Source organism: Vibrio sp. 10N.222.52.B7 (assembly GCF_041474275.1).
GTDB lineage: Bacteria > Pseudomonadota > Gammaproteobacteria > Enterobacterales > Vibrionaceae > Vibrio > Vibrio crassostreae_C.
In genome coordinates, this window is sequence record NZ_JBFRTU010000003.1 from 1 (window position 1) to 83,323 (window position 83,323).

General features: G+C 45.6%; 81 protein-coding genes. 36 read left to right on the forward strand and 45 right to left on the reverse strand.

Annotation, left to right across the window (positions count from 1 at the left end; all coding sequences use genetic code 11):
• Positions 1 to 386 precede the first annotated feature (386 nt).
• Together gltS and AB4512_RS01525 are read right to left on the reverse strand one after the other, a co-directional pair.
• Complete coding sequence (gltS, locus tag AB4512_RS01520; RefSeq protein ID WP_017060972.1) at positions 387 to 1,613, reverse strand: sodium/glutamate symporter; 1,227 nt, start codon at positions 1,611 to 1,613, stop codon at positions 387 to 389.
• A gap of 316 nt (positions 1,614 to 1,929) precedes the next feature.
• A complete protein-coding gene (locus AB4512_RS01525) occupies positions 1,930 to 2,286 on the reverse strand; it encodes a YibL family ribosome-associated protein (RefSeq protein ID WP_017060971.1) in 357 nt (118 codons plus the stop codon).
• 326 nt (positions 2,287 to 2,612) lie between these two features.
• Here AB4512_RS01525 and AB4512_RS01530 point away from each other — a divergent pair, with 326 nt between their 5' ends.
• Positions 2,613 to 3,410: a DUF4344 domain-containing metallopeptidase gene (locus AB4512_RS01530; RefSeq protein ID WP_372174205.1), complete on the forward strand. Its 798-nt coding sequence runs from the start codon at positions 2,613 to 2,615 to the stop codon at positions 3,408 to 3,410.
• A gap of 150 nt (positions 3,411 to 3,560) precedes the next feature.
• Here AB4512_RS01530 and AB4512_RS01535 read toward each other — a convergent pair whose 3' ends face one another.
• Entirely contained in the window at positions 3,561 to 3,947 is a 387-nt protein-coding gene (locus tag AB4512_RS01535) for a tautomerase family protein (RefSeq protein WP_017070218.1), read from the reverse strand.
• Positions 3,948 to 4,199: 252 nt separating this feature from the next.
• Between AB4512_RS01535 and AB4512_RS01540 the strand changes: the two genes are divergently transcribed.
• From AB4512_RS01540 to AB4512_RS01615, 16 genes are all read left to right on the forward strand, one after another.
• Positions 4,200 to 4,820, forward strand: coding sequence for an LON peptidase substrate-binding domain-containing protein (locus AB4512_RS01540; RefSeq protein ID WP_017065084.1), 621 nt, complete (start codon positions 4,200 to 4,202; stop codon positions 4,818 to 4,820).
• A 110-nt stretch (positions 4,821 to 4,930) separates the two neighbouring features.
• Entirely contained in the window at positions 4,931 to 5,578 is a 648-nt protein-coding gene (locus tag AB4512_RS01545; protein WP_372174207.1) for a sigma-70 family RNA polymerase sigma factor, read from the forward strand.
• Positions 5,571 to 6,251: a ChrR family anti-sigma-E factor gene (locus AB4512_RS01550; protein WP_017060966.1), complete on the forward strand. Its 681-nt coding sequence runs from the start codon at positions 5,571 to 5,573 to the stop codon at positions 6,249 to 6,251. Before AB4512_RS01545 ends, AB4512_RS01550 begins: the two co-directional genes overlap by 8 nt.
• A 174-nt stretch (positions 6,252 to 6,425) precedes the next feature.
• Positions 6,426 to 7,373, forward strand: a complete 948-nt coding sequence (locus AB4512_RS01555; RefSeq protein WP_372174209.1) for a YbgA family protein — start codon at positions 6,426 to 6,428, stop codon at positions 7,371 to 7,373.
• Complete coding sequence (phrB, locus tag AB4512_RS01560; RefSeq protein WP_065583940.1) at positions 7,370 to 8,785, forward strand: deoxyribodipyrimidine photo-lyase; 1,416 nt, start codon at positions 7,370 to 7,372, stop codon at positions 8,783 to 8,785. Before AB4512_RS01555 ends, phrB begins: the two co-directional genes overlap by 4 nt.
• A gap of 14 nt (positions 8,786 to 8,799) precedes the next feature.
• Positions 8,800 to 9,231, forward strand: a complete 432-nt coding sequence (locus AB4512_RS01565; RefSeq protein WP_050647550.1) for a nuclear transport factor 2 family protein — start codon at positions 8,800 to 8,802, stop codon at positions 9,229 to 9,231.
• The gene (locus AB4512_RS01570; RefSeq protein WP_017061282.1) at positions 9,231 to 9,962 is read left to right on the forward strand and encodes an SDR family NAD(P)-dependent oxidoreductase; all 732 of its coding nucleotides are present in this window, start codon (positions 9,231 to 9,233) and stop codon (positions 9,960 to 9,962) included. Before AB4512_RS01565 ends, AB4512_RS01570 begins: the two co-directional genes overlap by 1 nt.
• A gap of 2 nt (positions 9,963 to 9,964) precedes the next feature.
• On the forward strand, positions 9,965 to 11,236 hold the full coding sequence (locus tag AB4512_RS01575; RefSeq protein WP_372051432.1) for an NAD(P)/FAD-dependent oxidoreductase: 1,272 nt from the start codon (positions 9,965 to 9,967) through the stop codon (positions 11,234 to 11,236).
• Complete coding sequence (locus AB4512_RS01580) at positions 11,233 to 12,039, forward strand: DUF1365 domain-containing protein (protein ID WP_372129567.1); 807 nt, start codon at positions 11,233 to 11,235, stop codon at positions 12,037 to 12,039. Before AB4512_RS01575 ends, AB4512_RS01580 begins: the two co-directional genes overlap by 4 nt.
• A 105-nt stretch (positions 12,040 to 12,144) precedes the next feature.
• Positions 12,145 to 13,425 carry a class I SAM-dependent methyltransferase gene (locus AB4512_RS01585; protein ID WP_372174211.1) on the forward strand — a complete coding sequence of 427 codons (1,281 nt, stop codon included), beginning with the start codon at positions 12,145 to 12,147 and terminating at the stop codon, positions 13,423 to 13,425.
• Positions 13,403 to 13,924 carry a DUF2878 domain-containing protein gene (locus AB4512_RS01590; RefSeq protein ID WP_102320402.1) on the forward strand — a complete coding sequence of 174 codons (522 nt, stop codon included), beginning with the start codon at positions 13,403 to 13,405 and terminating at the stop codon, positions 13,922 to 13,924. The genes AB4512_RS01585 and AB4512_RS01590 overlap by 23 nt, the downstream gene beginning before the upstream one ends.
• Before the next feature lie 3 nt (positions 13,925 to 13,927).
• Complete coding sequence (locus tag AB4512_RS01595) at positions 13,928 to 14,503, forward strand: chalcone isomerase family protein (protein WP_017061277.1); 576 nt, start codon at positions 13,928 to 13,930, stop codon at positions 14,501 to 14,503.
• Entirely contained in the window at positions 14,500 to 15,042 is a 543-nt protein-coding gene (locus tag AB4512_RS01600; protein WP_372051428.1) for a DUF3833 domain-containing protein, read from the forward strand. Before AB4512_RS01595 ends, AB4512_RS01600 begins: the two co-directional genes overlap by 4 nt.
• Before the next feature lie 246 nt (positions 15,043 to 15,288).
• The gene (locus AB4512_RS01605; protein WP_017061275.1) at positions 15,289 to 15,552 is read left to right on the forward strand and encodes a hypothetical protein; all 264 of its coding nucleotides are present in this window, start codon (positions 15,289 to 15,291) and stop codon (positions 15,550 to 15,552) included.
• A gap of 252 nt (positions 15,553 to 15,804) precedes the next feature.
• Positions 15,805 to 16,479, forward strand: a complete 675-nt coding sequence (locus AB4512_RS01610) for an SDR family NAD(P)-dependent oxidoreductase (protein WP_171732644.1) — start codon at positions 15,805 to 15,807, stop codon at positions 16,477 to 16,479.
• A 131-nt stretch (positions 16,480 to 16,610) separates the two neighbouring features.
• Entirely contained in the window at positions 16,611 to 16,850 is a 240-nt protein-coding gene (locus AB4512_RS01615) for an RNA-binding protein (RefSeq protein WP_017061273.1), read from the forward strand.
• 144 nt (positions 16,851 to 16,994) lie between these two features.
• Here AB4512_RS01615 and AB4512_RS01620 read toward each other — a convergent pair whose 3' ends face one another.
• The 4 genes from AB4512_RS01620 to AB4512_RS01635 all read right to left on the reverse strand — a co-directional run bounded on the left by AB4512_RS01620 (position 16,995) and on the right by AB4512_RS01635 (position 19,440).
• The gene (locus tag AB4512_RS01620; RefSeq protein WP_017061272.1) at positions 16,995 to 17,339 is read right to left on the reverse strand and encodes a ribosome recycling factor family protein; all 345 of its coding nucleotides are present in this window, start codon (positions 17,337 to 17,339) and stop codon (positions 16,995 to 16,997) included.
• Between the two features lie 169 nt (positions 17,340 to 17,508).
• A complete protein-coding gene (locus AB4512_RS01625; RefSeq protein ID WP_017065091.1) occupies positions 17,509 to 17,976 on the reverse strand; it encodes an OsmC family protein in 468 nt (155 codons plus the stop codon).
• A 28-nt stretch (positions 17,977 to 18,004) separates the two neighbouring features.
• On the reverse strand, positions 18,005 to 18,397 hold the full coding sequence (locus AB4512_RS01630; protein WP_017061270.1) for a GFA family protein: 393 nt from the start codon (positions 18,395 to 18,397) through the stop codon (positions 18,005 to 18,007).
• 113 nt (positions 18,398 to 18,510) lie between these two features.
• The gene (locus AB4512_RS01635) at positions 18,511 to 19,440 is read right to left on the reverse strand and encodes a LysR family transcriptional regulator (RefSeq protein WP_102320399.1); all 930 of its coding nucleotides are present in this window, start codon (positions 19,438 to 19,440) and stop codon (positions 18,511 to 18,513) included.
• Positions 19,441 to 19,613: 173 nt separating this feature from the next.
• Here AB4512_RS01635 and AB4512_RS01640 point away from each other — a divergent pair, with 173 nt between their 5' ends.
• The 4 genes from AB4512_RS01640 (at position 19,614) to AB4512_RS01655 (ending at position 23,756) form a co-directional block, all read left to right on the forward strand.
• The gene (locus AB4512_RS01640; protein ID WP_372054503.1) at positions 19,614 to 20,297 is read left to right on the forward strand and encodes an SDR family oxidoreductase; all 684 of its coding nucleotides are present in this window, start codon (positions 19,614 to 19,616) and stop codon (positions 20,295 to 20,297) included.
• An 83-nt stretch (positions 20,298 to 20,380) separates the two neighbouring features.
• The gene (locus AB4512_RS01645; RefSeq protein WP_372157442.1) at positions 20,381 to 21,589 is read left to right on the forward strand and encodes an MFS transporter; all 1,209 of its coding nucleotides are present in this window, start codon (positions 20,381 to 20,383) and stop codon (positions 21,587 to 21,589) included.
• Positions 21,590 to 21,637: 48 nt separating this feature from the next.
• The gene (locus AB4512_RS01650; protein ID WP_372174213.1) at positions 21,638 to 22,726 is read left to right on the forward strand and encodes an alkene reductase; all 1,089 of its coding nucleotides are present in this window, start codon (positions 21,638 to 21,640) and stop codon (positions 22,724 to 22,726) included.
• A 208-nt stretch (positions 22,727 to 22,934) separates the two neighbouring features.
• Positions 22,935 to 23,756: an HNH endonuclease gene (locus AB4512_RS01655; RefSeq protein WP_372174215.1), complete on the forward strand. Its 822-nt coding sequence runs from the start codon at positions 22,935 to 22,937 to the stop codon at positions 23,754 to 23,756.
• A 270-nt stretch (positions 23,757 to 24,026) separates the two neighbouring features.
• On the opposite strand, the gene rlmJ is transcribed toward AB4512_RS01655, so the two are convergent.
• The 12 genes from rlmJ to AB4512_RS01715 all read right to left on the reverse strand — a co-directional run bounded on the left by rlmJ (position 24,027) and on the right by AB4512_RS01715 (position 38,529).
• Positions 24,027 to 24,893, reverse strand: a complete 867-nt coding sequence (rlmJ, locus tag AB4512_RS01660; RefSeq protein ID WP_122053278.1) for a 23S rRNA (adenine(2030)-N(6))-methyltransferase RlmJ — start codon at positions 24,891 to 24,893, stop codon at positions 24,027 to 24,029.
• 201 nt (positions 24,894 to 25,094) lie between these two features.
• Complete coding sequence (gene secF, locus AB4512_RS01665; RefSeq protein ID WP_004732672.1) at positions 25,095 to 26,033, reverse strand: protein translocase subunit SecF; 939 nt, start codon at positions 26,031 to 26,033, stop codon at positions 25,095 to 25,097.
• 2 nt (positions 26,034 to 26,035) lie between these two features.
• Complete coding sequence (gene secD / locus AB4512_RS01670) at positions 26,036 to 27,835, reverse strand: protein translocase subunit SecD (protein ID WP_372174217.1); 1,800 nt, start codon at positions 27,833 to 27,835, stop codon at positions 26,036 to 26,038.
• 173 nt (positions 27,836 to 28,008) lie between these two features.
• The gene (locus AB4512_RS01675) at positions 28,009 to 28,473 is read right to left on the reverse strand and encodes a hypothetical protein (RefSeq protein WP_017072340.1); all 465 of its coding nucleotides are present in this window, start codon (positions 28,471 to 28,473) and stop codon (positions 28,009 to 28,011) included.
• Between the two features lie 299 nt (positions 28,474 to 28,772).
• Positions 28,773 to 31,547, reverse strand: coding sequence for a M16 family metallopeptidase (locus AB4512_RS01680; RefSeq protein WP_372174219.1), 2,775 nt, complete (start codon positions 31,545 to 31,547; stop codon positions 28,773 to 28,775).
• 239 nt (positions 31,548 to 31,786) lie between these two features.
• Positions 31,787 to 32,635, reverse strand: coding sequence for a LytR/AlgR family response regulator transcription factor (locus AB4512_RS01685; RefSeq protein WP_372174221.1), 849 nt, complete (start codon positions 32,633 to 32,635; stop codon positions 31,787 to 31,789).
• 71 nt (positions 32,636 to 32,706) lie between these two features.
• The gene (locus AB4512_RS01690; RefSeq protein ID WP_372174223.1) at positions 32,707 to 33,741 is read right to left on the reverse strand and encodes a sensor histidine kinase; all 1,035 of its coding nucleotides are present in this window, start codon (positions 33,739 to 33,741) and stop codon (positions 32,707 to 32,709) included.
• The gene (locus AB4512_RS01695; RefSeq protein ID WP_372174225.1) at positions 33,741 to 35,033 is read right to left on the reverse strand and encodes a hypothetical protein; all 1,293 of its coding nucleotides are present in this window, start codon (positions 35,031 to 35,033) and stop codon (positions 33,741 to 33,743) included. The genes AB4512_RS01690 and AB4512_RS01695 overlap by 1 nt, the downstream gene beginning before the upstream one ends.
• Before the next feature lie 9 nt (positions 35,034 to 35,042).
• Positions 35,043 to 35,825 (reverse strand): outer membrane lipoprotein-sorting protein, encoded by a 783-nt coding sequence (locus AB4512_RS01700; RefSeq protein WP_372174226.1) that lies wholly within the window; start codon positions 35,823 to 35,825, stop codon positions 35,043 to 35,045.
• Positions 35,818 to 37,116, reverse strand: a complete 1,299-nt coding sequence (locus AB4512_RS01705) for an ABC transporter permease (RefSeq protein ID WP_372149320.1) — start codon at positions 37,114 to 37,116, stop codon at positions 35,818 to 35,820. Before AB4512_RS01705 ends, AB4512_RS01700 begins: the two co-directional genes overlap by 8 nt.
• Complete coding sequence (locus AB4512_RS01710) at positions 37,104 to 37,802, reverse strand: ABC transporter ATP-binding protein (protein WP_017067011.1); 699 nt, start codon at positions 37,800 to 37,802, stop codon at positions 37,104 to 37,106. Before AB4512_RS01710 ends, AB4512_RS01705 begins: the two co-directional genes overlap by 13 nt.
• Before the next feature lie 46 nt (positions 37,803 to 37,848).
• On the reverse strand, positions 37,849 to 38,529 hold the full coding sequence (locus AB4512_RS01715; RefSeq protein WP_372174228.1) for a hypothetical protein: 681 nt from the start codon (positions 38,527 to 38,529) through the stop codon (positions 37,849 to 37,851).
• Between the two features lie 356 nt (positions 38,530 to 38,885).
• Between AB4512_RS01715 and AB4512_RS01720 the strand changes: the two genes are divergently transcribed.
• Positions 38,886 to 39,566 (forward strand): hypothetical protein, encoded by a 681-nt coding sequence (locus tag AB4512_RS01720; RefSeq protein WP_372098149.1) that lies wholly within the window; start codon positions 38,886 to 38,888, stop codon positions 39,564 to 39,566.
• 190 nt (positions 39,567 to 39,756) lie between these two features.
• On the opposite strand, the gene AB4512_RS01725 is transcribed toward AB4512_RS01720, so the two are convergent.
• Positions 39,757 to 40,632 carry an NAD(P)-dependent oxidoreductase gene (locus tag AB4512_RS01725; protein WP_372131333.1) on the reverse strand — a complete coding sequence of 292 codons (876 nt, stop codon included), beginning with the start codon at positions 40,630 to 40,632 and terminating at the stop codon, positions 39,757 to 39,759.
• A gap of 12 nt (positions 40,633 to 40,644) precedes the next feature.
• A complete protein-coding gene (locus AB4512_RS01730) occupies positions 40,645 to 41,547 on the reverse strand; it encodes a LysR family transcriptional regulator (protein ID WP_048610205.1) in 903 nt (300 codons plus the stop codon).
• Positions 41,548 to 41,631: 84 nt separating this feature from the next.
• Here AB4512_RS01730 and AB4512_RS01735 point away from each other — a divergent pair, with 84 nt between their 5' ends.
• The gene (locus tag AB4512_RS01735) at positions 41,632 to 41,883 is read left to right on the forward strand and encodes a DUF2798 domain-containing protein (RefSeq protein ID WP_108166870.1); all 252 of its coding nucleotides are present in this window, start codon (positions 41,632 to 41,634) and stop codon (positions 41,881 to 41,883) included.
• Between the two features lie 177 nt (positions 41,884 to 42,060).
• Here the strand turns inward: AB4512_RS01735 and AB4512_RS01740 are convergent, their stop codons facing one another.
• The 6 genes from AB4512_RS01740 to phhA form a co-directional block, all read right to left on the reverse strand.
• Positions 42,061 to 42,777, reverse strand: a complete 717-nt coding sequence (locus tag AB4512_RS01740) for a YebC/PmpR family DNA-binding transcriptional regulator (protein WP_010432326.1) — start codon at positions 42,775 to 42,777, stop codon at positions 42,061 to 42,063.
• Positions 42,778 to 42,873: 96 nt separating this feature from the next.
• Entirely contained in the window at positions 42,874 to 43,083 is a 210-nt protein-coding gene (locus AB4512_RS01745) for a DUF3283 family protein (protein WP_004732615.1), read from the reverse strand.
• Between the two features lie 165 nt (positions 43,084 to 43,248).
• Positions 43,249 to 44,004, reverse strand: a complete 756-nt coding sequence (locus AB4512_RS01750; protein ID WP_102285515.1) for a hypothetical protein — start codon at positions 44,002 to 44,004, stop codon at positions 43,249 to 43,251.
• A 166-nt stretch (positions 44,005 to 44,170) separates the two neighbouring features.
• The gene (locus tag AB4512_RS01755) at positions 44,171 to 45,271 is read right to left on the reverse strand and encodes a Fic family protein (RefSeq protein WP_372174230.1); all 1,101 of its coding nucleotides are present in this window, start codon (positions 45,269 to 45,271) and stop codon (positions 44,171 to 44,173) included.
• 141 nt (positions 45,272 to 45,412) lie between these two features.
• Entirely contained in the window at positions 45,413 to 45,751 is a 339-nt protein-coding gene (locus AB4512_RS01760) for a 4a-hydroxytetrahydrobiopterin dehydratase (RefSeq protein WP_017065112.1), read from the reverse strand.
• Complete coding sequence (phhA, locus tag AB4512_RS01765; RefSeq protein WP_017065113.1) at positions 45,741 to 46,535, reverse strand: phenylalanine 4-monooxygenase; 795 nt, start codon at positions 46,533 to 46,535, stop codon at positions 45,741 to 45,743. Before phhA ends, AB4512_RS01760 begins: the two co-directional genes overlap by 11 nt.
• A gap of 199 nt (positions 46,536 to 46,734) precedes the next feature.
• Between phhA and AB4512_RS01770 the strand changes: the two genes are divergently transcribed.
• A complete protein-coding gene (locus AB4512_RS01770) occupies positions 46,735 to 48,774 on the forward strand; it encodes an acetoacetate--CoA ligase (protein WP_372126679.1) in 2,040 nt (679 codons plus the stop codon).
• Between the two features lie 47 nt (positions 48,775 to 48,821).
• Here AB4512_RS01770 and AB4512_RS01775 read toward each other — a convergent pair whose 3' ends face one another.
• The gene (locus AB4512_RS01775; RefSeq protein WP_017065115.1) at positions 48,822 to 49,676 is read right to left on the reverse strand and encodes an SIS domain-containing protein; all 855 of its coding nucleotides are present in this window, start codon (positions 49,674 to 49,676) and stop codon (positions 48,822 to 48,824) included.
• A 227-nt stretch (positions 49,677 to 49,903) separates the two neighbouring features.
• Between AB4512_RS01775 and murQ the strand changes: the two genes are divergently transcribed.
• Genes murQ through AB4512_RS01795 form a run of 4 tightly spaced genes read left to right on the forward strand, consistent with a single transcriptional unit; the run spans position 49,904 to position 55,208 of the window.
• Positions 49,904 to 50,806: an N-acetylmuramic acid 6-phosphate etherase gene (gene murQ, locus AB4512_RS01780; protein ID WP_136982536.1), complete on the forward strand. Its 903-nt coding sequence runs from the start codon at positions 49,904 to 49,906 to the stop codon at positions 50,804 to 50,806.
• 28 nt (positions 50,807 to 50,834) lie between these two features.
• A complete protein-coding gene (gene murP, locus AB4512_RS01785; protein WP_372159056.1) occupies positions 50,835 to 52,286 on the forward strand; it encodes a PTS N-acetylmuramic acid transporter subunit IIBC in 1,452 nt (483 codons plus the stop codon).
• Positions 52,287 to 52,298: 12 nt separating this feature from the next.
• Positions 52,299 to 54,194, forward strand: coding sequence for a glycoside hydrolase family 3 protein (locus tag AB4512_RS01790; protein WP_372174233.1), 1,896 nt, complete (start codon positions 52,299 to 52,301; stop codon positions 54,192 to 54,194).
• 21 nt (positions 54,195 to 54,215) lie between these two features.
• Positions 54,216 to 55,208 (forward strand): OmpG family monomeric porin, encoded by a 993-nt coding sequence (locus tag AB4512_RS01795; protein WP_136982537.1) that lies wholly within the window; start codon positions 54,216 to 54,218, stop codon positions 55,206 to 55,208.
• 253 nt (positions 55,209 to 55,461) lie between these two features.
• Here AB4512_RS01795 and maiA read toward each other — a convergent pair whose 3' ends face one another.
• The 5 genes from maiA to AB4512_RS01820 all read right to left on the reverse strand — a co-directional run bounded on the left by maiA (position 55,462) and on the right by AB4512_RS01820 (position 61,980).
• A complete protein-coding gene (gene maiA / locus AB4512_RS01800) occupies positions 55,462 to 56,166 on the reverse strand; it encodes a maleylacetoacetate isomerase (protein WP_372159057.1) in 705 nt (234 codons plus the stop codon).
• A 21-nt stretch (positions 56,167 to 56,187) separates the two neighbouring features.
• Entirely contained in the window at positions 56,188 to 57,225 is a 1,038-nt protein-coding gene (locus tag AB4512_RS01805; RefSeq protein WP_102332322.1) for a fumarylacetoacetate hydrolase family protein, read from the reverse strand.
• A 9-nt stretch (positions 57,226 to 57,234) separates the two neighbouring features.
• Positions 57,235 to 58,410 carry a homogentisate 1,2-dioxygenase gene (locus AB4512_RS01810; protein ID WP_372174235.1) on the reverse strand — a complete coding sequence of 392 codons (1,176 nt, stop codon included), beginning with the start codon at positions 58,408 to 58,410 and terminating at the stop codon, positions 57,235 to 57,237.
• Positions 58,403 to 59,476, reverse strand: coding sequence for a 4-hydroxyphenylpyruvate dioxygenase (gene hppD / locus AB4512_RS01815; protein WP_017067769.1), 1,074 nt, complete (start codon positions 59,474 to 59,476; stop codon positions 58,403 to 58,405). The genes AB4512_RS01810 and hppD overlap by 8 nt, the downstream gene beginning before the upstream one ends.
• Positions 59,477 to 59,928: 452 nt before the next feature.
• On the reverse strand, positions 59,929 to 61,980 hold the full coding sequence (locus AB4512_RS01820) for a DUF3466 family protein (RefSeq protein WP_372174237.1): 2,052 nt from the start codon (positions 61,978 to 61,980) through the stop codon (positions 59,929 to 59,931).
• Positions 61,981 to 62,281: 301 nt separating this feature from the next.
• Here AB4512_RS01820 and AB4512_RS01825 point away from each other — a divergent pair, with 301 nt between their 5' ends.
• The 3 genes from AB4512_RS01825 to AB4512_RS01835 all read left to right on the forward strand — a co-directional run bounded on the left by AB4512_RS01825 (position 62,282) and on the right by AB4512_RS01835 (position 64,848).
• Positions 62,282 to 62,527: a hypothetical protein gene (locus AB4512_RS01825; RefSeq protein ID WP_017072318.1), complete on the forward strand. Its 246-nt coding sequence runs from the start codon at positions 62,282 to 62,284 to the stop codon at positions 62,525 to 62,527.
• Between the two features lie 288 nt (positions 62,528 to 62,815).
• On the forward strand, positions 62,816 to 64,186 hold the full coding sequence (locus AB4512_RS01830; protein WP_372174238.1) for an ATP-binding protein: 1,371 nt from the start codon (positions 62,816 to 62,818) through the stop codon (positions 64,184 to 64,186).
• A complete protein-coding gene (locus tag AB4512_RS01835; RefSeq protein WP_136974564.1) occupies positions 64,183 to 64,848 on the forward strand; it encodes a response regulator in 666 nt (221 codons plus the stop codon). The genes AB4512_RS01830 and AB4512_RS01835 overlap by 4 nt, the downstream gene beginning before the upstream one ends.
• A gap of 75 nt (positions 64,849 to 64,923) precedes the next feature.
• Here the strand turns inward: AB4512_RS01835 and AB4512_RS01840 are convergent, their stop codons facing one another.
• The 6 genes from AB4512_RS01840 to AB4512_RS01865 all read right to left on the reverse strand — a co-directional run bounded on the left by AB4512_RS01840 (position 64,924) and on the right by AB4512_RS01865 (position 70,364).
• Positions 64,924 to 65,583, reverse strand: a complete 660-nt coding sequence (locus AB4512_RS01840) for an HAD family hydrolase (protein WP_372174240.1) — start codon at positions 65,581 to 65,583, stop codon at positions 64,924 to 64,926.
• A 1-nt stretch (position 65,584) separates the two neighbouring features.
• Entirely contained in the window at positions 65,585 to 66,604 is a 1,020-nt protein-coding gene (locus AB4512_RS01845; protein ID WP_136977780.1) for an ABC transporter ATP-binding protein, read from the reverse strand.
• On the reverse strand, positions 66,604 to 67,389 hold the full coding sequence (locus AB4512_RS01850; protein WP_004732591.1) for an ABC transporter permease: 786 nt from the start codon (positions 67,387 to 67,389) through the stop codon (positions 66,604 to 66,606). The genes AB4512_RS01845 and AB4512_RS01850 overlap by 1 nt, the downstream gene beginning before the upstream one ends.
• Positions 67,389 to 68,282 carry an ABC transporter permease subunit gene (locus AB4512_RS01855; protein ID WP_108109892.1) on the reverse strand — a complete coding sequence of 298 codons (894 nt, stop codon included), beginning with the start codon at positions 68,280 to 68,282 and terminating at the stop codon, positions 67,389 to 67,391. Before AB4512_RS01855 ends, AB4512_RS01850 begins: the two co-directional genes overlap by 1 nt.
• Positions 68,279 to 69,178, reverse strand: coding sequence for an alkaline phosphatase family protein (locus AB4512_RS01860; RefSeq protein WP_372163565.1), 900 nt, complete (start codon positions 69,176 to 69,178; stop codon positions 68,279 to 68,281). The genes AB4512_RS01855 and AB4512_RS01860 overlap by 4 nt, the downstream gene beginning before the upstream one ends.
• A gap of 61 nt (positions 69,179 to 69,239) precedes the next feature.
• Complete coding sequence (locus AB4512_RS01865) at positions 69,240 to 70,364, reverse strand: ABC transporter substrate-binding protein (protein WP_372138147.1); 1,125 nt, start codon at positions 70,362 to 70,364, stop codon at positions 69,240 to 69,242.
• Between the two features lie 211 nt (positions 70,365 to 70,575).
• Between AB4512_RS01865 and AB4512_RS01870 the strand changes: the two genes are divergently transcribed.
• Complete coding sequence (locus tag AB4512_RS01870; RefSeq protein WP_372174242.1) at positions 70,576 to 71,304, forward strand: UTRA domain-containing protein; 729 nt, start codon at positions 70,576 to 70,578, stop codon at positions 71,302 to 71,304.
• Between the two features lie 103 nt (positions 71,305 to 71,407).
• Here AB4512_RS01870 and AB4512_RS01875 read toward each other — a convergent pair whose 3' ends face one another.
• The 4 genes from AB4512_RS01875 to AB4512_RS01890 form a co-directional block, all read right to left on the reverse strand.
• On the reverse strand, positions 71,408 to 72,262 hold the full coding sequence (locus tag AB4512_RS01875) for an amino acid ABC transporter ATP-binding protein (RefSeq protein ID WP_017065130.1): 855 nt from the start codon (positions 72,260 to 72,262) through the stop codon (positions 71,408 to 71,410).
• Positions 72,255 to 72,920, reverse strand: a complete 666-nt coding sequence (locus AB4512_RS01880) for an amino acid ABC transporter permease (protein ID WP_372169814.1) — start codon at positions 72,918 to 72,920, stop codon at positions 72,255 to 72,257. The genes AB4512_RS01875 and AB4512_RS01880 overlap by 8 nt, the downstream gene beginning before the upstream one ends.
• A 115-nt stretch (positions 72,921 to 73,035) precedes the next feature.
• A complete protein-coding gene (locus AB4512_RS01885) occupies positions 73,036 to 73,677 on the reverse strand; it encodes an amino acid ABC transporter permease (protein WP_017066356.1) in 642 nt (213 codons plus the stop codon).
• Positions 73,678 to 73,808: 131 nt separating this feature from the next.
• Positions 73,809 to 74,675: a transporter substrate-binding domain-containing protein gene (locus AB4512_RS01890; protein WP_065584482.1), complete on the reverse strand. Its 867-nt coding sequence runs from the start codon at positions 74,673 to 74,675 to the stop codon at positions 73,809 to 73,811.
• A gap of 237 nt (positions 74,676 to 74,912) precedes the next feature.
• Between AB4512_RS01890 and AB4512_RS01895 the strand changes: the two genes are divergently transcribed.
• Positions 74,913 to 76,427 carry a PLP-dependent aminotransferase family protein gene (locus AB4512_RS01895; protein WP_372131305.1) on the forward strand — a complete coding sequence of 505 codons (1,515 nt, stop codon included), beginning with the start codon at positions 74,913 to 74,915 and terminating at the stop codon, positions 76,425 to 76,427.
• Between the two features lie 212 nt (positions 76,428 to 76,639).
• Here the strand turns inward: AB4512_RS01895 and AB4512_RS01900 are convergent, their stop codons facing one another.
• On the reverse strand, positions 76,640 to 77,956 hold the full coding sequence (locus AB4512_RS01900; RefSeq protein ID WP_017065135.1) for an aspartate aminotransferase family protein: 1,317 nt from the start codon (positions 77,954 to 77,956) through the stop codon (positions 76,640 to 76,642).
• Positions 77,957 to 78,318: 362 nt separating this feature from the next.
• On the opposite strand from AB4512_RS01900, the gene AB4512_RS01905 reads away from it, so the two are divergent.
• Entirely contained in the window at positions 78,319 to 79,014 is a 696-nt protein-coding gene (locus tag AB4512_RS01905; RefSeq protein ID WP_017066352.1) for a sulfite exporter TauE/SafE family protein, read from the forward strand.
• 12 nt (positions 79,015 to 79,026) lie between these two features.
• The gene (locus AB4512_RS01910) at positions 79,027 to 79,779 is read left to right on the forward strand and encodes an SDR family NAD(P)-dependent oxidoreductase (RefSeq protein ID WP_017061222.1); all 753 of its coding nucleotides are present in this window, start codon (positions 79,027 to 79,029) and stop codon (positions 79,777 to 79,779) included.
• A gap of 151 nt (positions 79,780 to 79,930) precedes the next feature.
• Here AB4512_RS01910 and AB4512_RS01915 read toward each other — a convergent pair whose 3' ends face one another.
• A complete protein-coding gene (locus AB4512_RS01915) occupies positions 79,931 to 82,363 on the reverse strand; it encodes a response regulator (protein WP_372055648.1) in 2,433 nt (810 codons plus the stop codon).
• An 88-nt stretch (positions 82,364 to 82,451) separates the two neighbouring features.
• Here AB4512_RS01915 and AB4512_RS01920 point away from each other — a divergent pair, with 88 nt between their 5' ends.
• The gene (locus tag AB4512_RS01920) at positions 82,452 to 83,210 is read left to right on the forward strand and encodes an ABC transporter substrate-binding protein (protein WP_017061220.1); all 759 of its coding nucleotides are present in this window, start codon (positions 82,452 to 82,454) and stop codon (positions 83,208 to 83,210) included.
• Positions 83,211 to 83,323: the final 113 nt, after the last annotated feature.

Below are 83,323 nucleotides of genomic sequence, written 5' to 3' on the forward strand. Positions count from 1 at the left end.
AAAAGCGTTTTAATCGCGGCGAGGGAGAAGTAGCCTAGTCATTCTAAGCAAACCTCCCTCAACAAAGAGTAAAACGCTTTTTGCGGTGGCGCCCAGCTCGAACCCTTCGGGCAGCGTTTGCTGGTCATTTCTACTGCGTTATCGGCTTCTCATGTAGGCTAGCTACACATCGATGCCTCTGCCTTGTATAAATACCCAGCAACTCACTGCAAAGATCAGCTCGAAAGATCAACACGCCCTAGTTATTGATGTGACAGAGCCCTAACCGAAGGGGTATCAGGCAAGAAAACCTCGATAAACAAGAACAAAAAAAGCCAGTCAACAGACTGGCTTTCTTGTATTCATCTTAGTGCGATAAGCACATTGCGTTTAAGTAAAGGCGAACATTAACCGATAAACGAGATGTAACCCTGAAGGATAATCAGGTTAACGATATCGATAAAGAAGGCACCAACAATTGGCACCACCATGAACGCCTGTGGTGAAGGACCAAAACGGTTCACCAAAGAGCCCATGTTCATTACCGCTGTTGGTGTTGCACCTAGGCCGAAACCACAGTGACCACCTGCCATAACCGCTGCGTCGTAGTTAGAACCCATTACTTTGAACGTCACAAAGTAAGAGAAGATACCTAACACAACCGCCTGAACCGCCAGGATAACCAAGAACGGAATCGCAAGGTCAAATATGTTCCAAAGCTTAAGGCTCATTAGCGCCATTGCTAGGAACAGTGACAATGACACCGTACCAAGAATATCGACCGTTTCGCTGTCAGTCTTATGCAGCTTAGTCACTTCAAACACGTTAGTGATGAACACACCGATAAACAACGCGTAAACGAAGTCAGGAATCATCAACCAAGAAATTTCAAAAGTCGCCACCCACTGCTCTAGGTACTTCGCACCCGTGATACAGATAAGAAGGATGAACAACACTTCAATCACCTTCTTCGCCGTCACTTTGTCTTCTTCATACTCGTTGTAAGTAACAAGTTCAGGGAAGCGTTCATGTGTTTGCGTGCCAGTGCCGTACTCAGATTCAAGCTGGTTTTTATCAATCAGCTTTTGCGCCACTGGGCTACCGATAATACCACCGATGATCAAACCAAAGGTCGCTGAAGCCATCGCGATTTCTAGCGTATTTGCAATGCCAAACGTGTCTGCAAAAGTTTGAGACCAAGCCGCGCCTGTGCCGTGACCGCCCGAAAGGGTGATAGAGCCAGCAATCAAACCCATCAAGGGTTCAAGGCCTAGTGCCGTAGCTAAGGTTACGCCTACACCGTTTTGGATAATGATGTAAACCGACGCTACCCCTAAGAATAGGAATACCTTAGCACCACCTTTTATCAGCTGCGTGTAGTTCGCCGCAAGACCGACCGTTGCAAAGAACATCAACATAAACGTGTTCTGCAGGGGCAAGGAAAACTCAAGATCAAGGCCGTTAAAGTGCAGGGCTGTAATAGCAAAAGCGACAATCAAGCCGCCGACAATGGGCTCTGGAATGTTGTACTTTTTGAGAATCGGAAGCTTTGCATTGACGAAATGACCTAGAAACAAAACACTAATCGCGATTAGGAAGGATTCTAGTGGTCCAATTGAAATTAATTGATTCATATAACCTCTATTTTTTTACGTTCTCATCTTCCCTAATGAGTCTAGTTTTATCTGTAATTATTTGTGCTGCTCTACCTATATTTATACAAACTGGAGAGAAAGTGTGGATTCGAAAAGCGAACACATTACTGCGATCGCTTAGTACCATGTTAGTAGCACGTTAACTTTTATAGGAGATAAAAGGATTTGTGACAACAATCACCTCCTAAAAGTTGAAAACGGCGTGAGTATCTATGCCGCTGACTCTGCTTTCTTAATACCTAAAAAAGCAAAAAGGAGCTATTTCTAGCTCCTCTTTCATCACCATCGCTGGTAATTAGAATTTTTTCGGTGCGTAACCAGTCATAACCTCAATGCGAAGTTCTTTACCGATCTTCGTCATTGGGTGAACAATTACGAGTCCTTTAACAGACTTTTTAAGTTTACCCATATCCGCTTGCTCAGCCTTAGTGATCTCACGGCTAAATGGCATATCAACCAGAGACTTACGCTCTTGGTTCACATCATAGCTTTCTTTGTGTTTAAGCTGGGCAATTTTCTTAGTTAGCTTCTTAATCTCTTCCTCGAACTGACGAACAACAGGACGATCATTACGAGTTTTAGCAGCATCTAACTTGTGGCGACACTTGTCTAGACGGTTGTTAATTTGTTGAAGTTCGTTTTTAACACTCATAATAATTTCCTAAGATTAAACAAGCCAATTCGGATTGGGGCGCGGAGTATAGCACAAGGGTTGTGTTGAACCGAAATTTATCTGTTAATTACCAATAGAAACGAATCACATCGACACCGCTCATTCAGCTTACTTATTCTTTGTGGCGAATCTCTAAGCGGATTATTCATTGATAGGATAGCGCCTACTTCAAAAATTGCAGTCCTCGATGCATCAAAATTCCGTCTAAACTTATACTCTAACGAAATAACTAAATCAGGGTACACAGCTTGGAGTTGTTACCCCCAGCACGACTCTGAATCGCAACGTAATCACAAGGATAGCCGATGACATTATTGAAACGAACATTGACCTGCAGCCTAGCCCTGAGTGCAATGTTTGTCACAACTTATGCATCTAGTGAACAAGCCACCCAAAGTAACCTAATCGTCGAGTACTCTACACCGCAAAATACCGAAGAAGAGCAGCTCAAACGAGAGATTCAAAGCAGTGGCGTTAATGACACCGTGGTCGACCTATCAAACCAACTCTTCATGTTTGAGAAGCCATTAACCATTCAATATGGCAGGGAAGAAGGACCACTCTACGATCCACAAACCCATCAAGTACTGATCCCTTACAGTTTTTACGCTGAGTCACTCAATTACTTTGAGAAGAACCAATACGAAAAAGAGTATGGGAAATCTGCGCAAACCGGCGCTATTGATACCTTGCTGCACACCCTGCTACACGAGACTGGGCATGCGTATATCGAAGATCAGAACATTGCCATATTGGGTAAAGAAGAAGATGCGGTTGATAACCTAGCAACCGTGCTACTGCTTAACTACGTAGAGCATGGGGCCGACGCTGCTATCAGCGCTGCAGACATGTTCGCTTTCGAGTCAGAAGACCGCCCAGAGTATTACGACTTGGGGGAATACATCGACGAGCACAGTTTCGACCTGCAGCGTTACTTCTCCACGTTATGCTTGGTGTATGGCAGCGATCCCGATGCCTATAAGAACTTGCTCGATGAAGTGGAAAACGACTATTTGAAAGACAGAAAAGAGTTCTGCGTTGAGCACTTTGACGTGATCAATGAAAATTGGCATCAGTATTTAAAAAAGAGTGACGATGCTTAGATGCTTAGATGCTTAGATGCTTAAAGGTTAGTGTCGAGAACTAGGAAAACGGCTTTGGCATCAAATTCCAAAGCCGTCACTCGATAGATTGGCTTAAGTCTTACGTGTTAAGAGTTAAGAGTTAAGAGTTAAGAGTTAAGAGCTTAAACCCTAGACCTTCACTTTATACTTCAGATCTTGAGCTTCATCGCCGGTCATGCCTCGAAATCCCCAGCAATGTGAAGGCTGCTCTTTAATGGTGATTTCAATATCAATCGGAGAGATAGCTAACTGCTTCTCTATCTCAGAAAATATCTTCTTAATTAAGCGCTTTTTGGTGTTTACCGCTCGACCTTCCATCATATTTATCTCAATGACGGTATAGGCTTCTGTTCTTCCTTCCGGGTAAAAGAAGTCATCTCGTTCCAATGGCACAAACCGATGTGCTCGCTTGTCATCGGGTAAACCCATTTCACTGTTCAAGCACTGCTGCAACACATTAGAGAGCTGCAACTTAATTGGATTTAAGCACTCTTTGATACCATAAATAACAATCATGACCATTCCTTTGATGCGATGTTAGGTATAGAAGAACGTCAGATAGAAGCATCGTCTGGCAACTACCCATTCGCTTACTATTTGTTCATATATTACCTAATGACGCGTATGAGAAAAGGTAAAAACAATGAATTTATGAACAGGTGCAACAAAATATCTATCCCTTTGCGAACATAAGCCGAAGCGAATTGATCGAACACCACCCTCCCCGCGTATATCTTCTCAAATCACATTTGAACTAAGGAGTACTATGTGCCGAATTCACCTAGGAAGACCACGCGGACAGACGCCGAACCAGAAACACCCGTAGAGTCTTCTCTGGAGCTCGCTGTGTTTCCCCTCCCCATCTTCCTTTTACCGGGAGGCAGACAAAGACTGCGCATTTTTGAGCCAAAGTATCTCGCGATGGTCGCTCACGCAGCGCAGGGCGATGGTTTCATTATCGCCACTCAAGACAAATCTAACTCTGATCATCTCAGCTCTTGGGGAACAAAGGTGACCATCGTCGACTTCAATATGTCGGACGACCAGATATTAGAAATTGATGTCGAAGGCGAAAAGTTGGTGCAATTGCATGGGTCGTTTCGAGACGATGATGACCTGATTAAAAGTAAGTTCAGCTTGTTGCCTCACTGGCCTACCGATGAATATAAAGTGCCTAACGTGTTTACCGCTTTTTTGGTTCAGTTGTTTCGCGACCACGATTCGATAAGAACACTCTATCCCACTCCTGATTTTGAGAGCCCACAATGGATCTGTGCGCGATTGCTCGAAATGATGCCTATCCCACTGGAAAAGAAAACAGAATTTACTGAGCCAGCCAGTTTTCCGTCTCTAGTTCCTTTTTTGAATCAAATCATTACGGGGCAATAAGCACTTTTCTTCACTATAATTTTGTATAGTAGAAATTAATTTAAATTAAAGTGATCCCGACTTTCTCCTTTCACGTAGTGCCCATCAAATTCGCATGATGGTTAGTTACTATGCAAGTGGAAAGCAGAAGTTTAGGGAACGGCAAGGAGCATGTCATTATTCCCGATAACAAAGTACCTACAGACAACAAAGTACCGACAGAGCTCTCGAGCTGGCTGGTGTTGGTTGGTACAGACCGAGACAAGCAGGCGTTCACCTGTTTGTTCAAGTTCTTCGCTCCTAAGATCAAGCGTTTTGGTATCAGTAAGTTGGGTGGCGAAGCTGCTGCAAACGAGCTAGTTCAAGACACGATGACTAATGTTTGGAAGAAAGCACATCTCTACAATGTAGATAAAGGCGCTGCGACCACTTGGGTCTACACGGTAATGCGTAATGCAGCATTCGACATGTTGCGCAAAGTGAAAGCGAAAGCCGAACAAACGATAGCCGACGATATCTGGCCAATCGATGCGATGGTAGCCGACTCTCAAAGCGAAGATTTGCCATTCGGTGACCATTTGATGAGCCGACACGTAATGACTCAAATAGAAAAGTTGCCTCTCGCTCAGAAAACCATCGTCAAAGGCGTTTACTTTCAAGAGCTCTCTCAAGAGCAACTCGCTCAGCAACTTGGCGTCCCACTTGGAACAGTGAAATCACGTCTGAGACTCGCTTTAGCCAAATTAAAAGTTCACATGGGGGAACAAGACCATGATTAAACATCACCCAAACGCGGCAATCTTGAAAGACTTCGTCGATGGCACGTTGGCTGATTCAGTTTCTTTGATTGTTTCTAGCCATGTAGAGCTGTGTGAACACTGCCAACAACAAGTCAAGCAGCTTACAGCTGTAGCAGCGAATAATGCTTTTGACGCAGAGCCAGTATTCTCAAATGAAGATCTAGACAGCTTCTCAATGGACGACATGGACTTTGATTTTGACGCGATAGAGCAAATCACAGCTGATACTTCTCAGTCTGTTGAAGTGACTCCAGAGGTTCAGAAAGTAACTGTTGCTGACACGACATTCACAATCCCTCGCGCTCTAAACTCAGTAGCGAGAAAGGACTGGATGAACCTAGGCAAAATTTCACGAGCAAGACTCGATTTTGCTGACGAAGCACACCACACCAGCTTGTTGCACATCGACAAAGATGGACAAGTGCCTTGCCACACCCACAAAGGCTTCGAGATCACGCTTCTTCTAGAGGGCAGTTTCGAAGACGAAATGGGCGTTTACAACAAAGGTGACTTCATCTGGTTGGATGGCAATCACACTCATCAACCGGCAACAAAAGAAGGTTGTGTCTGTTTAACCGTTTCAAGTGATGCGCTTTACTTCACAAAAGGTGTGAGCCAACTATTCAATCCACTTGGAAAATATATCTATTAACCCAGTTGCAGGCTATAAATATACAGGATGGCATAAAGCTATCCTGTATATCGTCAATACATCTGAATAAAAACAACTACGGTGTCAAAGTAAAAACACACCCAGCTCTGTAAATACGATTAGCAATGTTGAACTATAAGAAAAAGCTCAGAGCAAGAGCAAAGGAGTTGGCCAATGGAAAAGAAAATCAAAATCGGTATCAGTGCATGTGTTGCTGGACATAAAGTACGTTTCGACACAGGTCATAAACGCTCTCGTTTTTGTACAGACGACCTAGCAGACTACGTGGAATTGGAACCTGTTTGCCCAGAGATGGCTGTTGGTCTTCCAACCCCTCGTCCAACCATTCGTCAAACAAGAATGCTAGATGACATCATCCATGTTTCTCGCCCTGATGGCTCAGGTGATGTGACCAACGAACTGATCGAGTTCGGTCAAAACTACTCAAAGAAAAGCCAACACATTGCTGGCTTTATTGTGTGTCAAAAAAGCCCAACCTGCGGCATGGAGCGCGTGAAGGTGTACCACCACCATGGTCGCGGCTCTGAATCGACAGGCATAGGCATGTTCACCCAACAAATTATGGACGGCAACCCGTTACTTCCCGTTGAAGAAAACGGCCGCCTTAACGATCCCATTTTGCGTGAAAACTTCATGACTCGAGTGTTCACTTACCAAAAATGGCTCGATCTTGTGGATGAAGGTGTGACCAAGCACAAACTGATTCAGTTCCACAGCGCCCACAAATATCTAGTCATGTGTCACCACGTTGAGGGTTACAAAAGCTTAGGCAAACTGCTAGCGGGTAATGATTTAGATATCGACGAACTAGCGGCTCAATACATCGAAGGCTTGATGACGGCGTTGTCTCATCACGCGAATCGAGGCAGTCACGCCAATACGCTGCATCATTTGCAGGGTTACTTTAAAAAACAACTGAGTAGAGCTCACAAGCAAGAGCTGACCAACCAGATCGCATCATTCAGAGAGGGCGTTGTTCCACTGCTAGTGCCACTGACACTGATCAATCACTACCTGATGGAATACCCGAACGAATACCTAGAATCACAGGTTTACCTAAACCCGCACCCTCAAGAACTTAAACTGAGATACGGATATTGAGCGACATACTATGGATACGACGAGACCTGCGGATTCACGATAACCCAGCGCTCGTCGCGGCAGTTGAAAACGGCGTAACGACCGCCGTTTTCATTTCAACGCCTCAAACGTGGCGGCAACACCACCTTGCGCCGATCAAAGCTGATTTCATCTATCGTCATCTAAAACAACTAGATTCCCAGCTCGCTGAATTCGGGATAACGTTGCTTCACCTGAAAGCTAGCGACTTTGACGACCAATCCAAACAGCTCATCGATTTGTGCCAGCAGCTTGATGCCAAGTGCGTCTACGCTAACTCTGAACCAGAGGTCGATGAACAAGCTCGCGATAAAAAGCTGATTTCAAGCGGCCTAAACCTGAAGATCAGCGATTGTGACGTTATGCTGCCACTCGGTAGCGTTCTCAACAAACAAGGCGAGATGTTCAAAGTCTTTACGCCCTTTAAGAACGCTTGGTTAAAAGAAGTTCAGGTGAAAGGCATCATCTGCAGTCCAGCTCCTGTCGAGTCAGCTGAACGTTCACAAACACAGCTTCCTGACGACTTACAAGCCTTAACCATCTCTGCTGACTATGATTTCGATTTTCCGCGTGTTGATTCAAGCCGTTGGCCATTAAGCCAAGATGTATTGGGCAATGTGATCCCCAATTTCTTAGGCAATAAAGTCAACGACTACGCACGTCTGAGAGATATTCCCTCAGTTAAAGGAACATCGGGGCTATCACCTTATTTAGCGATTGGCGCCGTGAGCCCACGTTGGTTAGCGATTCAATTGATTCAGCAGCAACCCGATCTGTTATTTGATACGCAATTACCGGCCTTTTGTTGGCTCAATGAATTGATTTGGCGAGATTTTTATAAGCATTTGATGTTCCACCACCCTAAACTGGTCAAAGGTGCTAACTTTCAGCAAAAATACAATGGTTTAGATTGGTATCACGATCATCCTAGCTTCAAAGCTTGGTGCGAAGGAAAAACAGGATATCCATTGGTTGATGCCGCAATGCGTCAACTGGTTGAAACGGGCTGGATGCACAACAGACTAAGAATGGTGGTGGCAAGCTTCCTAACCAAGCACCTGCTTATTGACTGGCGTTGGGGCGAGCGTTTCTTTATGTCGCACCTTATCGACGGAGACTTTAGTGCCAACAATGGTGGCTGGCAGTGGGCTTCAAGTACTGGCTGTGATGCTCAACCTTACTTCCGAATTTTCAATCCAATCACTCAGAGTGAAAAGTTTGATCCAAAAGGAATTTTTATTCGTAAGTACATACCAGAGCTGCAAAATATCCCAGATAAGCATGTACATTTCCCACATGACTTTATCGCTAAAAACGGAATAGACAGCGAATACTGGCAACCCATCGTTGAGCATAAAGAAGCACGATTGAGAGCCTTAGCCTTCTTCAAATAATTAGAGTGAATATTATGGATAACTCTCTATGGCTTGATAACTTTCTCAACATGTATCGAGAACTCGGAACCGACAATTTCGACGTGCTTAAGACGGTTTATCACCCTGATATTGAATTCCAAGATCCGCTGCATCATGTCAGCGGTATTTCGGCGCTTACGCACTACTTCGAGAACCTCTACACCCAAGTAACCAGCTGTTACTTTCATATCGAACACACTTTCGAAGCGAACGACGAAGCTTCCGTTTACTGGACGATGCAATTTGCTCACAAGCAATTAAATGGGCAAAAGCCAATCGAAGTACAAGGACACAGCCATCTCAAGATGCTCGACGGTCAAGTGATTTACCACAGAGACTACCTCGACGTCGGTTCTATGTTGTATGAACACATTCCAGTACTGGGCTGCGCGATAAAATCCATCAAAAAGAGAGCGAGTCGATAATGCGTATTATGATTACAGGCGCGACCTCAGGTATCGGCCAATCCCTAGCTAAAGATTACGCTCAGCAAGGGCATCAGGTGATTGCTTGTGGCCGCAACTCAGACAAGCTGCAAGCCTTAGTTGACTCGCACGAGACAGACGTCGCGCATTCATCAATTTCACCGCTCTGTTTCGACTTGACTGATTACCACAACTTCCCAGAACTCGACCAAGACAAGCCGCTCGATCTGCTGATTTTAAATGCGGGTGATTGTGAGTACATCGACGACCCAGTGAATTTTGATGCCGAGCTTTTTGAGCGCGTCATCAACATAAACCTAATTTCAATTGGCTACGCCCTTAAAGCTTGGTTAAAAAACATCAAGCCCGGCGGCCGTTTGGTTTTAGTCAGCTCCAGCGCCAGCTTTTTACCTTTGCCAAGAGCCGAGGCTTATGGCGCTTCAAAGGCAGCCCTCACCTACTTAGGCAGAACACTTTCGGTTGATCTGGCAACGCACAACATTCATGTCTCAATTGTGCACCCTGGTTTTGTTGAAACGCCATTAACCGAGCGAAATACGTTCTCTATGCCTATGATTATTAGTAGTGAGGCCGCAACTCAGCGAATCGTAAATGGTATCGCTCAAGGAAAGAGTGAAATTGATTTCCCAAGACGATTCATCATGTTGATGAAGCTACTAAGAATGCTTCCAACTCCAGTTTGGCAAAAACTCGCTTCAAGGATGGTATAACAATGAAGAAAATCGCCATTATTGGTTCAGGTATCTCTGGACTCACTTGCGCGCATATATTAGATAAGCACCACGACGTAACAGTATTCGAAAAGAACGATTACGTTGGGGGCCACACCGCGACCGTTGATATTGAACATCAAGGCTCGGCGTTTTCGATAGATACAGGTTTCATCGTATTCAACGATCGAACCTACCCGAATTTCAATCAGCTTCTAGAACAACTCGGTGTCGAAAGGCAACCGACTGAGATGAGCTTCAGCGTCCACAACACCACCACTAAGTTCGAGTACAACGGCCACAGCATTAATTCGTTGTTCGCGCAGAGGAGCAACATCTTCAAACCTCAGTTCTGGTCTTTAGTGTCTGACATTCTCAAGTTCAACAAGCTGTGTAAGGCTCAGTTTGAAAGCAATGAATTCACACCAGACGTTACCCTTGGCAGTTTCCTACGAGATAATCAATTTTCCGACTTTTTCAGCCAGCACTACATCTTACCGATGGGCGCGGCGATTTGGTCGACAAGCTTGGAAGAAATGGAAGAGTTTGAGCTCAAGTTCTTCATTCAGTTTTTCTACAACCATGGATTGCTCGATATCGCGAACCGTCCTCAGTGGTATGTGATACCAAAGGGATCGCGTTCTTATGTTGAAATCATCCTTTCACGCCTAAGTAAGACTGTTGCACTGAATACATCGATTAAACAAGTGACTCGCCAAGAAACAGGCGTCACGATTGAATTTGAAGATGGCAGCGCACAAGGTTTCGACGAAGTAATCTTTGCTTGCCACTCAGACCAAGCCTTACGCTTGCTTGGTGATGCAACAGAACAAGAGCAACAGGTACTGGGCGAGATCCCATACAGCCGCAATGAAGTGGTTCTGCACACCGATACTCGCTTGTTACCAGACAGAAAACTGGCTTGGGCAAGCTGGAACTACATGTTGGATGGCGACAGTAAACGACCTGCCTGTGTCACGTACAACATGAACATTCTGCAAGGCATCGAAAGCCAAGACACCTTCTGTGTCACCTTGAATCAAAGCGAAGCCATCGACCCAGAAAAAATTATTCGCAGCTTTGTTTATCATCACCCGGTACTTAATTCGAACACGGTCGAAGCTCAGCACAAGCGTGAGCAAATCTGTGGCAAAAACCAGACGCACTTTGCTGGCGCTTATTGGTATAACGGCTTCCATGAAGACGGTGTCCACAGTGCACTCGATGTGACCAAACGCTTCGGTTTAGATTTGAGTACGAGTTCCGCGCTATGAACAGTCAAACCCTGACACCCGAGATGGGGATCGCATCCGAAAAGAGTGAAGAGCTCAGCGGTATCTATTGGGGTAACATCAGACATCGCCGCTTTGGCGACATCACTCATGAGTTCAGCTATCAGCTGTATATGATGGGGTTAGATCTTGATGAGCTGCCCCAAACCACAGCGCGCAGTGCGCTGTTCGGAACTCGTTGGTACAACCCGATTCGCTTTGTCGAATCGGATTATCTCGCTGAAAAAAAAGAAAATGTCACCACGGATGAACCAAAATCACTTAAGCAACGTATAGCTTCCAAAGTGCAACAACTTGGTGGGGTTTGGTCTGATTCAAACCGTGTGACGATGCTGGCTCAGTGCCGCTGTTTAGGTATCTATTTCAGTCCAATCAACTGTTTCTTCTGTTATGACGAGACTGGAGATTGTAAGTACATGTTGGCGGAAGTGAGTAACACGCCTTGGCGAGAAAGACACTACTACCTCATCGACATGCACCAAGAATTGAAGGTAAAAAAAGAGTTTCACGTTTCGCCGTTCATGGATTTGAACATGACTTATTTTTGGAAGATTAAGCCACCAGCGAAACGCACGTTAGTTCACATCGAAAGCCGCCGAGACGACAAGCTTTTCGATGCGACACTAGCCCTGACGAAGCAGTCAGTAACCAAGACAAACATTAGACGAACGGTATTCAAGATTCCGGCGATGACGATAAAAGTCGTGATGGGAATTTATTATCAGGCTCTCAAATTATTCCTGAAAAAAGTACCGTTTGTGGCGCATCCAGACTCAACATCTTAAGCGCTTAAAACAGAAATCATTTCTAGCTTGGGTTCGCTCCAATCAAGGAGCTGAACTCAGCTTAGTTGGCACAAAATATTAGAATGAGTTATCAGCGAGGTTTACATGGAACAGCTTGCCAAACAAAACAACAATATTGAACAACAAGCTAAAGCCGTTGCTGTTTCAAGCAACTGTAAATATCGAGCTTTAATCTTCAAGGTGTTAGAAAGCCTGCAATTCGCAACGCTTGAAATCATTGAGCGCGACCAGCATTCAGTATTTGGTGATCGAGAATCTGAATTGAAAGGTCGAATCGTGATTCATGATGCGACCTTTTTTAGAGATGTGGTCATCAATGGCAGCATTGGGGCATCTGAAGCCTATATCGATGGTAAATGGACCAGCCCAAACCTCACGCGTGTGATTCAAATCATGGCTCGTAACCAAGCCCAATTGGATGAGCTTGATGACAAGACACAATGGATTTCTCGCATCAAAAACCTATTGCTGCGTCGTAAGAATGCCAACACCGAGCAAGGCTCTAAGCGAAATATTCTCGCCCACTACGATATTGGCAACGAGCTATATGAGCGCTTCTTAGATAGCTCGATGCAGTACTCTTCCGCAATCTACAGCGAAGACGCAGAAACCTTGTCGAAGGCTCAACAAAACAAAATGAAAACCATCTGTGAGCGACTAGAACTGTCTGAGAAAGATAGCGTGGTCGAGATAGGCACAGGGTGGGGCGGCTTAGCCATCTTCATGGCGCAACACTACGGTTGCCACGTCACCACTACCACGATCTCAGATGCCCAACATGCACTTGCTGAACAGAGAGTAAAAGCGCTTGGTTTAACCGACAAAATCACCCTGCTCAAAGAGGATTATCGCAATCTCACTGGTGAGTATGACAAGTTGGTTTCGATCGAGATGATAGAGGCGGTCGGACATGAGTATCTACAAACCTTCTTTGAAAAATGTTCCTCGCTACTTAAGCCCTCAGGCAAGATGCTGATTCAAGCAATTACTATTGCTGACAGCCGTTACGACAAATACCGCAAAGGTGTCGACTTTATTCAGAAGTACATCTTCCCCGGCGGTTGCCTACCTTCTGTTTCAGTGATGACCCAACACCTTGCGACCAGCACCGACCTTGTGGTTCAAGAAATTGATGACATTGGCCTGCACTACGCTCGAACGCTGAATGATTGGAACATCGCCTTTGAAAATAGTTGGGAAGAGCTAGAGTCTCTCGGCTATTCAGAAGAGTTTAAACGCTTATGGACCTTCTACTTCTGCTACTGTGAAGGCGCATTCAAAGAGCGCGTGATCAGCACTCACCATGTAGTCGCAAGAAAACCTCGTTACTTTGGAGAAAAAGATGAAGCGGTTTTGGATTATTAATCTCGTACTGTTTCAAGCGACCTGGGTTTGCAGTGCTTTCTTTACCGCGCAAGCCCCGTTCGTCACACCACTGATTGTAGTGGTTCACTTCCTTCTATCACCGACTCGCAGTAGCGATTTGAAGATACTCATTTTATTACCATTGGGGCTATTGCTTGATAGCCTCTTACTCCACTTCGGCGTGTTTGCCGTCGACTTTGAAATTGCGAATCAATCGTGGTTCCCGGTGTGGCTTGTCTGCCTGTGGATCATGTTCTTAATCAGTTTTAACCACAGCCTAAATTGGCTTTTAAAATGCTCGAAAGTGATCTTGTTTGTCATAGGGTTCGTAGCAGGTACTAGTAGTTATTGGGGAGGCATCAAAGCAGGTGCTCTTCTTACTACTTGGCCAGATGCATCGGTAGTTGCTGCCCTTGCAATAAGTTGGGGGATTTTGTTGCCCTTACTGGTGGCCGCCTACTCCAACTTAATACAACCTAAAATGGCAATAACGAGGTGACTTATGGCTTATCCACGCAACCCGACACAAACGTTCAAACCTGAGCGAGGTATTGTTCGCGCTCATCAGCAAGCAAAAAACACACTTCTAAGCTTTATTACTCTCCCGTTAATCTTTGCTGCGCTGTTATTTGCCGGACACGCTAGAGCCTCTGCTGTCGATGATCTGAACAAACGTGGTGAGGGTGAAATGAGTTACCTGTTTTGGACTCTCTACTCGGCAGAATTCTACGCGACTCCAACCAACTCCGAACGAGCTTTGAAGCTTGAGTATTACCGCTCTATCGATAGCAAAGACCTCGTAGACGCTACCGAAGATCAGTGGAACAAGCTTGGCTACTCTGACAGCAACATTCAACGTTGGTTGAAACCCTTGTACGCGATGTGGCCGAACGTGGAAGAAGGAAGCACACTCACGATTCGTGTCGCTGAAGATAACGTAAGTCGTTTTTATTTCGATGAACAACCGATCGGCACCATCCAAGACAAGCAATTTGGTGAAGCCTTTCTAGCGATTTGGTTGTCTGAAAACACCTCTGAACCCGGTCTTCGTAAACAACTTTTAGGTTTGAACAAATGAATCCAAAAACAACAATAATAAAATTTGCTCTGGCATTTTTTTCACTCACTTGGCTAGTGGGCTGTGGCTCTGCAAGTTTAGAAGACCATGTCGACACAACGCCAGAGCTCAAGCTTGAAACCTTTTTTAATGGCGAGCTAATGGCCTACGGCATGGTGCTAGACCGCTCTGGTAACTTACTGCGCCGCTTTGATGCCAAACTGATCGCGACTTGGGACGGTGACAACGGAGAAATAAAAGAGTGGTTCTCTTTTGCTGATGGCGAGCGCTCAACTCGCGTTTGGAATCTGATCAAAACGGGCGAAAACACCTATTCTGGGACTGCCAACGATGTCGTTGGAACCGCTTATGGTGAAACCCAAGGTTCTGCGCTGTATTGGAAATATCATCTAGAAATTGAAGTAGACGGCAGCACCTATGAAGTGGTGCTCGATGATTGGATGTTCTTAATGGACGATAAACGCTTGTTCAACAAGACTGAGATGTCTAAGTTTGGCTTTAAAGTCGGAGAGGTCATCTTATACATCGAGAAGATTTGATGTAACTGCCGTTTCTGATTCTTAGTTTTAAAACGATGACTACATCTACAGTACGTAACAAAACAGCCCACAACGAAAATTGTGGGCTGTTTTGTTTGATCCCTCGAATAGCATACCTGCATGCTCAAGCCATTGTGCTAAGATGCGCCACCAGCATACAAATGGACTAGACTGACACTAAGCAGTCCCCATTTGTTTCGCTAAGCGTAGATTCCCTACCATGAATAATTGAAAAGGCTTTAAAGCATGAGCAAGTTGACCTCAGCGGAGCGTAAAGCTCGCGACAATGAACGTTTCTCACAACGCGTAAACGACCGCAGAGAAAAAGGTGAAGACGTAGTTGCTTACGCACTGACCAACAAAAAAGCTGTAAAATTCCTGACTAAGTCAGAGAAAAAACGTTTCAACGAAACGAGAGCGACTCTGCAAGAAGAGAAGCGAGTGAAAGAACAAGAAGAGCTTAACCGAATCGAAGACGCGTTCACGATCAAACAGTTCGACGACGAATAATCACTTATGATTACTCAAAAGCGCTGGCTCTATGCCGGCGCTTTTACTTGTTAGTTCTGCTACTTTTTGGCTGTGTTATTTCTGACCAAACCAGTCGATTCTTAACGACTTTCCCCACACTCTTATTCCCCTACGGCTCAACCGATCACCCAAGCTATCAACCAGGCTATCGATCAACTTTAGCCATAGATCTCAGAAAATCTTAGCCTAGCCCCTTACTATCTCGAATCAACTCTACAAACCTAAGACAGTATGATTTTAATTACCGGATCAAGCAGCGGTTTAGGCGCAGCGCTCGCGATACAATACGCTAACACTGCAACAGACGCTCAGCGTGTAGCCATTACAGGTCGCAACGCACAACGTTTAGCAGAAGTAGCGCAAGGCCTACCTGCGAATACCATTAGCCAAGCGTGTGATCTCTGTGACCCGCACTCAGTGAGTGAGTTATTGGATGCGTTACCTGAAATGCCTAAACTGGTGATCCACAGTGCTGGCAGTGGCTACTTCGGTAAAATAGAACAGCAAGATCCAACCACCATCAGCGACATGCTGAAGAACAATATCGAGTCTTCGATCTTTTTGATTCGCGAGCTTGTGCAGCGCTACAAAGATCAATCGGTCACCATTGCAGTGGTGATGTCGACGGCGGCCCAAGGTGCTAAAGCGGAAGAGTCCACCTACTGCGCGGCAAAATGGGCCGTGAAAGGCTTTATCGAATCGGTGAGGTTGGAGCTAAAAGGTCACCCGATGAAAATCGTGGCGGTTTACCCTGGAGGAATGGCGACCGAGTTTTGGAATACAAGCGGTAAAGACATGGATACCTCGAGCTTTATGACCGCGCAAGAAGCCGCTCAGATGCTACAACAGGCGTTGACCAGCACAGAGCATGGCTTCGTATCAGATATCACGATAAACCGCGGCTAGCAGGTAAACAGCTCGCTTAATCGGTAAATAGAGCGACACATTACCAAAGAAATGATTAGAGTAATTATTTGTGAGGGTGAGCATGAAAGTGTGCGACAATGCTCGGCGTAAATTCATATTCAAGGTTTATTATGAAACTTCTAGTTCGTAACCTATCGCGCTCTACCTCTGAGCAAGACATCCGTGTGCTATTTTCTGAGTTTGGCTCAGTAAAAGAGTGCAGCCTAGTTTTAGACCAAGAAACTGGCGACTCAAAAGGCTTCGCTTTTGTTGAAATGCCAGAGCAAGAAGAAGCTAAAGCGGCACTAAACAAGCTGAACTTGTCAAAGCTTGGCAAAAACACGATTCGTGTAAAAGTAGCGAACTCTTAATCGATTCAATGCTTCATAAGCCGCATGGCTTAGCTTAACAGCAGCACAGATGATAAAGCCCGTAACGATATGACGTTTTCCAGCGCAATATCGTTACGGGCTTTTTGCTGCTCGCAATTCTCTTTTCACACGATTTGAATACGCCTACAGACCTTCATGTTCATCAATAGCACGTCTTGCTTCGGCCATTGAACATCCAGATTCCATCACCAGCTGAGCCACAGTCATTGAAGGTGTAGCGGCCAACAGAGATGCCAAACACACCACGGGTTTAGGCAGCACTTTGTCGATTGCAATTGCTATCCAACCGTCTTTTTCATGGGTTAACATCGTTTTAAATTCAACGAGTTGATACTCTTGAGCGACCAACAGCCAATTACGCGAACGACGAACTCGTTTCAACTGACATCCACATTCCGCAGCATTCACCATCACTTGGCTTTTATCACTCACACGATGTACAAAACTATTCAATGGGACGCTAAACATAACTCTCTGCTAACCAATCTATTCCTACCATTCAAGAGCTCTCTACCTATCTCTCAAAACTTTCTAACTGTCACTCAATTAAAACCGTACGTAGGATTACACAGACACAAAAAAACCGCCAGTGATGCACTAAGCAACCTTGCGGTTTTTGGATGTTAACGTGTGTGGTTTACGCTTTAGTTTCTACCACAATGTCCGTTTTTACCGAGTTCGCGATAAAGCAGTTTTTGTGCGCCAAGTGGTGCAGTTTGTCGAGCTGCTTGGCGGTGGGCTTTTTGGTACCTAAAAACACAATTTTAGGGCGCAGAGTCACCTTAGTGACCGATGAGCGGCCAGATTCATCTTCTTCCAGCACACCAATCGCATCATCGACATAGGAGTCGATCACGTACTTCTGCTTTGCGGCAATGCCCAAAAACGTCAGCATATGGCAGCTAGAAAGTGCCGCGATAAACGCTTCTTCTGGATCAACATTCGCTTCCACCGAAAACGGCAGTGGCACAACATGTGGAGAGGACGAAGCAGGCACAGTGACACCACCATCGAACTCCCACGTATGACCTCGACTGTATTGATTGTCGCTAAAGACTTCATCTTCTGCTTTTTTCCAGCGAATGATCGCTCCGTATTCAGACATAATTCCTTCCTTTTTTATGCTCAATAAATTAACGATCAGCTGGATGATTGACACCATCGTTGGTCACCACATCACCAATATCAAAAGGGTTTACCCCTTCCAAACAGCCGATGTTAAAACCGTATTCATTTGGGCTAGAACGGCGTTGATGATGGGTATAGATGCCGCAGTTTGAGCAGAAATAATGCTTTGCGGTGTTGGTATTGAATTGATAAAGCTTGAGATGCTCCGCACCTTTGAGGATCTTGATGCCGTCCAGTGCAACAGAGCCCACAATCGCTCCCCTGCGACGACAGATAGAGCAATCACAGCGGCGTGGTTTTTCTATCCCGTTAGGTAAGCTGAACTCTAGTTCAACCGCACCGCAATGGCAGGTTGCCTTGTGAAAAGGTTGGATAACCGTATCTCCGACGACTTTCATTTTTCTCTCCAATCACATCCTTATGTTGGTCGTATCATAACCAGTTCAATGTTCTCTGTCCGTACCCGGGTGTTGAGTTCGAGAGATCTGTCATGCGCTGCTTCTCGGCTAATCTAACTAGACTTTTCAACCAAATCGCCAAACCGCTCAAACAAGAAATCAAGAAACAACCGGATACGCTTGGGCTGATATTTCTTGCTGATGTACACCACATTCAAATCGGCACTCGACACCGACATCGCGGTGTTGAAGTTCTTCATGTAGCCATTAAGCAGCGTCACAAGGCGCTGGTTATTGATGTCGCCTTGCACATCCAGTACCGATTTAAGAGCAATGCCCTCGCCTTTTAATGCCCAGTAGCGAATCACTTCGCCATCGTCTGAAAATCGCTTTGGAACAACAGTAATCGACTTCTTCATATCATGATCTTGGAAGTGCCATGTCTTGAGCTCTTCATTGCTGCGCAGCATGGCTAAACAATCGTGATCAACCAAATCTTGTGGTGTTAACGGTGTTCCATGCTTGGCAAGATATTCAGGAGAAGCACACAGCACACGTCGGCTTGGTGACAAGCGTCTGGATATCAAACTGCTGTCGACCAATTCACCATAACGGACCACGATATCCATGCCAGATTCAGCAATGTTCGAGAGGTTATCGTTCAAGTAGAGGTAAGGGATCACGTCGGGATATTGCTGACAGAACTCAGAGAGAATCGGAAGAATGTACTGCTTTCCGATGTCTTTCGGCGCGGCGATTTTGAGTGGACCTTTGACCTCTTTGACGCCATTTTGGATCAGGTTTTCGGCCTCACTGACATTATCCAATATCTCCAGACACGCCTTGTGATACAGCTCGCCAGAGTCGGTTAAAGACACATGGCGCGTACTTCGATTCAACAACTTCACACCATATCGCTCTTCCAGCGCTTGAAGCCTTGCTGTCATGGTCGCAGGTGATAAACCCAGTTCGCGCCCAGCCGCCGCTAACCCGTGATGCTTAACAATACTGACGAACATCGCCATATCTGAAAACTTATCCATACGATTCTCGCTTCCGTCTCTTCGTCTTACTTCTCGATCTTAATGCTCGATCTGAATACTCAGCGACACTATTCAGATTAACCGAATAATGAATTTATATTTTAACCAATTATCAAATTTAGTCGAATAAATATAATGACAAACATCAACAGAACAACGCAGGAATTCAGAGCATGACTAACGAATCGACTAATCAAGAGCAACGCACTTTCGTCATCATTGGTGGCACATCAGGCATCGGTAAAGCACTCGCGATGAAATTGAGAAACGAAAACAACACAGTGCACGTCGCTAGCCGACATACAGGCCTTAATATCAGCAATGAAAAGTCAATTTGTGAATACTTCGAATCGATTGGCGTGTTTGACCACTTAGTCGTAACAGCTGGCTCATCCGCTCCCGCAGGAAAAGTAACAGACGTAGCAACCGCAGACGCTAAGACAGCTTTTGACACTAAGTTTTGGGGCAGCTTAAACGTAGCAAAACATGCCTCACGCTACATGACGCCAAACGGCTCTATCACGCTCACGACAGGCATGTTGTCTCGCAAAGTAGTGGCTGGCACTTACGTAAAAACCGCCATCAACGCCGCGCTAGAAAGCGTGACTAAAATACTGGCGAAAGAGCTATCACCCATTCGAGTCAATGCCGTTAGCCCGGGTTTAACCATGACGGAAGCCTACAAAAACATGGACGATTCCGCTCGTACAAGCATGTACGACAACGCCAAAAATAACCTACCCGCAGGCAAGGTTGGCGAGCCTTCAGAGGTGGCTATGGGTTACCTATTCGCGATTAACAACCCATACGTAACAGGGTCAATCATCGACATCGACGGCGGCGCTCTACTCGGCTAACACCCCGCAAAGACATAAAGAACAATCGTGAGGGTGTTTATCTCAACGTCCTAACAAATAAGAATTTACATAGGTAACTCATCATGAAATCAGAAGCCATGACACAAGAAAAGATGCCATTCCAAGTTTGGATACTGACACTCGCAGCATTTGCAATTGGCACCGCTGAGTTTGTTATCGCAGGCATTCTTCCACAAATCGCCACATCACTTTCAATCACAGAAGGTCAAGCTGGCTACCTTATCAGTGCTTACGCGTTGGCTATCGTTATCGGCGGCCCGATCTTAACAATCTACCTTGCGCGCTTTAATAAGAAGATAGTGCTGATTGGCTTAATGGCACTGTTCATTATTGGCAACGTGTTATCCGCCTTAGCGCCAAGCTATCCACTTCTACTGGCAAGCCGTGTGATCGCAGGCTTAGTGCAAGGCCCTTTCTATGGCATCGGTGCGGTTGTCGCAACCAACTTAGTGTCTGAAAAAATGGCAGGTCGTGCCGTTGGCCAAATGTTCGCAGGCCTAACAGTCGCTAACGTTCTTGGCGTTCCAGCGGGAACTTGGGTTAGCTTGCAATTCGGCTGGCACACCACTTTCTTTACCGTGGCTGCACTTGGCACGATTGCGATGATTTCTATTCTAACGTCAATCAAATCGACTGGTCACAGTGAAGCAAAAGACATCAAAACTCAGCTGTTAGCGTTCAAAAACCCAATGCTGCTGATCAGCTTGGCAATCACTGCTTTTGCTTGGTCTGGCTTCATGACGCTATACGGATACCTTGCGCCAATCGCTATGCACATCACCGGCTACGGTCAAGAGTCTGTTACTTGGATCTTAGTGATTGTGGGTGTCGGCTTAATCATCGGTAACACCTTGGGCGGACGCTCTTCAGATAAAAACCTAGGCAAAGCTTCAATGTTTTGGGCCGTTGCAATGATCGTGTCATTGGTTGTAGTTGGCCTTGTGGTAGACAACAAAATCCTATTCGTTGCAGCGGTATTTGTCTTTGGTATTGCATCATTTGCGAACGTTCCAGCAATGCAACTTCGAGTGATGAACAACGGTGGCGAAGGCCAAGAGCTAGCAGCAACCGCGAATATCTCAGCGTTTAATTTAGCCAATGCCTTTGGTGGATTCCTTGGCGGCATGGTACTCGACAGCCAACTAGGCGCAGGCATGATTCCATTCGCAGCCGTTGTTGTCCCTGTTATTGGTTTGCTGCTTATTGCGAAAGCCAACCGAGCGGGGAGGCCACAAAGCAACTCTATTTTCAGCCCAGCAGAAAGCAAATAAGCCCCAATAAAAAACGAAAGATCACAGCATTAAAACAAGGTAGAAACCATGAACAAATTATTCGAAGCATCAGAACTGAAAGGCCTAGCACTACAAAACCGCGTGGTTATGGCACCCATGACACGCGCTCGTACTAGCCAACCTGGAAACGTGCCAAACGACATGATGGCAACCTATTACCAACAACGCGCAAGTGCAGGGCTGATCATCACGGAAGCAACGCAGATCTCTGATGACTCTCAAGGTTACTCATTCACACCCGGCGTTTATACCGATGCACAAATCGAAGGTTGGAAGTCAGTAACAACAGCAGCAAAAGCACAAGGTGCCGCGATATTCTGCCAGCTATGGCATGTAGGCCGAGTATCACACCCTACCTTTCAAAAAGGCGAGTTACCGATTGCACCTTCTGCATTAGCTCCAATAGAAACGCAGGTTTGGATCTCTGATGAGAATGGTAACGGCAACATGGTGGATTGCATCCAACCAAGAGAGATGACCCAAGCAGACATCGATCGTGTTGTTAAAGATTTTGCTAACTCAGCGAAAAAAGCAGTCGAGGCAGGGTTCAACGGAGTGGAAATACACGGTGGCAATGGCTACCTGATTGATCAGTTCCTAAGAACCAACTCAAACAAACGCACCGACAACTACGGCGGTAGCCGCGAGAACCGACTTCGCTTCCTAATCGAAGTGGTTGATGCTGTGATTGAAGAGATAGGTGCCGATAAAGTAGGTGTGCGCTTGGCGCCGTTCATCACCTTCAAAGACATGAACTGCCCAGATATCGTACCAACGATTTTAGAGGCATCGAAGGCACTTCAAGATCGAGACATCGCTTACCTGCACCTATCAGAAGCCGACTGGGATGATGCTCCAGTTATCCCTGAAAGCTTCCGCGTAGAACTAAGAGAGTTGTTCTCTAACACCATCATCGTTGCTGGCAGCTACACACCAGAACGCGCCGAAGAAGTGTTAAGCAAAGGCTACGCCGACCTTGTCGCATTTGGTCGCCCATTCGTTGCGAATCCAGATCTCGTTTCACGCCTACAAAGCGGCAGTGAACTATCCGATCTTGATGGCGCCACTCTGTTCGGCGGCAACGAAAAAGGCTATATCGATTATCCGGCTTTGTAGTTGTATAGCATTAGACACGCACCAAGCCTGCATGAGTCCTGCAGGCTTGCCTCTTTAGAAACGTGACCAATCCGATACCTTTTCACACCCAAGAATCCACTTGCATATTTTCATTTAAACCACTGTTATATTTGAACTTTATATGAAATTTAAATTATAGAAATATCAATAATAATTAGAATTTAGACGAATAAACGAGGACTCTCCATTGTTCAACGTAGGACAGGTTTACAATCGACGCACAGATATACACGGTCGTTACAAAGGTCAGCAATATGGTGGTATCGCTACACCTGCAGCCCACCCATATGTATTTATCTTCACTAGCGATGCTGGTGAAGAATTTGGCTACTCTGATGGTTTTAGTGCAGACGGCACTTTCCGATATACAGGAGAAGGGCAAGAAGGTGATATGCAGATGGTTAAAGGAAACTTGGCCATCTTTGAACACCAAAGCAACCTTAAAGAGATTCTCTTATTTGAATCTGTCTCAACTGGTTTTGTTAGATTCGTCGGAGTCTGCAACTACATCTGTCATCACATTGAGCAACGCCCCGACAAGAATGACCAACTTCGTGATGCAATAGTCTTCCATCTAGATATCGTCCCACAAAATGTCGGCAATAGCATTCAAACACCAAAAACTTCATACTTAACGAAGCCAACTAAAAGTAAATCATTGAAGCAATTACGAGACATCGCCTTAGCTTCAACACCACTTAAAGCTGACCCCAAAGAACAACTCACGCATGTGAAGTATCGCAGTGAAGCCATTAAGCTTTACGCAAAAAAGAGGGCAAATGGTATCTGTGAAGGTTGTGGAGTGCCCTCACCTTTTGAGACCAAGTCAGGTCCTTACCTAGAAGTACATCACCTGACACGGTTAGCGGATGGCGGAGCTGATTGCCCTGAAAATGTGATCGCACTTTGTCCGACCTGTCATCGAGAGGCACACTACTCGGTGGACGCCGCAGATTTCAATGCAAAACTCATCAAGAAAGCTCTAAAGATTGAAGAGCAACTGTTGTAAACATTTCCTTCAGGCAAAAGAAAGGCTCGCATGACTAGTGCGAGCCTAATGCAGTTTAGGGGGTAAACCACAATCTGATATTAATCTGGGACTAATTATTTAACTTATGAGCCATTATGCACTTGTGCGCATTGATATTCTATTTTTAAATGATTCACTGCAATTAATCAATCGATAAAAGTTAGCGTTTGGTCAATTTAAACCACATAGGTAACAGTGATTTAGTGAGTGATGTCTAGAAAACCATCATAAAACCCATAAAAATCAGATCTATAAACTTCTCATTTGCCAGTAACCTTCACCATTAGTCGCGAGTTGGCTGTGTAAATAATCGAGCGTATCTGCGACCGTTCCCGCAATGCCTTGTGGTGGATTGAACAACAGCAAACCACTGCCGATCAGGCGATCATCACCCTTGGGATCTCGAAGGCGAAGTTCCGACTTGATCGGACTTGGTAGCAAACCATCTTTCACCGCTGTCACGCAGTGGTTCAAAATCAGTGAGCTCTTATCATCCGTGTAAAGCGGGTACCAAATTAATGCTGATACCTTCTCAGATTGCTGATACGCCTTAACTAAGGCATCAATCACCGCGAGATATTCTGAATCGGTTTCATAGGGTGGATCGATAACAATCAGATGGTGGCTGTCATGTTTAGCTACGTCATCAGGTAACGCTTTAAGCCCATCACCTGCGCTAATCGTAAGCTTGCTTGAAATATCTAGGTTACATTGTAACTTCTCAATATTGGTTTGCAGTAAATCAGCTTCATCTTGCTGAATGTCTGAAAAATAAAAACTATCTTGGCTGCGACCTTGTTGGTAAGTGATGGCGGCAGAACCCGGATACAAAGAGATAAGTTGATTCGGATTGTAGTATTCCAGTACCGACATAAAAGAAGCGAATGCCGGAGGAAGATAAGCCTTATTGCGCCACAAGTACCCGACCCCTTCAGCAAACTCACCGGCGTGATTACTTGGTGCGGTGGTGAGGTCATAACACCCTGTACCTGAGTGCGTGTCGATAACGTTGAGGCGTGAATGCTGCTGCATTAATGACTGAACAAGTGCACTCAATACTGGATGCTTCAGTGCATCACCATGGTCGCCTACATGACATTGATGTCGATATTCCATTCCCTTGCCTCATTTCTACTAACGTCATCTAAACATACTTCATATCATGAGGGCTTGCCTGCTCAATCCATCGTTTTTTGAAATAGGCTCTCTTTTCTCTAACCAGTTGACTCTTATAAAAAATAAAGCCCTTCGTCTTATTAAAAACGAAGGGCTTTACTGACGTTACTCACGAACTCGTGCTGTTAGCTAAGAAACACCTTAAGGGTACTCACCCTCAACTTCTACTGGCGCTTTCACTTGGTAGTGACAAGGCTGTAGGCCAAGTAGCTTAGGCAGTGTGATGCCGACAGACACTGAAGACCACGTACCGCTGACAATGCCGACAACGAGTGCAATAGCGAAACCTTGCAGCGCAGCGCCACCCAGTAGCCAAAGCGCTGATACGGTGATTAGCGTTGTTCCTGAAGTCACCATGGTGCGTGAGAAGGTCGCTTTAACCGATTCGTTAAGCAGGTTATCAGTATCACCGTTTGGATTGCCGCGCAGCATTTCGCGTACACGGTCGGCGATGATGATCGAGTCATTCAATGAATAACCGAGAATCGCTAGCACGGCCGCCAATACGGTCAGGTTAAACTCAAACTGAGTAAAAGCGAACAGACCCAAGATAAGCGTCACGTCATAGATGATCGCGGCAAGCGCACCCAGAGCCAAACGCCATTCAAACCGTACACTCAGGTACAGCATGATCATTAGGAAACACACCAATACCGCTAAGCCACCTTGGTCAACCATGTCTTGACCGACTTGAGGGCCAACCACGCTGCTGTTAAGCACTTTTACTTGGTCGCTGACAGAAGACAAAGCATCCACTAAGTTTGGCTGTGGAGCATCTGTCAGTTGGCTATAACGGATTGTCCAGCGATCCTGTTCTGCCATACCAACCACTTGAACGTCTTGTTGAAAAGCCGTGTCGAGCTTGGTTTTTAACGCATCTTTGGTTACTTGATCAGAGAGTTGAACCTCGGCAACCACACCGCCAGTAAAGTCCAAACCCCAGTTAAAACCTTTCACTGCCACCAGCATCACAGAGCTCATGAACAGCACAATAGAAATCACAGACATCACCTTACGAAGGCGAGTCATATTGCTATTTGAAAAATAGCGGTCTGAAATAGTCATTTTTGAAGTACTCATGCTTAAATCCTTACATCGTGGCGTTGGTCACGCCCCCAAACCAAATTGATGATTGCTCGTGAAGCAAAAATGCCCGTAAACATACTGGTTAGAAGACCTAAGCCCAGTGTCAGAGCGAAGCCCTGAATCGGTCCATTACCAATGGTATATAGAGCCACAGCAACGATCATGGTAGTGACGTTAGCATCGAAAATTGACGAGAATGCGCTATCGAAACCACGATCGATAGAGCTAGCAAAGCTGCGTCCTTCTTTCATCTTGTCTCGAATACGCTCGAAGATAAGCACGTTGGTGTCCACCGCCATACCAACGGTCAGTACTAAACCCGCAATACCCGGCAGAGTTAACACCGCACCCGGTAGCAGCGCAATCAAACCAAACAATGTGGTCATGTTAACCACCAATGCACAGTTCGCGACCCAACCTAAGCGGCGGTACCATAGCGCCATAAACGTTAGCGTAAGGCCAAGACCAAGTGCCAAAGCAGCAAAGCCGTTAGTTACATTTTCAGCACCCAAAGATGGGCCAATGGTACGTTCTTCAATGATGGTCACAGGCGCAGTCAATGACCCCGCACGCAGCAGTAACGCAAGCTCTTGCGCATCAGCCAAGCTGCCAGCGCCTGTGATTCTGAAGCGGCTACCCAGTTGAGATTGGATGTTTGCCACACTAATCACTTCGCTGTCTTGCTTACTGTTGCCTGCTCTATCACGGCTGTATTCGCTGTACACCGTTGCCATTGGCTTACCGATGTTATGACGTGAGAACTCGGACATTTTCTTACCACCAGAAGAATCCAGCGTAATGTTGACTTCTGCACTGCCCATCTCACCAATGCCACTGCGAGCATCAATAATGTGTTCGCCACTCAACACAGCCTTGCGGTCGACTACCACACGGTTGCCGTCTGAATCTTTCAGGGTTTGAGTACTGCGAGTGGCATTGTCGTACACCGAATAGAACGCCAATGAAGCAGTAGCACCAATCACGTCTTTCGCAGCTGCAGGGTCTTGTACACCCGGCAGTTCAATACGAATACGGCTTTCACCTTGACGTTGAATCGATGCCTCCGTGATGCCTAGCTCTTCAATACGGCTGCGCATGATTTGCAGGTTTTGTTGAACCGTAAGGTTGCGTAGCGTTCTTTGCTCTTCTTCAGACTGAGTTAACGTTAGCGACTTGTCTGAGCGGTTACGTAGCCATTGTGGGAACTCTTGACGAATCAGCTTCTGGGCTTTTTCGAAATCGGCGTCGGTACGGAAATCAAACTGAACTTGGTTGTTCACCACTTTACCGCGGGCATAACGCACCTGACTGGTCACCTCGTCGACCATCGCTTGAGCTTGCGCGTGATAAACAGGCTCCATATCCACTTCTAACAGGAACTGCACACCACCACGTAAATCAAGGCCTAACTGAATCGGCGCAAAGCCCATGTCAGTTAGCCATTTAGGTGCTGCTGGTTCCATCGCTAGCGCAACCGTCGCGTTATCCAATAGGCGCTCATTCAGCACCTCTTTGGCTTTCGCTTGTTGTTCAGCGTCTTCTAAGATCACGACTAAACGTTTGTCTTTTTGAAATGCCGATTTAGCTTGGATGCCTTCGCTCGCAAGGTATTGGGTAATTTGACTCGCATCGATGGTCTGTTCAGAACGGTTGTTAATTTGAACCGACGCATTCTCGCCATACCAAGAAGGTAAAGCACTCAGAACCATGATGATGATAGTGGCGATAAGCACCACGTATTTCCACTTTGAGTAGTGGTTTATTTGTTTTCTTTGAATGCGTTTTTTCACAGTCAAGATCTCTTCTTTGAACTAATATTTTGCGAACACGAGCAATGGCTAATCGCAACCAGAACAAGCTGATTGAAAGATAGTGATGCTAAAGCTGATGACGCTATGTTTGTTTTGGTTAATTGGCGAGTTCAACGGGCACAATTGACCATCGATACGACCAATTTAGGGTCAAACGATTAGCTAAGAAGTTCTCGGAAATGCGAGTATTGGATGTTGCCCTCTTTCCACCCAGAAAGCCGGGAGGACGGAGAACTCACAATACTGGTCCAGTGCAGCTTGGAATCCAACAACGGCGTGTTGAAGAGCAGGGAAGCCAGTATTGAGGGGGGAGAGAAGTCAATCAGTAGATGATAAGCAGGCTCAAGATCGGCCACGCTTTCTTGCTCGTTACTGAGCATACGTCTGAAGTTTGCTGCTTGAAGGCTTGATTCGGTGTCGTGATAGTTAGAACTGTCACCAGAAGGCACGGTGCCAAACTGAGCCTTATCGCACTCTAAGTAGCTCGACGGATTATCCGTATCAGCTTGTTTACAAAGATCATTCTGTGAAGATTGCTCTTGAGCCGAGTAAATTTGAAATGGCTTAGAAGGAAACGAATAGCCGTTAGAATTCACTAAGCCAAAGCTCAGTAAAAACAACATTAAGACTAATCGGGTACCCAGTTTAAGCAATCTAATATCCAAACAACATTCTCGTAGATCGTCAATCTACAATACAAATGAAACGCTGTCTTGATTTAAAACATTTTTTTAGAAAATGATACGATGCAACCGATTAAGCGATCTCAAAATTTAGATTTACATAGATCTAAAACGGCTTAACAACAGGTGAGGCATAGACGTTATGAATGGTGGGAAAACAAGAAAGCCAAGCGGTGCTCGCTTGGCTTTGAGTTGTCTCTTTCTGTTGGTTTCAAGCTTTAGGCTTTAGGCTTTAGGCTTTAGGCTTTAGGACGCATGATGTTCTTAACCTTACGGCTATCTTCACCAAAGATGCGTTGGACAAGTTGATTCATGTCTTCCGCAGTAATCGACCTCGCCACTCGCTCAACTTGAGACAAAGCTTCGATATCGTAACCATGAAGTAAATAACGAGACAGATACCATGCTTGGTCAATAGAGCTCGTCTCGAGAGGCGTGAAGTCCGCTTCAAACTGTTTCACGACTGCGTGCATTTCCTTTTCAGAGACGCCTTGTAAAAGGTCTGCAATCACTTTATCGATCGCCACTTCGACTTGGTCAACGTTCTCCGGCGCTACCATCGCCCCGATAACCCACTCACCACTCAGCTCACTATCTGCGGATGATGAATACGTATATGGCGAGTAATCTAAGCTCAACTCTTCACGAATATAAGCATCTAAACGAGCCGCCAGCAGTCGTTCTAGCAAGTTTTCCGTGAAGATATCTTTTGCCGTTACGCCTTGGTCGGTTTCGGCTTCAGGTTCAGAGATGACTCGTAAGATGTACTCTGCACTATTCACATTGTTGATCGCTAAATCAATGCGTGATTCAGATGGCTGCTTGTAAGCCACCTTAAATTCAGGAACCTCAGCTTTTTCTAATGGAATCGAAGCCAAGTATTGCTCAACCAAAGGCTTTAATTCACTTGGGTCGATGTCACCCACGATCACCAATTGGTTATGCCTCATTTGACCAAACAATTGCTGATGAAGATTAGCGACGTCTTCCACAGAAACCGCTTCAACACGTTCTTTATCAACAAAGAGGTGGCCACTGTCTTGACGATAGATATTCTGGTTTCTTGCGCGCTCAAACTGACCGACAGGGCTGCTCAAGAAAGATTCTTGACCTTGTACAAACTCCTGTTTCACTGCCTCTAACTGCTCGGGAACAATTTTAGGCGCAGTTATGAAGGTATAAAGCGCAGCAAACGTATCTTTAAGTCCGTCTTTATTGATATTAAATTCAATACCATGACGAGTATTACCAATGAAAGAATCGGCGCTAATATTTTCACGATCAAAGTACGCTAAAAGCTCAGAACCCGTAAATTCACCCACACCACTTCGAGCGAAAGTAGGTAACGCAACCTCAACCGCTGGGTAAAGGCTCGGATCCAAAGCGGCTTTTCCACCGAGGCTCATGTACATCACCCCAACATCATCACCCGCCACATAATCACGCAGATACCACATGTCGATACCATTGCTCAACGTCCACTTTTGGATATATGGGTCTACGGACATTTGTTCAGCAAGTACAACCTCGCCTTGCGAGCTAGGTACAGCAAAAGCACTGGCTGTTCCTATCGCAAGCGGCGGAATTCCCGCCTCGCTATACGTGGCTTTTAAGCTATCTAGAGAGTTAATGATCGCTGTTCTGTCTTCATTGTCATCCATCCCAATAACAATAAAGTAATCATCAGAAAGTAGATTCTTGATGTTGTCGTTAATCACTTCAAGGCTCAAGTTAGCGATGAAAGCTTCCAAGCTTGCTTGATAATCTTTCTGTGATTGGACTATTCGATCATTGACTAACGCACTCACTTTGTAATTCGCGTGTTCAACACTGTCCATTTTATCCCAGTTATGCTCGATGTTATCCAGCAAGTCTTGGTAGTAGTACAGTTCGCCAGCAATATCCGTTTCCGAAACACCAAAATCACGCAATGATGCCAATGTAGAAAGCAGATCTTGTTGGATAACTTCACGGTCTCCAGCCGGAAACCCAACACTTATTGACGAATAGTAAAAAGCGCCCATTCGATAACTATCAGATGCAATCCATTGAGTCGGGAACGCGGCATCATTGAACACCGCTTCTAATCGTCGTTGAATCAATTGTTGAGCGGTTTCATCTAACCTGCGTTGATTCTGCTGAGCATGATTTTCAACTATATTTGAACCGCGGTTAAACGTCAGAGTTATGCTTGGCGCTTCTCTTCCTGCGTACTCAACATAATCATCTTCATTGAATGAGGTCGTTTTCTGTTTCTCTGGTCTCGGCGTATCGCCACGCTCCCAGCTAGAAAACTTTTCTTCAATGAGTGGAATCACGGTTTTGATGTCCACATCACCAGAAACGACCAGCTCAACTATTTGAGGTTGATACCAAGTCTGATAAAAGTTGGTGATGCCTTGAGGAGTGGCATTCACAATCGACGATTTAGTCCCTAATGCATCTTGCGATTCGTACGGGCCGCCTTCAATGAAGTAATCATAATATATATCTCCGAATGACTTATCATCGAGGCGAGCCATACGGAACTCACCAAGAACCACGCCTTTTTCTTTTTCGACTTCTGAACTTGATAAATCCAGGCCATCACCAATGTCACGCATCCAGGTCAAAGCAGACTGCAATTGGATGTTATCTGGCAAATCTAACTGGTAGACCGTCTCTTCATAAGAGGTGTAGGCATTAATATCAGCACCAAAGCTAGCGCCTGCGTCTTCGAATAGACGAATCACATCGTTCTGAGAGAAGTTTTTACTGCCATTGAATGCCATGTGTTCCAAGAAGTGCGCGTAGCCTTCTTGTTGAGAAGTCTCTTGAATCGAACCGGCGTGCACGACTAAACGAACAGATACGGATTCTTCATGATCTGGATAAACATGATAGGTAAAACCATTCTCTAGTTGGCCTGAAGTCCATGCCGGATCCGGCTGGATTGGCGTTTCGGTAGTTTTTGATGTTGAGCTACAGCCAACTAAGGTGAGGCATAGAGCCGTCGCTAAATAATATGTTTTCATAACAACCTCTTAATGTCATTCATCGACAATATACAGATTGAGCTAACGATTATTATTTAATATTGAACCTGATGAGTATCTTTGTGATCTGGATCTTTATTTTATAAATCACCAATCGTTATGTAAGATCGCTGTGCTCATTTAAATAGGCATTTAGATAAGAGCCTATTAAATCGATTTTAGACTCGCTAACTACATCTATTTAAAATCAATAAGCTACATAAATTTCAGCCAGTTCTCTACATACCTTTAAACAACGCTTGTGAGGCGCGGCTGATCGGTAGTTTTTCACCTGACACATACGCCGACATCTTGCCAGAGAGTCCTTTCTTCACCTTATCGATAGCAGACACTTTCACCACCACTGAACGATGGATCTGCCAAAACTCATCCGGATTAAGCTGCGCAATCAGCTCTTTTAATGATACGCGAAGAATAAACTCCTCTAGTTCTCCCCCTTGGCCTTTTTTGAATATCGAGACGTACTTGTCTTCCGCTTTGAAGTAAGCGACATCATCGACGGCGATCAGGTGGATGTCTTCTCCGACACTGGCTTTGAGCCACGTTAGATACTTTTTCTGCGATAGATAAGGAGGCTGCGTTTGCTGAGAAGTCGATTGTGATAACTGCTGAAGCTGAGCCATTAACGCCGTGATATCCGGTTGTTCTGACGTAATACCTAATTGCGTTTGGTTGATCGACAGACGCGATTGCACCTTCAGGCATGTGGCCAGTAAGCGTTCTTCATTGATGGGTTTAAGCAGGTAATCCATCGCATTGTGCTCAAAAGCTTTGACTGCATATTCGTCATAAGCCGTAATGAATACAATCAATGGCGGCGAATCTAGCTTGTTCAATTGTTTCGCGAGCGAGATGCCATCTAGCTCTGGCATTCGAATATCAAGAAAGACCACATCAGGCTCGAGCTGCTGAATACTCTGCATCGCCTCTAGCCCATTTTGTGCCTTCCTGACGATCTCGAGTTCCGGCCAAACCTCAGCAAGGCTCTTGTCTAAGTGGTGCCTTAACAGTGCTTCATCGTCTGCGATAATCGCCGTTACACTCGGCTGTATTGCTGGGTTGTTCATGGTTAGTCCTTTAAATTCACACTGTAAATCGTCTGTTTTTGTCTCTTTTCTGTGCTTTTTGGTCTGTAATTCTAGGCAGCTGCGTCAGTCAGCGGTAACAAGATCGTCGAGACTACCCCGCCTTCAGCGTGTTCAGTAATCGTTAGGCTCGCCTTATCACCAAAAAGAGTTTCGATTCTTTGACGAATATTGCTTAATCCAACACCGTGACCCGCCTTAGCAGAAGGCGTTTTCAGCCCTGCGCCATTATCTGACACTTCAATTTTTAGCTGCTGTGCTTGTTGAACTATACGGATATTCACTTGGCCACCAGCGGCTTTGGGCTCGATGCCGTGCGTGAGTGCATTCTCGACCAAAGGTTGAATCAAGAACGGTGGAATCACCTGCAAATCGCTAATCTCGTGTATTTCAATCGAGAACGTTAAGCGCTCACCCAAGCGTATCTTTTGGATATTAAGATAAGCGTCTAACAAGTCGACCTCTTGTGCGATGGTCGATTGCTCGGTGCGGCTGTTTTTCAGAGTTACACGTAATAAGTCAGTCAGTTTTTCGAGCATCAACTTGGCTTTCGCGCTGTCACTCTCAATCAATACATTGATGGTCGCAAGCGTGTTGAACAAGAAGTGCGGTTCAATTTGGCTTTGCAGTTGTTTAAGCTGGCTTAGCACCACCACCTTTTCTTGGTCGGCCTGACGACGCTTGGCCACTTCCAATTCGTTATCGGCACGTAACTGCTGCTCCCGAGTATAGAAATAGTAATAGCAAACCGAACAGAAGATCACACCGAGCAAGACTACAGATTTAAGGTCCGAGATATTAGCCCCGAAATACCCGTTCAACCAATAATGTGCGTTCAAGGTACCAAAGGTCATCGCGATCACCATTGAGATACCCACCTCAAGCGTTCGAGATGTCCTCTTAAACAACTTCACCAAGATGAAAGAAGAACCCACGGCGCTGTAGCCAAAGCCAAAACTGATTGCCAGGTTAACCGTTAATCCGCCGCCCCAAATCGTATGGGTTGTAATCGCAATAAGAACACAAAATAGCGTGGTGAACGCGAAACTCTTAATCCATGAAAATCGACTGTTTGAAGAAGTGTCCATTAAAATCGTCCTTTGATATTTAAGAGAATCATATGACTATCGGGTAAACTGGCGTAAGCAGAATCACTTTTACCACCTAGAAAGCGTGCAGCAAGTTCCAATTCCAACGATGAATCGCCATTATCGAAAGCCTGATAATTGAGCCACTGAGTCGCAATAAAACCGCCATCTTGAGGAGACAACATGACATCGAATGTTGGCGTGATATCTTCAAGCCAGCCATGTGTCGAATCCAGAGACCAATGAAACATGATGTTGTGTTGAACCAAATTGGCGTGCTGATAACCTTGAGCATAAGAACCTACCAACGAAGATGTCATCGGATTAACCGACAAAGACTCTGCACTTTCTATGGCACTTTGCCACTCAGAATGACTCCAAGCACGGCTATCAAACCAGTATTCCAGCACCACATTATGGCCCGTGTCATTGGCCCATGTTAATCCTGCTAACGCTTGATAAGCCTCGCCCTGCTCTTCAAGATAAACCGGTTTAAGCATTGAATCCGGCTGACTGTAGCCAAGGCTTTGTCGCTGATAAACCACCGAGCCATGAAACTCCCAAGCGAGATTTAATACCGACACCAAGCTCGCTCCAAGCAAGCCGTGGCGTACATCGTCGTAATAAGCGATCCATTGATATTCGTGGTCGCCAACCAGATTGTAACGACGTATCCCAAAGCCTTGTTGCTGATTCTGCTTTTCGAATTCATTTACGTCTTGGGAAGTCCATGACGAATCGCTGTAAAGCAGTGTCCATTCGCCCGTCATATCGAACAGTGACGCCGAGGCAACACCTGCGCCCTCTTCTGCGACAATGCCCACTGGGTTTTGTCGATAAGGTTTGATGATGTCTAACGGTCGATAGCCATAGCCCACGCCCCAATCCAAACGAACCTTGCCAAGCGTGACATCAAGATAGTGGTCACCGAACGCTGAATTAGACAGTTCAACACCACCTTGCCAAAACAGCTCGCGCACAATGAATTCCGATTCAAAGCTCGCCTCATTCCCCTGTGGGTCATTGCTCAAAATGTCGTTGGCTTTCATTGCAAACAGGCCAAGCCAATTGCCATATCCAACCTCAAGATCCAAAAAACCATTGAGTGACTGGCGATTGTCAGATACGAAAGGGTTAAATGGCGACTCTCTCGATTCAACGGCCTCAGCACTCAATTGCCAGTCCCAGGCTAGGTTCAGATCGTCCGCTTGAGTCGTATTACTCATACAAGGCAGCACAAGGAAAGTAACGATTAAAGGCTTGATGTGGAATCGACGACTAGAAGCTTTCATGGCACCCACCTAAAGCCCAGACACGCTATTACGTGATAAGTAAGCAGGGTTGTAGTATTTGTCCGCTAAAGCTTGTTCGCTTACCTCGCGGTACTCAATCACGGTTTTCTTACTTGGTTGAATCTTATCGAGCAAAGTCATCGAAACTACACTTGGCAAGCCATCTCGCACGCCTTCAGTAAACCAAGCTTGCTTGGCTAACTTACCTGAACGCAGATACAGATCCGCTTTAACAGGAAACGCTCGGTCTGCCGTTAACCACAGATCAATCGATTGATAGCTGGCACCCTTGGTTTTCGCCGTTAGCTTTAGATGATAAGTATCGAGTGTCTCGCCAGTCGACCTCTCAACCTGTTGCTCGGCAACCCACTTACCTTGGTAATCTTCGCTCCAAGTGAGCGTCGAAATGTCCCCTACCGAAGCTTCACCCAAGAGTTTCTGCATTGGTGTGATTCGGATAGGTCGGCGCGATTTCGGCATCAGTAACCAATAGTTGTCCTCTATCATCAGCATCTTTTGACCCGCCTCGACCGCAGACTTGAACACGACCAGCGACTCTCGGTTTGGTCTTGTGTAGACGTTGTATTCGCGGGTTTTGTCTAGTTGCTCGTCTTGATATAGCGCGACCAGAGATACCACTTTTGATGCCTGTTCGCTGTTCAAACGATAGCTGTCTGCCTTGGCAATCATCTCAGTGACTTGTTGTGAATCAACCGCCCAGCTTGGTGTCGATACTAAAACCAGAACCAATACAGAACCTAAAACAGTGAGTAAACGAGTAAATTTATACATAAACCAGCGCCTCCGTGATTGGCTTATTCACGCCCTTGCGAGCAGAGAAATAAGCAGCCAGCAAACATATCGTCAGCACACCCAAAGTGGCGTAACCAACCAATTCCAATGAGAAGTAAATGTTGAGTGGGTAACCCTCGGTTCTGCCGGGAGGTGGTGGCATTTGTATATCAACCACCAGCAATAACACCGACACTAAGCCACTCACTAACGCGCCGATCGCGCTACCAATCACAGCCAACAATCCCGCCTCTTTTAAGAAACCTGCCACGATTTCAGAAGGGTAACTGCCGAGTGCCGACAAGGTGCCAATTTCTCGAGTGCGTTCGGTCACCGACATGGTCATGGTGTTAAACAGCGACACGAACACCACCAACGCCATCACTGCGCCCATGATGCCGAAGATCCGGTCGTAAAGATCTTTAACCTTGGTGTAGAAAAACGCACGATCTTGCCATGGGGTGATCTCGATCTCTGTACCTTGTTCGCTTTGGCTCGCGCTATTTCGATCCAAAGCCGTTTGGATACGCTGTTGAACGGTCGAGGTCTTGCTGGTTTCAAAAAGGAATACCGACAAGGTGCTCACTTTGTCTGAAGCCAAAAGCTCTTGAGCGGTCGTGATATGAACATACAGCTGACGCTTATCCAGCTCAGGCACACCCGTCGAATAGATACCCTGCACCTTAAAATCAAACGCGTTCAAAGCACCATCACTGGTGGTTGCAAGCAGTGTCACCCAATCGCCAACCGCAACTTTGAGGTTACGAGCCAGATCAGTTCCCAGCATGACTTGTGGTTCTTGGCTTTCGTATCTTGGGGATTTCACATCTGACAGGGTTTGCCCGCTGCGCACATCAAGGAATGGACCTTTCATGTCGAACTCACGCTCATTAACACCCGTTCCCATAAAAATGGTCGATTTGCTGCCGTTAGAAACCAAGCCGCTAAAATAGACCCTAGGCTGCACACCACGCACGTCGCTGTCGCCAATAATGCTCTTGGTTAGGGCTTGAACATTGTCTAGACCATTGCTCAGCGGCATGTCTTCATCTTGCTCAAAATATCCCGGCGTACTCAAAGTAAGATGACCAGTATCGCGCGCGGTCGATTCACGCAGAGATTCATAGGTATAAAGCCCATAACCTCCAGCCGAGGTCAGCGCAAATACGGCAATTGCGATGATCAATACCGAAAGCAGACTACGGCGACCGTTTCTCAATAAATTAAGCCACGCCAAACGCACCGAGGTAGGAAGCAAAAAAGTGCTCATTCTTTGTGTTAACTTGCCCATGAGATTGCCTCCATTGCTGTGGCTTGTAGTGCCAGTTGACCATCGATAAGTTCAATGACTCGGTCACAACGCTGCGCCATTCTTGGGTCATGCGTTGCGACAATAAAGGTGGTGCCCATTTCATGGCCGAGCTCTTTCATAATGTCGATCACAAGGTTGGCGGTGTGACTGTCTAAGCTAGCGGTCGGCTCATCGGCAATGACTAAGCTTGGGTTGTGGATTAGCGCTCTGGCTATCGCGACACGTTGCTGCTGGCCGCCTGAAAGATTGTCTGGGCGATGATGTACATATTCGCCTAGCCCAACACGCTCCAACATCTCTTGTGCTCTGGTCTGCTGTTCTTGTTTCGAACATTGGTTCAACATCAATGGGTAGGCCACGTTCTCAAGTGCCGTCATCACTGGAACCAGATTGAAGCGCTGAAATACAAAACCCAACGACTGACGGCGAAAGCGTGCAGCGGCGATTTGCTCTGTCGGATACGGTTGGCCATCAATATTGATCTGTCCTCGATAGCTCATATCCAACAAACCAAGAATATTCAAAAGTGTGCTTTTTCCAGAACCCGACGGGCCACACAACGCCACCATTTCACCGCGCTGGATATGGCCATCGACCCCGTTTAATGCATCAACACGTTGACCGCCTGTGACATATGCTTTGCCGATATCTTTAAATTCAATCATCCCGTTTTCCTCTGATTACTAACCAACTGTTTAGCTTCCATGCCCTTTATTTCGCTTTCGCTATTAGGGCCTTCGCAGTCATCGTTTCGATGTTGCCAACATCGGTGTTTTCCATCTTTTCAAGCCACATCTGTGCTTGCTCGAAGTCCTCAGCACGAATCGATGCAGTAATGGCGTAACGGTAAATCCACGATGTCGCAGCGAAATGTTGCTGTTGGAAATCATCTTCCGCGAGTAACGCGAGGAACAGGTCATAACCACGATCAAAATGGTTAAACATGTCTGGTAGCGAGGTGTAAGTCACCGCGGCCATTGCGCGAGTTAAGTAAGAATCTGGCAGCCCTTGTACACGAGGTTGCTCATGAATCGGTTGGTCTTCGTCTTTTAGCAGCACCAGTGATTTATCAATGGTTGATAAGCCTTTCTCCACATACTTCATCTTGTTCCAAGGTAAGAACGCATCACGCCCCATCAGGGTTTCTGTGCTTCCGAGGTAAACCAAGGTCAGTGGTGTCGCTCCGTCTTGTTGTAAGGTTTCGTTAAGGCGTTCATACGCCACCTCAACCAAATCTTCATTGCCTTGCGCGGCTTGGTTATAGATATCGAGCACGTCTGAACTCGGGTTGGCCTGCACCAAAGTGGGTGCGAATGAAACAAGTGCAATCAGTAATGAACGCTTAAGCAGAGAAGCGGTAGAGCCTGAATTAAATGAGTGTGAAGTAGTCATAATTTCTAATCCCTTTCAAATGTTGACGTTGAAAGGTTAACTAGAATTTGTCGCGCAGTTTTACCAATGCGACGAATGGTAATAATGAGGAGTGAATGTTTGAGAGGCGGTGTGAGTGGGGATATAGGATTCAGTTATTGTATTTCAGTAAAAGTCGTGCTTATTTTGCACAACCCATATTTACTAATTATTCATACTGGGTAGACATAAACATACCTGATACATTGGAGCTATGTATCGTTTTTGTAATCTTCGGAATAGAAACGGTGATTCAGGAGATCGATGAGTAATTGTTGAAATAAATCATTCGCATAACCACTTACAGCTTTAAAATACGAGACAAAGTTAATACAATCTTGTTGCGCATTGAAATGGTTCAATGTTTATATCAAATTAGTTATGGATTTATCAATATCATGGAAGCAACAACAGTTAATGCTAACGAAACTCAAACGCCAAAAGTTCTAAACAAACTTGGAACTGCATCATATGGTCTCGTTGCAATTGGGTCTTTCTTACCTGCAATTACTATCAAAATGTGGGGAGTGTCTGAATCAATTACAGGTTTAGATGTCTACGGGTTCACTATAGTCTTACTAATGATTGTAGGCTCAGCATCCTGCGCTCTTGGCTTACCAAAAATCGTAGCAAAAGGCATTGGTGCAGTGTCATTAGCGTATCTTTATTACCACTTGTTTCAAGCCATCGGTGATTTAAATGAAATGGCGCAAATGATGGGGGGGCGTCGTGGTGGTGAACTGGGACAGATCATTGAATTAGCTCTACAAAGCGCAAATATTGGCATTGTCGCCTTACTACTTGGCTTCATTTCGTTAAACATTTTTATGTTTGTAGGTTACAAACTTCACCCTCGCTTCGAGGCATTAGATGTAATCTTGAAACACTACTCTTCAAAAGCCTCAGAAAAAGCCGTTGAAAAATCAACTCAAATCAAGAAAGCAACCGAAGAGAAAGCATCAGCAGTTAAACAGAAAGCCAATCAAGTTCAGAAAGAGCAAATCGATAAAGGTGAATAAACTCATTTAAATCATCAATTTTGGACATCTATTTTAACGATTTTCGTCCCATTGATAATTCATAGATTGCTGAATTAGGAATCAAACAGAAAATTCAATACGTTTAAAAGAGTTCAAACCAAACAAAAATAGCCGCTAATCAGCGGCTATTTTTAATTATCCAAGCGAAGCTTCGATTACTTCTAGCTTTCTACTTCTTTGTCTCTTCAACCACGGCTTTCATCAATACTGATGTATCCATGCGGCCTTGTCCTTCGGCAGACAATGCTTTGTAAGCGTTGTTGGTCTTTTCAGTCAGTGGAAGCTGGATGCCTTGGCGTTCTGCTTCATCTAGGCAGAAACCTAAGTCTTTGATCATCCAATCAATGGCAAAGCCGAAATCGAACTTATCTTGCGCCATTGTGGTCGCGCGGTTTTCCATCTGCCATGAACCTGCTGCGCCGTTTTTAAGGCAATCAACTAGCGTTTGGATATCCAAACCTGATTTTTCAGCAAGCACTAAGCCTTCAGATAAGCCGTTCAATACACCTGCAATGCAGATCTGGTTAACCATTTTCGCACGTTGGCCTTGGCCGACGTTACCCATAAGAACTGACGACTTACCGTAAGCTTCGAACACAGGTTGAAGGTCATTAAATAACGCTTGTTCACCACCACACATGATGGTTAGCACGCCATTTTCTGCGCCCGCTTGACCACCAGACACAGGTGCATCCATAAAGCGAATACCTGCTTGCTTCGCAGCCACTTCAAGCTCTTCAGACAGGACTGCAGATGTTGTAGTGTGATCGACAAGAATCGCGTTTGGCTTCATCGCTGCCAATGCGCCTGTTTCGCTGGTTGTCATGCTGCGTACGTCGTCATCGTTACCCACACAAACCAATACCACGTCAGCTTCCGCTACACACTCAGCCACAGATTCAGCCGCTTTACCTTGGTGTTTATCAGCCCAGCCTAGCGCTTTGCTGTGAGTGCGGTTAAATACCGTTACTTCAAAACCGGCTTTGACTAGATGGCCTGCCATTGGGAAACCCATAACGCCTAGCCCGATAAAACTTACTTTCATTTCTTTCTCCTTTTATTTGACCAAACCATCGCTATGAAAAGATCGAACACTCTCAATCAGTGCATCAATAAGCAGGGTCAAAGCCTTTGGCTGATATTTTCTTTCTTTGTACACTAAATACGCTTGGCGATCACCCCGATGATACTCAGGGAGCACTTGAATCAGATTCATCTCAGGGGATACGTGACGAAAAGGCAATGAAGCGAGCCCCAAACCTTTTTGCGCTGCGGCCGCCACCGCATGAATATCGTTAACGATGAACTTAGGTTTAATCGTGATCATTTGCTCTAAGCGGTCGGATTTGTAGAGCGGCATATCAAACACATCATCGACGTTAATCCAATCTTGCAGCTCTAGGTCGTCGGGTTTTTCTATTGTTGCACGCGAATCTAAGTATTCTGGGCTTGCATAAAACCCGTGTTTGGCTTTAAACAGCGGTCGAGCAATCATGCCTTCCATGTCCGAGATCTTAAACGTGATCAGTAAGTCACGATCAGTCTGTGGAATGAGCTGCTGCTGGCTCAGAGTAAGGTCGAGCTGAACGTTTGGATACTGAGTGAGGAATTGCTCTACCGTCGACCGTAGAAAGCCACTGTAGAAGTTATGAGGCACAGCGAGCTTTATCTTGCCTTGGATAGCGTCACGCTCTTCAAGCAAGCTATTAAAGCCGTGATGAATCGACTCCATACCGCTGCTCAGTGCAGAAAAAGCCGCCTCACCGTCTTTGGTGGCCACCAGCTCACGACCTTTCTTTTCTAAAAGTCGGATATTGAGGCGATCTTCCAATGCGGTTAGCCGACGCGACATAGTCGACACAGGGAGTTGCAGCCGTTTCGAAGCCGATAGCAAAGAGCCCTCTTCAACCACTGCACAGAATAAGAACAGATCATCAATGTTTCCAAATATGGAATTCATACTTCTACATGTGCCTATTTTTCTCATTAATGGATAAATGTAACCTTATCTCATCAACATCAGAAAATCACGGGAGAAACATATATGAGCAAAAAACAATTTTGGGTAACCGCGATTTTATCCTCACTCACCATGGCAACCATCATGTCTGGGTTAATTTCTGGCTACAAAATGGGATTCAGCTCCGAGTGGCCGCCAATCTGGATGCAAAGCTTTTTCATCGCTTGGCCGTGTGCCATCACACTCAACCTCACCGTGCTTCCTTTGATCAGAAAATTCTCAGCATGGATTTGTCGCCCAAGAACGCTTTGCGAACCTGACATCACGGAACGATGATCAAGGGCTAATGTTAAGGAGCTATAGTCTAGGTTCTGCGATCAAAAAGATACGGTAAAAAAGCTATGTTCATGGGTAAGCGACTGAATTACAGCCATAAAAAAACCGAGCACTAGGCTCGGTTTTTTGTATTCTACATTTACTCACAAGAGCAAAGCTATCAATTATAGATTGATATTACAGCTCAGCGTTGTGGTAAACCTGCTGAACGTCATCACAGTCGTCAAGCATGTCTAAGAACTTCTGGAATTTCTCAGAATCTTCTTCAGCTACTGGCGTAGTTGTTTGAGGAACGAAAGTGATTTCCTCAACGTCTAGCGTTAGCTCTGGGAACGCAGTGTTTAGTGCAGTCTTCGTTTTGAAGAACTCAGTCGTTGGAGCGAATACAGTGATAACACCGTCTTCTAGCTCAACGTCAGTCACGTCTACGTCTTCCATCATTAGCGTTTCTAGGATGATCTCGTCGTCTTCGCCTTTAAACTGGAATACAGCTTGGTGAGCGAACATGTGAGAAACAGTACCTTCAACACCGATTTTCGCACCAGTCTTAACGAAACATTGGCGAACGTCTTGGAAAGTACGGTTGCCGTTGTCAGTTAGACAGTCAACGATTACGCTTGTGCCACCTGGGCCAAAACCTTCGTAACGAGCTGGTTGGAAGTCTTCACCGCCGCCGCCGTTCGCTTTATCGATCGCTTTTTCGATAACGTGTGCTGGTACTTGGTCTTTCTTCGCTTTAGCAATCAGGTGCTTAAGAGGTAGGTTCATGTCTGGGTCAGAGCTGCCGTTCTTAGCCAGTACGTAAATCTCTTTACCGTATTTAGAATAAACTTTAATTTTTGCGCCTGCAGTTTTCGCCATTGAGGCCTTGCGCACTTCAAAACTTCTTCCCATCGGGATCTTCTCTCTGATTCAATTAACGGTGCAAATTCTAGCAAATTACTGTGTCATTTCAATTCTACAGCACTGCTGGGCAAGGTTTGTCTGCGTTTATGCGACACCCATTACCCGTTTGTATTTTTCTACAGACTGATCAAACCAAGCCTTTTCTTCTGGGTCACCTAGCTTCATTGCTTCTTCAACAATGGCTTCAGGGCCACATTTCGCTTGCTTCAGTTTCCATACAAGAAACGATGCTTGCTTATCCAGTTCGATTTTATTTTTCTCGCTGGGTGGAAGGAGTGAAAGGTTGATAGACATTGCTAGCCTTCGTCTGTAATACACTTGGCCGAGAAATATATCATAGAGCAGCCTCATAAAACCAATACTATGAGTAACCGAAAGGGTTTATGAGACAAGAAACTAAGCAAGTCACTGATGCAGGTCAAGCTAGTTTGGGAAAGTGCGTTTAGTTAGAACACTCCATCAACTAGCTTGTTTAAGCTGTAGTGCTTTATTCACTTCAATTCGCGCTTTACGATATGAAACTTCAACCGACTCATGACAATCGTGTGCAAACATAAGCACTGAATATATTAAAGACAACTGTTTGTCGATGATTTTTAACGCAACGGCTTTACTAACTTCTGGCAATTTAAATGAGTTCCTTAAGTGTAAGTCGTTATAAATATAGTTACATTCATTCAAAGCTTGGGTGCACCCCATAAGGCTTGAATCTTTGTTAAGTGTATCGATTATATTATTACATGAGCGAGTAAATTGGACTGCCACATTAAGATCTAGACTCATCTCCCCGTTAAGTGACCGTGGAAACATCTTTTTATGTAGCTTACGAAGCAGTACGTCATCAAAATCATCTAGCTGCAAGATATCCACATATTTTTTAAATTCCTCTAGATGCTTGTAATGATTTGAGAACGTATTTTGTTGATTTGTTACCCTTATCTGCTCTTTCGTTTGTTCAGATCTGTGGTTAGCAGCCAACAATGCAATGATTGGTATAATTAGAGCCAAAATTCCAAGAGGAAAACGAAAGACTGAAACGAAATTATTAAAACCCGCTGCGGATAAATCCCAACGTAAGGGAGTATGTACCACTATCAAAAATGCACAAATAGAAGATGTAATTATAATCGCTAATGTAACAATCCAAACAATTGGAAGCGCTATAAAGCTTCTATGTGGATTAAACTGAACGTCTAGCAGTGACAAAAGTTTCACCTCAACCCCTTAGATTTTAAATTACTAAATATTCAATAATCATAATAACTTAGACAATGAAATGTAAAGCGTTTATAGCTTGGACTTTAATACATTATCAACAAAAAACCACCAACATTCAGTCTGAACATTGGCAGCTTTTAAGTATAGGAATAGGTGTATAGATCTACTTCGGCAATAGATAGCGGGTGCTTCGTCCGCCAGAACCAGATTTGACCAAGCAGCCATGTCCAATCAATGCGCTCAAATGACGTGTTGCGGTGGCACTACTCACCTTGGCTACTTTCTGATATTGGCTGGCATTGATACCTTTGGAAAAATCGCCATCGAGCATCCTATTCAGCACTTTTACTTGCTCTGTTGTAAGCTTCGTTTGGTCGATGCTTCGCCAATAGTTGGTCTTATATACAGTTTGGTCGACCTCAGCGAAAACCCCTGTAAACGTCTCGTCTAACGTATCTAAGAACCACATCAACCATTCGCTAATATCGAGTCCCCCTTTCTGGGTTCGCTCCAATATCTCGTAGTAATGCTTGCGGTTAGCGAGAATTCCCACCGACATCGCATAGAAGCGTACCGACTGCTGCTCGGCCTGTGCTAACGCCAAGTCGGTCAACAATCGAGTAATACGACCATTACCATCATCTAACGGGTGTAAGGTGATAAACCAAAGGTGAGTGATTGCGGCTCGCAATAGAGGATCGAGTGTGGCGTCGGTAAGTGAATCATTAAACCATTTGATAAATGTATCTAGCTCAGCATCAAGAATGTCTCGGCTAGGCGCTTCAAAGTGCACGGTTGGGCGGTCAATTCTTCCTGATACCACTTGCATCGGAGCGTCACCTCGTAGCTGACCTCCAACTACAGGGTTAAACATGGTGTAGCCTTGAGGAAACAGTCTATCGTGCCAATGTAAGATCCTATCAAGCGCTAGTGGCTCTGTTAGGTTCTGCACCGCATCCAACATAATTTCAGCTAGGCCATCGGTTTGTTCTGTCGTTGGAAAAGGTCGATCTTCACTGACACCGAGTTTATTGGCTAAAGAAGACCGGACCGAGAAAGCATTAAGCTTTTCTCCCTCAATCGCACTGGAATGGACTATGTTCGCTAATAAGGTGTCGAGCATGGTTTGGGATTGATCTGCCGACTGTGAGGTAATCTTGCCCAATAGAATGCCCTGATTAAGCCGTACTTCTCTTAACCTCACGCCTATTTTCTGATTATCCCAAACAAAGTTTGGCCAATTATCTTGCTGCCAAATCCACATATTACACCCCATGATGCGAAAGTATCACTTATTCAACTCATACTATGAGCTGTTTAAGGCAATTATTCAACTCACCTAATGAGCCGAATAATGAGTTAATCGCATCACAGAGGTTGCAAGAGTAACTTCTAACCTACAAAACTATTCACTCACCGCGAACACATCGCAGCGTGAGGCGCAGATGAAATCATTCTTATGCAAGCCTTTGATTGAGTGGCTCCACCAAGTGACGGTGACTTTGCCCCACTCCAATAAGATCGAAGGATGGTGGAACTCTTCTTCTGCCAGTTCTGACACTATGTTGCTGAATGCCCATGCTTGCTTGTAGTTCTTAAACTTGAACACCTTCTCAAGCTGCGGGATGCCGTCTCTTTCGATGATCTGCCAGTCTGACAACTCCAACAGTAAAGATTGTTGTTCATCTTCACTTAGGGCAATCGCGTCGATACTGCAGGCTTCGCATTTTTGTTCATTCAACATGTGTTGGTTCCTTGGGTTCAAAAAGTGGTGGTAGTAACCCCGCATCGATGGCGAGATCAGCTTGCTGTAATAGGTTTTCCTGACTGATTTTAAAGAGCTCAGATAGCTCGTCGATCACGTAATATTTCGGCTGCATGATGTCGATACGATAAGGCGTTCTTAAAACCGTTTGCAGATCGAACCGCTCGCGAACGGCCAAATCCCCTCCCAACGCATACATAGTTTCCGCTGGAGACGAAAGAATGCCACCGCCATAGATTTTCAGTTGTTGGCCTTCTTTTACTAAACCGAACTCAACCGTAAACCAATACAAACGGGCAAGATAAGCGCGCTGTTTAGATGTGGCGGCTTGGCCTAGTTTTCCATAATGCTCAGTGAAAGCCGCGAAATCGGCATTAGTGAGCATGGCACAATGGCCGAAAATTTCATGAAAGAAATCAGGTTCTTGTAAGTAATCGAACTCGTCTCGCGTTCTCAGAAATGTCGCAACTGGGAATTTCTTATTGGCGAGCAAATCAAAGAATCGGTCGAAATCGATCAATGCAGGCACAGGCTGAACTTGCCAACCGGTTGTTTCCATTAGCACTTTATTTATCTCTGGCAGCTGGGGAACTCTGTCTAATGGTAGATCCAGCAAGGTCAAACCGTGCAAATAAGCATCGCATGCGCGGTCATTAATCACGTCCAGTTGCCTTTTCACTAAGTCGTGCCAAATAGCGTCTTCTTCGAGGCTCCACTCAACCCATCCCTCTTGGCTCACGGGCTTAGAATGATATTGAGTCATTACACTCCTCCTTTCGAATGTCTCACTTTAAGCCTATCTCCACTCCTTATAAGCGCCAATTTGCGCGATTTTTCGAAACAAGCGCTCGTGTAACATTTTATTTACACAATTCCACCAAGCGCTTATTTTGCTGAACTTTTGACTTTGTAAAACCTAAATACCAGACTGAAAACGTTAACTTTTTGTTAAAGGTAAAGGAATGCACGAAAGCAATAAGCCCATTTGGCAGCCAAGCGAGCAGCGTATCGCCAATGCCAACTTAACCCGATTCATCGATAGCCTTGAACAGTCTTGGTTAAACCTAGATAGGGACGTAAAAAACTATGCCGAACTCCACCAATGGTCTGTAGTTCAGCCGGAATCGTTTTGGCAAAACGTGTGGCAGTTTTGTGGAGTAGTCGGCTCACAAGACTCTATTAACAAGGCAGAAAGCGAGACCATCAAAGCTCAAGGTGGGAGCCGCTGGCAGCAGCCTAAATCGAACCGTGATGCGGTCTGGTTTCCGAATGCTCAAGTTAACTACGCCGAGAACTTGCTGCGTTTGGCACACACCATGCCTGATGAGCTTGCGATTTGGTTTGAGAATGAACGTGGCGAACAACAGAGTTATACATGGGAAACCCTGTGTGAAGCTGTCTCTAGTGTTCAGCAATGGCTTGTCGATAGCGGAGTGAAACAAGGTGATATAGTTGCTGCGTATACTCCCTATCTGCCACAAACCGTGATAGCCATGCTAGCCGCCACCAGCTTAGGCGCGATTTGGACATCGACCTCGCCTGATTTTGGAGTAGAGAGTGTGATTGAGCGATTCGGACAGGTGAAACCTAAGGTGCTGTTCACCTGTGACGGTTACACCTTCAATGGCAAAACGTTCGATATGGCGGGCAAGAACCGTGAAATCATCGAACACTTAAACGAATTAAAACAGGTGTGTGAGATCGGTTATTTGAAACCGAGTAATGACTTAGAGAAGAGCGATTTAGAGAAGAAAAAAGTTGAACATGATGTGTCGATTCTAAGCTGGCACAGCATCATTAATCACTATCAGACAAAACCTCTTCGATTTACTCGTGTCGGCTTCAATGAACCGTTGTTTGTACTCTACTCTTCCGGCACCACAGGCAAACCCAAATGTATAGTGCATTCTGTCGGTGGCACTACCATCAACCACCTAAAAGAGCACCAGCTTCATTGCGATATTAAACCGAGAGATCGCGTGTTCTACTACACCACTTGTGGTTGGATGATGTGGAACTGGCACGTATCTGCGCTCGCGAGCGGTGCTTGTTTGGTGATCTTTGATGGTAGCCCGGTTTATCCGCAACCCAATGTACTGTGGGACTTGGCACAGCGTGCAGACGTATCGACATTTGGCACCTCAGCCAAGTATCTAGAAGCGATTGAGAAGGCAGAACTCTCGCCGATCGACAGTCACTCTCTTCCTCACTTAAGAACACTGTGCTCGACCGGTTCTGTGCTTTATCCAGAACAGTTCGATTACGTCTACAAACACATCAAGCAAGACCTGCATTTAGCCTCAATTTCTGGAGGGACAGATATTTGTGGCTGCTTTGTTTTAGGTAATCCCATCTCGCCAGTGTATCGCGGTGAGTGCCAACAGGCCGGGCTCGGCGTCGACATCAAAGTGTTCAATTCGTCTGGCCACAAGGTTAATCATGAACGTGGCGAACTGGTGTGTACAAACTCCCTACCCAACTTCCCCGCTGGCTTTTGGAATGACACCGGAGAGCGCTATCACAGCACCTATTGGGATAGGTTCGATAATGTGTGGCATCACGGTGATGAAGTCGCACAGAGCGTGCATGGTGGCTACCTGTTCTACGGTCGAGGCGACACCACCCTCAACCCCGGTGGGGTAAGAATTGGGACTGCCGAGATCTACCAGCAAGTGAACACCATTGACGGCATCATCGATTCGATAGCAGTCGGTAAAAACATCGACCGCAATGAACAGGTATGGCTGTTTGTTCAGCTGCAGCAAGGTGTGAGTTTAGATGAAAAGTTACTGACAGCCATCAAAAGCAAACTCAAATCCTCTTGTTCGCCAAGACACGTGCCAAGCCAGATATTTGCGATCAGCGACGTGCCAAAAACACGCTCTGGCAAACTGGTGGAGTTGGCTGTGAAACAGGTGATCAATGGCAAAAATGTAGAAAACCTCGGGGCTATCGCTAACGCCGAGGTTTTGGAAGAGATAAAGAGTGTTGTTTCGCTTTAGTGTTCCTATCTCAAAAAATCCAAACTAGAAGAAAGTAAAGTAACCAGTTATCTATGCGAAACCTGACGAATATCTGAGTTGATGTCATCAATAAGCTGTCTTGCTGATTCATCTCTTTGCTTCACTAATGCAATGAACAGCAAATCAGTAATAATGTTTTGAGCTGTTCGGGATGCTATCGATGAACTTCGGTATTGGCTTTCATCAGCAATCGTATCAAAGGATAAATCCGCGATGCTTCGAAGTTTACTTTTACGAGCGGAGGTAAGAGCGATGACCTTAACACCTTGCTCCTTTGCTGTTTCTGCGGCGATTAACACATCTTTTCTTTCCCCTGAAAACGAAATAACAACTTGGACATCTTGCGGGGTAAGCGTACGGGCTATCGCTATCTGAACGTGACTGTCTTGTTCTGCTAAAGCGGTAATGCCTAATTTCAGCAATTTAAAGCTAAACTCTTTTGCCGTGAGTGCTGAGCCTCCAATACCCACGACTTGCACTCTATTGGCACCATCTAACAGTCGAATAGCTTCCGTGCAGGTATCAAGTGACAGCGCATTGGTTGTCTGGATCATCGCATCGGTTTTTTCTTGCACAAGCTTTTGAGAAATAACGCTGAATGGGTCATCGGCCAGAATATTACTGTGCAGTGGGGTGGTTTGAATGGCGTGCTTTCGACCTATATCCTCCGTCAGCGCTAACTTGAATTCACTGTAGCCTTTAAAACCAATTCGCTGCGTAAATTTCACGATACTTGATTGACTCACGTTGGTCGCTTGCGCCAGTTCTTGGCTTGTCAATGAGGCTGCCTGTTCCACATTTGATGTTATCCAATCCGCAATTTTTCTCGCATTGGCAGAGAGCTGAGTACGACGGCTGACAATTTTATTCACGACTGACACATTTCACCTCGATTATTTTAGAATAAAATATTCCTAATGAAGAATAATTAATATTCAGTTCAAACCGCCAATTAAGTCGGAATGCCTGGGATTTAGTATAAATTTATCACAATTATTCCACCTAAATCACCACTTCAGAATAACTCTAACTGTGATTTTTATCACTCAAACGGAATATTTTATTCTTTAGTATCGCCCTCAGTTTGTATTGGGTAAGAGAACAAGTAATGAAGATCGATTTGAACCGTTTGGTTACAGAGAGCCGCAATCCTGCAAGCGCAGACATTGATAAGCTATCAACAATTGACATGCTAGCCGTCATCAACAAAGAAGACCAACGTGTTGCGTTAGCCGTAGAAGAAGTCCTTCCTCACATTGCAAAAGCCGTTGACGCGATCACAAGTGCTTTTGCAAAAGGTGGCCGATTAATCTACATCGGCGCTGGCACTTCTGGGCGCTTAGGCATTTTAGATGCAAGCGAATGCCCACCGACTTATGGCACGAGCCCTGAACAAGTCATTGGCGTTATTGCTGGCGGGCACCAAGCCATCTTAAAAGCTGTAGAGAACGCGGAAGATGATCCTGCGCTCGCACAAGCAGATTTAAAATCGTTGGCGCTAACAGAGTCAGACGTAGTCGTCGGAATAGCCGCGAGCGGTCGAACTCCATATGTGTTGGGTGGCCTCACCTATGCTCGATTCATCGGAGCGACCACTGTGTCAATTTCATGTAACCCCGGATCTCCAATGGCAAATTCCGAAGACATTGCGATTACTCCAGTTGTCGGCCCTGAAGTGGTGACTGGGTCATCAAGAATGAAGGCCGGTACCGCTCAGAAATTGGTTCTCAATAAGTTGACCAGCGGCGCCATGATCCGCAGTGGGAAAGTGTTTGGAAATTTGATGGTTGATGTAGAGGCGACCAACGCCAAACTCGTCCAACGTCAAATCAACATTGTTATTGAAGCAACCGGAGTTGACAGCAAACACGCTGAATATGCGCTTAACGCTTGTAATAACAACTGCAAAACCGCAATTCTCATGATTTTGGCTGGCATCAGCGCCGAAGAAGCCTGTGCACGACTCAATAAAAGCGGTGGTTTCATCCGAACTGCACTCGCCGACGAATAATTAAATTCAGTTATAAAAGGTAATTCAAATGGCAAAAATAACGCCTACCATGATTGAAGCTTTACTGTTGGCCGTTGGCGGCAGTGGCAACATTCGTAAATGTGGGAACTGCATGACCCGCTTACGTTTAGCCCTCGTAGACATCAATCAAGCGTCTCTGGATACCATCAAGAAAACCCCAGGCGTTCTGGGTGTGGTAGAGAGTGACGAACAACTTCAGATCATTCTTGGGCCAGGTAAAGCGCAACAAGCTTCTGAGCTGATGAACAGCTTGATGCTTGAGCAGCCTGAAGCGACCGTAAAACAAACTAATGCAGAGGAAGATTTGTCTACGGTTGCGGCTGAACAAAAAAAGCAAATGAAGAGCAAGCAAACCAGTGGAGTACAGCGATTTCTTAGTAAGTTCGCTACCATCTTTACCCCCTTAATCCCTGGCTTTATCGCGGCGGGTCTGTTGCTTGGTTTTGCAACCTTACTTGAGCAGACCTACATTATCGATCAAGAACCAAGCAAGTCGCTGTTAGACCTTGTTGCCTACATGAAAGTATTTGGTACCGGCCTTTTTGCCTTTTTGAGCATTCTGATTGGCTATAACGCCCAGCAAGCCTTTGGCGGCTCTGGCGTTAACGGGGCGATTCTGGCTTCACTGTTCGTCTTGGGATATGACCCAACCGCCACGTCCGGCGTCTACTCAGGGATGAATGAGTTTTTCGGATTCTCTATCGACCCGCGTGGCAACATCATTGGGGTATTACTCGCGGCAATCACCGGTGCTTACGTAGAGAAACTGGTTCGAAAATACATGCCCGATGAACTCGATATGATCCTAACGTCTGTCGTCACGCTTCTCATTATGGGCGCGGTCACCTACTTGTTGATCATGCCGATTGGTGGCGAGTTGTTCAAAGGCATGTCTTGGTTATTCCTTAACTTAAACGACAACCCATTTGGTGCCGCTTTACTGGCTGGCCTATTTCTTATCTCTGTCGTGTTTGGTATTCACCAAGGGTTTGTTCCTGTCTATTTTGCACTTATGGAAGCGCAAGGCTTTAACTCTCTGTTCCCAATCTTGGCGATGGCGGGTGGCGGTCAGGTCGGCGCGTCAATGGCGTTGTACTTCAAAGCCCAAAAAGACTCTCTTCTTCGCACTCAAGTCAAAGGGGCTATTGTGCCTGGTTTGTTGGGTATAGGTGAGCCGCTGATTTACGGCGTCACACTTCCACGAGTAAAACCGTTTGTTACCGCTTGTATTGGCGGTGCAGCAGGCGGGTTCTTTATTGGATTGGTCTCTTACTTAGGGATGCCAGTCGGTTTAAATACAGTGTTTGGCCCATCGGGTATCGTCGCTGTGCCATTAATGACTTCTAACAGCGGTATTTTTGCAGGGATGGCGGTGTTTGTTATTGGTCTTCTTATTTCGTATGTCGTGGGTTTCTTTGCTACGTACATGTTTGGTTCCAAAAACGTTGATTTAACTTAGGTAAAAGCAGTGATGAAATTGAATAAGATCATTTTGAGTACAGTAGTATTGTCTGTTGTGGGTTGTTCGAGTGGCATGAATAAATTCAGTAATCAAGACCTAGAGCAGTACCAGCAACAACCAGAAAAATACGCTGAAAGCGTCGTAAGTACGATGAATAACAGAGAGTTAATCGGTCAAACATTGATGATGGATTTTCGCTCGTGGGGCAAAGAACCATACACCGATGAAGAGATCCCTGTAACTCGAATTAACCATGACATAAGCTCGATGATCACCGACTACCATATCGGCGGTGTAATTCTATTTCGCCAAAATCTAGTGAATTCGAATCAAATCGTCGAGTTCACTGATGCCTTGCAAGAGGCGAGCAGTAACCTACCTCTTCTCATCGCGACTGACCAAGAAGGCGGTTACGTCACTCGATTGCAGAATGGCACAGAGATGCCAGGAAACATGGCGCTAGCTGCCTCTGGTGACGCGAACAATGCTTACGTTGCTGGCAAGATTCACGGCTCAGAGCTGTCCGCTTTAGGCATTAACTACAACTTCGGCCCTGTGGTTGATGTCAATGTGAACCAGAACAACCCGATCATTGGTGTGCGCTCGTACAGCAGCAATGTTGATGTGATCAATGAAATGTCTACCGCCTACATGGATGGTATTCATGAAGCTGGCGTGATCAGTGCACTGAAGCACTTTCCTGGGCATGGCAACGTGAGCGTCGATTCACACTACGATTTACCAGAAGTCAGCTACTCACGAGAAGAGTGGGAAGCGATCGACCTCGCTCCATTTAAGTACGCGATTGAGCACGGTACCGATTCCATAATGTCAGCGCACGTGACGCTACCAAGCGTGGATGACACTATGATCCAAGCGACCTTAAGTGACAAAGAAATGCTAATCCCTGCAACGTTCTCCAAACCTATTTTGACTGGGGTTTTACGTGACAAAATTGGCTTTGATGGGCTAATTGTGACCGATGCGCTCGATATGGGGGCCATCGCTGACAACTTTGATCGCAACTACGCAGTTCACGCTTCACTTTACGCCGGTGCTGATATTGCTTTGATGCCGCTTCAAATTACCAACCGAGATGAAATCAAACAGTTGGAAAGCCTATTTGTCTACCTAGAAGACAAAATGGAAACCAATCCAGAGTTCCTTGAGCGTATGAAAGAAGCCGCAACTCGCGTTATAAAGAAAAAGCTTCAAATGGGTCTGATTTACCAAACCACAGACAAACAGTTTGCCATCGACTCAGTAGGCTCTGAAGCGAACAAACTTGAAGAGAAAAAGGTCGCTGATGCATCAATCACGCTTATTGAAAACCAAAATAATGTATTGCCTGTCGATCCAAGTGAAGCCAGCAATATCCTAGTTATTTCTGATGAAGATAGCCGCAATGCACTTGTAACCAAGTACCTGAACGTTGTGAAACAAGAGACAGGTAATCACCCAATGTTCATTAGCGAGCAGAAAGCGGCATTAATGGAAGATAACTTAAATGAAAATGAGCTTCGTAGCACCATTGTAAAGTCCGATCTGATTATCATGTCGACATACAACCTAATGGGCCACGCGGCAAATGCTCAGAAAATCGTAGATATCGCGAACGCTGAAGGCAAAAAACTGGTGATGATTTCAACGCGTAATCCTTACGACATTGCCCATGTAGACGGTGTACAAGCGAACATCGCTACTTACGGTATCACAGGGTTCGACGTGACCAACAATGACCGCAATTCACTTGAAGCAAACATTAGCTCTGGTATTCGCACCTTGTTTTTAAACCCTCAAACGGGACTGCCTCTGAACGCACCAACAGGAACTCTTCCAGTAGATGTAAAAAATGACAACGGTGACGTTATTTACCCATTCGGCCATTCAGTGAACTACCAATAATTCGTCCTAGGAATAATAAAAATGATAAATAAAAAGTCTGGAGCTACCCTACTAGCACTGCTTCTACCTAGTCTCGCGCTTGCGACTGAAGACAACGCCGTAAAAGTTGAAACGGAAGAGCTAACCCAAAACTTTACCTCTGAGTGGAACGTTGCGTCGAACATTTACATGGAAATGGAAAAGTTTGAAGGGCACAGAGACCCTGATGGCAATGCAGTGATAGACAAACTCACCCCAGTCGCACAGCTATTCATTAATAGCCCTAACTCCAAATGGAGCTATTTTCTTGAACATAAAGTGGCGCGCCGTTCGATCACTGAGGATCTAAATAACACAGATAACTCGTTTCAACGAAACCGTACTCAGATTGGTGCGACTCGTAACTTAGTTCGCAACGATGATGTGGTCTTTAATCTGAACGCTACATACCGAAAAGAATCTAACGACTCTGCACCGGGAACAGATGCTCGTGGCAGCCACAACCTGTACTGGATAATGCCTAGTGGTGAGTTTAAGATCACCGATAAACTCTCATTCTCTTACTGGGATGCGTTTTACTACTATGATCGCTTCGTAGGAGAGAACGATTACGAGTGGGAAGCGGAGCATGGTTTTGCGTATAAACACAGTGATAGTTTCACAGCAAAAGTCTACCTATACACCGATTGGACTTGGGATAACGACCAAAACAAGAACTGGGAACAAAACCAGATTCGTGGGTACTTCCCAACTAAAATTAATGACAAATGGAGCGTGATGCCTTATTTCCGCTACTTCATCAACGAGAAAATCTATGATGCGTCAAACAACTACAACGTCGTCAATGAGACAGACGACGGGCTGCGTTTAGGTTTGAATATCGACTATAAACTGAGCCCTAAATCAACGTTGTGGGTAGGTATGGCTTACGAAGAAACCAAGTGGGATGAGTCTAAGTCTGCGGGCCTAACCAGTGGTTCAGACAACAGCCAGAAATTCTATCTAGCTCAAGCGGGTTGGAAGTATAAGTGGTAACAGCTTGATTATATTTTCGATGTAACAACATACCAACCGGAGGCGCGTTCTCCGGTTGGTATACTAATGATCATGACTTCTCCCGTTTCATTGATACTAATCTGCACCAATAAAACTGCACACTCAATCAAGCGACTTTCCAATACGTGAAGATATTCGTATATTGCTAAATGAGCAATCAGGCTAGAACAGAATAGTCCAAAAACGGTTTTGGTAGCGTAAGGGAAAAGTATTTGCGTTTACATCAGTGAATCTACATGGAATCATTCGCATCCGCTTGATTCTCTGGCATCGCCTCAATAAAAGCGGGTAACTGATTACACGCTTCAACAATCGAGTTAATCAACGGATAAGGCGACATATCAACGCCAAAGCGCAGCGCATTATACACCTGTGGCACCAAGCAAATATCGACAATGCATGGTGAATCGGTGAGGCTATACACCGAATCACCGTGTGCTTTTCTGTGCTTTGCCAGTTTCTCTTCTAGAGCACGGAAACCTTGGTTCATCCAATGATGAAGCCAGTCCATTCTCGCCTCTTGCTCGCACGACAATTCCCGCTCCAAATACTGCAACACGCGCAGGTTGTTCAGAGGGTGAATTTCTATCGCAATATCCTGAGCCATTGCCAACGCTTGATAGCGCAATGGTGTTTGCTCTGGAATCAACAAGGAGTCTGGGCTGCTCTCACACAAATAGTTTTCGTCCAAGTATTGCAAGATCGTCAGCGACTGATTGAGTTGAACTTCACCATCCACCAGCACCGGCACTAATTCACTGGCATTGAGTTCGCGATATTGTGGATCATGCTGCTCGCCGCCATTACGCACCAAATGGACCGATTTAGACTCATAGTTGAGTTGCTTTAGGTTTAATCCAATACGCACCCGATAGGCAGCCGAAGAGCGCCAGTAACCGTAAAGTATAATGTTCTTGTTCACGATGCTCTCGCTCATACTGAAACCCTATTACGTGGATTATAGCGCTCGATACTGGCTCACTTTTTGGTCTATCGCGCCAAAAATGGAATCACCCGCCGCATCAAGCATCTCAAGCTTGATCGAGTCACCAAACGACATGAATTGAGTCGACGGTTTACCATCACGAATCGTCTCTATCATGCGTACTTCAGCAATACATGAATATCCCACACCACCTTCAGAAATCGAGGTGCCATGGTCAGTGCCTTGTTTATTAGAAACCGTGCCTGAACCTATGATCGCGCCCGCCGATAATGGTCGAGTTTTAGCTGCATGCACAACCAACTCTGCAAAATTGAAAGTCATATCTATACCGGCATTCGGACAACCAAAAGGCTGGTCGTTGTAGGTCGATATCAGCGGTAAATGTACCTTGCTGCCTTTCCACTGTTCGCCAAGCTCGTCAGGTGTGACTGCGACCGGGGAGAACGCCGAAGAAGGCTTAGACTGGAAAAAGCCAAAGCCTTTCGCGAGCTCTGCTGGAATCAAGCCACGCAGTGACACATCGTTCACCAACATCAGTAAACGAATCGAATCATGCGCTTGCTTGGCGCTGGCTCCCATTGGCACATCTCCGGTAACAACCGCAACTTCACCCTCGAAATCAATACCCCATTCGTCGCTGGCAAACTCAATATTGTCACGCGGCCCGATAAACGCATCTGAGCCGCCTTGGTACATGAGTGGATCAACCCAGAAGCTTTCTGGCATTTCAGCACCACGAGCCTTACGCACCAGTTCAACGTGGTTTACATAAGCGCTGCCGTCTGCCCATTGATAAGCGCGTGGAAGAGGCGATTCACAATACTGAGGTGCAAACACTTCACTCCCTGTGACATGTCCGTTGTTTAACGAGGTGTATAACTCTTCTAACTGAGGTGCAACGCTGTCCCAGTTATCCAATGCTACCTGCATGGTTGGCGCTAGATGCATCGCATGGAAAATTTCGGTGGCAGCTACACATTGTTTAAGATCTTTACTTACGACCATCAATAGACCGTCGCGAGTGCCATTTTTCTTGGTTGCTAATTTCATCCTTGTCCCTTACTTCTTATCGTCAGCCATGGTTTGAGAACCTGTCTCTTGCAAACCCGTGTCTTGCCAACTGTAGACATATTCTTTGTTCTCAACGCTATCGAGTTCACCAGAGAACTGCAGCGCATGGCGAGTATCGATCATCACCGCCACTTCATCGGTAAACTTCTTCTTGTGCGCTTGCCCTGCCTTAAAGGCTTTAGGGTGAGGCCCATGCGTAAACCCAGCCGGATGGAAGGTCATCATGCCCGCCTCAATGTTATCGCGACTGAAGAAGTCACCTGCGTGATAGAACAGCACTTCGTCGTAATCATCGTTGTTGTGGTAGAACGGCACTTTTAACGCCCCAGGATCGCTCTCAATCGGGCGTGGCACAAAGGTGCACACCACAAAGCCTGCGCCAACAAACGTTGTATGCGCAGAGGGTGGCAAGTGGTAGCGATGTGACATCAGCGGTCTGATATCGCGCCAATTTACTTTCACCACAGCTAGGTCGCCATGCCAACCAATTGCATCCAATGGATTGAACGGATAAGTAATAACGCTGACTTTGTCGTGGCGTTTTACCTGAACCTGAGTTTGATTTTCTGAGTACTGAACGCGGAATTGATCATTGATAGAAGGGATGTCGAGCACAGCAGGATCAAACACCGCGTGATTACCGACCATGCCTTTCTCTGGCAAGGAGTAAGCCGCGTCTGTGTTCTCAATCATCAAGATGAACATCGGCTCACTTGGCTCCAAGCGCCAATTGGTTGAGCGCGGGATCATCACGTAATCCCCTTCACTCACCTCTAAATGACCATAGTCGCAATAGAGATCTGCCCTACCTTGGTGAATGAACAGCAGCTCATCACCGTCAGAATTACGCACCAAGAAATCCATCTTCTCATCCATGCGCCACACACGGATTTTGCAGTCCGCATTGTGCAAAAGATGAGGCACCGCCCAAGGGGTTATCTGGCTAGCTTTCTCCACCAGCGTAAAATCAAAAGCGCGAGGACGTAAATCACCCTCCCACTCCGACCAACCTGTTGGGGCATGCTGGTGATGAAAGTGAGCGGCAGGGCCAAAGAATCCACTTCGGCCCGCTTCTCGCTCATAAATTGCCTCTTCGGGGAAGTCGGCGTGCGCTTGTTTAGAGCACACCCCCTCCCGATGAGGAAACGAGATCCATTTATGCATCGTCTAATACTCCTCGACGAATCTGGTCCTCTTCAATCGATTCAAACAGCGCCTTGAAGTTACCTTCACCAAAGCCTTCGTTGCCTTTACGCTGAATGATTTCAAAGAACACAGGCCCAATTACCGTCTGTGTGAAAATTTGCAGCAAGATGCCGTCTTTGGTCGGCGCGCCATCAATCAGAACCCGTAAATCGCGCAGCAGATCGGTGTCTTCACCGTGGCCCTTCACACGCTCGTCGACTTTCTCGTAATAGGTATCTGGGGTTGGCATAAAGTCCATGCCGCGATCACGCAGGGTTTTCACGGTTTTGTAGATGTCATCCGTTGCGAGCGCGATGTGTTGGATGCCTTCGCCGTTGTATTCGCGGATGAACTCTTCGATTTGTGATTTGTCGTCTGAAGACTCATTGATAGGGATGCGGATTTTGCCACATGGCGAGGTCATGGCTCTGCTCACAAGGCCTGTCAGCTTGCCTTCAATGTCGAAGTAGCGAATCTCGCGGAAGTTACCGATGCGCTCATAAAACCCAGACCAAACATCCATATTGCCTTGTTTCACGTTGTGCGTGAGATGGTCGATTTCATACAAGCCAACATTGGCTTCGGCCATGCGCTGTTCCGCATCGTCATAGAATCGGAAATCGACGTCATAGATGCTCTGCTTGCCATAACGATCCACAAAATAGAGCAGGCTTTCACCGATGCCGTAAATGGCAGGAATACTCAGCTCCATCGGCCCTATTTCTGTTTTGTACTCTTCACCACCGCCCTTAAATGCTTGCTCCATGGCAGCTGTTGCTTCATTGACACGAAAAGCCATGCCACAGACCGATGGCCCATGCACCTTGGCGAACGCTTCCGCTTGGCTGTGTGGTTGTTCATTAACGATAAAGTTGATGTCACCTTGTCGATACAGCCAAGCTTCTTTTGAGCGGTGCTTGGCTATCTCAGCAAAACCAAGTGACACAAACAGCGCTTTAAGTTGCTCTATTCCCTTGTGGTCAACGGCCGTGTATTCAACAAACTCGAATCCATCCGTGCCAAGCGGGTTGTATGTATCCACCATGAACTTTCTCCTTGTACCTATTGGTTTTGTGTTGTGTATTTTTTGTCCTTAATTAAATTTGGCCCACAAGCCGAGATAATGGAATGGGTGGAGGAAAATGGGCAATTTCGATGAAACCCTGTCAGCTTGTAAAATATTTGTTACACACAAACCATCGAGACAAGAAAGTGAGTGCTATCAAGGGATTGAAAGGTAGTGGTTTGATTTACAGAAGAAGAAGGAATGTTATTGAATTGTTACATTTGAGCTTTATGGGCTAAAGCAGAAAGAGATAAGTGTATGTTGAACGTAAAAAGAGCATCACAAAACAGGTGATGCTCTTTTAAAAAGCTTCATATCCCAATGGTATTCTCATAGGGTGAGCCATCAACTCTAACCCATTACTTTAATGGTTGATGATTGATGGTTGATGGTCAAATAGAGGTTGTTTATCTCGTGAGCACGTCATCAATTTAGGTAATCACAGAACGAGATTTTTTCAAGCGAACTGAAAGCACGGACATCAAACTGATAAGCACCAATAACCCGGTACCGGCACCACTACGTTCAACATCTTCAGCGCTATCATCACTTCTTTCAGCAATGTCTTCACTTGTTGCTCCAGATATCGGGATAAGTTTCACAGCCACCACCCTCTCGTCACCTACTCCATCATTACAATATGCAAAGTGCGCGGTTGAATCATAAGCCATAGAAGAGGAGCTACTTTCACTCGCAAAACATTGTATTGCCGTCCCTGAGATAACACCCGCATCATTAATGTCGGTTGCGTCCAATATTCTAAAGTGGTTGTTGGCATCACTGTAGTCACCACCGTTAGTTAGGTCGTCTAACCACCAAGCTTGATCATTATATCTTGCACGTCTATCAGCATCGGTACCAGTGTCGTTATAAGGGAAAATGAAGCCGCGATGCCTTCTTTCATGTCCGTCTACTTCAGCGTGAGTTTCGGCGTCAACATAGCCAACGATTTCATTGTAGCTGTTGATCTCACTTGCTTTTCCCTCTGCACTGTCAAAGAAAATGTCTTCACCTAAACTTGCGAAGAATGTGGCTGTTGGCGTTGTGTCATTCGCATCAGCGACGAACATACGATTATCAGACACACGATCCGACGGATAATCACCATCTCGTTTTGCATAACCAATAACCATCATGTTTTCATTAATGTCTGTTGCGACAGAATTACTGTGAATGTATGAATCACTAACTTCTACCGTCGCATTAGCGATAAATGTAGTCGTCCAAGCATTTTCCGAAACGCTGAAATTTGACGTACTGCTTGGCCTAAACACAGCAGCCTGCATAAGAAAGTTATCTGAATCATCTAGTTCCGTATTGTAACCAACTAAAACAGGATAAGAGCTATATGTCCCTCTAGACGAAATCGTTGCAGCCCTCACACTCGCTTGTGCTGAAGCTTCATCATCGTTGTAAGAGTAATAGGTCGAACTGGTTTCCCAATCGGATACTGCAAAACGGTTTCCATCATCATTGGGACCATTCGCATCGGTTATATTCCAGACAAAAGCTCGATTAGCAAAAGCAAAGTTCTGACACTCTGGATATAAAGCAGGCTCAATATCTTCATCGATACAATTATCTAGATCCTCAGCATCACTGTCGGATGTGTACGGAGAGTCATAATCTTTGTATCCATCACTGTAATAAAAAGTCGCAACGGACGCGCTTCCGACCACATAGCTTTCCCCTCCATAACTGAAAGAGTCAAAAGCCATCGTTCTTCCCATTTGGGATATTATATTCGCTTCGCCGTCAGCATCGCTGATCGTAATGCTGGTATCGGCTTCAGGTTGGAGAACCGTAAATTCAGTGCCTGTATCGTAGTAACCACGCTGCCTATACAACTGAATATATTGGTTGTTATAACTGTAGTAACCACTGCTGGTGTTACCAAGAACAAAACCATTCTCGTCAACTTTAGTGATGACCTTCTCCTCTGTTCCATCAACAAAGGAATAACTATAACTGCTCACATCAGGTGGGTTACTGCCAACATCGGGGATCTCACTTAATGAGTAAGAGTCATAAAAAGCCGTGGAATTCGTCTGATAGCTCAGCCCGTAATACGCATCACGCTCATTTTTCAAGCCTCCAATGCCCGCATCATCATCATCGCCATACCACAATAAAGAACTCCAAGCTTCACAAGTCGCGTAGCCAAGTTCGCTCGTGCAGTAGCTATAGATATCGTCATAATCCAAATAGTAGAACGTGTTATCGATACCAAAGGGGACCTCCTCTTTAAAGGAAAAACCTGGTTCTGCATTTTGAGCTTCCCCTGCGAATGCGTAGTCGGTGTCACCACAACTGGTACTAAAGCAATCCGTTGTACCAAGCTCTGGTTCAACTGCGACCCCATACACCGATTCAGTTTCTACTGGTGATTCCTCCAAAACCACCCTATAAAGCGCAGCGTTACTATAAGAAGCAACCAACAACGTAGAAGAGACAACGACTGATTTTTTTACCATTGCCTTCATTCTACGGCTCCTAAAAAATAATCCATTTCAATACCAACGATAGCTTTCTGCCTTTATTGCTAAAGGCATTAAATTCATGAGTTCAATAGTGGACTAGGATAAAAATAGAAAATGTGGAAACTATGTAGAAACAATGGAGGTTTAAACAACCTGACTTGATGGGCTGATGATCTGATGCTCTTATAAAGTTAAGCGCTAACTTTCATCTCCTAGATTTATCCATTTTCTCTGCTAATTTGATCGCTAACCTATTTGCGTCAAAGAAATACACTTATATTTGGTTACGAATAGGAATTAAATTATGAACAAAATCACGACAGCATTACTTTTACTGACATCGACATTCGCGCTTCAAGCGTGTGCTGAAAGCCGTGAAGGCCCAAGAGAAATGCCAAGCTTTGAAGAAATGGATGCAAACGGTGATGGCGAATTACAATTAGAAGAGCTCAGAGGTCCACTCGCCGATGACTTTGATAAACTAGACGCAGATGGAAGCGGTGGTCTATCGGAAGAGGAAGTTCCGCCACCACCACCAAGACGTCAATAATGGTTAGAGGGTTATCCTAAAATAGTGATAATTCAATGCGAGCTGATGGGGTATAGCACCCTGTCAGCTCGCTATTCATTTCTAACAAAAGAGTGCTTATACATGGCCTAAGATGAATAAAGAAATCAATGTCCATATTTCCCACACGATCGAGGGCTAATATTGGTTTATCTCATTTTATTGTCTTAACTCACTCTATCGTCTTAATTCACTTTAATTTCTGGAGAGAACGTGCGCATATCAATTTTCACCAAACTGTTTGTTTCAATACTAATGGTGTGCGTGACCATGCTCTTTGTACTGACCTATTTTATTAACTCCAGTTTTCAAAGAGGGCTCCAAGATTTCACAAATAATAATGAGATTGCCCTAGCTCAAGAACTCGCCAATAACTTAAAGCAATATTACTCACCTTCCGAAAAATGGAGGCGGCTAGAGCGTGAACCACATTTAATCGCCAGTAGCATTGGCGGCCCCTCACGACCACATCCTCGTGACAGACACCCATCGCCACCACCATTAAGAGAGCCGGAAGCGCCAGGCCTTCAACCTATTTGGCAACGACTCAACATTTTAGATCAAGACGGGCGAGCCATAATTGGACCGCCTGAAAACCTACATCACCTTGAAGATGGTCAGCATCAAGCGCTAGTCGAAATAACACTGGATGATCAAGTTATTGGGTATATCTCCATCGTCCAGATGGATGAAATATCAGGGCCTTTAGCAGAAAGCTTTTTCAAACAACAAACGACGCATGTAAGCACTATCGCATCGATTACCGTGTTGCTTTCATTCCTTATCGCTTTGTTTCTTGTTAGGCGATTTTTGAAACCATTGCGTGCTTTGTCGAAAGGTGCCAAATCTATCGAAAATGGCGATCTCGATTTCTACATTAAAAAAAGCGGCAATGATGAATTGTCCGATCTCATCGGAATATTCAACGGTGTTGTCGAGACACTAAGAAAACAGAAAACACTTAGAGAACAGTGGTTATCAGATATTTCACATGAACTTAGAACGCCTATCACCGTGCTTAGAAGTGAACTAGAGGCGCTACAAGACGGTATTCGATCACCTGAACCAAAATACATCGACTCGTTACATCAACAAATCATCACACTGGGTCAACTCGTTGAGGATCTTCACCAACTCTCCCTGTATGACATCGGATTTAACCTCAATGTTAAAAACAACGTTGATATAGATAAACTGATTGATTCTGTGATCGTTCAAAACTCGATCCGTTTAGAACAAAAAAACATCACATTAACAAAGCACTATGACCATTCGGCGCCACTGTTTACCTCGTGTGATGAGAGATTACTGACACAACTGTTTGTGAATCTGTTGGAAAATAGCGCACGATACACTAGCGATAATGGGCATGTATCGATAGATGTTACCGACATTAGTGATAGTATTATTATCAACGTTGAAGACAGTGATCCAGGTGTACCTGATGCATCACTTCCACGTTTATTTGAGAGGCTTTACCGCGTTGATAAATCGCGCAGTCGCTCAAGTGGCGGTTCTGGACTTGGCTTATCTATCTGTAAAAATATCGTTGAAGCGCACCAAGGACACATTACTGCCGACCACTCAGAATTGGGTGGACTACGAATCATCATAGCGTTACCAAAGGAAATAAAATCGTGATTTTAGTCGTCGAAGATGAGCCTGCATTAGCAAGTGTACTGTGTGAGTACTTAGAGCACTCTGGCCTTGAAAGTCATCATATTATCGATGGTAACCTTGTCATTGACTGGGTAAAGCAAGCATCGCCTAAACTCATTATTCTCGACCTCATGCTACCCAATCGAGACGGGTTGGATATTTATCGAGAGCTGAGAACGTTCAGTGACATCCCAGTGGTTATGGCGACAGCCAAGGTCGAAGAGATTGATCGACTCGTTGGGCTTGAACTGGGTGCAGATGATTATATATGTAAGCCGTACAGCCCGAGAGAAGTGGTTGTGAGGGTGAAAAATATTTTGCGCCGTTCCAACAAGCCCCAAGCCACGTCACCAACGAACGCCATTGATATTGATGAATTGAGTATGACCGCTGTCCTATGTGGTATTAAGCTAAGTTTAACGCCAGCTGAGTTTCGGCTTTTGCACCTTCTCTATCAAAATGTTGGCCGCATTTATAGTCGCGATCAATTGATTGATAAAATCTACGACGATAGAAGAGTGGTCAGTGATCGCACTATCGATAGCCATATTAAAAACTTACGCAAAAAAATGGTCTCGATAAATGAAAAATGTGACTACATCAAATCCATTTACGGGATAGGTTACAAACTAGAAATAGAATAATACGAATCAAAAAGCCGCTGTAGTCAGCGGCTTGATGAGTTCTAGAACGAACCTAATTCGAATATAAGATTCAATTTAATCCCAGTTGAGAATCGACCAGTTCGGTTGTTCAGCTAACGCTTTTAAACGCGGACATGGGTTCACCAGATAGGCAAAATCGGCGTGTTCACACAAAGGTAAGTCGTTGATTGAATCGGTATAAAAGTGGATATCTGAATAGTTGGTTTCTTGATTGTCTAACCACTCTTTTAAACGCGTCACTTTGCCTTCACGGTAGCTTGGCACACCTGATATTTGAGAAGTAAAACGGCCTTGGTTTTCAATCAAATCAATACCGAGTGCGTTCTCAATACCAATCTTACGGCCGACCGCTTCCACTAAGAAAGTCACGCTGGCAGAGATGATCAGCATATCAATATCATCATTCTCAAGCTGCTCAATCAAAGGTTTTGACTGCTTGAACTGTTTAGGCAGAATATGCTGTTCAACACACTCTTCCACCAACGCAGTCACTTGCTCTGTTGGCATATCGGCTAATGGCTGCATGGAAAACGTGAGGTAATCTTCCATGTTCAGTTTGCCTTCCGAATACAGGCCCATTAAGCGTTTATCTTCTTCAATAAAGTTGGGCGCAGTGGCAATGCCCTTTTCAACCAAGAATTCATTCCATAGCATCGCGGCATCGGCATTGATCAGTGTTTCGTCCATATCAAATACATACAAAGGTTTGAACATCTTAGGCTCTCACAGGTTGAATTTCGTTAAGGTTAAACAGGAGTTCAAGTTGGCTGCCGTTTGCCAACAGTCGTTCAGAAGAACGGTTAAGTAGGTCGACCGTTAATTCACACTCATCAACGTCCACTTGGTAGCGAATCACGTTGCCCAACAGCTGGTGGTTACGAATGGTGCCGGTTTTCGGCGCAGAGATATGTTCGCCATATTGTCGGCCTTGCTCTTTCACGTAGATAGATTCAGGTCGAATCGCCACTTTCCATTCTGTTTCAATATTGAAGAGTTGCTTGGCTTTGTTCGCTTGCACCAGATTATAGTGCCCCATGAACCCAGCCACAAATTCATTGGCAGGTTGAGTGTAGATCTCTTCGGGTGTCCCCGCTTGTACGATCTCGCCTTTGTTCATCAAGAAGATGCGGTCAGACATGATCATCGCCTCTTCTTGATCGTGGGTCACGAAGATCGTGGTCAGGTTCATCTCTTTTTGAATATCTCGGATCTGTTGGCGTAGGTGCTTTCGGATCTTCGCATCCAACGCCGAAAGCGGCTCATCAAGTAGCAGAATACGCGGCTTGACCACCAAGGCTCTTGCCAAGGCCACACGCTGACGCTGACCGCCCGATAACTGATGCGGGTAGAACTTTTCTTTGCCCGTTAAGTCCACCAGCCCAATCACTTTCGCGACTTCGCGCTTAATCTCATCGGCGGCAAGCTTTTTCATCTTAAGGCCAAACGCAATGTTGCCTTCAACCGTCATGTTTGGGAACAGCGCATAAGATTGAAACACCATGCCGATACCACGCTGTTGTGGCACTTGGTGAGTAATCTCTTCGCCGTTGACCCAGATCTCGCCACCATCGACAGGATTCAGGCCAGCCAAGCTGCGCAGCAGAGTCGATTTACCACAGCCACTAGGGCCAAGCAGAGTAATGAATTCGCCCTTCTCGATTGAAAATTCAATATCTTCAAACACCGTGTTGTCACCAAAGCGCTTGGTGAAGTTTTTCGCATTTACATAGCTCATTATTTTGTTCCCTGGCTGAAACGACTTGCCAACCAAGTCAGTAAGAAAATAAACAGGAAGTACGTCATCACTAGGGCTGACGTGAAGTGGCCGCTGGTTTGACGCATGTTGTATAGGTAGATTTGCAGTGTCTCGTAACGTGTACCCACCAAGATGTTGGCGAACACGAACTCGCCCAATAGGAACGAGAACGACAAGAACAATGACGCCATTAAGCCTTTCTTAAGGTTTGGCAGAATAATCAACAAGAACGCCTTGGTGGTACTTGCACCGAGCAGATGTGCTGCATCCATCAAGTCATGCAAGTTAATCGCTTCAAAGCTGTTGGCAATCGCGCGGTACATGAATGGCAGCGCGATGGTGAAGTAAGTACCAATCAAAATCCACGGCGTGCCTATCAGTGAGATTTCGCTGTCTGCATACAGCTGAAGCAAGCCGACTGACGACACTACTGGCGGCACCGCGAACGGCAATAAAATCAGGATATTCATCACCTTGTCGAGTTTCGGGAAATAGTAAAACACAACGAAAATCGCAGGCAAGACCAACACCACACTCAATGACAGTGCTGCCACACAGATAAACAGTGAACGACCAAAAGCTTGTAAGAAGCGAGGATCGGTCAGCAGGTTGATATACCAATCTAACGTGAAGCCATCCGGCAGGATCGTTGCGCCCCAACGAGAAGAGATTGAGTAAATAAAGGTCGCTAAGATCGGGATCATCATGATGCCGACAATCGAATAGACAACCGTTTTATGAAAACGAGTATTGACGGTGTTCATTACTTTCTCTTCCCTGCGTAGCTTTTGCTGATCAGCCATTGGTTAATCACGGTGATGAAGGCCAGCATCGCCATCAGAATCACTGAAATTGCCGCGGCTAGGTTTGGTTCTAGGAACAAGTCGCCCGATACCAAGCTCGCAATTCGAATCGTAATCACGTTGTAGTTGCCCGAGGTCAACGCATACACACTTGCGTAGGCGCCAATCGCGTTAGCAATCAAGATGATAAAGGTGCCGAACAAAGCCGGAGATAACACAGGCAGCGCGATTTTGGTCCAGTATTGCCAAGTTTTCGCGCCAAGCAGTGCCGAAGCGGCTTGCCAGTCGTCACTCAGAGCATCAAACGCTGGATAGAGCAACAACACCGCCAATGGGATCTGGAAGTAGATGTAAATCGCCAGCAAGCCCCACTTGCCGTAAAGGTCGAAATCACCCAGCAATCCATACTGCTTGAGCAACAAGGTAATCGCACCGTTGGTCCCAAGGATGATGATGAAAGCGAAAGACAACGGAACGCCAGAAAAATTACTGCTCATGTTGGTGAAAGCAATCACCGCATCGCGGATTTTAGAATCAACGCGGCGCAGTGAAGAAACGAGCAAAGTCGCAATCGCTAAGCCAACAATGCTCGACCAAATCGACAACCATAAACTGTTGCCAAAAGCCTGCATCATAAAGGCAGAATCGAACACTTCAGCGTAGTTTTCGAGAGAGAGTTCGTCGTCATAGAAGAAGCTGTTGATCAGCACCCAAACCATAGGTGCCAGTTGGAACAGATAGAAAAACAATGCGAAAGGCGCAAGCCACAAAGCAGGCTTGAGGCGTTGAAACAAAGATTTGGTTTTAGGTTGAAGCGCAGAGCCACCGCTCTGCGTGATTACAGAACTGCTCATAGGGCCAACAATTCCTGAGTGTAAGATTTATCGTGTTCAAGGTTGAGTAACTGACAGACGCTGCCGCAGATATCGGTCTGTTTCACTGAACATTCTTGGTGTGTAAACTTATCGCCAATCACAAAGAAAGGCACTTCACGCTCTTCAGGCAGAATGCCACCATGAGACAAGTCATTGTTCATACCGTGGTCACTGGTGATGATCACCTGATAACCATCGTCTACCCATTTCTCAAGATAGTTTGATAGGTAAATATCTGCGCCACGTGCACTGTTGCGGTACTGGCGAGAATCTAGCCCATGCTTGTGTCCCATATCGTCAATGTTCATTGGGTGAATCAATAAGAAATCAGGCTGATGAGTCACGCGCAAGTGCTCTGCATCCAAGAACAAGGCTTCATCTGGGTAGTGGTCCCAATGGTAGAAACAGCCGTGTTGGATGTTCATGGTTTCATCGTTGGTGAAACGGTCACGTACTGCATCATATGGCGCTCGGTTATATAACTCGCTCACCCAATGGTAAGCCGCAGCTGCCGTCACTTTGTTCTGCGACTTCGCCAAGCTAAATACCGACTCGTGATTCGATAAACGCACGATTTGGTTGTTGACGATGCCACTCTCGACAGGGCGAACACCGGTCAGAATGCACTCATACAGTGGACGGGAAATAGATGGCAGCTCACACTGCACAGGGTAAAGCGTGGCGCGCAGCTTATTTTTTTGCGTGCTTTGCGAAGTGCCCTGTTTACTGTACGAATCGCCCTGTTTTGTCTGCAAATCGCCCTGTTTCTCATACATATCACTTTGCTCTAGAAGACCGTTCAGGTAGCCCATGCAATCACGGGCTACCTGATAGTTCAGTCCATCTAGAACAACAAGGATAACCTTATTGCTCATGGTCTATTCTCTATTGCTTGTTTCTATAAGCCACCTATTGAAGGTGGTGTGTTAAGCGGGGTTATTGCTGGTGAATCAATACGCTTTCTTGCCATTGACGTGGCAGGCGACGTGCTGATTTTTCCCATGCTGAGAAGTCAGTCACTGGGTGAACGTTGCTGTATTCATCGTTTGAGATCAGCTTGTCTTGTACTGATTGAGGTAGCGTAACGCTGCTACGGATTGGGCGCGCGTAACCTTCTGCTAGGTTGATTTGGCCTTGGTCGCTGAAGATGTATTCACGAGCCAACTTCGCCGCGTTCGGGTTTTGTGCGTATTTGTTAATGATGGTGGTGTAACCAGAAATCACTGAGCCATCTTGTGGAATGCTGACGGTAAAGCGCTCACGGTCGATCTTATCGCGGTAGTTCAGTGCGTTGAAGTCCCACATGATTGCCACTTCCACTTCGCCTTTTTCAAGATTCGCGATGCTTGGGTCGGTGTAAGACAGACGGCCTTGCTTCGCTAGCTCACCAAAGAATTTAATCGCCGGTTTTAGGTTTGACTCGTCACCGCCATTAGCAAATGCTGCCGCTAGAATTGCGTTGTTTGCTTGTGCTGCTACACCTACATCACCGACTGTGACTTTGTAGTCGCCTTCTAGTAGGTCACTCCAAGATTTTGGGGCATCTTCAACAAGGTTGTTGTTTGAAATGAACGAGATAGTACCTGTGTAAGCCAGAGCCCAATGACCATCTTTGTCTTTTGCCCAGTCTGGAATGTCATTCCAAGTAGTTGGTTTGTATGGCTGAGTGACGTTTTTCTTTACAGCCACACGTGCGAATGCGAAACCCACATCACCAATATCAGCGGTTGCGTTTTTCTTCTCTGCTTCAAATTTCGAGATCTCTTGCGCCGAGCTCATATCGGTATCCTGATGCTTCAAACCGTAGTTTGCTTTCAGGTCAGTCCATGTGCCTTTCCAGTTTGCCCAACTGTCTGGCATACCCACACTGTAAACTGCACCCTCTTTTTGAGCGGCTTCAATCAGTGACTCAAGATCAGCATCCTTCGCCATCGCTGGCATTGAAAGTGTTGCCGTAAGTCCTGTTACACCAATCAATTTAGCGGTTGTGCCTATTAGCTTTGTAGATGAACCCATAAGTTTGGCTGGCGATACAGTTGAACGGCTAAGCAAAGTTTTCATTGTCTCTATCCTTCTGGACTAGGTCAGTAAGTTCGTTTTGTATGCTATAGCCGGAATGTGACGGTTTGCCGCAAGTTATTTGACAGTTCGAGTGCATTTACGTGGCAGTTATATTTCACTCATATGACAATAAGCCATTGTTTACTGTCACATTCCTGTTAACTCCATGGTTTACCTTATTAAGCACACGAACTTATGGACTAGATCAGTAATGAGAACATTGGGCACCGGACAATCAGGGACACAGTTAGGAAGAATTAAGGCGAGTATTCGAGAGCAGCTTCAATCAGGTATCTTCATTGAAGGGCAAAAACTGCCATCAGAAAGAAACCTTAGCGAACTGTTTTCCACCACACGAATCACGCTCAAAGATGCGTTGGTGTCTCTGGAAACCGAAGGTTTGATATACCGAGAAGAGCGCCGAGGCTGGTATGTATCACCCGAACGTGTTCGCTACAACCCGCTGTCTCGCTCTCACTTTCATCAAATGATTCGCGAACAACATCGTATTGCAGAAACCAAGTTGCTCAGCACCCGTACAGAGATGGCGACAGGCGATTACGCCAAAGCATTAGAGATAGAGCAGATAACGCCAATACACGTGATTGAGCGCTTGCGTTTTATTGATGGTAGAGCAGTGCTGTTTGTTGAAAATGTACTGAAAGCGCCCTTATTTGATGGTGTCTTGTCGGAAAACCTCACCATGTCACTAACAGGCATCTACCGAGAAAAATACGGCTACGAGACCCAACGCTCGCGTTTTGATGTAATTCCCACTTCAGCCCCAGCCTATGTCGCTAAGGCGCTAAATTTGGCTGAGGGTCAACCGGTGCTGAAGATCTGCCGTGTGAACTACAAGCAAGATGGCGAGTTGATGGACTGCGAACTGGAATACTGGCGACCAGACTCAGTAGTGATCCACATTGATAGCATTGGCTAGTACCACATCCTCTTAATGCGGTAGCAACACAAATACAAAAACTCCGACTGATTCAGTCGGAGTTTTTTAACAATCAAACATTAAGGTGCGCGAATCATCTAGCTCATGAATCAAGCTTGAGGAACTTCCTTACCCTTGTTGAATCTGGGTTAGTGAAGAACTTCTCAGGGTTGGATTTCTCAATCAAGATGCCCTTCTCAAGGAATACCACCTGATCCGACACCTGACGCGCGAATTCCATCTCATGAGTCACCACCACCATGGTGTAACCCTCTTGCGATAGCTTCTTCATTACCAGTAACACCTCTTCGACCAATTCAGGGTCGAGCGCGGAGGTTGGCTCATCAAACAGCAATACATCCGGTTCCATCGCGAGAGCTCTGGCAATCGCGACACGTTGCTTTTGCCCACCCGATAACATGCTGGGGTAACTCTCTAGTTTGTGTGACATCCCAACCTTGTCGAGTTGCTTACGAGCCATCTCCTCGGCGTCTGATTTCGCTATCTTCTTAACATGAACCAGCGCTTCCATGACGTTTTGCAACACGGTGAGATGCGGCCATAAGTTGAAGCTTTGGAAAACCATTCCAAGACGCTCTCGAAGTTTCGCCAACTCTTTGTATTTGAGTGGCTTACCCGTTTCAGAGTTGATACCAATACGCTCATCACCCATAAAAATCGTGCCGCGCTCTGGCTGTTCTAGCCAATTCATGCAACGCAGTAGCGTCGATTTCCCCGACCCAGACGAACCGAGAATACTCACCACATCGCCTTTGTTGATGTTGAGGTTGATGTCTCGCAGTACTTCGATGCCATCAAACTGTTTCGACAGGTTTTCAACCTTAATGATCGTCTCTCGTTCTTCCAATAGTGGTTCGCACTCAATCACTTCCAAATTCACGCCCAAAGAAGGGTTAATCGGTGCTTCCGTTTCAATAATCTCTGATTGTTTAAGCATGGCTAAGCCCTCTAAGTTCAACTTTGGTTTGGATTCGTTTGGTGATGGTTTCAAGTGCAATACTCACGGCCCAGTAGAGCGCGATAGCAATGATGAACGCATTCAATGGGATGAAGTAGGTTGATTGAATGCTGTTGGCGGCCGCGGTAATTTCTGCGACGGTGATGATGCTAAGAAACGCAGTGTCTTTTAAGCAGATGATGAGTTGGTTCGTGATCAGTGGAACCGACTTAAACAACACATTTGGGGTAATAACTCGGGTAAATGTTTTGAATTTAGAAAAGCCATAAGCGTGCGCCGCTTCGATGTAACCAGGCTCTAACCCCTTACGAACACCTCGGAAAATCTCACAGAAATACGTACCATGATAGAGGCTGAGTGCGATGATTCCCGCAGTCACTGCATCTAGTCGAATGCCAACCTGAGGCAAACCGTAATAGAGCAGATAGGCTAAAATCAGAAACGGTAAGGTGCGCATCATGCCTATCAAACTGTTGATGGTGTACTTAACACCGAGTCTCGAGTTTTCGAGACAGTACAACAAACCAATGCCTATGACGAAACTCAAGATTGAAGACGAAACAAAAAGATAAAACGTGGTCACAAAACCAGAAGCAAACAGCTCTTTTTGTTGCCAGATAATATTCCATTCTTCCATATTTACTCCTTAAATTTACCCACTCAATGACGCTTCACAAGCAGGTAAATGGTGTAGCTGACCAAGTAGTGATGACGGCCAAACTGTTGCTGCTACTGTAAACAGATGTATGCACTTATTGCTGCAGATAAGTGGCTCGGTTTTCAGCCACAGCTTGCAACTTCACCAACACGCCAATAATCAACATGTAAATGGCACCGGCACATAGAATCGGCCCAAGTGGTTCATAGGTAACCGCAGAGATTCGATTGGTGACACGAGTTAGGTCGACGATGCCGATCACCGCAATCGCTGGGCTGCCTTTGATTAAGAACGACATCTCATTGACTAGCGCTGGTAGGCTCATGATCACCATTTGCGGGAACATGATGCGGCGAAAATAAGTGATACGTCTCATACCAATGGCTTCTGCCGCTTCCATTTGTCCTTTTGAAAAGTTAAGAAAGGCATTGCGCCAAATCTCTGCATTGAATGCCGATGTATTGAGTGTGAGAGCTAAAATAGCAGAAACGTGTTTATCTAAATTGATGCCAAATGACGGAAAAGAAAGGAAAATAAACAGAGCCAGTGTCACCAAAGGCGTTGCTCGTGCCCAGCTGACATAGATACCCAACATTTGATCCACAAACGGGATTTTCATCATTCTAACTAAGGCAATCATTAGGCCGATGACGACACCTAATACAATCGATACTGCCGATATCCATGCCGTTGCCCACGCGCCCTGTAGCAACTGTTCCCAAGCGTAATAATCCATAAACGACCTCTTTGATCAGCGACTTCTTTCGATAGATTGTGCGCCAATGACTCATGGGTTAAACCGCTTTGAACCCATTGGCATGGACACAAACAGCCGTTAACTGTTTGTGTCGGCGCATGCTTATTCATCTATTGAACGGCTGTTAGCTTGTGATACTGCTCAACCGAAGTGATGGCTTCTGAAGGGAGTTGGTCGAACGATTCACCGAACCACTTCTTCTGCAACTCTGCCATTTTTCCTGTTTGCTCAAGGTGTAGGAAGAATTCCGTTAGGTAAGCCAAAAGCTCAGGATTATCTTTAGGAACTGGCCAGCTAACGAAACCTGGGCCAGAGACTGCTTCGCCTTTTTTGAATACCTTTGACTTCGACTTCACTACCTCGTTAACTGAAACCACACTGTTGATCACATAGTCTATTCGGCCGATTGCCAAGTCGGAATACGCTTCTGGGTAGGATTGATACTGCACCACTTTACCCAAAGATTTGCCTTGTGCTTCGAGCATCACTTCGAGCTCTGGAAGCCTTTCTAGCAAAGCACTGCCCGCTTGTAAGCCCACTGTTTTTCCATCTAAATCGGCTACCGTATTAATATCTTCCGCGTCAGCTCTGGTTAAGAAGTAATGCTGCGCTGAAGCGATAGGTGGAGTGAAATCAAAGGCCTTCAAGCGAGCATCGGTAATGATCGCGCCAGTTAACGCCACATCATATTGACCCGCAGATACCGAAGCGAGTAGTCCTGTCCAAGGTAAGATCTCTTGTTCGATATCGAACTTCGAATATTCACGTAACTCATCAAGCAAATCTTTGTTAATCCCCGCAGGCTTACCGCGGTCGATATAGTTGAATGGAGAGTAGTTGTCTTCTGTCGCCACTTTCATGAAGCCTTGCTTTTCGATGGCTGCAAGCTCCGATGCTTGTGCGACTCCAAAACAACCCAGTACAACTGTCGCTGCCGCTGTTGAAACCCATGCCTTCATCGTCATTCCCTGTTTCATACGCTTTCCTTATCGAGATTATTTGCCTGCCTTTACTTTATGAACGGAATGCATCGGAGACGTAGAGCCAATTTAATTTTCAGGTTGGGACAGAACGATTTTCTAGTTTGGGACAACGTAATTTTCGGGGTTGAGAGAGCAAAACACACTCTTAAAACATCAATATGAACTCTGGCGCATTTCTTGCTCTTTTATACAAATTGGACTGAGGTTCACTGAGAATAAGGACTGTATCTCATGGCGATAAATCACAATTGTTTCATCGAGTTTGATTCCAAAAGAAGCCTGCAAGAACAAGTACGTAGCTATTTGGTGACGGCGATATTGAATGGTATTTTCCCGGCTGAACAAGCGCTTCCGTCTTGTCGTAAGCTGTCTAGCCAATTGGGTGTTTCACGCAATACTGTCTCCTTGGTGTACGACAGTTTGCTCGACGATGGCTACCTCATCAGTAAGCCTCGCAGTGGTTATTACCTTTCAGAAAAGTATCAAAAACCGAGTGATACTATCGACGCGAGTTTGGATCATTTTGAATCAGCCGACAGCGACAATGCACCGGATTGGAGCAAACGCGTTAAGCTGCAATTGGGCCAATACCCACGCATCGTCAAACCCTCGCATTGGAGTTGTTACCAATACCCATTTATTTTTGGCCAACCCTCTATCAATGACTTCCCATTAGCTCAATGGCGAGAAGCGACAAGAAAGGTCACCTCAGACCCACATGATCACCGCTGGCTTTGCGACAAGGTCGATAAAGACGTCGACATGCTGGTCGAACAGATACGCACAAGGGTGCTCCCACAGCGCGGTATTCATGCCCAAAGTGATGAGATCCTCATAACCTTAGGTTCGCAGAATGCGCTGTATTTGATTTCGACTTTGCTCATGAACCATCAGAGTCGAGTCGGAGTCGAGAACCCCGGCTACAAAGAAGCGAATCACATCTTCAATCTCTCTGGCGCGCAGTTACACCCGCATCAAGTGGATGAACAAGGATTGAGATTCAATGAGCACTCTTCACTGTGTGATCACTTCTATGTCACGCCTAGCCATCAAGCTCCAACCGGCGTCACCATGAGTGATGAGCGTCGAACTCAGTTACTGGAAATGGCCAAAACCAATGATGCGGTAATTATCGAAGATGACTATGACGCCGAGTGTAACGTGGAGTGGAACCCTAAACCCGCGCTAAAAGCCAGTGACAAAGAAGGACGTGTCATCTACGTCAGCAGCTTCTCTAAGCTATTAGCACCCGGCTTGAGATTAGGCTACATCGTGGCACCTGAAGAGTTGATCTACGATCTTAGAATACTGCGTCGCTTGATGTATCGACACGCACCAAGCCGCGTTCAGATGGAAGTGGCGCACTTTATTGAACAAGGCTACTACGACAGCTTTGTGAGGCGCTTTAGGGAAAACACACGCCAGCGCTGGAAGCTGATCAACGATGCGGTCTTGAAGTACCTACCTGACTGCAAGCGACTGGCTCAAAGCGAGCAGGCCAACTCTCTGTGGCTACAAACGCCCAGTCACATCAATAGCCAACGCTTAGCGTCACGAGCCGCACAAAAAGGGATTTTGATTGAGACAGGGTATTCTCACTTCATGACCGATCCTGAAACGAAGTTGAGCAATGAAACTTCATCCGAATTTGATCCTAATTCTTATTTCAGGTTGGGCTTTCACGCCATCGACAAAGACTTGATCGCCCCCGGCATCAAAGAGCTGTCAGAGGTAATGAAGAGCTAGCATCACAAAGGGTTATGTAGACGTTGTTATTCAAGACAATGACGTAAAAAAGAGCATCAATCGATGCTCTTTTTCGACTATACCTAACCAATTGGAAGCTAGACACTCAAAAGCCAAGCACTCAGGAAAAATAAGCACTTTGAAAAGGACGGGGAATCCTTTACCAAAGTGCCTGTGTTTCTGTGTTTCTGTGTCAGCTATATTTTGAAGAATTAAGAAGCAAGTTCAAACAACACTTCATCAATGATCTTAACGCCTTTCTTTATCTCGCTTGGCTGAATAACCAAAGGTGGCGCAACGTGAATGCGGTTATTCACAATGAAGGTCAACAGGCCTCGCTTGGTCAATTGCGCTTTCAATTGCCCCATTTTTTCATTGCTCAAAGGTGTTTTACTTTCACGATCTTCCACCAGCTCTACAGCCCAGAACATCCCTTTGCCGCGCACATCACCAATCATAGGGTGCAACTCTTGAAGGCTCAGTAGAAGCGGCCCTAAAACGCTGTTACCGACGTTATCAGCGTGTGTGACAATGCCCTCTTGCTCCATCACATCGAGCGTTGCAACGATAGAAGCCATCGCCAAAGGGTGACCTGAGTACGTTAAGCCGCCCATAAAGAAGTTTGACTTAAAGTACTCAACGATCGGTTCGCTGACCACCACGCCACCAGCCGGCACATAACCCGAGTTCACCCCTTTCGCAAAAGTAATCAGATCTGGCACTACATTGAAGTGTTCAAACGCAAACCACTTGCCCGTGCGGCCAAAGCCGACCATCACCTCATCAAAGATCAGCTGAATACCATGTTTGGTTGCCAGCTCACGCACGCCGATAAGGTAATCTTTGGGCGGAATGAGAAAGCCAGCGGTTCCCGGAATGGTCTCTAGAATAATCGCTGCAATCGCTGTTGGCCCTTCGCATTCAATCACTCGCTCTAAATGCTGCAGGGCACGCTCACTCTCTTCTGCCTCAGTCGCCGCGTTGAATTCGCTTCGATAGAGAAATGGATTGAAGAAGTGAACGTGCCCACGGCTATACTCGTTTGGAATTCGACGAAAATCCCCCGTCGCAGCAATAGCAGTACCTGTATTGCCATGGTAAGAACGGTAAGCAGATAGCACCTTGTCACGCCCTGTGAATTGTCGCGCCATGCGAATCGCATTTTCGTTGGCATCTGCCCCTGCATTGGTAAAGAACACCTTCTTAAACGAGCTTGGCGCTTTCGACAAGATACGCTTAGCCGCCAAACCACGAGTGAGGTTGGCGGTCGCAGGGGCAACGGTCACTAATGAATCAGCCTGATCTTTAATCGCTTTGATCACTTGTGGATGCTGATGACCAATGTTGGTGTTAACCAGTTGGCTACTAAAATCAAGGTATTCTTTACCTTCGTAGTCCCACATTTTGCATCCTTGCCCACCCGCAATGGCGATAGGCTCCGCTGCTTCTTGAATCGACCAAGAATGAAATACGCTCTTGTCGAGGTCGATAATATCTTGGTTCACAAGCTGTTCTGTTGATACTTCCATTTCATCGTCTCCATTAACAACACTAGATTCACAGCCGCTCGTGCTTGGCTCGTCTTCGAGAATGAAAGACACAAAACACGACATTGAAAAGGCTGCGCTATCGGATGGAATAATCTTCATCCCAAACAGGGCGGAGGTCATAGTGTCAGTTTCAACAAAACATTGGGCCAGTACATCAGCCCAAGTCTCATCCCCGATCCAACAAACTGCCTGACCCAATCCAATCGTCGATCTGGCTCTATTCAAAACTCTTAGGTGTGAATAGATTGAAAGGCAGACGAGACAGGTCTCATCGAACGCTAATTAACGCAGCAGCAATATCAAAAGCAAAGAGGTGAGCAAGAGTGGAATTAGGATTAGCGATGACATTGATTCTGTTTGCAGGAGTAGTTCGAGGCTATTCAGGATTTGGGTTTGCGATTATCGTAGCGCTTTCCCTCAGCTTTATTGTTCCACCATTGCAAGCGGTAACCATCGCTATCTTGTTGGACTTTTTAAGTGCCTTTCCTCTGCTCAAGCGAAGTAAAACCACCATCAATATCCGGCTTATTGCGCCGCTGTGTATTGGCATGTTGGTTGCGGTGCCTTTCTCGCTGTATTTCATTAGCACGATATCGGAATCAGGCTTGAAGGCCTTTATCGCGATGATGTCTTTGGTCGCTAGCACGCTGATTATTTTGGACTTACGCCTCACTTGGTTGCACCAACGACACGCGTTTTGGGCGGGAGCCATTTCGGGGTTTAGCATGACCACCGCTTCTTCAGGAGGTCCGCCATTAGTGACGTATTTGATGAACCTGACCATTAAAACCAGTGAACAGAGAGCCACCGCGATTGTGTTTTTTCTGCTGAGTTCAGCGATTTCACTGATCGGCTTCATATGGATTGGCGCATTTAACCAAGAATCGTTCATCACAGGTTTATGGCTATTACCGGCAGCTTTGATTGGCAATGTACTGGGGCAAAAACTGTATCTATCAGTACCGAACTTGTCTGCAAAAACAACGACCGCGCCGATTTTGATCGGCATGGCACTACTTATGTTAATTTCAAATTAGAAGGATGTATTTATGGATAAGATAGCGTTCATTACAGGGGCAACCTCTGGTTTCGGCAAAGCGGCAGCAAAACGTTTCGCAGAAGATAACTGGTCGTTAGTGCTGTCTGGTCGTCGAATCGAAAGGCTACTCGACCTAAAGGAAGAATTAACGGTGCCTGTGCATGTAATTCAACTCGACGTTCGAGACGCAGACGCCGTAAAACAAGCCATTGATTCATTACCCGCTGAATTTTCATCGATTACCGCATTGGTCAATAATGCTGGGTTAGCTTTGGCACCAGAAGGCGCGCCTGATGTGGACTTGAAAGACTGGCACACTATGATCGATACCAATGTCACAGGCTTGGTTAATGTTACTCATGCGCTGTTGCCTACGTTAATTAAAAAAGGCGCAGGAAGCTCAATCATCAATGTTGGGTCAATCGCCGGACAGTGGCCTTACCCAGGAAGCCATGTGTATGGTGCCAGCAAAGCGTTCGTAAAGCAGTTCAGTTACAACCTACGTTGTGACTTACAAGGCACAGGGGTACGAGTGACTGACCTCTCCCCTGGTATTGCAGAAACGGAATTTACTCTTGTAAGAACTAAAGGTAACCAGACGGCTTCAGACAACCTTTACCAAGGCACTACACCGTTGTCAGCAGAGGATATTGCCGAGCAGATGTTTTATATCGCAACCTTGCCAGATCACATCAACATTAACCGAGTCGAAGTGATGCCGACACGTCAAGCATGGTCTGCGTTCGCAATCGATAGAGATTAAGTTCAAACCGACACATACAAAAAAGGTGGTCTTTTCAGGCCACCTTTATCATTTCTTTCACACGATACTTCAAATATAACCAACGGCATAAAAGACTATGTCTAATTCGCCTCATTACTCTTTTAATGAAAGTAAGATTAGAGATACTCAACTAAACAATTTGCTGCTCATGTTCTTTGTTTGATTCCGTCTCTTTCGACAAGAAACTCGCTACGATCTCTCTCAGTTTGCCTTGGTTAACCGGTTTAGGTAAAAACTCATCCATGCCTACATCGAAGCACAAATGCTTGTCTCGCTGCACGACGTTGGCCGTCAGCGCAATGATTGGAATATGCTTTGCAGCCCCTTCTTCGAGCGCTCGGATCTGCTTGGTCGCTTCGAAGCCATCGAGAACCGGCATCTGACAATCCATAAAAATCATCTCGTATTCGTTGGCTTTGAATTTCTCGACACCAATTTCACCGTTGTCGGCAATATCAACCTCAAAGCCAAGCTTCTTGAGCATCATCTTGGCGACTTGTTGGTTTACTCGCGAGTCTTCAACAACTAAAACTGTACCACTAAATTCTCCGGCAACTGCGACAGGTTTTGACTCTGCTTGAATTGGAGCTTGTTTATCGGCTGGTGTGGCGTTTACAGAGACAATGGGAGCATCTTTAACAACCGCTGCAGGTTTACTTAACGGCACAGGTTCATTGTCTTTAAACGCAACCTCTCCTCTGTTCGGATAGGTAAAGACTGAAGTATCAGCCGCTCTCGCGAGTACCTCACTGATGGTCCATTTAAGCTGATTATCTTGGTAAGGACGCGCAATGTAGGCAACAAAACCGACTTGTTTAGCACGAGCTTCATCTTGCTTTCTAGGGTCAGCAGAGATCATCACTAACTTGGGACACTCGCTACCAAAGCGTTCAACTAAGCTTCTCGCCAGTTGAAAGCCATCAACGGACGGCATTACTTTGTCTATCAGAACGAGATCATAAGGTGATGACTTAGCCACAGACTCTGAAACCAACTCTAACGCTTGGTTTGCCGTTTCACAGCACTCAGACTTAACGCCAAAGGATTGAAGCTGTGTAGACGTTATACGCATGTTCAGCTGGCTATCATCCACAAGCAGAACCGAAACCTTATTGAAATCGATATTGCTTTCATCGGCTTCTAAACACGGGTCAAAGTCAGCCGTAAAATAGAAGGTACTGCCTTTACCTTCAACACTGGTGAGTTCAAGCTTGCTGCCCATCAATGTCACTATCTTCTCGCATATTGTTAGACCAAGCCCTGTGCCTCCATAAATACGTGTGGTACTGCCGTCGGCTTGTTGAAACTTATCGAACACCGATTTCTGTTTGTCTTCTGCAATACCGATACCGCTGTCGACAACCTCGAACCTCACTCTGAGTTTTTGCTCAGGCTCAACCACCTCTTCCAAACGAAGCGAGAGCGTGACGTGGCCATGCTCGGTAAATTTAATCGCGTTACCTACTAAGTTATTTAGGACTTGTCTTAGTTGTGTACCGTCGCCAATCACCATGGTTGGGATCTTAGGGTCGATCGCTAATTGGAATCGAAGCCCTTTCTGTTCGGCTTTCACTCGAAAGGTTGATTCAACGTCGGCCGCAATGCCCATCATTTTCATCGGCTCTTGCTGAAGCTCTAGTCGCCCCGCTTCGATCTTCGAGTAATCGAGAATGTCGTTGATTAAGTCGAGCAACGTAAGCGAAGAGGTGTTGAGCATGTTGATGTACTCTTTTTGCTCTTTCGGCATATCCATTTCAGAGAGCAAAGACGACAACCCGATAATCCCATTCATTGGTGTACGGATTTCGTGACTCATATTGGCAAGAAATTCACTTTTATTGCGGTTGGCCACCTCAGCAACGTCTTTGGCTTTTTCCAGCTCTTGATATTGTTGACGAATACGTTCTACCGATCGGTTATAGCTACTCTCTAGAGTCGATATCTCATCTTTGTAAGTAGAGTGAGTTGGCGTTATAAAGCGCGGTTTGTTGTCTTCGACCTGTTGTTGGTTGATTTGGGAAGACATAGTCATCAAACGTTTTACGACAAGACGATAGACGATGGTTAAACATACGAGAGACAACAAGAAGATTTTAACGGCTTCGAAGGCGAGCAGCAATAACACTCGTTCTTCAAAGTCATCTAGGATCATGCTCAAGTCTGATTGCACCGTGAGCGTCGCCAACGGGAAGTCTGTGCCGCCCATCTGGTGCACCATTTCCCAAGACTGAGAATAAGATTGGCCTTCGGTCTTTTGACCTAACTCTAGAATTTTTTCATCGGGACTTTCGATAAGAAGGTAACTGACCGAAGGGAGGCGAGAGATGCCTTCGGCTTGCACAAACAATTGCTCTCGATCTTCAACCCACAAACTTGCCGTTAAACCAGAAAGGTAGCCAGCCTTGACCTGCTCGATCTGAGAGCTGATAAAAGAAACTCGACTTTGGTACTCTACATACAACCCGAGACCTGTCACTATAACTGTGAATAAGGTACTGATCGCTATTATCATCCCGATCAACTGTCGGGAGAGTCCAACGTAGCGTTTTCCTTTTGTCACCATACACAAATTACCATTATTGTTATCCTAGCAAACTACAATTACTCAACTAGTATAATAGTCGTCATTCATCAAATAACTAGGGAAGGTTATGAAAAAACATCTTATCGTTGCATCCATAGTCAGTTTGTTTTCAAGCAGTTATGCTTCTGCAAACGAACCTCTTCACTACTACATTATTGCGAGCCAAGCGCAACCTTTTCAAATCGAAACTGACGGGTCATCTCACAGAGGAATTGTTTCAGATATTGTGGAAGCCGTGTTTGATGACAGCCAATATGAGATCAACTACCACACCTACCCTTTTAATCGAATGATCGACAAGCTCGATGCGAGAGAGAATCCAAACTGGGTTACCTATGGCAGCCCTAGTTGGGGGAATATTCAATCTGCGAACCTATCTGAAGACCCGATTTACAATGTAAAACACGTATTACTCAGCAGCGGTAAAAAGCCATTTGAGTTCAATACAATCGATGATCTCGATGGGAAAGCCGTAGTATTGCTGAAAGGATTTGAGTATCCGAACTTGGAACCTTATATCCAACAGGGCAAGCTCAACGAGATTCGAGTAAAAGATTACACTGCTGCGTTTCGTGTCCTGAACCGAGCACCTGGCGACACCGTGTTTGTGGAAATGGAATCACGAATCAAATACAACCTAAACGAACAAAAACTGAGTATTGATGATTACCAGATGCAAGAGTTTGGTTCTGTCATCAATAACTACCCTATCCATTTGGCGTTTGACCCTGAGATGGATCCTAAACTGCAAAGCTTCATCAACCAACGCCTAGACCAAATGAAAGACGATGGACAGCTTGACGACATCGTACAGAGTTACTTATAGCACCAGCGTAACTTAGAACTTAGCAACGGATAGCTTAGTCGCGTACGTTAACTCTCGTTGATGCCTGACTTTCTAAAACCGAAAAGGCCGCCCTGCTTCATACTAGATAGCAG

What these genes read in the sequence shown, in the direction of transcription:
- gltS (WP_017060972.1), bottom strand. Translation starts at nt 1,613, where the DNA reads ATGAATCAATTAATTTCAATTGGACCACTAGAATCCTTCCTAATCGCG.
- AB4512_RS01525 (WP_017060971.1), bottom strand. Translation starts at nt 2,286, where the DNA reads ATGAGTGTTAAAAACGAACTTCAACAAATTAACAACCGTCTAGACAAG.
- AB4512_RS01530 (WP_372174205.1), top strand. Translation starts at nt 2,613, where the DNA reads ATGACATTATTGAAACGAACATTGACCTGCAGCCTAGCCCTGAGTGCA.
- AB4512_RS01535 (WP_017070218.1), bottom strand. Translation starts at nt 3,947, where the DNA reads ATGATTGTTATTTATGGTATCAAAGAGTGCTTAAATCCAATTAAGTTG.
- AB4512_RS01545 (WP_372174207.1), top strand. Translation starts at nt 4,931, where the DNA reads ATGCAAGTGGAAAGCAGAAGTTTAGGGAACGGCAAGGAGCATGTCATT.
- AB4512_RS01550 (WP_017060966.1), top strand. Translation starts at nt 5,571, where the DNA reads ATGATTAAACATCACCCAAACGCGGCAATCTTGAAAGACTTCGTCGAT.
- AB4512_RS01555 (WP_372174209.1), top strand. Translation starts at nt 6,426, where the DNA reads ATGGAAAAGAAAATCAAAATCGGTATCAGTGCATGTGTTGCTGGACAT.
- AB4512_RS01565 (WP_050647550.1), top strand. Translation starts at nt 8,800, where the DNA reads ATGGATAACTCTCTATGGCTTGATAACTTTCTCAACATGTATCGAGAA.
- AB4512_RS01570 (WP_017061282.1), top strand. Translation starts at nt 9,231, where the DNA reads ATGCGTATTATGATTACAGGCGCGACCTCAGGTATCGGCCAATCCCTA.
- AB4512_RS01575 (WP_372051432.1), top strand. Translation starts at nt 9,965, where the DNA reads ATGAAGAAAATCGCCATTATTGGTTCAGGTATCTCTGGACTCACTTGC.
- AB4512_RS01580 (WP_372129567.1), top strand. Translation starts at nt 11,233, where the DNA reads ATGAACAGTCAAACCCTGACACCCGAGATGGGGATCGCATCCGAAAAG.
- AB4512_RS01585 (WP_372174211.1), top strand. Translation starts at nt 12,145, where the DNA reads ATGGAACAGCTTGCCAAACAAAACAACAATATTGAACAACAAGCTAAA.
- AB4512_RS01590 (WP_102320402.1), top strand. Translation starts at nt 13,403, where the DNA reads ATGAAGCGGTTTTGGATTATTAATCTCGTACTGTTTCAAGCGACCTGG.
- AB4512_RS01595 (WP_017061277.1), top strand. Translation starts at nt 13,928, where the DNA reads ATGGCTTATCCACGCAACCCGACACAAACGTTCAAACCTGAGCGAGGT.
- AB4512_RS01600 (WP_372051428.1), top strand. Translation starts at nt 14,500, where the DNA reads ATGAATCCAAAAACAACAATAATAAAATTTGCTCTGGCATTTTTTTCA.
- AB4512_RS01605 (WP_017061275.1), top strand. Translation starts at nt 15,289, where the DNA reads ATGAGCAAGTTGACCTCAGCGGAGCGTAAAGCTCGCGACAATGAACGT.
- AB4512_RS01610 (WP_171732644.1), top strand. Translation starts at nt 15,805, where the DNA reads ATGATTTTAATTACCGGATCAAGCAGCGGTTTAGGCGCAGCGCTCGCG.
- AB4512_RS01615 (WP_017061273.1), top strand. Translation starts at nt 16,611, where the DNA reads ATGAAACTTCTAGTTCGTAACCTATCGCGCTCTACCTCTGAGCAAGAC.
- AB4512_RS01620 (WP_017061272.1), bottom strand. Translation starts at nt 17,339, where the DNA reads ATGTTTAGCGTCCCATTGAATAGTTTTGTACATCGTGTGAGTGATAAA.
- AB4512_RS01625 (WP_017065091.1), bottom strand. Translation starts at nt 17,976, where the DNA reads ATGTCTGAATACGGAGCGATCATTCGCTGGAAAAAAGCAGAAGATGAA.
- AB4512_RS01630 (WP_017061270.1), bottom strand. Translation starts at nt 18,397, where the DNA reads ATGAAAGTCGTCGGAGATACGGTTATCCAACCTTTTCACAAGGCAACC.
- AB4512_RS01635 (WP_102320399.1), bottom strand. Translation starts at nt 19,440, where the DNA reads ATGGATAAGTTTTCAGATATGGCGATGTTCGTCAGTATTGTTAAGCAT.
- AB4512_RS01640 (WP_372054503.1), top strand. Translation starts at nt 19,614, where the DNA reads ATGACTAACGAATCGACTAATCAAGAGCAACGCACTTTCGTCATCATT.
- AB4512_RS01645 (WP_372157442.1), top strand. Translation starts at nt 20,381, where the DNA reads ATGAAATCAGAAGCCATGACACAAGAAAAGATGCCATTCCAAGTTTGG.
- AB4512_RS01650 (WP_372174213.1), top strand. Translation starts at nt 21,638, where the DNA reads ATGAACAAATTATTCGAAGCATCAGAACTGAAAGGCCTAGCACTACAA.
- rlmJ (WP_122053278.1), bottom strand. Translation starts at nt 24,893, where the DNA reads ATGGAATATCGACATCAATGTCATGTAGGCGACCATGGTGATGCACTG.
- secF (WP_004732672.1), bottom strand. Translation starts at nt 26,033, where the DNA reads ATGAGTACTTCAAAAATGACTATTTCAGACCGCTATTTTTCAAATAGC.
- AB4512_RS01675 (WP_017072340.1), bottom strand. Translation starts at nt 28,473, where the DNA reads ATGTTGTTTTTACTGAGCTTTGGCTTAGTGAATTCTAACGGCTATTCG.
- AB4512_RS01680 (WP_372174219.1), bottom strand. Translation starts at nt 31,547, where the DNA reads ATGAAAACATATTATTTAGCGACGGCTCTATGCCTCACCTTAGTTGGC.
- AB4512_RS01685 (WP_372174221.1), bottom strand. Translation starts at nt 32,635, where the DNA reads ATGAACAACCCAGCAATACAGCCGAGTGTAACGGCGATTATCGCAGAC.
- AB4512_RS01690 (WP_372174223.1), bottom strand. Translation starts at nt 33,741, where the DNA reads ATGGACACTTCTTCAAACAGTCGATTTTCATGGATTAAGAGTTTCGCG.
- AB4512_RS01695 (WP_372174225.1), bottom strand. Translation starts at nt 35,033, where the DNA reads ATGAAAGCTTCTAGTCGTCGATTCCACATCAAGCCTTTAATCGTTACT.
- AB4512_RS01700 (WP_372174226.1), bottom strand. Translation starts at nt 35,825, where the DNA reads ATGTATAAATTTACTCGTTTACTCACTGTTTTAGGTTCTGTATTGGTT.
- AB4512_RS01705 (WP_372149320.1), bottom strand. Translation starts at nt 37,116, where the DNA reads ATGGGCAAGTTAACACAAAGAATGAGCACTTTTTTGCTTCCTACCTCG.
- AB4512_RS01710 (WP_017067011.1), bottom strand. Translation starts at nt 37,802, where the DNA reads ATGATTGAATTTAAAGATATCGGCAAAGCATATGTCACAGGCGGTCAA.
- AB4512_RS01715 (WP_372174228.1), bottom strand. Translation starts at nt 38,529, where the DNA reads ATGACTACTTCACACTCATTTAATTCAGGCTCTACCGCTTCTCTGCTT.
- AB4512_RS01725 (WP_372131333.1), bottom strand. Translation starts at nt 40,632, where the DNA reads ATGAAAGTAAGTTTTATCGGGCTAGGCGTTATGGGTTTCCCAATGGCA.
- AB4512_RS01730 (WP_048610205.1), bottom strand. Translation starts at nt 41,547, where the DNA reads ATGAATTCCATATTTGGAAACATTGATGATCTGTTCTTATTCTGTGCA.
- AB4512_RS01735 (WP_108166870.1), top strand. Translation starts at nt 41,632, where the DNA reads ATGAGCAAAAAACAATTTTGGGTAACCGCGATTTTATCCTCACTCACC.
- AB4512_RS01740 (WP_010432326.1), bottom strand. Translation starts at nt 42,777, where the DNA reads ATGGGAAGAAGTTTTGAAGTGCGCAAGGCCTCAATGGCGAAAACTGCA.
- AB4512_RS01745 (WP_004732615.1), bottom strand. Translation starts at nt 43,083, where the DNA reads ATGTCTATCAACCTTTCACTCCTTCCACCCAGCGAGAAAAATAAAATC.
- AB4512_RS01755 (WP_372174230.1), bottom strand. Translation starts at nt 45,271, where the DNA reads ATGTGGATTTGGCAGCAAGATAATTGGCCAAACTTTGTTTGGGATAAT.
- AB4512_RS01760 (WP_017065112.1), bottom strand. Translation starts at nt 45,751, where the DNA reads ATGTTGAATGAACAAAAATGCGAAGCCTGCAGTATCGACGCGATTGCC.
- phhA (WP_017065113.1), bottom strand. Translation starts at nt 46,535, where the DNA reads ATGACTCAATATCATTCTAAGCCCGTGAGCCAAGAGGGATGGGTTGAG.
- AB4512_RS01770 (WP_372126679.1), top strand. Translation starts at nt 46,735, where the DNA reads ATGCACGAAAGCAATAAGCCCATTTGGCAGCCAAGCGAGCAGCGTATC.
- murQ (WP_136982536.1), top strand. Translation starts at nt 49,904, where the DNA reads ATGAAGATCGATTTGAACCGTTTGGTTACAGAGAGCCGCAATCCTGCA.
- murP (WP_372159056.1), top strand. Translation starts at nt 50,835, where the DNA reads ATGGCAAAAATAACGCCTACCATGATTGAAGCTTTACTGTTGGCCGTT.
- AB4512_RS01790 (WP_372174233.1), top strand. Translation starts at nt 52,299, where the DNA reads ATGAAATTGAATAAGATCATTTTGAGTACAGTAGTATTGTCTGTTGTG.
- AB4512_RS01795 (WP_136982537.1), top strand. Translation starts at nt 54,216, where the DNA reads ATGATAAATAAAAAGTCTGGAGCTACCCTACTAGCACTGCTTCTACCT.
- maiA (WP_372159057.1), bottom strand. Translation starts at nt 56,166, where the DNA reads ATGAGCGAGAGCATCGTGAACAAGAACATTATACTTTACGGTTACTGG.
- AB4512_RS01805 (WP_102332322.1), bottom strand. Translation starts at nt 57,225, where the DNA reads ATGAAATTAGCAACCAAGAAAAATGGCACTCGCGACGGTCTATTGATG.
- AB4512_RS01810 (WP_372174235.1), bottom strand. Translation starts at nt 58,410, where the DNA reads ATGCATAAATGGATCTCGTTTCCTCATCGGGAGGGGGTGTGCTCTAAA.
- hppD (WP_017067769.1), bottom strand. Translation starts at nt 59,476, where the DNA reads ATGGTGGATACATACAACCCGCTTGGCACGGATGGATTCGAGTTTGTT.
- AB4512_RS01820 (WP_372174237.1), bottom strand. Translation starts at nt 61,980, where the DNA reads ATGAAGGCAATGGTAAAAAAATCAGTCGTTGTCTCTTCTACGTTGTTG.
- AB4512_RS01825 (WP_017072318.1), top strand. Translation starts at nt 62,282, where the DNA reads ATGAACAAAATCACGACAGCATTACTTTTACTGACATCGACATTCGCG.
- AB4512_RS01830 (WP_372174238.1), top strand. Translation starts at nt 62,816, where the DNA reads ATGCTCTTTGTACTGACCTATTTTATTAACTCCAGTTTTCAAAGAGGG.
- AB4512_RS01840 (WP_372174240.1), bottom strand. Translation starts at nt 65,583, where the DNA reads ATGTTCAAACCTTTGTATGTATTTGATATGGACGAAACACTGATCAAT.
- AB4512_RS01845 (WP_136977780.1), bottom strand. Translation starts at nt 66,604, where the DNA reads ATGAGCTATGTAAATGCGAAAAACTTCACCAAGCGCTTTGGTGACAAC.
- AB4512_RS01850 (WP_004732591.1), bottom strand. Translation starts at nt 67,389, where the DNA reads ATGAACACCGTCAATACTCGTTTTCATAAAACGGTTGTCTATTCGATT.
- AB4512_RS01855 (WP_108109892.1), bottom strand. Translation starts at nt 68,282, where the DNA reads ATGAGCAGTTCTGTAATCACGCAGAGCGGTGGCTCTGCGCTTCAACCT.
- AB4512_RS01860 (WP_372163565.1), bottom strand. Translation starts at nt 69,178, where the DNA reads ATGAGCAATAAGGTTATCCTTGTTGTTCTAGATGGACTGAACTATCAG.
- AB4512_RS01865 (WP_372138147.1), bottom strand. Translation starts at nt 70,364, where the DNA reads ATGAAAACTTTGCTTAGCCGTTCAACTGTATCGCCAGCCAAACTTATG.
- AB4512_RS01870 (WP_372174242.1), top strand. Translation starts at nt 70,576, where the DNA reads ATGAGAACATTGGGCACCGGACAATCAGGGACACAGTTAGGAAGAATT.
- AB4512_RS01875 (WP_017065130.1), bottom strand. Translation starts at nt 72,262, where the DNA reads ATGCTTAAACAATCAGAGATTATTGAAACGGAAGCACCGATTAACCCT.
- AB4512_RS01880 (WP_372169814.1), bottom strand. Translation starts at nt 72,920, where the DNA reads ATGGAAGAATGGAATATTATCTGGCAACAAAAAGAGCTGTTTGCTTCT.
- AB4512_RS01885 (WP_017066356.1), bottom strand. Translation starts at nt 73,677, where the DNA reads ATGGATTATTACGCTTGGGAACAGTTGCTACAGGGCGCGTGGGCAACG.
- AB4512_RS01890 (WP_065584482.1), bottom strand. Translation starts at nt 74,675, where the DNA reads ATGAAACAGGGAATGACGATGAAGGCATGGGTTTCAACAGCGGCAGCG.
- AB4512_RS01895 (WP_372131305.1), top strand. Translation starts at nt 74,913, where the DNA reads ATGGCGATAAATCACAATTGTTTCATCGAGTTTGATTCCAAAAGAAGC.
- AB4512_RS01900 (WP_017065135.1), bottom strand. Translation starts at nt 77,956, where the DNA reads ATGGAAGTATCAACAGAACAGCTTGTGAACCAAGATATTATCGACCTC.
- AB4512_RS01905 (WP_017066352.1), top strand. Translation starts at nt 78,319, where the DNA reads ATGACATTGATTCTGTTTGCAGGAGTAGTTCGAGGCTATTCAGGATTT.
- AB4512_RS01910 (WP_017061222.1), top strand. Translation starts at nt 79,027, where the DNA reads ATGGATAAGATAGCGTTCATTACAGGGGCAACCTCTGGTTTCGGCAAA.
- AB4512_RS01915 (WP_372055648.1), bottom strand. Translation starts at nt 82,363, where the DNA reads ATGGTGACAAAAGGAAAACGCTACGTTGGACTCTCCCGACAGTTGATC.
- AB4512_RS01920 (WP_017061220.1), top strand. Translation starts at nt 82,452, where the DNA reads ATGAAAAAACATCTTATCGTTGCATCCATAGTCAGTTTGTTTTCAAGC.